The sequence below is a fragment of the Streptomyces sp. NPDC059832 genome (genome assembly GCF_042731715.1).
GTDB lineage: Bacteria > Actinomycetota > Actinomycetes > Streptomycetales > Streptomycetaceae > Streptomyces.
The window spans coordinates 1-115,343 of record NZ_JBHWIY010000025.1; the positions used below are offsets into that span (position 1 = coordinate 1).

Sequence of the window (115,343 nt, forward strand, 5' to 3'; positions counted from 1 at the left end):
AACAACTGACGAATCAACGTACCCAGATCATCACTCGACCCACGCGACTTCGACGACAGATTCGTCAGAACCTGCGCCCCCATGTCGAACTTCATCCAGTCCCCCTGCCGAGCTGAGCGAACAAATGTCTCACTATGCCTATCAACTCGCCGGGGCCGGAGGCAATTGGGGCCCATGGTGCTGTTGAGAGGCTGTGACAGAGTCACCGGTGGGTCCGGCGCGGGCAAGGAGAGCCGAAAACGGAGCACCTGACCCGGTCATGGTGGGCCGGGAACCGTTCCGGAGTGGCCGGGCTGCCGCAGATCTTCAGGCGATCCTGCACGGTGCGCGCACGATCACCGGCCGCGGCTGCCCGATCGCCGCAGGACGGATCTGGGGCCGCCGGGGCGCTGATTGCCCACGCTCTGAGACAGAATGCCGTTTGGCACAAGCCGTGTCGCCGCCGGCCACTATCCACATCCGCGCCTGCTGCACAGCTGTTTCACGTCCGCACCGTGTGTGCGGACCGCGCGACGACTCATGGAGTGCAGATTGACTACGACGTTCCGCTCTCGGATCACCGCCCGGATCGGGCGCAGCTACCTGTCCAGGATCCAGAAGTACGGGATCGGGTCCTCGACGGTCAGGCTGCTCCCCGACGACCTGCTGATGATGCTGCGCAGGGATGGCCTCGACCCGGTGGACAAACTGGCCAGGACCCGGGCGAAGCGGCCGGTGCACAAGGTCTCGCTGCCGTTCGGCATGGACGCCTGGGTGGTCAGCGGCTACGAGGAGTCGAAGGCCGTCCTCGGCTCGGCCGACGGATTCAGCACCGACTTCGCGCACCTCGCGACGAACGCCGGGGTGGCCGCCGAGCAGAGTCCCGGCGGACTCGGGTTCAACGATCCTCCCGTGCACACACGACTGCGCCGCATCCTGACCCCGGAGTTCACGATGCGCCGGCTGCGGCGTCTGACCCCCAGGATCGATGCCATCGTCGCGGAACGCCTCGACGCGATGGAAGCCGCCCGGGGCCCGGTCGACCTGGTGCAGGAGTTCGCGCTGCCGATCCCCTCCCTCACGATCTGTGAGCTGCTCGGCGTGCCGTACGAGGACCGCGACGACTTCCAGCAGCTCGCCATGGACCGCTTCGACCTCTTCGCCGGAACGACCGCGCCCTTCGGCGCGATGTCGGAGTCGCTGGAGTACTTCAGGGGCGTCGTCGAGGCGCAGCGCCGGAAGCCGGGCGACGGTCTGCTCGGCATGATCGTGCGCGAGCACGGTGACGACGTCGACGACGAGGAACTCGCGGGCCTCGCCGACGGGGTGCTCACCGGCGGCTTCGAGACGACCGCCAGCACGATCGCCCTCGGCTCCCTCGTGCTGCTCCAGAACGGGGACGTCCTGGAGCGAATACGTGCTGACGACACCATGACCGCCCCCTTCGTCGAGGAGGTGCTGCGCTACCTTTCCGCGGTGCAGATCGCCTTCCCCCGGTTCGCCCGCGAGGACATCGAGATCGGTGGCGTGGTCATTCCCCGGGGCGACATGGTGCTCTGCTCGCTGAGCGCCGCCAACCGCGATGCCGCGTACGTCACGGACGACGGGCGCTTCGACCCGCACCGCACTCCCTCGGCCGGCCATCTCGCCTTCGGCCACGGCATCCACCGCTGCATCGGCGCCGAACTGGCCCGGATGGAACTGCGCACGGCCTACCCGGCCCTGGCCCGGCGGTTCCCCGCGATGCGGCTCGCCGTCCCGCCCCAGGACCTGGCGTTCCGCAAGCTGTCCATCGTGTACGGCATCGAATCGCTGCCGGTACACCTGCGCTGAAGCGGGCTCCCCGCGCCGGAGCGGGCCCCGCCTGCCTCGTGACCGTTCCACAGCACATCCACCCCGCTTCTCAGGAAGGAACCGGCGTGACTTTCGGGGGACAGAACCCGTACGGCCCGACGTGGCCGCCGAACGGGGGTCAGTCACCGCCACCGGGCGTGCCGCCGCAGCCCGGCCCTCATCCGTACCCGGGGCCGCATCCGAATCCGTACCCGGGGCCCTACCCGGGGCCGGGATTTCCGCACCACCCCTCGTACCTGCCGCCCCGTTCGCTGTGGCAGCAGTTCCGCGAGGGCGACTGGCCCCCGCTGATGGAGCTGCTGCGACGGCTGCCCGTCCACGGCTGCGCGTGGGCCGCGATCCTGTTCTGCTTCTGGCCCCTGCTCCTGCCGGTCCTGGCCTATCCGCTGGCCCGGTCGGCCCGCAGGCAGGCGCACCTGAGATTCCCTCCGCACACCCACCGCCGCGTCCTGGACCCGCAGGTGATGCGCGTGCAGAAGGTCAGGGCCTGGGCCGCGCTGGTCACCTCCTGTCTGATCCTCGTCGTCTACGGCACCGCGTCGGACTTCGCGGAGATCCAGGAGCAGTACACGTTGCGGCTGGCCGTCACACCGTGGCTGCTGCTCCTCACCACGCCCCTGGTGGTCCTGGTCCTGTTCCGGATCGCGCCGCAGGCCGAGAGGCCGGGCATGCGGACCCGGCTGCGCCCCGCCGTGCGCTCGGCCCTGTGGTACTTCGCCGCGTTCACGGCGGTGCCCCTGCTCTTCGTGGGAGAGGTGTTCCTCGGCCAGAAGTTCGATCACTACCTGTTCGGGCCGCTCATCAGGCTCGCCCTGCTCGCTCCGGTGGTGTGGATGCTGTTCTTCGTCTGCTTCGCCTCCACGACGGTGGTCCGCACCGTGTTCGGCACCTCCGAGGTGCACGCCGCGCTTCCGGCCCTGCTGACCGGTGTGCTGGTGTGGGAGCTGGCGGCGATCAACCTGTCCATGGCCGGAATGCCGCCGGGCCCGCCGCTCGTCCGGGTCTGCGCCCTGATCGGCGGCCCGGCCTCGGTCTCGGCCGTGGCGTGGTGGGAGATCACCCGCCTGCGCACGAGGTACGGGGTGACGTTGCGGGGCCGGCCGGCGCCGTGACGGGCGGCACCCGTGGCACCCGGGGTCGGTGATCGCCGGTGAGTTCGCCGCTGAGGGCCCGGTGGATCCCGGCGCTCGGCTTGTTCAGGCCGACGATCTCGACGCTCTTGCCGGGAGGGCAAGAGCGGGCAACCTGGCGTGCGGGGGCGTTCGGTGAGGTGCGGGAGGCCGGGGCGGTCTCTCAGCACTCGATGATGTTCACCGCGAGCCCGCCCCGCGCGGTCTCCTTGCAGTTTGACGTATGCAGTCCGCTGGGCGAGTCATCGGCAGGTGCACTACCGATGTCCGATTCCACACCGGGATCGGACCCGGCGCTGCTCAGTCGCCCCCTCACCCCGTCGAGCAGCCGGGCCCGCTGCTCGGGATCGCGTGCAAGCTCCGCTCCGGCCAGCGCCATTGCCGCAGCCCCGGCGAGCACCGCCGAGTCGGCGGAGGGCGACGCTCCGTGCTCCGCGAACTCGGCCGTGTGGTGGGCGGCGTCGCCGACTTCGTAGCCGATGGTCGGGTGGATCGCCGGCAGCACTTGCGAAACGTTGCCCATGTCGGTCGACGCGATGTGCTCACCCGCGCGCGACACCGGGCTCCGCCCCAGGGCCCTGAGCGCCCGGACATAGGCGCCGGTCATGAACTCGTCCTGCCGCAGGTCGGCGAACTCCTCCCCGCACGGAGTGATTTCCAGCTCCGTCCCGGTGGCGAGCGCGCCGGCCTCGAGACAGGCCCGGACCCGGGCCTGCGCCCGGCGCAGCCGGGTCACCGAACCGGCCCGGATCTCCACCGCCGCTTGCGTGTGCGCGGGAATGACATTGGGCGCCTGCCCGCCCTCGGTGACGATGAAGGAGACGACCAGCCCCGGCTCGAGCTGCTGCCGCAACAGCCCGACTGCGTGGTAAGCCACCGAGATCGCGTCGAGTGCGTTCGCGCCCTCCCATGGCGCGGTCGCGGCGTGGGAGGGCCGGCCGGTGTAGTTCGCGGTCCACTGGGCCATCGCCAGTGAGGAACCGTCGACCTCGTCCTGCCCGCCGGCGTGGACCATCATCGCGGCGGCGACATCGTCGAAAACCCCGGCCCGCAGGAGAATCGCCTTGCCGCCTCCGGCTTCCTCCGCAGGCGTGCCGATGAGCTTGACGCGGATGCCCAGCTCGTCGGCGACTGCGGCCAGGGCCAGCGCGCCGCCGGTCGCGGCGGCGCCGTTGACGTTGTGCCCGCACGAGTGTCCGATCCCGGGCAGGGCGTCGTACTCGGCGCAGAAGCCGATCGTCAGCTCGCCGGTGCCGCGCGTGGCGGTGAACGCCGTGTCCAGACCGCCGACGCCCCGCTCGACGACGAATCCGGCGGCCGCGACGAGGTCGGCGATCTTGGCGCAGGACCGATGCTCCGCGAATGCCGGTTCCGGTTCCCGGTGCAGGCTGTGGCTGAGCTCTACGAGCCCGCCGGACCAGCGGTCGACCGCATGCGTGATCGCGGCCGCGATGTCGGCCGGCACGCCGGCGCGTTCGGCGCTCACCGGGACTCCTCCCGCTTGCGGTAGCACAGGCCCAGGCCCGCGCCGACGACCGCGACACCGGCGCATACGGACCACAGCCAGATGTACGTGTGCAGGGTCACGCCCGCCGAGGTCTGGTGGGCCGACATGATCGCGCCGACGACGGACGCGCCGATTGCCGCGCCGAACGACAGCGCGAGCTCGTTGATGCCCGCCGCCATGGCGGTCTCCTTCTCCGGGACGCACTCGACGCACAGCGCGCGGGTCGAGGCCTGGTAGCCGCCGAAGCCGAGGCCGAGCAGGGTGATCGCGGCGAGATACTGCGGCGCCGTCCGGTGCCACGCCAACAGGCTCAGGAACGACGCGGCGATGACGACGCCGGAGAGCGCGAGCGTATGGCGCTCGCCGAACCTGCGCAGCAGCGTCGCGGTGGAGAGGGAACTGCCGAGGGCGAAGACGTTGAGCGCGAGCGCGACCAGTGCAATCGCCTGCGGTCCGTAGGCCAGCCCGAACCCGGCCTGGTCGGGCGAGGAGCCCAGGAAGACGGCGTTCGCGCCGAAGAAACCGATGGTGGAGAACGCCAGGCAGAACGTGACCCCCGAGACGATGGCTACGGGTGGATCGACCAGCATCCGCAGGTTGACGAGCGGGGTCGCCGCTCGCGCCTCGACAGCGATCCAGGCGGCCAGGGCGAGCAGCCCCCCGGCCAGCGAGCCGACCGTGCGGGCCGAGGTCCAGCCCCAGCTGCCGCCGAGAGAGAGCGCGGCCACCACGCCGACGAGGCCGAGCGCCAGCAGCGCGAACGCCCGCAGCGACAGGCGCTCGCCGGTGGGCGGAGCCCCGTCCGGGAGCAGCAGGCCCGCGATGACGGCCAGGACCGCGAACGGCACCGCAACCCACAGACCCAGGGCCGCGGAGTGCTCGCTGAGCGTGCCCGAGATGACGCCGCCGACGCCCACCGAGGCGGTCAGCGCGCCGACGAGGAGGCCGACCCCGGAGCGGCGGTGCTCCGGTGCCCGGTGCCGCAGGATGCCGATGAGCAGGGGCATGAAGCCGACGACGGCGGCCTGGAGTACGACGCCGACGGAGATTGTGAGCTGGCTCGGCCAGGCCGCCATCAGCAGAGATCCGACGGTGACGAGCGCGATGGACACCCGAAGGAAGCGGCGGTGGCCGTATGTGTCGCCGAGCTTGGCGAGCAGTGGCGTCCACACGGCGAAGGCGAGCTGGGACAGCAGGTAGATCCGGGTCTGTCCCGCGTCGGTGATGCGCAGGGCGCCGCCGAGCGAGGGCAGGAGCGGCGTGAGGTAGCCCTGGGTCACGCCGCTCAGCAGCTCGACGAGGGCCATCGAGCCCAGGAGCACCTTGACGGGAGTGTGCCGCTGTGCGACCGCTTGCTCCCGCTGTGGTTGCTTTGTCCGCATCATTGACCTCGACTTCGATGGCGTTGGGAACCTGGGTACTTGGGCGGCCCGCTCCACACTGTGGGTGACGCGCATCACTCAATTCGTCAGATGGCCCATATTTGACACAACGGGGCGCCAGACTGCCCGATATGAACGCTCGCCCCGGGTCGGAACTCGACATCTCGCTCATCGATGCGCTCCAGCTGAACCCTCGCGCCGACTGGGCCGAGCTGGCCGGGGCGCTGTGCCACTCGCCGAAGACGTTGGCCAGAAAGTGGAGTGCGCTGTCCGAGCGCGGCCTGGCCTGGATTGCGATCGGTCCGGGCCCGGCGTTCGTCCGCTACGGGTGTGCGGCGTTCCTGGTTGTCAGTTGCCGGCCGCATGCCAAGCGCGATGTCGTCGCAGCGCTGATCGCCGAGCCCGCCGTGGTCTCGGTGTCCGCGACGTCGGGCGGGGCAGACTTCCTGGTCGACGCCTTCGCGCCGAGCCTCGACGACCTGGCCCGACTGCTGAGTGAACGGATCGAGACCATCGGAGGGATCGTCTCCGTGACAACACTTGTCGCGCTGGCGACCTACCGGGAGGGGTCGCGGTGGCGGGTGCAGGCGCTGGACCTGCAGCAGTCAGCCCTGCTGACACGGCCGCAGGCCGGGGCGTCTCGCAGGTCGGGTCCTTCGCTCGACGATCTCGACCGACTTCTGCTCGAGGCGCTGTCGCGCGACGGGCGGCTGCCCTGGACGGACCTCGCCGACCGGTGCGGAACGACCGGACCCACTGCCCGGCGCCGGGTAGGGAAGATGATCGATTCCGGCCGGATCGCCCTGCGCTGTGAAGGCGCGAACGCCCTGGTCGGGCCGATCGTCCCGACCACGTTCATGATCTCGGTGCCGCCGGACGAGGTGAACCGGGCCGGCGAGGTGCTCGGCAGAATTCCGAAGTGCCGGGTCCTGGAAGCGATCACCGGACCGTCGAACATGCTGCTGACGATGTGGTTCCGCAGTACCGCCGAGATCGCGCCCTTCGAGGCCGCGCTGGTCCGCGAGCTCCCGTCCATCGTCATCGCGGACCGATTCGTCAGCCTCCGGACGTACAAGCGGGGTGGCCACATCCTCGATGCGGAGGGGCGGAGCACCGCGTTGATCCCGCCGGCGTCGATCTTCGCCGGGCCGAATTGACCGGGCGGCGGGCGGCGTTGCTACGGGCATCCTGTAGCGGACGGCCTTGTCCGAGGCGGATGGCGAGGCCCGGATGGCGAGGCTGTCCGCCCCGGATCACGGGCGATCCGGCTCCTGGCCCTGACCGCGCACGGCGTCAGCGGCATCGCGGCGACCGGCGTCACCACGGAGGTGATCGACGCGCCGGTCCGTCCGGGTGGATGGGAATCGCCGGTATCGCGACTCCTGTGTCGGCGCCGTCGCATCGCCCTTGGAGGTGGCCACGTGACCGGCCGGGCCGACTCCGGTGAGCGCGGCCACGCCCCGGCCCGGTGGCTCGACCCCGTGTCCTTTGCCGATCACGTCGTTCCCCTCCCGCCGAAGGCGGCGACGCGTCGCCGGTTCATCGGCCACCTTCGTGTGCGCCGTGGAGAGCGCCCCGGAGCACCGGGGTCGGCCGCACCTTGCCGCCAAGGCCGTCGCTCGTCAACCACCCGTGCACCCGGTCCATTGTTTCGCGCGGCGGGACGGCGAGCTCGTTTCCCGCCGCGCGGTCGCCCGGCTTCGCCGTCGCGTCCATGCCGACCTTCGTCACGGTGCCGTCCTGCTGCATGGGCACGTTGCGGTCGCACGGGACGGCCGGGACCAGGACGAGGTCCCGCTCCCAGCGCATCCGGCTGGTGCGGGCCCACTGGACGTGTTCGGCGTCCCAGACATCGACGTCCGAGTCGACGACGGTGACCTGCTTGATCATGCTCACGGCGGCGAAGCAGCCGAGGATCGCGCGTTTGGCCTGCTTCCGCTGTTCCGGAGGGAGAGCGACGACGACGTCCACGCGCCCACCCCCGGAGAGAGTCACCGCGAGATCGGTGGCCCGGCAGCCGAATCCGCGCAGCGCATGCCGCAGGCCGGCGGCGATCGGCAGCGCACCGAGGAAGGAGTGTTCGGCGGCGAGGCCCGGGAGGATCACCTGGACCGAGGCGTCGGCCCGCCTGGTCACCGCGGTGACTTCGAGGGTGCACCCGTCGCCGTAGTCCTCGTACATGCCGTGGTATTCGCTCACCAGGCCCTCGTGGACCGGTTGGTCGACCCGCAGTACACCCTCGATGACCACCTCCGCGTCGGCGGGCACGAGCACGTCGCTCGTCGTGGCCCTGACGACCCGGACGGGCTCGCCCAGCAGGTGACCCGCGTGCTCCAATTCGTCGTCCCCGAGGCCGAGATAGAAGCACGCCGCCAGCTGGATGGCGGGATGGCTGCCCAGCGTGACCGCGACGGGCAGGCCGCGTCCCGCGGTCGCCGCCGAGCGCGCGAGGGCGCTGAGGTGGTGGTTGGGGGCGATCCCGACGAACCCTGTCGTCTGCTCCAGCGGCTTGATCCGGGCGTAGGAGGCGTTGCGGTGACCGGTGACCGGATCGTGGGCGACGATCATTCCCGCGGTGATGTACCCGCCGGAGTCCTTCTCGAAGAATGTGGGCGTGACGACCTCGCGCCAGACGTCCGCCGCGGGGAAGCGGAGTTCCTGGCACGGGGCGACCGTGACCTCCTCGGTCGGTTGCCGGGAAGCGATGGCCGCGGACAGTGCGTCCAGAATGCCGGACTTCGGCACCCCCAACGCTGCCGCGATTCGTTCGCGATCGGTCAGCACGTTGCCGACGACGGGTAGTGCCGAGCCCCTGACGTCGGTGAACCGCACTGCGGGGCCCCGATCCAACAACGCGAGCACGCCGCCGAGTTCGAACCGCGGGTCCACCGGCCGGTCGATGTCGACGAGCTCTCCGCGACACGCCAGGGCCTCGACGAAGCCGCGCATCGACTGATCGCCCCCACGGCCCGCGCCGGACCCGACCTCGACGTCCGGGCCCATCCAATCTTCTTCCATGTCTGCGTCCTTCGAAACTCGTCCACACCGTACGCAACCCGGTCGTTCCGACCCGACCGGTTGCCGATTGTCGGTCCCGACGACGGAGCGGTCCACATGATTCCCGATCTACGGGAATCATGTTCTCGCGCCGCCGGCAGGGTGCCACCTTTGCCTGCCATGGAAGCAACTCACGGCCAGCCGGACGCCGACCTCATCCTCACCGGAGTGGTGCCACTCGGAGAGGGCGCCTTCCAACGCGGGTGGGTCGCCGTCATCGACGGCGTGATCACCGGCGTCGGTCCCGGCCGACCGCCGGTCCCGGGCACGCGGCGGATCGATGCCGGCGACTCCTTCGTCCTGCCGGGCGCGGTGGACGCCCACGTGCATTCCTACTCGCACTCCGGGGAGGGGCTGCGGGCCTCCACGTCGGCGGCGGCCGCCGGCGGGGTGACCACGATCGTCGAGATGCCCTTCGACGCGACCGGCCCGATCCACACCACCGAGCGCCTCGACGCCAAGCTGGCGAAAGTCGCGGAGGAAGCGGTCGTCGACGTCGCGCTGCTCGGCACCCTCGCCCCAGGAGGGGGATGGCGCCGCGCCGAGGAACTGGTCGACGCGGGGGTGGTCGGATTCAAGGTGTCGCTGTTCGACACCGACCCGTTCCGGTTCCCGCGCATCTGCGACGCCGAGCTGCTGAGTGTGATGAAGGCGGTCGGCGAGGCCGACTCCGTGCTGTGCGTGCACGCCGAGAACAATGAGATCATCCAGGCGCTGCTGGCCGACGAACGCCACCGCAACGCGTCGGACCCCCGGGTGCACGGCAGGACCCGGCCGCCGGTGTCGGAGACGCTCGGCGTGCTCACCGCCATGGAGATCGCCGCGCACGAGGGCAACGCGCTGCACCTGTGTCATCTGTCGCTGGGCCGCTCGGCCGACCTGGTGCGCTGGTACCGGGAGCAGGAGGTCGACATCACCTTCGAAACCTGCCCGCACTACCTGGTCTTCACCGAGGACGACATGGTCGAGCAGCGTGGCCGGTTGAAGATCAACCCACCGCTTCGGGACGAGGCGAGCCGGGACGCGATGTGGCGGGCGGTCAGTACCGGTCTGGCCGCGGTCGTCTCCTCCGATCACGCTCCCTGGCCGCTGGAGTTCAAGGACCATCAGAGAATCCTGGACAACCATTCCGGAGCCCCCGGCACCGAGACACTGGTGGCCACCACACTCGGTGCGTGCCTGCGCCGCTACGGGGCCGGCCCGGAGTTCTCCCGGGTGGTGGCGGCGCTCACCAGCAACCCGGCCGAGCGATACGGCATCGGACATCGCAAGGGCCGGCTCGCGCCCGGATACGACGCCGATATTCTCGTTCTCACCCCGACCGAGGACTGGCGGATCGATGGCTCGGCCCAACACTCCAATGCTGGGTGGAGCCCCTACGACACATATGTCCCCGGCGCTCGGGTCGCACTGACGCTCAGCCGCGGCACGGTCGTCTGGGATGCCGACAAGGGACTCACCGGCTCCCCGGGCCGCGGGCTGCAGGTGCGTCGGAGGTGACCATGGCGATCGAGCGGCCGTCGGCCGGCGAGCTGTCGTCCCTGGCCCGCGGAATGCGGATTCTCGAGTTCATCCAGGACCGGGGGCAGGTGCAGGCGGCCGAGGTGGTCGAAGCACTCGCCATCCCGACGTCATCGGCGTATCGCTACATTCGGCTGCTGAAGAGCGCGGGGTTCCTCGCGGAGGTCAACGGCGCGCTGCTGCCGACGGATCGGCTCACGGACCGCTCGGTCGACCGGAGCGAGCACCTGGTGGACATCGCCCGTCCGGTGCTCACGCGGCTGCTCCGCCGCAGCGGGCTCGACGTCGCGCTCACCGTGCGCGTGCACACCGCGGCGTTGTGCCTCGACACCCGGCGCGGCGGATCCGGTGGCGTGGCGCTGCATCCCGGCGAGGTCCTCGCGCTGCACTCGGGGGCCAGCGCGACCCCGCTGCTGGCGACAGCCCCGGAGGCGGTGCGCCGGCAGGTCCTGCAAGGCAGGCTGCAGCGGTTCACCGCCGCCACCCCGGACGCCGCCGCCCTGCGGGAGGAGCTCGCCGGTATCCGCCGACGCGGTTACCACGTGACGCACGGCTGGCTGACCCCGGGGATGAGCGCGCTCGGGGTACCGGTGATCGTCGCCGGTTCGTGCCTGTGCACGGTGTCCCTGGTGGGCCGGCATGCCGAACTCACCGATGTGACCGGGCCGCTGGCGCTGCTGCGCACCGCAGTCGACGAGATCGGCACCGGCCTTCCGCACGCGGTGTCCCGCGCCTGGCTGTTGCCGGACGCAGAGGGCTCGCGCGGCGAAATCTGATTTTCCCTCAGGCCGGGGCAACCACAGGTGCCCCGGAACGCACGTCGATGGCAAATGGCAAGGAGACTCGATGCGTGAAAATACTGCCGTGGCCGCCCGCTGTGGTGCGCCCGGCGACGGCCGGAAGCAGGGCGCATGATCAGCGACCCGGAGCTCATCACACCGAACGTCGAGCGAATGTCCGAACGGTTCGCAGCCCTCGCCGAGTTCCACGACTCGACGGTGCCGGGGTGGAGCCGGGAGGTGTTCTCCGAGCCGTACCGCGCCTCCCGTGACTGGGTACGCCGGCAGATGGCCGACGCCGGGCTCGACCCGGTGACCGACGCGGCCGGGAACATCGTCGGCCGGCTGCCCGGACGCCGTGGCGGGGGCCCTGCCCTGGTCACCGGGTCGCATACCGACACGGTGAGTCAGGGCGGGCGCTTCGACGGGATCGTGGGCGTGCTTGCGGGGATCGAGGTCGCGCAACGGTTCCGGGAGACCGGCACCCGGCTGGAGCATGACCTGACGGTCGTGGACTTCCTGGGAGAGGAAGCCAATGACTTCGGTATCTCCTGCATCGGTTCCCGGGCTGTCACCGGGGTGCTGCGGGCCGAGCACTTCGACCGCGTCGATGGAGCCGGAACCCGGCTGGGAGACGCTGTCACCGGTTTCGGACTGGATCCACAGCGGATGCTGCGGCAGGCCTGGCGCCCGGCCGATGTGCACGCCTACGTCGAGTTGCACATCGAGCAGGGGCCGCTGCTGGAACGATCGGGCACGAGCGTCGGAGTGGTGACCGCGATCGCCGGGATCGACCGGCTGCTGCTGCGATTCGCCGGCCAGTCCGGGCATGCGGGCACCACCGCGATGGACGAACGGCACGATGCGCTGGTCTCCGCGGCTGCGGCCGTGCTCACCGTCGAGCGGGTCGGTTGCGGGGCGCCGGTGCACGGCGTGGCAACCCCGGGCTGCATCGAGTCGAGCCCCGGCTCGATGGGGGTGATCACCGATCAGGCCCGGCTGTGGGCGGAACTGCGCAGCGTGGACGGCTCCTGGCTCCGCGGTGCGCGCAAGCAGATCGTCGATGAGGTGGTGGCGGAGGCCCGGCGCCGCGGCGTGCAGGTGGATGTCGACCACCTCACCGATCAGGACCCGGTACCCACCGCGGAGCCGGTGCAGGACGTGATCGGCCGGTCCGCGGACGCACTTGGCCTCTCCTGGCGGGCGGTGCCCTCCGGCGCGGGGCACGATGCCGCGCACCTGGCCCGGCTGGCGCCGATGGGCATGATCTTCGTCCCCTCGGTGAACGGGCGCAGCCACTGCCCCGAGGAGTTCACTGCGATCACCGACATCGAGCAGGGGGTGCACGTACTCGCGAGCACCCTGATGTCGCTGGATCGCATGTCACTGGACCGGCACGCCGTCGTGCGCGGCGGGTAGGAGGCGGAACTGCAATGGCTGCAGCCACTGTCGCCCGGCGCTCGGTCGTCGCGGCGTCCCTCGGCAACGCGATGGAGTGGTACGACTTCACGGTCTACGCGTTCTTCGCCGGCTACATCGCCCGCAACTTCTTCACGAGCGACGATCCCAAGTCGGCACTGATCGGCGCCTTCGTCGTGTTCGGTACCGGATTCGTGGCGCGTCCGCTCGGCGCCGTGGTGATCGGCCTGTACGGCGACAGGAGAGGCCGCAAGGCCGCGCTGACGCTCTCCATCGGCACCATGGGTGCCGGAACGCTGGTGCTCGCGCTCACCCCGTCCGCCGTGCACATCGGGATCGCGGCACCGATCCTGCTCCTCGTCGCCCGTCTCCTGCAGGGTTTCTCCGCGGGCGGGGAGATCGGGGGCGCCGCGGCCTTCCTCGTCGAGCACGCCCCGCCGGACCGGCGGGGCCGGTACGCGGCGTGGCTGCAGGGGTCCATGGGGGTGTGCAACCTCGTCGCCGCAGTCGCGGGGGTCACCATCACCACCGTGCTCCCCGAGTCGGCGGTGAACGACTGGGCGTGGCGGCTCCCGTTCGTGCTCGGCCTGCTGATCATCCCGGTCGGCGTCTACATCCGCCGACGACTTCCCGAGACGGAGGCATTCGAGCAGAACAACGCCGATGCGAAGGAGCAGCGAAGTCCCGTCCTGCGGTTGGTCCGTGAGTACCGGGGACAGATCCTGACCGGCTTCTTGTTCTCCGTGCTGTGGACGATCTGTGTGTACGCATTCGTCATCTACGGGCCGACCTATTACGCGAGCACCCAGACCGGACTGGGATTCACCGCTCGACAGACGTTCCTGGCATCGCTGGTGGGCAATGTCGTCCTGATCGCGGGCTGCGTGGCCGCCGGCCGGGCAGCCGACCGGCTCGGCGCGAAGCGGGTGGTGGTGGCCGGTGCGCTCACCTTGCTCGTGCTACCGCTGCCCTGCCTCCTCTGGTTGCACGACCAGCCGACCGTCCCGGTGCTGCTGGTCGTGCACGGCCTGCTGTGCGCGGGCGTCTCCGCGTTCGCCGGGGTCGCGCCGTCCGTACTGCCCCGGGCCTTCCCGGTTGCCGTGCGTGCGACGGGGGTGGCGCTGAGCTACAACATCGCCGCAACTCTCTTCGCGGGATTCACGCCGGCGCTCATGGCTTGGGCCACCGCTTCCGTGACCCCCTATGCACCGGCGCTGTGGGTGGCGATTGCATCCGTGGCCTGTCTGATCGCGGTACCGGCACTGTTCCGTCAGATCGCGGGTGCGGAGGAACGGGAGCCGCACCCTCCCAGGATGCAGGGACCTGTGGTTGCGGCGACGGACCGGCTCGACGTCGGACGCTGACGGCCGGGTGAACCGTGGAGCTGGAGCTGGAGCCGGAGCCGGAGCCGGAGCTGAAGCCGGGCCGACCGGGGGAGCCTGACCGGCGGGCACTGTGCGGGATCCTGTTCGTGCTGCATACCGGGATCCAGCAGGTGTACCTCCCGTCTGCCGGAGGGACCTTTCGGCGACGATCCGCCGTACAGGGGGAAAGGCCGCGACAGAGCCGAAAGACGAGAAACACCTGATCAGGGGCGCTTTTCTCAGCACTCGATGATGTTCACCGCGAGCCCGCCGCGCGCGGTCTCCTTGTACTTCACGCTCATGTCCGCACCGGTCTCCTTCATGGTCTTGATGACCTTGTCGAGGGAGACCTTGTGGCTGCCGTCGCCGCGCAGCGCCATCTTCGCCGCCGTGACCGCCTTCACCGCGGCCATGCCGTTGCGCTCGATGCACGGGATCTGGACGAGACCGCCGACCGGGTCGCAGGTCAGGCCAAGGTTGTGCTCCATGCCGATCTCGGCGGCGTTCTCGACCTGTTCGGGAGTGCCGCCGAGGACCTCGGCAAGGGCGCCCGCGGCCATGGAGCAGGCGGAGCCGACCTCGCCCTGGCAGCCGACCTCGGCGCCGGAGATGGAGGCGTTCTCCTTGAAGAGCATGCCGATGGCCCCGGCGGCGAGGAGGAAGCGGACGACGCCGTCCTCCTTCTCCGCCTCGGTGGCGCCGCCGGCCGCGAAGTTCATGTAGTAGTGCAGCACCGCCGGGATGATGCCCGCGGCGCCGTTGGTGGGCGCGGTGACGACCCGGCCGCCCGCCGCGTTCTCCTCGTTGACCGCCATCGCGTAGAGGGTGATCCACTCCATCGCGTGGGCCTGCGGGTCGCCCTCGGCACGCAGCTGGCGGGCGGTGTTCGCGGCGCGGCGGCGGACCTTGAGACCACCGGGCAGGATGCCCTCGCGGGACATGCCGCGCGAGACACAGGCCTGCATGACCCGCCAGATGTCCAGCAGACCCGAGCGGATCTCGTCCTCGGTGCGCCAGGCCCGCTCGTTCTCCAGCATCAGCGAGGAGATCGACAGGCCGGTGTCCTTCGAGAGCCGCAGCAGTTCGTCGCCGGTACGGAAGGGGTGCTTCAGCACGGTGTCGTCGAGCACGATCCGGTCCTCGCCCACCGCGTCCTCGTCCACGACGAAGCCGCCGCCGACCGAGTAGTACGTCTTCTCCAGGAGAAGGGCGCCCTCGCGGTCGAAGGCGAAGATCGTCATGCCGTTGGCGTGGTACGGGAGGGCCTTGCGGCGGTGCAGGACCAGCTGCTCGTCGGCGTCGAAGTCGATCTCGTGCATGCCGAGGAGGTTGATCCGGCCCGTGGTACGGATCTGCTCCACCCGCTCGTCGGCGGACTCCACGTCGACGGTGCGGGGCGATTCGCCCTCCAGGCCGAGCAGGACGGCCTTGGGGGTGCCGTGGCCGTGACCGGTCGCACCGAGCGAGCCGTACAGCTCGGCGCGTATCGAGACGGTGTGGGCGATCAGGCCCTCGTTCTTCAGCCGGCGCGCGAACATGCGGGCGGCGCGCATCGGGCCGACCGTATGGGAGCTGGACGGGCCGATGCCGATCGAGAACAGGTCGAAGACCGAGATGGCCACGGGGGACTCCTCAAGGGTTGGTAGACGTCGTCGTCTGCCGGGTGGTGCGGGACGGACCGATGGGTACGAAGAGCGCGGGACAAGGGCGGGGGCACCGTGCTCACTCTTCAGTGTGCGCGGTGCCCCCACCCGGCATGCAAACTGCGGGTGACCTACTTGAGGCCGGGGTACAGCGGGAACTTGTCGGCCAGCGCGACGACGCGGGCCTTCAGCGCGTCCGCGTCGTAGGACGGCTTGAGCGCGGCGGCGATGATCTCCGCGACCTCGGTGAAGTCCTCGGTCTGGAAACCGCGGGTCGCCAGGGCCGGCGTACCGATCCGCAGACCCGAGGTGACCATCGGCGGCCGCGGGTCGTTCGGGATGGCGTTCCGGTTGACCGTGATGCCCAGCTCGTGCAGCCGGTCCTCGGCCTGCTGGCCGTCCAGCTCGGAGTTGCGCAGGTCGACGAGGACCAGGTGGACGTCCGTACCGCCGGACAGCACGGAGACACCGACCTCGGTGACGTCCGGCTGGACCAGGCGCTCGGCGAGGATGCGGGCGCCGTCCAGGGTGCGCTGCTGGCGCTCCTTGAACTCCTCGGTCGCCGCGACCTTGAACGAGACCGCCTTGGCCGCGATCACGTGCTCCAGCGGACCGCCCTGCTGGCCCGGGAAGACCGCCGAGTTGATCTTCTTGGCGAGCTCCTGCGTCGACAGGATGACGCCACCGCGCGGACCGCCGAGGGTCTTGTGCGTGGTGGTCGTGACGACGTGGGCGTGCGGCACCGGGTTGGGGTGCAGACCCGCGGCCACCAGACCGGCGAAGTGCGCCATGTCGACCATCAGGTACGCGCCGACCTCGTCCGCGATGCGGCGGAAGGCGGCGAAGTCCAGCTGACGCGGGTACGCGGACCAGCCGGCGACGATCAGCTTCGGCTTGGACTCCTTGGCCAGACGCTCGACCTCGGCCATGTCCACGACGCCGGTCTCGTCGACGTGGTACGGGATCACGTTGTAGAGCTTGCCGGAGAAGTTGATCTTCATGCCGTGGGTCAGGTGACCGCCGTGGGCGAGGCTCAGGCCCATGATCGTGTCGCCCGGCTTGAGCAGCGCGAACATCGCGGCGGCGTTGGCCTGCGCACCGGAGTGCGGCTGGACGTTCGCGGCCTCGGCGCCGAACAGCGCCTTGATGCGGTCGATGGCGATCTGCTCGACGACGTCGACGTGCTCGCAGCCGCCGTAGTAGCGGCGGCCGGGGTAGCCCTCGGCGTACTTGTTGGTGAGGACGGAGCCCTGGGCCTCCATGACCGCGACCGGAGCGAAGTTCTCCGAGGCGATCATTTCGAGGGTGGACTGCTGGCGGTGGAGCTCGGCGTCGACAGCGGCGGCGACGTCCGGGTCCAGCTCGTGGAGGGAGGAGTTGAGAAGCGACATCAGGTGGTCCCTTTGGGTCTTCAGTTGCCGGAGAACTCGGTGTACTCGTCGGCGGAGAGCAGGTCCTTCGGCTCCTCCGCCATACGTACCTTGAACAGCCAGCCGCCCTCGAAGGGAGCGGAGTTCACCAGCGACGGGTCGTCCACGACGTCCTGGTTCGCCGCGGTGACCTCGCCGGTCACCGGCGAGTACAGGTCGCTCACCGACTTGGTCGACTCCAGCTCGCCACAGGTCTCGCCCGCGGTCACCGTGTCACCGACCTCGGGGAGCTGGGCGTAGACGACGTCGCCGAGCGCGTTGGCCGCGTACTCGGTGATACCGATCGTGGCCACACCGTCCTCGACGGCCGACAGCCACTCGTGCTCCTTGCTGTAACGCAGCTGCTGGGGGTTGCTCATGACCTGAATTCTCCTGTACGCGGGGGAGTGCTGATGAACGGTGGTCTTACGGTGTGAGACGCGACTGCGTCACTTCTTCGGGAGCGCCGACGTCACTTCTGGCGCTTGTAGAACGGCAGCGCCACGACTTCGTACGGCTCGTGGGTGCCCCGGATGTCCACTCCGACGCCTGCCGTGCCGGGCGTGGCGTGCGCGGCGTCCACGTACGCCATGGCGATCGGCTTGCCCAGGGTGGGCGACGGGGCGCCCGAGGTGACCTCGCCGATGACCTCGGCGCCGGTCCCGCCCACGGCGACGACGGAGAAGCCGGCGCGCGGCACCCGGCGGCCCTCGGCGACCAGCCCGACCAGCTTGCGCGGCGGAGCGGTCTCGGCACGCTCGGCGGCGGCCTCAAGGGCCTTGCGGCCGACGAAGTCGCCCTCCTTCTCGAACTTCACGACCCGGCCGAGACCGGCGTCGAACGGGGTCAGTGCCGTGGTCAGCTCGTGTCCGTACAGCGGCATGCCCGCCTCCAGGCGCAGCGTGTCGCGGCAGGAGAGCCCGCACGGGATCAGGCCGCGGGAGGCGCCCGCCTCGGTCAGCGCCTTCCACAGCTGCTCGGCGTGGACGGGGGCGACGAACAGCTCGAAGCCGTCCTCGCCGGTGTAGCCGGTACGGGCGATCAGCGCGGGGACCCCGGCGACCGTGCCGGGCAGCCCGGCGTAGTACTTGAGGCCGTCCAGGTCGGCATCGGTGACGGCGGCGAGGATCGCGGGGGACTCGGGACCCTGGACGGCGAGCAGCGCGTACGCGTCGCGGTCGTCGCGGACCTCGGCGTCGAAGCCCTCGGCCCGCGCGGTCAGCGCGTCCAGCACGATCTGGGCGTTGCCCGCGTTGGCGACGACCATGTACTCCGTCTCGCCGAGCCGGTAGACGATCAGGTCGTCCAGGATGCCGCCGTCCTCGGCGCAGATCATCGTGTAGCGCGCGCGGCCCACGGAGACGGTGCCGATGTTGCCGACCAGCGCGAAGTTCAGAAGCGCCACGGCCCCGGGGCCGGTGACGGTGATCTCGCCCATGTGCGAGAGGTCGAAGAGGCCGGCCTTCGTGCGCACGGCGTTGTGCTCGTCGCGCTCACTGGCGTAGCGCAGCGGCATGTCCCAGCCCGCGAAGTCGGTCATCGTGGCGCCCAGCGAGCGATGCAGGGCATCGAGGGCGGTGAGACGGGGGGCGGTGCTCATGGATATGGCTCCCAGGGCATGACGACGAGGACGATCCCTCCCCATCTGTCATCGGAACCTGAGAGGTTCGCCGAGAGCCCCGGAAGGGTTCGGCTTGCACCTTGGGTGGAGCCGCGCAGCGGCCCGCTTTTCAGATCTGCCTCATCCGCGCGGTACGGGGCCTGAGAGATTCAAGGGAGGAACTTGCTCCTTCGGCGCCCGGCACATGCAGTGACCGGAACTCTCCCGCGCGGATTCGAACGGCCTTTATGCAGTTGGCCGGGTCATCATCGCACGCATCGCGCCGGAGTGGGGCCTCGGTCCCCCACCGGAAATCAGCGGCGTGGACGGTTGTGCCGCATTACCTTTTCTTTACACTTCAGGGGCATACGTGGGGTGAGCCGACAGGGGGAGGGCGATGACGTTGCAGCGGTACGCGACGACCGCGGGGGTCGCGCACGGCGCGATGCCCGCACAGCCGGGGGCCCCGGAGAGTGAGGCGTCGGGCGCGCACGCGCCCGTCGTACGGGATCTCCGGGAGCGGTCCGGGCACAGCCCGCGCGGCCTGCGCTTCGCGGCCGGTGACGTGGTGGTGGTCTCCGGGCTGCCCGGCAGCGGCAAGTCGACGCTCATCCGGCGGGCGGTGACGACGGCGCACGCCATCGACTCCCAGGACACCCGTGACCGCTGGGCGCGGGCCGTGCCCCGCTTAGTTCCCTACGCCCTCTACCGCCCGCTCGTCCGCGCCGCCCACTACTGGGGGCTGTGGCGGGTGCTGCGTTCCGGGGAGTCCGTCGTCGTCCACGACTGCGGAACACAGGCCTGGGTGCGCGGCTGGCTGGCCCGTGGCGCGCGGCGCCGGGGCCGGGTCCTGCACCTCGTCCTGCTCGACGTCACGCCGCAGACGGCCAGGGAGGGCCAGCGCGAGCGCGGACGCGGCGTATCGGGATACGCCTTCGCCCGGCACCGCAGGGCGGTGGGCAGGCTGCTGAGGGCGATTGAGACGGGCCTGCTGCCGCCCGGCTGCGCCTCGGCGGTGCTGCTGGACCGGGAGGCGGCGGGGAGGCTCGGCCGGATCACCTTCGCGGACGGGCGGCCCGGGGCCGGGTAGCCGGGGCCGGGGCAGCTGTCGGGGCGGGCGTTAATCTTCTGCCGGAAAGCTTGGGCGAGAAGGGGAAGCAGTGGACGTTCCGGCACAGGTCCAGTCCCATCCGCAGGGCGGATGGCCGGCCAATGAGCTCGAAGAAGTGCTGATGGCCTCGGTGGGCATCCCGGAGGCGGGCGGACGGCTCGTCGAGGTGCTCGGACGCAGCCATGTCTGGGTGCCCCTGCCCAATGGCGGCGGACCCGACTCGGCGGACCTGGACCTGCCGACGTTGGAGATCGAGGGCGCTCCGTACGTCCCCGTGTTCAGCTCCGAACAGCAGTTCCTCACCTGCGTCGGTACCCATATGTCCTTCACCGTCGCGCCCGCCCGCGACTTCGCCCGCGGGCTGCCGCCGCAGCTCGGCATGGCCGTGAACCCGGGCGGCGCGGTCGGGATGCCGCTGCCGCCCCCCGCCGTGGCCGAGCTCTGCCGGGCCGGACGCACCCCGCTGGACGGGCCGGCCAGCGGCGGCAGGGTCCGGCTGTACGAACCGGACTGGAGGGAGGAGCCCGTCGACTTCCTCGCCGCGGCGGCCGGTGAGTTCGAGGAGAGCGGTGTCGTGCTCTCCGCCCGCCGGGCGCTGGCCAGCATCGAGGGCGGCGACCCCGTCCTCTTCATCGGCGTCGAGTTCTCCACCTGGGAAGGCGCGGGGCGCAATGCCCCGATGGACGCCCTCGGCCGCGCTCTGGGCCGGGTCGAGGTGCCCTGGGTGGTCAATCTCGTCCTGCTCGATGTGGCACAGGACCCGGTCGGCGACTGGATACGGGAGAAGATCCAGCCGTTCTACCAGCGGGCGGGCCAGTAGCCCCCGGCGCGGCGCCCGCGGCGGGCACCGGCGTGGAGCACCGCTTCGACCCATGGCGTCAAGTCGGTGTCAGGACCGGCGCATAAGCTGGTTTCATGGCTGGTGCCTCGGCATCATGCCGCACCCGTGTGCCCGGGAGCGGCCGGCCGACACAGTGGATCGAAGAGGGGCGGGACCAGGTGAGTGCGTCAGGCACCGCGGCGGCCGGGCAGGTCGAGCACATGCTGCGCCAAGTGACGCCCGGACGCTACGACGCGTACGAGGCGCTGCTGCAGGCCCTCGTGAACGGCCGGATCTGGATGCTCCTCTGGCACGGCCAGGCGGGCTCGCCCGACGCCCAGTACGGGAACATGGAGGTCGACGGCCTCGGCTACGCCCCCTGTGTGACCTCAGCCCAGGAGCTCTCCGCCAGCGGCTGGAACCGCGCCCATGAGCTGGTCGGCGGCCTGGACATCGCCCGCGCCCTCTTCCCCGACCGCTGGGGCATCTGGCTCAACCCGCACGCCCCGGGCGGCGGCGTCGGCATCCCCTGGCTGGACCTGCGCCGGATCGCCACCGGTCTCGACCGGATGCCCGCGGGTCCGCTCCGGCTCACCGAGCCGGCCATCGAGATCCCGCAGTTCTACGCCCTGCTCACGCAGAACGCCCACCACACCCCGGCCATCCGCTCGCTGCGCCGCGCCTGGGTGCAGCCCGCGCTCGGGGTCCCGTACCTCACCATCGGTCTCGACCTCTACGACACCAGCCCGCCCTCGGTGGACGCGGCGCGCGCGATGATGCAGCAGTCGATCTCCGCCGTCCCGGACGGGCTGCCCGTCTCCACCGTCGCGATGTCCGACGAGTACGACCCGGTCGCGATGTGGCTGCGCGCCAACGCCCGCCCGTTCTACGACCGCGAGGCGCATGCCCCGGCGGCCCCCGTCGCGGGCTACGGCTACCCGCCGCAGGGCGCGTACTGACCCTTCCGGGGCTGTTCGCCCCCCGGAGTCCGGATTGCGGGTGTGCGTGCCGGAATTCCGTAACGCGGCCATAAGTCATCAACTCCCCCGATGTCGGCGCGTGTTCATCTGCCCCGTGCCGCAACCGGCCGCCGGTGTCCGAGATTTCCGGGCTGGGCATGTCTGGTGGTGAAAGCGTCGCGAATCTGCGCTCCCGCCCCCTTCCGCCTCAACTGACCTGTGTTCGGGGGGCGTTCACTTCCGTCCGGATAACGGAACACCCAGGCCCGCATCACGGTTAGGCATCCATTCGCCTGTCGGTATGGCTACCTGTAGTGACGGCAATGAAGACTCCCGCAGCAAGGGCGTCTTGCCGCCTCTGCGTACGACTGACTGATCGCGCCGCCACAGCGGCCAGTTCGGCCCGGCCACCGCCGGTTGAGAGGGGTCCTTGCCACGATGACGGCACCACTGCACGAGCCGACCACGGAAGCGGATCCGATCGCGGCCGGCGGTCCCGCAGTCGACTCCGGGGTGAAGAAGGTCGAGGGGCGCTCCCTCAAGCAGATCGCCTGGAACCGCCTCAAGCAGGACAAGGTCGCTCTGACGGGTGGCATCGTTGTCCTCGTCCTGGTCGTGGTGGCGGTCTTCGCGCCCCTCATCGTCGGCCTGCTGGGGCATCCGCCGAACGATTTCCACCAGGACAAGCTCGACCCGCTGACCAATCTCCCCACGGGCAGCCTCGGCGGAGTGAGCGGCGACTATCTCTTCGGCGTCGAGCCCAACAAGGGGCGCGACGTCTTCAGCCGGATCGTCTACGGCGCCCGGATCTCGCTGCTCGTGGCCTTCCTGGCGGCCCTGGTCGCCGTCGCCCTCGGCACCCTCTTCGGGATCATCGCCGGATACTTCGGCGGCTGGGTGGACGCGGTGATCAGCCGGGTCATGGACGTGCTGCTGTCCTTCCCGCAGCTCCTCTTCATCATCTCCCTGGTCTCGGTCCTGCCCGACGATCTGCTCGGCCTGACCGGCAGCGGCGTACGCATCGCCGTACTCGTCGCCGTCATCGGCTTCTTCGGCTGGCCGTACGTCGGACGCATCGTCCGGGGCCAGACGCTCTCGCTGCGCGAGCGCGAGTACGTGGAGGCGGCGCGCAGCCTCGGCGGCGGACGGACCCACATCCTCTTCCGCGAGCTGCTGCCCAACCTGGTCGCGCCGATCACCGTCTACGCGACCCTCATGATCCCCACCAACATCCTCACCGAAGCGGCCCTCAGCTTCCTCGGTGCAGGTGTCCGGCCGCCCACCGCCTCCTGGGGCGGGATGCTGCGGGACGCACTGGAAACGTATGAGCACGACCCGATGTTCATGGTCTTCCCCGGCGTGACGATCTTCATCACCGTGCTGGCCTTCAACCTCTTCGGGGACGGGCTGCGTGACGCCCTGGACCCCAAGGGGACCCGATAACCCACGACTTGCCCCTGCCGCATCGTCAGGTGGCTTTTCCCATGGTTCTCCGGCAAGCAACGGCCTGGGACCGCGATCTCGGAGGTTACGAGAAAATGTCCACAGTTACCTCGAAACGACGGCTCACCGCTGGTGCGGCCCTCGTGGTCGCGGCGCTGATGACCACCACGGCGTGCGGCGGCGGCGGCGACAGCGAAGGCGGCGGCAAGTCGAAGGGCGCCGGCTTCAACGCGGCGTTCAACAAGGTCGCCAACCCGTCCACCAAAAAGGGTGGAACGCTGAAGATGGTCGGCAAGCAGGACCTCGACTCCGCCGACCCCCAGCGTGCCTACTACGGCATGGCCTGGGACTTCATGCGCTTCTACACCCGCCAGCTGGTCACGTACGACGCCAAGCCGGGTGTGGCCTCCACCAAGCTGGTCGGTGACCTGGCCACCGGCCCCGGTGAGATCACGGACGGCGGCAAGACCTACACGTACAAGCTGCGTGATGGCCTGACCTGGGAGGACGGCTCCAAGCTGACCTCCAAGGACGTCAAGTACGGCATCGAGCGCATCTGGGCGACGGACACCATCACCGGTGGCCCGCAGTACCTGAAGCAGACGCTGGACCCCAAGGGTGAGTACAAGGGCCCCTACAAGGACAAGTCCGCGGACAAGCTCGGCCTCAAGTCGATCGAGACGCCCGACGACAACACCATCATCTTCAAGCTGCCCAAGCCCAACGGTGACTTCGAGCAGTTCCTCGCCATGCCGTCCGGCACGCCCGTGAAGGCGGAGAAGGACACCGGGGCGAAGTACACCCAGCGCCCGTTCTCCTCCGGCCCGTACAAGTTCGAGTCGTACAAGCCGGGCAAGAACATCGTGCTCGTCCGCAACGACAAGTGGCAAAAGGCCTCGGACCCGATCCGCGCCGCGCTCCCGGACAAGGTCACCGTGACGATCTCCGCCAACCTGGAGGAGAACGACAAGAAGCTGATGGAGGGCGACTACGACGTCGACCTCAACGGCACCGGCATGACCCAGTCCGGCCGCGTCACCGCCGTCCAGGACCACAAGGACAGCGTCGACAACATGCAGACGTCCTTCGTCCGCTACGTCGCGCTCGTCCACACGGCGAAGCCGCTGGACGACGTCCACTGCCGCAAGGCCGTCTTCTACGCCACCGACTTCGCGGGTCTCCAGCAGACCCGCGGTGGCGAGATCGCCGGTGGTGCGATCGCCAACAGCACTCTGCCGGTCTCCATCAAGGGTCACAGCGACTACGACCCGTACGGCGTCCTCGCCCGCAAGGGCAAGCCGGACGTCGCCAAGGCCAAGGACGAGCTGAAGCAGTGCGGTCACCCGACCGGCTTCTCCACCAAGCTCACCGCCCGTAACAACAACCCGGGCGAGGTCGACGCCGCCGAGGCGCTCCAGGAGCAGCTCGGCAAGGTCGGCATCAAGGTCGAGGTCGACCCGCTCGACGGCGCCGAGGCGTCCAGCATCACCGGCTCGCCGTCCGTCGTGAAGAAGCGCGGCTACGGCATGACGATGAGCGGCTGGGGCCCGGACTTCCCGTCCGGCCAGGGCTTCGGTCAGCCGCTGTGGGACAGCCGGTTCCTCTCGGACACCGGTAACTACAACGAGTCGCAGATCAAGGACCCGCAGGTCGACAAGCTCTTCGACAACGCGATCGCGGAGACCGACCCGGTCAAGGCCGGCGAGATCTACAAGGCGCTCGACAAGCGGATCCTCGACCAGGCCGACTGGATGCCCTTCATCTACGAGAAGAACATCACCTGGCGCGGCAGCCGTCTGACGAACGCCTACATGTCCGACGCCTACAACGGCCGTTACGACTACGTCTCGCTCGGCGTCGTCAAGTAGTCGCTGTAGTCAACAGCATTTGCAGTCAACCCGGTTGACTGCTCCTCCGCCGCCGAAACCCGCCAGTCCGAAGGGCAGGTGAGGGCCGGGGCGATGGCCGGGAGCCCCCACAAGGGGTTCCCGGCCACCGCCGGGCCGCACACAGTGCTTGCTTATCTCATCCGGCGCCTGTTCGCCGTAGTCATCATGGTGCTCGTCGTACTGCTCGCGACGTTCACCATCTTCTTCATGCTGCCCAAGTGGGCGGGTCAGGACGTCGCAGTCCTCTTCGCCGGCAAGGCCACGGGTGTCGAGCAGCTCCAGGGCATCCGGATAAAACTGGGTCTCGACGACCCCCTCCTCGTCCAGTTCTGGGACTTCGTCAAGGGCATCCCGATGGGGCGCGACTACGCGAACGGTGCGGACGTCACCCACTGCGCCGCGCCCTGCTTCGGCTACTCCTTCCGTACCGAAGTACCGGTCTGGACCACCCTCAAGGACGCGCTGCCGGTCACCGGCGCGCTCGCCGCGGGCGCCTGCGTGCTGTGGCTGCTCGGTGGTGTCGCCACCGGTGTGGTGTCCGCGCTCCGGCGCGGCAGCATCTGGGACCGCGCCGCGATGACCACGGCTCTCGCCGGCGTCTCGCTGCCGATCTTCTTCACCGGCATGGTCGCGATGGGCCTGTTCGTGCACAACTTCGGCTGGGTCCACATCGCCGACAACCTCTCCACGGACGACGGCATCGGCACCTGGTTCCAGACGCTGATCCTGCCGTGGATCGTGCTCGCCTTCCTGAACGCGGCGATGTACGCCCGGCTCACCAGGGCCACCATGCTCGAAGTGCTCGGCGAGGACTACATCCGTACCGCCCGCGCCAAGGGGCTCGGCGAGGGCACCGTCATCACCCGGCACGCGCTGCGTTCCGCGATGACGCCGATCCTCACCGTCTTCGGCCTCGACATCGGCGTGCTCCTCGGTGGCGCCGTCCTCACCGAGTCCACGTTCAACCTGCCCGGACTCGGGCTCGCCGCGGTCCAGGCCATCAGCAACAAGGACCTGCCGGTGATTCTCGGCGTCACCCTGTTCGCGGCTCTCGCCATCGCCGTCGCCAACCTCGTCGTCGACATCATGTACGCCGTCATCGACCCGCGAGTGAGGCTGGGATGACCGAACTGCACAAGAGCGGTGCCGCGCTGGGCGAACCGTCCCCGGCCGGCTCGCCCGCTCCCACCGCCTTCCTCGAAGTGCGCGACCTCAAGGTGCACTTCCCGACCGACGACGGCCTGGTCAAGTCCGTCGACGGGCTCAACTTCCAGCTGGAGAAGGGCAAGACCCTCGGCATCGTCGGCGAGTCCGGCTCCGGCAAGTCCGTCACCTCGCTGGGCATCATGGGCCTGCACACCACGGGCCAGTACGGCAAGCGCAAGGCGCAGGTCTCCGGCGAGATCTGGCTGGACGGCAAGGAGCTGCTGTCCGCCGACCCCGACGAGGTGCGCAAGCTGCGCGGCCGCGACATGGCCATGATCTTCCAGGACCCGCTGTCCGCGCTGCACCCGTACTACACGATCGGCAAGCAGATCGTGGAGGCGTACCGGGTCCATCACAGCGTCGACAAGAAGACCGCCCGCAAGCGGGCGGTCGAGATGCTCGACCGGGTCGGCATCCCGCAGCCCGACAAGCGCGTCGACAGCTACCCGCACGAGTTCTCCGGCGGCATGCGCCAGCGCGCGATGATCGCCATGTCGCTGGTCAACAACCCCGAACTGCTGATCGCCGACGAGCCGACGACCGCGCTGGACGTGACGGTCCAGGCGCAGATCCTCGACCTGATCCGGGACCTGCAGAAGGAGTTCGGCTCCGCGGTCATCATCATCACCCACGACCTGGGCGTCGTCGCCGAGCTCGCCGACGACATCCTGGTGATGTACGGCGGGCGCTGCGTCGAGCGCGGACCGGCCGAGAAGGTGTTCTACGAGCCGCGGCACCCCTACACCTGGGGTCTGCTGGGCTCGATGCCGCGCCTCGACCGCGACCAGACCGACCGGCTCATCCCGGTCAAGGGTTCCCCGCCGTCGCTCATCAACATCCCGTCGGGCTGCGCCTTCAACCCGCGCTGCCCGTACGCGGACGTGCCCAAGGACGACGTCACCCGCACCGTACGGCCCGAGCTGCAGGAGGTCGGCAGCCGGCACTGGGCGGCCTGCCACATGTCGCAGGAGCAGCGGGAGCGTATCTGGACCGAAGAGATTGCGCCCAAGCTGTGAGCGAGGACAAGGCCGTGACGAGCGAGGACAAGGGCGTGGACGTTCCCGCGCAGAGGTCTGCCGGGCACGGCGCGCCGGCCGGTGACACCGCCTCCCGCGAGGTGCTGCTCAAGGTGACCGGGCTGCAGAAGCACTTCCCCATCAAGAAGGGGCTGCTGCAGCGCAACGCCGGTGCCGTGAAGGCCGTCGACGGGATCGACTTCGAGGTGCACTCGGGCGAGACCCTGGGTGTGGTCGGCGAGTCCGGCTGCGGGAAGTCGACGATGGGCCGGCTGATCACCCGGCTGCTCGAACCCACCGCGGGGAAGATCGAGTTCGAGGGCAGGGACATCACGCACCTCGGCGTGGGCGGTATGCGCCCGATGCGCCGGGACATGCAGATGATCTTCCAGGACCCGTACTCCTCGCTGAACCCCCGGCACACGATCGGCACGATCGTGGGTGCCCCCTTCAAGCTCCAGGGCGTCACGCCCGACGGCGGCGTCAAGAAGGAGGTGCAGCGGCTGCTGGAGGTCGTGGGCCTGAACCCCGAGCACTACAACCGCTACCCGCACGAGTTCTCCGGCGGTCAGCGTCAGCGCATCGGGATCGCCCGCGCGCTGGCGCTCAACCCGAAGCTGGTCGTGGCGGACGAGCCCGTGTCGGCGCTGGACGTCTCGATCCAGGCGCAGGTGGTGAACCTGCTCGACGACCTCCAGAGCGAGCTCGGCCTGACGTACGTGATCATCGCCCACGACCTGTCGGTCGTCCGGCACGTCTCGGACCGGATCGCGGTGATGTACCTCGGCAAGATCGTGGAGCTGGCCGACCGCGAGTCGCTCTACAAGGCGCCGATGCACCCGTACACGAAGGCGCTGCTCTCGGCGGTTCCGATCCCGGACCCGAAGCGCCGTTCCGCAAAGAGCGAGCGGATCCTGCTCAAGGGCGACGTGCCCTCGCCGATCTCGCCGCCCAGCGGCTGCCGCTTCCACACCCGGTGCTGGAAGGCGACGGAGGTCTGCAAGACGCAGGAGCCGCCGCTGGTCGCGCTGAAGACCGGGCACCAGGTGGCCTGCCACCATCCGGAGAACGCACCCGACCAGGTGCCCGGCGAGACGGTGACGGCGGCGGCGCGCGAGGCGATCGAGATCGTGGAGGTGCGCAAGCCCGGGGCCGACGAATCCGCTGCGGACGAAGCAGCGGCCGACGGGACCGCGGCGGACGAAACCACGGCTGCCGGGACCGCGGCGGAAGGCGGCACCGCCTCGCCCGATACGCCGGAGGACAGCCCGAAGGAGTAGTACCGGCACAATTGCCCGGTGCTCAACGAACTGTTCACGCCCTCCGTCCAGCATGCGCTCGACATCGTCGGAATCTTCGTCTTCGCGATCTCCGGCGCTCTGCTCGCCGTACGCAAGAACTTCGATGTCTTCGGCATCGCGGTGCTCGCCGAGGTGACCGCGCTGGGCGGGGGGCTGTTCCGTGACATCGTCATCGGGGCGGTCCCGCCCGCGGCGTTCACGGATCTCGGCTATTTCACCACCCCGCTCCTCGCCGCCGTCCTGGTGTTCTTCATGCACCCGCACGTCGAGCGGATCCAGGTGGGCGTCAATGTCTTCGACGCGGCGGGCCTCGGGCTGTTCTGCGTCACGGGCACGGTGAAGGCGTACGACTACGGCCTGGGCCTCACCGCGTCGGCGGCCCTGGGGCTCGCCACCGCGGTCGGCGGCGGTGTGCTGCGTGACGTACTGGCCAACGAGGTGCCCTCGCTGCTGCGCTGGGACCGCGACCTGTACGCGGTGCCCGCCATCGTCGGCGCCACGATGACCGTCCTGTGCGTCCGCTTCGGGATGCTCAACGCGTTCACCAGCGGCACCGCCGTGATCGCGGCCTTCGTGCTGCGGCTGCTGTCCATGCGCTACCACTGGCGGGCCCCGCGCGCCTACAACCGGAAGTCCGCGACGGCCGAGGAGAGCTCCGCGACCACCTGAGCCGGCGCTGTGATTCCAGCTAAAAAGCTACCGCTCAGTAATACAATCGGTGTACGGTGCACCGCATGGCACAAGCAGCAGAGCAGGCGGCGCAGACCGGACCGGCGACCGTCGGGGACAGCGAGTTCGACCGCGACACCGCCGTCACCCTTCGAGAAGAGGGCGTCTACGACGCCGAACTCTCCGCCGGATGGACGATCATCCATGCCGTCAACGGCGGCTATCTGCTGGCCATGCTCGGCCGCGCGCTCGGCGAGGCCCTGCCGCACCCGGACCCCTTCTCCGTCTCCGCGCACTACCTCACCGCGTCCGTCCCCGGCCCCGCGGTCATCCGGACCCAGACCGTCCGTACCGGCCGCACGCTCTCCACCGGCCAGGCGTCCCTCTTCCAGTACGCGCAGGACGGCACCGAGGTCGAGCGCATCCGGGTCATCGCCACCTACGGCGACCTGGACGGCCTCTCCGACGAGGTCCGCACCTCGGCGAAGCCGCCGGCCATCCCGCCGCTGGAGCACTGCCTCGGCCCGAGCGACGGCCCGGCCCCGATTCCCGGCAGCTCCGCCATCACCGAACGGCTCGACATCAGGCTCGACCCGGCGACGATCGGCTGGGCCATCGGGCAGCCGTCCGGCAAGGGCGAGATGCGCGGCTGGTTCGGCCTCGCAGACGGCCGCGACGCCGACCCGCTCTCGCTGCTGCTCGCCGTCGACGCACTGCCGCCCACCTCGTTCGAGCTGGGCCTCAAGGGCTGGACGCCGACCATCGAGCTCACCACCCACATCCGCTGCCGCCCCGCCCCCGGCCCGCTGCGCGTCTCCATCACCACCCGCAACCTCGCGGGCGGCTTCCTGGAGGAGGACGCGGACGTCTGGGACAGCGCGGACCGGCTGGTGGCCCAGTCCCGCCAGTTGGCGCGCGCACCGCGCCCCTGACGGCCGGGACCGGGGCCGGGGCAGGGGCGGGGCCGGGGGAAGCTGGTCAGGTGAAATCCGACCGGCTGCTCTCCATCCTCCTGCTGCTCCAGACCCGCGGCCTGGTGCCCGCCACCGAGCTCGCCGAGCGCTTCGAAGTCTCCGTACGCACCATCTACCGGGACATCGAGGCGCTCTCCGCCTCCGGCGTCCCGGTCTACGCCGAGCGCGGGCGGCACGGCGGCATCGCGCTGCTGCCGGGATTCCGTACGGATGTCACCGGGCTCACCGCCGACGAGGCGCGCGCCCTCTTCGTCCTCGCCGCCGAGGGCGCCCATGCCGCGCTCGGCCTCGACGCGGCGCTCGGGTCCGCACTGCGCAAGGTGATGGCCGCCCTGCCCGAACCGCACCGGCCCGCCGCCGAACTGACCAGCAGGCGGATCCTGGTCGACCCGGTGCGCTGGATGAGCGGCCCGCAGCCGGCCGTCGACGTGGCCGAACTGCACGAGGCCGTCTTCGCCGACCGGCGCTTGCGGCTGAGCTACCGCCACAGCGGTACGAGTGACCCGCGCACCTACACCGTCGATCCGTACGGCCTCGTCGTGAAGGCGGGCGTCTGGTACCTGGTCGCGGACCGGGACGGGGTGCCCAGGCTCTTCAGGGCCGACCGGGTGCGGCGGGCCACGCTCAAGGACGATGCGGTCGTGCGCCGGCCCGGGGTGGAGCTGGCGGACTTGTGGGACGAGCTGCGCAGGCAGGTCGAGGAACGGCCGGGGCGGGTGCGGCTGCGGGTGCGCGTGCACCGCTCCCGGCTCGACCTGTTCGTACGCCTGCACGGCGGCGCGCTGACGGGGGAGCCGCGGCCCGAGGAGCTGCGGCCCGAGAAGGGCGGGGAGTGGCTGCGGGCCGAGCTGGCCGTCGACTCGGTCGAGTGGGCCCGTGCCCTGCTCTCCTTCGGCCCGAACGTCGAAGTGCTCTCGCCGCCCGAGGCGCGGGACGTCCTCCTCCGTCACGCGGCGGCGGTCGTGGAGCTGTACGGGGATGCGGGCACGCCCTAAGGGGCGTCGGTGTCGCTCGTGTCGTCCAGCCAGTGCAGCCTGCCGAGGGTGACCAGTCTCAGCCGGCGGCGGGCCACCCCGGCCACCTCCCGCTCGCCGTCCGGCCCCGCGTCCAGCAGCGCCGACGCGGTGATCACCATGTGGTCGACATAGAGGCCGCCGAGCATCAGCAGGTCCTCCTCGCTCCAGCCCCGGGACTCCGGCTCCTCGGCGAGCGCCGCCGCCACCTCCTCGGCGAACCGCCGCAGTTGGGCCGCTATGGCCTCGCGGACCGGGCCGACGCCGCCGTGCTGTTCACGGGCGATGAAGCGGAAGTGGGCGGGCTGTTCGCCGACATGGCGCAGGATCAGCTCGACGCTGCGCCCCAGGCGCTCCTCGCTGTCGCCGGTCTCGGCGAGGACCGCGCCGATCATTCCGTGCAGGCTGCCCAGCGCCTCCTCGACGAGCGCCACACCGAGTGCCGCGGTGTCCTCGAAGTGCCGGTAGAAGGCGGTGGGCGTGACGCCCGCGACCCGGGTCACCTCGCGCAGCCCGAGGCTGCTGAGGCTCTGGTGCTCCAGGAGTCCGAGTGCGGCATCCAGCAGTGCCTGACGGGTTCTCAGCTTCTGGGTCTGTCGGACGCCGACGGTGTGACTCATGCCATTCAGTAAACAACTGTTCTCCGGGGCGGGGAAGTGGCGACGGGTCTAGACTGACAAGTCAGTGAACAGTCGTACTCTCAAATGCTCCTGGAGAGCTCGCAGAAAGGCTGAACATGGTCGTCCTCGTCGCCGCCCTGCTCCTGCTCGGGGTCGTGCTCGGAGCGGTGGTCCAGATTCCGCTGCCGCTGACCTTCGCGCTCGCTGCCGTGATCGGCTGCTGGCTGCTGATCTTCGCCGTGCGGGAGTGGGCCTGCTCGCAGCGCCGTTCGCGCTGACCGCCGTCTTGATCACCGTCTCGACCGTCGTCGATCGCCGTCTCGACCGTCGTCCCGACCAGAGTTTCGAAGGAGCCCGCACCATGACGCTCACCGCATCGGTCCACCGCCGCAAAGCGGATGACAGGCCCGCCGCCGGGCCCGGCCTCTCGCACGTGGCCACCGCCGGGCCCCGGACCGACAGTCGCAGCGCCCGGACCCGGGACGCCGATGGACTGGCCGTGGCCTCGTTCGTGCTCGGGCTCGTCGGCCTGCTGGTGATGAACATCCTGCTCGGCCCGGCCGCCATCGTGATGGCGGTCCTCGCCCTCGTCCGGTCCACCTCCCGCCGCGGCCGCGCCCTGCTCGGGCTCGCGCTCGGCGCCGCCGACCTCGTGGTCCTCGCCTTCCTCGTCACCGGAAACGGCGTCGTCGCCTGGAACTTCGGCGGCTGAACCGGGCGGAGCGGACCCCGCCGCCGCGGTGCTCGGGTCCCGGGACACCATGTGCCCGCCGTACGCCCCGCCTCGGGCTCGCGGAATCTGTGGTGTCTTCTGATCGCTCGACAGGGCCGCCCGCATCCTGTTCGATCATGGATGGCACAGCGGGCGTCCGTCTGGGGTGGGCTGCGGCGAGGGAGAGGGTGCGTGCTGGAGATAGCGGGGATCGAGGCAGCGGAGGAGCGGGTCTACCGCCACCTGGTGGAGGTACGAGGTGCGGGCGTGGACGAGATCGTCCAGCGGCTCCACATCCGGGAACGCGAGGCGGCGTCGCTTCTGTCCTCCCTGCATGACAAAGGCCTGGTCGGGCGGCTGCCGGGCGACGGCGGCATGCGGTACGTACCCGTCCCGCCGGACGTGGCGCTGCAGCCTCTGCTGTCGCGCGGCCAAGAAGCGCTGGAGTGGGCGCGGCGTGGAGTGGAGCAGTTGGCCGAGGAGTACCGGGCGGGCGGCCGGCGCCATGACGCCGGGCAACTGGTCGAGGTGATCACTGGGGCCGGCGCCATCCGTCAGCAGCTGCGCCAACTCGCCTACGGGGCCCGCAGTGACCTGCGGTGGTTCTGCAAGGCCGATCCCGTGGCGCTGCGCGCCCAGGACAACGACGAGGAGTTCGAGCTGCTCGCCCAGGGCATCCGCTACGAGGCGATCTACGAACGGGACTGCCTGGAGCAGCCCGGCATGGTCGACAACGTCGCCCAGGGCATCCGCGCCGGTGAAGTGGCCCGTGCCACCAGCGCACTCCCCGTGCGCATGGTCATCGTCGACAGCTCTGTCGCCGTCTGCCCGCTGATGCCGGGCAGTACGACCGGCGCCCGCGGCGAGCCGACCGCCGCGATCATCCGCAGCAGCACTCTCCTGGACGCCCTCGTCGCCCTGTTCGACATCCAGTGGGCGGCGGGGACCCCACTGCACGTCACGGAGGCGGGCGAGCTGGCCGACTTCGCCGACGGCATGGGGCCGGGCGGCAGTCTCGCCGACGACGAGCGCTATCTGCTCTCCCTGGTCGTCGCGGGCGTGACGGACAAGGCGATCGCCACCCAGCTGCGTGTCAGCCACCGCACGGTGCAGCGCCGGATCACCGCGCTGATGCAGCGGGCGGGCGCGACGACGCGTACGCAGCTGGTGTGGCAGGCGGCGCGGCGCGACTGGCTGTCCTAGGACGCACGGAAGCCGCGACCGGGGCCGGTCGCGGCTTCCGGATCTCGCGTACTACCTCAGCGCGTACGCCCGCTCGATCTCCTGCGTCACCTCGTTGCCCGCGTCGTCCCAGGCGCGGACCCGCAGCGTGACGTACCCGCTGGTGCGGGCAGTCGAGGGGTGGGTGACCCGGACGCGGTAGGCGCCGTCGCCCCGGGCGGAAGCCCTCGCCGCCCGCCAGTGCCCGCCGTCGTCGTACGAGACGGACACCTCCATGCCCTTCACGGAACGGCCCGTCAGACCGTCCTGGTGACGGGCGCTCACTCCGAAGGCGAAGGACCCGGAGTCAGGGGCGGAGCCCTGGAGGTCGGTGGCCACGTCGTAGTCGAGCTGGAGGAGGGGAAGCAGGGACTCCTTGCCCTCGGCCGGGCGAGGGGCCGTGAACGACCAGCGGGTGCTGGTGGCCCGCGAGAGGGTGCCCTCGGGGCTGGTGCGCTTCACGTCCAGGTCCAACCGGTAGCGGCCGTCGTCCCCGCCTGCGGGGAAGACGCCCCACGCCCGGGAGCCTTCGGCGAGGATCTCGCCGTCGCGACGCAGTACGGCCCGGGTCTCGTCGGGGTAGGGGGTGTCGGCGTCCTTGCGGGGCAGAGCGTAGCCGTAGTGGCCGGAAGCGGTGTCGGCGAACTCGGGGATCCCTATGGTCAGCTGGTCGCCCTTGCGGTGGGCGAGCCCCTCGACACCTCGGGGGATCGCCGGGCGCACCACGGGGGCGTACCAGCTCTCCGTTGCGTGCTCACCGGGCCGGTAGGTGCGCAGGGGGCCGAACATGCCGGTCCCCACTGCCTGGATCGCCCAGGTGTTGCGGGGGTTGACCCAGTGCAGCCACCGGGTGTCGGCGGGACCGCTCAGGTACTCCGTCCGCGTCTGCCCGGTGCGCAGGTACCGGGACCGAATGGAGAGTTGCACTTCCTCACCCTCCCACGGACGCCAGGACGGCCGGTCCTCCGCGACGTAGCGCGCCCCGCCCGTGTCCGGGTAGCGCGAGACCACGGTGGCCGTGTTCTTCGGCCCGACCTTGTGGACCACGTGCTCGGGGACGCGCTGTTGGGCGACCTGCACGACGTCGTAGAGGTAGGGGCTTTCCGGGGTCCCCTTCAACTCCAGTACGGTGCCCGGCGCGCGCAGCCGCTGCGCGGTGGCGTGGGAGGCGTACAGCCCGATCGCGGGCAGCCGCTGGCTCACCGGCTGCCAGGTCGCGGCCGCGTACCTGTTGCCGCCGGCGGTGGTGACGGCGGCCGCGGCTCCGGCTCGGGCGGCCGAGGTCACCGCCTCGTCGTACTCCACCCCCTCCAGTTCCACGAGCACCGCCGTTCCGCGGACGTCCGTGCCCCGTGCGCGCAGCGCCGCGTAGTCCTCGGGGCGTCCGTGACCGGCGTCCACCACCCGCAGGCGCCGCACGCCTTCCACGGCGGGGGAGTTGTGGAGCAGACGGACGGGGACACCGGCCGCGGCGGTGGCGGAGACTGCGCGTGCGCGGAGCATCGGTGCGGTCAGCTGCCAGCGGGAGGTGAACTCGAAGGTTCCCTCGGTGAACTCCTCGGTGGGCGTGACGTAGAGGAGCTGTCCGCCGCTGTGTCCGCTGCCGAAGAAGCTGGCGAACTCCCGGTCGCCGGTCTTCCAGTGGGTGGAGAAGACCATCGGGCCCCGCTGCTCGGCCGGCTTGGGGGTCCGGATCTCCACGGGGACCGCCTTGCGTGCGTCGAGCACCAGGTCCGTGGCGCCGCTCACCCGCAGGTGGGGGTTGACCACCAGGCTGTTGGTGACGTTGTCCTCCGTCATCTGCGTGATGACGCCGTGCAGGTAGTACATGCCCTCGGGCACGTCCACCGTCAGGCTCTGCCCCGCCGGCACCTCCTGGACGACGTCGAAGCGGCCCGTGGGACCCAGCAGGATCAGCGGGAAGACGGTCGCCGGCTGCCCGGCGCGGTCGATGCCGCGCACGGTGACCTTGTGCGTGACCGGGTCCTTCGTCGCGGAGAGAACGGTGTGCGCGATGGCCTGCCCGTCGGCCGAGGTCGCGGTGAGGCGGCCGCTGTAGACGCCCTCCGGCAGCGCGGGCGCGTCGAGGGTCACGGTCACGTCGGTGGTGCCGTGGGCGTCCACGGTGACCTGCGCGGGGGCGCTTATGGCGCCTGCCGGGGCCGGGGAGCCGTAGAGCTTGTCGAAGGTGGTGTCCAGGGTGAGCGAGACGGGCGCGTCGCCGTCGTTGGTGTAGGTGACGCTCACCTGCCGCGGGCCCGCGTCCGGTGCCAGGGAGCCGAAGGTGGTGGTGCCGGTGGCGCGCACCTGCTGGCGCACCGAGCGGGCCACGTCCACCCGGCCGGTGCCCTGCTCGTAGGCCGTCTGGTCGGGGGCGGTACGCGTCGTGCTCATCAACGCGTCCTTGAGCTGCTGGGCGCTCCAGTCGGGGTGGCGCCCGGCCAGGATCGCCGCCGCGCCCGCCACGTGCGGGGTCGCCATGGAGGTACCCGACGCGGCGGTGTAGGCCGCGTCCACCGGGTGGCCCATGGACGTGCCGGCCGCGCGGGCGGCGACGATGTCGACGCCGGGAGCGGTGAGGTCGGGCTTCACGCCGTTGTCCCCGACGCGCGGGCCGCGGCTGGAGAAGGGGGCCAGCTTGTCGTCGCGGTCGACGGCACCCACGGTCAGCGCGCTCGCCGCGGCGCCCGGGGAGCCCACTGAGTAGTCGGAGCCCGTGTTGCCCGCCGCGACGACGAAGAGGGTGCCGGTCTCCTCGCTGAGGCCGTTGAGGACGAGGCTGAGTACGTCCGTGCCGTCGGTGGGCTGGCCGCCCAGGCTCATGCTGACGATGTCGGCGCCCGAGTGGGCGGCCCAGTCCATGCCGCCCAGGATGGCGGAGTACGGGCCGGAGCCGCTGTCGTCGAGCACCTTGCCGATCAGCAGCCGTGCCCCCGGTGCCACGCCCTTGCGCGAGCCGCCCGAGGCGGCGCCGCTGCCGGCGATGGTGGAGGCGACGTGGGTGCCGTGGCCGTGGCCGTCGTTCGCGGTGGACTCGTCGGTGAAGTTGCGTACTTCGCCGAGTTTCCCGGCCAGGTCGGGGTGGGTGGCGTCGACGCCGGTGTCCAGGACGGCGACGGTCGCGCCGTTTCCGTCGTAGCCGGCCTTCCACGCCTCGGGCGCACCGATCTGCGCGGTGCTGCGATCGAGGGAGGCGTGGACCTTCGCGTCCAGCCACAGTTTCTCGACGCCGCCCTCGAAGGCCGCGTTCTTGAAAGCAGAGTTCTTGGAAGAAGAGTTCTTGGCAGCGTTCTTCGCGCCGCCCTCGGCGCTGCTCTTGGCGAGCGCGTCGTCGTCGATGGCCTTCCAGAAGCGCCCGGCCTGCTTCTTGTCCGCCTTCAGTGCCGAGCCGCGCAGGCTCTTGATGACCAGGCCCTTGCGCGAACCGGTGGGCGCCCCTTTGGACGTGGGGTTCGTGCCGCCGGTGTAGCGGGCGATCAGCGGGATGGCGGAGGTGTGGGCGTCGTCGTACCCCTGCTTGACCAGGGAGGTGATGTTGAACAGCTGCCGGTCCAGTTTGCCGGAGGCGATGTACGGGAGCGCGGCGCGGGGCAGCACGTACAGCTGCTTGTCGATCTCCAGTTGGGTGAAGTCGGCCTGCGAGGCGCCCGAGGCCGGCTCGACGGAGACGTCCTTCCGGCCGCCGGGGAAGGTCTCCAGCCGCACCCGGTCACCGGTCACGAGCGTGACGGAGCTGACCTGGGGACGGCCGGCGGAGTTCGCGCCGACGGAGGCGGGCGCCGGGGCGGCGCTCGCGCCGGAGGAGGTGGGGGCCAAGGTGGTGATGAGGACTCCTGCCGCCAGTACGGCGGCAGAGCGATACCGTCTGTGCATCGGAACCTTTCCAGGAGGCAAGGAGATGGACACGCGGTGCGGCTCAAGACTGGGGCCCCACTGATCGGCCGCACCAGCCTTTTCCCTGCCGTGCTTGCGACATGTCGCCAAAACGACACGGCGCGTTCCACCGCGCGTACCGGCAGAGTCACCGGGGCCGAGCAGCCCCTCCTCGTCACCGGCAACGGCCTCGTCGCCCGGGACTTCGCCGGCTGAACCGGGCGCGGAGCCCGACGCCCTCCCCGCCCGGACGGCCCGGGAACGGGGCGAGGAAGACCGCACCGGGCCGTGCGCGGGTGCCGGGGCACCATGCGCCCGCCGTACGCCCCGCCCCGGGCTCGTAGAATCGAGCCCACCATGGCTTACCTCGACCACGCCGCGACCACGCCGATGCTTCCTGAAGCGATCGAGGCGATGACCGCCCAGCTCGCCGCCACCGGCAACGCGTCCTCACTGCACGCCGCCGGGCGCCGGGCCCGCCGTACCGTCGAGGAGTCGAGAGAGACCCTCGCCGATGCCCTCGGGGCACGCCCCAGCGAGGTGGTCTTCACCTCCGGCGGCACCGAGGCCGACAACCTCGCCGTGAAGGGCCTGTACTGGGCCCGCCGTGACGCCGACCCCCGCCGCACCCGGGTGCTGGCCAGCCCGGTCGAGCACCACGCGGTGCTGGACGCCGTCGACTGGCTCGCCGAGCACGAGGGCGCGACCGTCGAATACCTCCCCGTCGACGGATACGGCCGCGTCCACCCGGACGCCCTGCGTGAGGCGATCCTCCGCGACCCCGCCGATGTCGCGCTGGTCACCGTGATGTGGGCCAACAACGAGATCGGCACCATCATGCCGGTACGCGAACTGGCTTCGGTGGCCCGTGAGTTCGACGTACCGATGCATGCGGACGCGGTGCAGGCGTTCGGGCAGCTGGAGGTCGACTTCGCCCGGTCCGGGCTGGCCGCGATGACGGTCAGCGGGCACAAGATCGGCGGCCCGTTCGGTATCGGCGCGCTCCTGCTCGGCCGCGAATACACCCCCGTACCCGTGCTCCACGGCGGCGGCCAGGAGCGGCACGTCCGCTCGGGCACCCTCGATGTGCCCGCCATCGCCGCCTTCGCCCTGGCGGGGCGGCTGGCCGCCGACGGGCGCGAGGAGTTCGCCCGCGAGATCGGCGGGCTCCGCGACGAGCTGGTCGCGGCCGTGCTGGCGGCCGTGCCCGATGCCGTACTCGGCGGCGACCCGGCCCCCGGCGGCCGGCTTCCCGCCAACGCCCACTTCACCTTCCCCGGCTGCGAGGGCGATTCCCTGCTCCTGCTGCTGGACGCCCAGGGCATCGAATGCTCCACCGGCTCCGCCTGTACCGCCGGGATCGCCCAGCCGAGCCACGTACTGCTGGCCACCGGCACCGACCCGGACCTGGCCCGCGGCACCCTGCGCTTCTCGCTCGGCCACACGTCCACCAAGCAGGACATCGACGAGGTGGCCCGCGCGATCGGACCGGCGGTGGAGCGGGCGCGCACGGCGGGACTCAGCTGAAACCGGCGCAGCCGGGCCCGTCCGACGATCGGGCGGGCCCCGCGGTCACCGGGTGTCCGCCGCGCGGACCAGCTTCAGATACCGGTCCCAGTCCCAGTGCTTGCCCGGATCGGTGTGGTCCGTGCCCGGCACCTCCACATGTCCGATGATGTGCTCCCGGTCCACCGGCATCCCGTACCGCCCGCAGATCGCGGCCGTGAGCCGCGCAGAGGCCCCGTACATCGCCGCCGTGAAGTCCTGCGGCCGGTCCACGAAGCCCTCGTGCTCTATGCCGACGCTGCGCTCGTTGAATGACCTGTTCCCCGCGTGGAACGCCACATCCAGCTCACGGATCATCTGCGTCACATGGCCGTCCTTGCGCACCACGTAGTGCGCCGCCGCTCCGTGCCCCGGGTCCTGGAACACCTTCACCGCGCCCCGGTAGCTGCCCTGGGTGATATGGATGACGACCCGGTCGATGGTGTAGTCGTCGGGGCGGTCGGCCTTCCGCCAGTTCGCCGACGAGGCCGATATCCACTGGGCTCGCGCGTAATCCACCTCGCCGGGCGTGCGGGGTTTGTCCACCCCCGGCAGCCGCCACCAGGCATGCTCCAGCTCCTCCCGCGCCAGCGCGGCGGTGCCCACGGCCATGACCGCGGCACCGATCAGCAGCCCGCGCCGGCTGATGCCGTGCCCGGACTTCGCGCCCCCGGAGCTCTTGGCGCCCGATGTCCCCTTGGTCCCCATGTGAGCCACAACGCATATCCGAGAGCGTTCGGTTCCCGGCGCCCCGTACTCTGGTGGGGCTATGACTGAGACTTCCCAGCGCCCCCTCCGTGTGCTCGCCGCCATGTCGGGCGGTGTCGACTCCGCCGTCGCCGCGGCCCGCGCCGCCGAGGCGGGCCACGACGTGACCGGTGTGCACCTCGCCCTCTCCGCCAACCCGCAGTCCTTCCGTACCGGGGCGCGCGGCTGTTGCACGATCGAGGACTCCCGCGACGCCCGCCGCGCGGCGGACGTCATCGGCATCCCGTTCTACGTCTGGGACCTCGCGGAACGGTTCCGCGAGGACGTCGTGGACGACTTCATCGCCGAGTACGAGGCGGGCCGCACGCCCAACCCGTGCCTGCGCTGCAACGAGAAGATCAAGTTCGCCGCGCTCCTCGACAAGGCCCTCGCGCTCGGCTTCGACGCGGTCTGCACCGGCCACTACGCCACCGTCGTCCTCAACGAGGACGGCAGCCGCGAGCTGCACCGCGCTTCCGACATGGCCAAGGACCAGTCGTACGTCCTCGGCGTCCTGGACGAGAAGCAGCTCGCCCACGCCATGTTCCCGCTCGGCGACACCCTCACCACCAAGGACGAGATCCGCGCCGAGGCCGAGCGCCGGGGCCTCGCCGTCGCCAAGAAGCCCGACAGCCACGACATCTGCTTCATCGCCGACGGCGACACCCAGGGCTTCCTGGCGAGCCGCCTCGGCACCGCCGAGGGCGACATCGTCGACGAGTCGGGCACGAAGGTCGGCACCCACGAGGGCGCCTTCGGCTTCACCATCGGCCAGCGCAAGGGCCTGCGCATCGGCCACCCCGCCCCCGACGGCAAGCCGCGCTACGTCCTGGACATCTCCCCGGTCAACAACACGGTCACGGTCGGCCCGGCCGAGTCCCTGGACGTCACCGCCCTCACCGCCATCAAGCCCCGCTGGTGCGGCACGGCCCCGACCGCCCCCGGCACCTACACCGCCCAGCTCCGCGCCCACGGCGGCGAGACCGAGGTATCGGCCGAACTCGTCGACGGCACCCTGAACGTCACCTTCACCGAGCCGGTACGCGGCGTGGCCCCCGGCCAGGCGGTCGTCCTGTACGACGGCTCCCGCGTGGTCGGCTCGGCGACGATCGCCACGACGGTGCGGCGGGAGACGGCGGCGGCGTCCGGCTGACCGGTCCCGGCTGGTCGCCGGAGCCATGCCCACCGCTTCCCGACTGCCCACGCGGCACCGTCGGCCCCGGACCGCCGAACCTCGCGCCCCAGCACATGGAGTTCGCCCTTCTCGGGCCACACGCGGTCGAGCGCTGTCCGCGGAGACGTCGTCTTCCCAGTCCTGTTGGGCCCGAGCGGCGGCACCGCGGGAAACGGTCAGCCGGGCGGCAGGACCGTCTGGTTCGAGCTCGCGCCCGGCGCCTGAGCCCCGGGTACGGCGGCGCCCCGCGCGGTCGCGTCCGACCCCCGTACGGGCGGGACCGCGCGGGGCGGGTCGTGGGTCAGGAAGCCTGACGCAGGGGTACGGACCTGGCGAAGAACTCCGTGAGGACCGGGGCCACCGCCTGGGGTGCCAGTTCGCGGGTCTGGCCCGTCAGGGTGCGGTGGCGGGCGCGGGGGAGTGCGTCCGTCAGAGCGCGGGTCGACAGACGTGCGCCGGTGGGGCTGGAGCCGCCGCAGATCACCAGGGTGCGGGCCGTGACGGAGGCGAACCGGGCGGCCGGGATCGCGCCGTTGCCGAGCAGCGCGTCGTCGTACGCGAGGGTGTGGGCCATCGCCACCAGGTCGCTCCACTGCGGGGCGCGGCGCATCCGGGCGATCATGTCGGCCGGCACGCCCGTCACGGAGAGGAACAACTCGACGGCCCCCGCGCGGTCCCCGGTGGACAGCAGCCGGTGCAGGCGGGAGGTGCAGCACGCCTTGTACTGCAGGCCCGAGGCGCTCGGCGTGTAGGGCGGTTCGTACACCGCCAGCAGGTCCACGGGGAGCCCGGCGGCCTGCGCCTCCAGGGCGAGTGCCCCGCCGGCTCCCATGCCGAACACCGAGGCCCGGCCGCCCACCGCGGTGACGAGCGTGGCCAGGTCATCGATCTCGCGCTCCACCGCGTACGGGCCGCTGTCGCCGCTGGAGCCGCGTCCGCGCCTGTCGTACGTGACGACGTGGAAGTGCGGCGCGAGCAGGCGCGCCAGCGGCGCCTCGGTCGCCGCCGTGCCCAGCGAGCCGCCCACCAGGATCACCGGCGGCCCTTCACCCCGGTGCCGGTACGCGATCACGGTGCCGTCGCGGGAGAGAATCTTGTCCATGCGAGGGTGGACCGCCGGGCCCGCGAAAACTCATCGCTCCGGCCGAAGTTTTTTGAAGTTCTTCGAACTCCCAGGTCAGGGGCGCTCCTGACGATCAGTCGGTGACGGTCTCGGTGTCGTAGAAACAGAAGTGGTCCTTGATGGCGGCGACTTCGGGCTTCGGCTCCGGGTAGGCCCAGACGAGGTCCGCGGCGTCCGGCCGTGACCAGTAGGAGGCATCTCCCTTGAACGGGCAGTGAGTACGGGTGTCCGATGCCGTCAGGAGGTCCGTACGGACGTCCTCGGGCGGCAGGTAGTAGCGGACCGGACAGCCCGTCTCGCGCAGGACGAGCGGGCGCCGGCTCTCGGCGAGCACCTGTCCGTCGCGGATCACCCGTACGTGCTCGGTGCCGGGCTCGACCGTGATGAGGTGTCCTGGTGAGGAGGTCATGTCGGGTACAGCCGAATCGTGGGTCGGTTTCTTCCCGGTTCCTTCCCCCCGTTCCTCCGCGGTGGCCGGTCGTGTCGGTGGTGGCCTTTACGGTTGCTCCATGAAGATCTGTGTTTTTCTCTCCGCCGCCGACCTCGACGAGCGCTACACCCGGCCTGCCCGCGAATTCGCCGAGCTGCTCGGCAAGGGCGGCCACACCCTGGTCTGGGGAGGCTCGGAGAGCGGGCTGATGAAGGTCGTCGCCGACGGGGTCCAGGAGTCGGGCGGGCGGCTGGTGGGGGTGTCGGTCGACTTCCTGGCCGCGAAGGCGCGTACCAACGCGGACGAGATGGTGATCGCGCGCGATCTCGCCGAGCGCAAGGCGCTGCTCCTGGAGAAGGCCGACGCGGTCGTGATCATGGTGGGCGGGACCGGGACGCTCGACGAGGCGACCGAGATCCTGGAGCTGAAGAAGCACGGCAAGCACGACAAGCCGGTGGTCCTGCTCAACACGGCGGGCTTCTACGACGGGCTGCGCCAGCAGTTCCAGCGCATGGAGGACGAGGGCTTCCTGCCCGTCCCGCTGGCCGACCTGGTGTTCTTCGCCAAGGACGGCGTGGGCGCGCTGGCCTACCTTGAGGAGTGGTCCGGCCTGCGGTGACGGGGCGGCGGGGTGCGATCATGGGGCGCATGCCCACTCATGTCATCACCGGTGCCGGCTCCGGCATCGGAGCCGCTGTCACCCGCCGTCTGCTGGAGCGCGGTGACGAGACCGTGCTGTTCGCCCGCGACGCGGGCCGTGCCAAGGAGCTGGCCGAGCTCCACCCGGGCGCGCGCACGCTCGTCGGCGATCTCTCCAACCCGGACCGGCTCTCGTGGGCGCTCGCCCAGCAGGCGGTGCCGGAGCGGGTCGACTCGCTGCTGCACATCGCGGGCGTCGTCGAGCTCGGCAAGGTCGGTGACCTCACGCCCAAGGCCTGGCACTTCCAGCTCAACGCCAACCTGGTCGCGCCCGCCGAGCTGACCCGGCTCTTCCTGCCGCAGCTGCGCGTCGCCCAGGGCCATGTGCTCTTCGTGAACTCGGGCGCCGGCCTCGCGGCACACGCCGAGTGGGGCGCGTACGCCGCGAGCAAGCACGGCCTGAAGGCCCTCGCCGACTCGCTGCGTCACGAGGAGCACGCCAACGGCGTCCGGGTCACCTCCGTCTACCCGGGGCGCACCGCCAGCCCCATGCAGGCCAAGGTCCACCAGCAGGAGGGCAAGGAGTACGACCCCTCCCGCTGGATCGACCCGGAGTCGGTGGCCACCACGATCCTGATGGCCATCGACCTGCCGCGCGACGCCGAGGTCAACGACCTCACGGTGCGCCCCGGACGCTGACCCCCGCAGGCCGGGCGGCGCCGCTCCCGGAACGACGGCCTAGGCTTCCCGTGTGAGCGAGAAGAGCAAGTTCAGCGGTTGTCCGGCCACCGGAATCGGGTCCATGCCCGGGGGAGACGCACGGGAGGCGGCGAAGACCGTCACCGGCTCGTTCGGGGACGGCGAGGGCCTGCCGTATCTGGCGGAGCTGCCCGCCCGCGGGCCCGGTGCGGACATGATCGGGCGAACCATCGGGCTGCTCGTCGACCTGTACGGGCACGTCGAGCCCAGCGGCTGGCGGATCAGCGACCGGCCGGGACGCGACACCCGCCGGGCCAGGTCCTGGCTCGGCGAGGACCTCGACGCCCTGGAGGAGTTCACCCAGGGCTACGAGGGGCCGCTCAAGGTCCAGGCCGTCGGGCCGTGGACGCTGGCCGCCGCACTGGAACGCCGGGGCGGCGAGGCTGCGCTCGGCGACCCGGGGGCCTGCCGTGACCTGGCGGGCTCACTGGCGGAGGGGCTGCGCGCCCACCTCGCGGAGGTGCGCCGCAGGGTGCCCGGCGCCGACGTGATCCTCCAGCTCGACGAGCCGTCGCTGACCGGCGTACTGCGCGGGCGGATCAGGACGGCCAGCGGCTACCGCACCTACCGGGCCGTGGACCGCCAGGTCGTGGAGGGCACTCTGCGCGATGTCCTGGCGGCGGGCGGGGACGCGGCGACGGTCGTGCACACCTGCGCGCCCGAAGTGCCGTTCGCGCTGCTGCGCCGGGCCGGGGCCGGCGGTATCTCCTTCGATTTCTCGTTGCTCACCGAGCGTGAGGAGGAGGCGATCGGGGAGGCCGTCGAAGGCGGCACCCAGCTCTTCCTCGGGGTGGTGCCGGGCACCGACCCGGCCTCGGGCGGATTGTCGGACCCGGGCGGTAGCGTCATGGGTGTCAGGACGCTGTGGCGCAGGCTGGGGCTGAATCCGGGGACTCTTACGGAGTCCGTGGTGATCACCCCGTCGTGCGGGCTCGCGGGTGCCTCGCCCGCGTACGCGCGCGCCGCGCTCGCCCACTGCGCTCGGGCCGCGAGATCGCTCGCAGACAACCCTGAGTAACGGGGCAACGGGTAACGGGAGGACGAGACGATGGCCGGCGAACAGCAGACGGGCGTGCCCGCACAGGTCCGGGAGCAGCACGCGCTCCTGGCCGAGCAGGTCGAGGAGCACCGCTTCCGGTACTACGTGAACGACCAGCCGGTCGTCAGCGACGCCGAGTTCGACCGGCTGATGCGCGAGCTGGAGGCGCTGGAGGAGACGTACCCGCAGCTGCGTACGCCGGATTCGCCGACGCAGAAGGTCGCGGGCCCGTACCGGACGGAATTCACCTCCGTCGAGCACCGCGAGCGGATGCTCTCGCTGGACAACGCCTTCGACGACCTGGAGCTGGCCGCCTGGGGCGAGCGGATCGCCAAGGAGGTCGGCACCACCGACTACCACTTCCTGTGCGAGCCGAAGGTCGACGGTCTGGCGGTCAACCTCACCTATGAGCACGGGCGGCTGACCCGGGCCGCCACCCGCGGCGACGGCCGCACCGGCGAGGACATCACCCCCAATGTCCGTACGATCGCCGAGATCCCGCACCGGCTGAAGGGCGACCGGATTCCGGCGCTGGTCGAGATCCGCGGCGAGGTCTTCTTCCCGATGGAGGCCTTCGAGGAGCTCAACGCCCGGCTCGTCGAGGCCGACGACAAGCCGTTCGCCAATCCGCGCAACGCGGCGGCGGGTTCACTGCGCCAGAAGGACCCGAAGGTCACCCGCACCCGCCCGCTGCACATGGTGGTGCACGGCATCGGCGCCCGTGAGGGCTTCGACATCGACTGCCTCTCGCACGCCTACGAGCTGCTGCGCGAATGGGGTCTGCCCACCGCCAAGTACAACAAGGTGGTGGATTCCCTCGACGGGGTACGGGAGTTCATCAGGTACTTCGGCGAGAACCGGCACTCCGTGGAGCACGAGATCGACGGCGTGGTCGTCAAGCTCGACGAGATCCCGCTCCAGGGCCGGCTCGGCTCCACCTCGCGCGCGCCGCGCTGGGCCATCGCCTGGAAGTACGCCCCGGAGGAGGTCAACACCAAGCTGGTCAACATCCGGGTCGGCGTCGGCCGGACCGGCCGGGTCACGCCGTACGCCCAGGTCGAGCCGGTCGAAGTGGCGGGCTCCGAGGTGGAGTTCGCCACCCTGCACAACCAGAACGTGGTGAAGGCGAAGGGCGTCCTCATCGGGGACACGGTGGTGCTCCGCAAGGCGGGCGACGTGATCCCGGAGATCCTCGGCCCGGTCGTCGACCTCCGCGACGGCACCGAGCGGGCGTTCGTGATGCCGACGCACTGCCCGGAGTGCGGCACGGAACTGAAGCCCATGAAGGAGGCGGACGTCGATGTCCGCTGCCCCAACGCGCGCTCCTGCCCCGCCCAGCTGCGGGAGCGCATCGCCTATCTCGCGGGCCGCAAGTGCCTCGATATCGACCACTTCGGCTATGTCGCCGCCGCGGCCCTCACCAAGCCGCTGGAGCCCGCCGATCCGCCGCTGCGTGACGAGGGCGATCTGTTCGGGCTGACCGTCGAGGAACTGCTGCCGATCCGGGCCTATGTCCGGGACCAGGACAGCGGGCTGCCCAAGCGCGATCCGAAGACCGGCGAGGAGAAGACCGCCTGGGTCTTCGCCAACCAGCAGGGCGAGCCGAAGAAGAACGCCCTCGCCATGCTCGACGCCATCGCCGCGGCCAAGGAGGCGCCGCTCGCCCGGATCCTCACCGGGCTGTCCATCCGCCATGTGGGCCCGGTCGCCGCCGCGGAACTGGCCCGTCAGTTCCGCTCCATGGACCGGATCGACGAGGCGACGGAGCAGGAGCTGGTCGAGGCCGACGGGGTCGGGGACATCATCGCCGCATCGGTGAAGCAGTGGCTCGCCGAGGACTGGCACCGGGAGATCCTGCGCAAGTGGCGCGAGGCCGGGGTCCGGATGGAGGACGTGAGCACGGGCGAGGACGAGGGGCCGCGCCCGCTCGAAGGGCTGACCGTCGTCGTCACCGGCACGCTGACCGGCCACACCAGGGATGGCGCGAAAGAGGCGCTCCAGAGCCGCGGCGCGAAGGTGACAGGTTCCGTTTCGAAGAAGACCTCCTTCGTGGTCGTCGGTGACAACCCCGGTTCGAAGTACGAAAAGGCCATGCAGCTGAAGGTGCCGGTGCTGGACGAGGACGGCTTCGCCGTACTGCTCGATCAGGGTCCGGATGTGGCGCGCGAGGCGGCTGTGCCGATCGAAGAACCGACGGAATAGGACAGATCCCTGTCACGGACCGATGGATCGGGGCGGGGCGTCGACCGGGACGGGCCGGTGGGCGAGTGGCGAACAAGGAGGCGGATAGGGGGCGTAAGGGGGCAGACGGGGGCAAGGTTTTCGCCCTGCGGCCGGTTCACCCGATCGGCGCATAGCAGATGCTGACGGATGGTCGGTTCGCATTTGGGCAAGAGCGTCGGAGCGCTGCCCGTAGAAGCCTTCCGCGGCCTACTGTTGAGACGTGCACCTGCCGTGCCCGGCCGCGGGGTGGGAAACCGGGTCGTGGCGGCAGGGAACGGAACCATCAGGTGACATCGGCACCGCCGGCTGTGAGAGGGACGGAATGAAACCGACCGAGAGCGCCGCACCGGTGTCGCGGCTGCAAGGTTTCGTCGGCCTCACGCCAAAAGTGGGTGCCGTCGTCATCGTGATCGCCGTTGTTCAGATCGCGACCGGTTTCTACCGGACCGTGAGCGAAGGACACGCGCTCTTCCCCGACGGCAGAGCCGGCTGGTCCCTCGCCGTCCTCACCGGGATCATCGTCGGTCATCTCGTCGCGCTCGGACGCGACCGCTGGTGGGGAGGGACCGGTTCCGGGGCCTCTCTCACCCTGGCCGTGCTGATGCTCTACGGCTGGGTGCCCGCCGGACTGGTCAGCCTGGTCGTCGTGGTCCTCGTCGGCGTCGCCCGCAGACACCGCTGGTGGCAGGGGCTCCTGCACGGCGCGGTGGACATCCTGGGGATAGGCGCGGCGGCCCTGGTGCTCGCCGCGTTCGGCGAGGTGCAGACCGTCGAATCACCCTGGCAGCCACTCGACTGGGGCATCGCCGCCGTCCCGGAGGTCCTCCTGGCCGCCTCCACCTACCTCCTGGTCACCCGGGTCCTGCTGTGGTACGCACGGGCACCCCAGGGCGGCGGGCTGCCGACCATCGCCCGCACCGCGCTGCTGCGCCAGGGCCTCGTCGCGGTCGCCCTGCTCGCCATCGCACCGCTGATCTGCGTGGTCGCGATGGCCACCCCCCTGCTCCTGCCGCTCTTCGCGGTCCCGCTGATCGCCCTGGACTCCGCCCTCTGGATCGCACGGGCACGGGCCGAGGAGCAGCTGCGCGACCCGCTGACCGGACTGCCCAACCGGCAGTGGCTGCTGGAGCGCACCTGGACGGCTCTGGAGGACGCCGAATCCGTCGGTGCGAGATCCGCTCTGGTCCTGATCGACCTCGACCGGTTCCGCGCGGTCAACGACACCCTCGGCCATCTGGCGGGGGACCGGCTGCTGTTGCAGATAGCGGAACGTCTCAGACTCGCACTGCCCCGCGGGGCGGAGGCCGCGCGGCTCGGCGGCGACGAGTTCGCGGTGCTCCTGCCGACCGCCGACTCCACCACCAGTGCCCAGCGGGTCGCCCGCCACCTCGTCGCCGAGCTGTCCTCCCCGCTGGACCTCGACGGTCTGACCCTGGTGCTGGAGGCCAGCGCCGGAGTCGCCGTCTACCCCGACCACGCGCTGGACGCCGAAGGGCTGCTCAGGCGCGCGGACGTGGCGATGTACCAGGCCAAGCGCGACCGTACGGGCGTCGAGGTCTACGAGTCGAAGCGGGACAGCAACACTCCGGACCGGCTCGGGCTCCTGGGCGATCTGCGCCGCGCGCTGGACGCCGGCGAGGTCGAGCTCCACTACCAGCCGAAGGTCCGCTTCGACGGCCAGGTGGCCGGCCTCGAAGCCCTGGTGCGCTGGGTGCATCCGGAACGCGGCAGGGTCCCCCCGGACGAGTTCATCGCCATCGCCGAGTCGTCCGGCCTGATGCCGCACCTCACGGAGTACGTCCTGGAGACGGCGCTGGCCCAGGTCGCCCGGTGGCGGGCACAGGGCCTGTTCGTCCCGGTCGCGGTCAACGTCTCCCCGCGCGACGTCCACACCCCAGGGTTCGCGGGCGGTGTCGCGGCCCGCCTCGCCCGGCACGGCGTCCCGGCCGGGGCGCTGCAGCTGGAGATAACGGAACACGTGCTGCTGGAGGACCCGCAGCGCGCCGCCGACACGCTCGCCGGACTGACCGGGCACGGCGTGAAGATGTCCCTCGACGACTTCGGTACGGGGTACTCCTCGCTCGTCCATCTGCGGCGGCTGCCGGTCAGCGAGCTGAAGATCGACCGCTCGTTCGTGGCCCGGCTGGCCGTGGACAACGAGGACGCGGAGATCGTCCGCTGCACGATCGACCTGGCCCACTCGCTCGGCCTGCTGGTCGTCGCGGAAGGGGTCGAGGACGACGAGACCTGGGAGCGGCTGCGGGATCTGCGCTGCGACGCGGTGCAGGGGTGGCTGGTCGCCGCCGCGATGCCGCCGCAGGAGACCACGGCCTGGCTCCGGGCACGGGGCGAGCACGGCTGGCGGCGGCCGGCCGAGCTGGCGGCCGCGGCAGCCGCCGCCGCGGCAGCGGCCCGTACGTCACCGGAGCTGGAGCAGCGGCCGCCCGGCCGGGCGGCCAATTCGCGGCCCGCGACGACTTGAGCCGGAGGAGGCCACCGGCCCGGCGCCCGGTGGCCCCTCCGTCCTCGGACGCGAGGGACGACCCAGGGGCCGGGCCGGGCCGGGAACGGCCCGAGCAGCCGGAAATCCTCGTCCGACCAGGGCGTTCGCCCGGGTGGCGGGAGCGGTGGCGGGCGACACCATAGGATTGGGCCAAAACCACACACCAACCCCTGAGGATCGCTGCATGCCTGGCATCACGCGCGAGGAGGTCGCCCACCTCGCCCGGCTGGCGCGTCTGGAGCTGAAGGGCGAAGAGCTCGATCACTTCGCCGGTCAGCTCGACGACATCATCGGCGCGGTCGCCCGCGTCTCCGAGGTCGCCGACCAAGACGTACCGCCGACCTCCCACCCGCTGCCGCTGACCAACGTCATGCGCGCGGACGAGGTCCGTCCGTCGCTCACCCCCGAGCAGGCGCTCTCCGGCGCCCCGGCCCAGGAGCAGCAGCGTTTCAAGGTGCCGCAGATCCTGGGGGAGGACTAACAGCCATGACGGACCACAGCACCATCATCAAGCTCACCGCCGCCGAGATCGCCGCGAAGATCGCCTCCGGCGAACTCACGGCGGTCCAGGTCACCGAGGCCCACCTGGCCAGGATCGACGCGGTCGACGAGAAGGTCCACGCCTTCCTGCACGTCGACCGCGAGGGCGCGCTCGCGCAGGCCCGCGCCGTCGACGCGAAGAAGGCAGCCGGCGAGAAGCTCGGCCCGCTGGCCGGCGTGCCGCTCGCGCTCAAGGACATCTTCACCACCGAGGACATGCCGACCACCGTCGGTTCCAAGATCCTCGAAGGCTGGATCCCGCCGTACGACGCGACCCTCACCAAGCGGCTGAAGGCCGCCGACGTCGTCATTCTCGGCAAGACCAACATGGACGAGTTCGCCATGGGGTCCTCCACCGAGAACAGCGCCTACGGCCCGACCGGCAACCCGTGGGACCTCACCCGCATCCCGGGCGGCTCCGGCGGCGGCTCGTCCGCCGCGCTCGCGTCGTACGAGGCCCCGCTCGCCATCGGCACGGACACCGGCGGCTCCATCCGCCAGCCCGCCGCCGTCACCGGCACCGTCGGCGTCAAGCCCACCTACGGCGGAGTCTCCCGCTACGGCATGGTGGCCTTCTCCAGCTCCCTGGACCAGGGCGGGCCCTGCGCCCGTACCGTCCTGGACGCGGCCCTGCTGCACGAGGCGATCGCCGGGCACGACCCGATGGACTCGACGTCCATCGACGCCCCGGTCCCGCCGGTCGTCGAGGCCGCGCGCAACGGCAGCGTCGAGGGCATGCGAGTCGGTGTCGTCAAGCAGTTCTCCGGTGAGGGCTACCAGGCCGGAGTCGTCCAGCGCTTCAACGAGTCGGTCGAGCTGCTGAAGTCGCTCGGTGCCACGATCGTCGAGCTGGACTGCCCGTCCTTCGACCTGGCCCTGTCGGCGTACTACCTGATCGCGCCGTCCGAGTGCTCCTCCAACCTGGCCCGCTTCGACGCCATGCGTTACGGGCTGCGCGTCGGCGACGACGGCACGAGGTCCGCCGAGGACGTCACCGCGCTCACCCGCGAAGCCGGCTTCGGCGACGAGGTCAAGCGCCGCGTCATCCTCGGTACGTACGCACTCAGCTCCGGCTACTACGACGCGTACTACGGCTCGGCGCAGAAGGTCCGCACCCTGATCACGCAGGACTTCGAGAAGGCCTTCGAGCAGGTGGACGTCATCGTCTCCCCGACGACGCCCACCACCGCCTTCCCGATCGGCGAGCGCGCCGACGACCCGATGGCGATGTACCTCGCGGACCTGTGCACCATCCCGACCAACCTCGCGGGCAACTCCGCCATGTCGCTGCCCTGCGGCCTGGCACCCGAGGACGGCCTGCCGGTCGGGCTGCAGATCATCGCCCCCGCCATGAAGGACGACCGTCTCTACAAGGTCGGAGCCGCCGTCGAGGCCGCCTTCGTGGAAAAGTGGGGTCACCCGCTGCTGGAGGAGGCTCCGTCGTTGTGAGCGCACTGACCAAGGCCAAGGGCTTCAAGAAGTCCAAGACCGGTACGTACCTGTCCATCGGCACCACCGCCTTCGGGGCGGTCGGCGTGCTCAAGCAGGCCAAGAAGGCACGCTCTGAGCACGACACGCTCCGACTGATCGACGCCGTTGTCTCCGCCGCCGCCATCGCCACCGGTGTCGCCCTGCTGCTGCGCGAGCTCAAGCGCCTCGGCGATGACGACGTACTGCTGGGCTGAGAGGGAAGTTTCACCGTGACTGTCATCGACCTGGTGTCGTACGAGGACGCGCTCGCGTCCTACGACCCCGTCATGGGCCTGGAGGTCCATGTCGAGCTCGGCACCAAGACCAAGATGTTCTGCGGCTGCTCCACCGAGCTCAAGCAGGACGCCAACTCCCAGACCTGCCCGGTCTGTCTCGGCCTGCCCGGCGCCCTGCCGGTCGTCAACGAGATCGGCGTCGAGTCCGCCATCAAGATCGGCCTCGCGCTGAACTGCGAGATCGCCCAGTGGTGCCGCTTCGCCCGGAAGAACTACTTCTATCCGGACATGCCGAAGAACTTCCAGACCTCCCAGTACGACGAGCCGATCGCCTACAACGGCTACCTGGACGTCCAGCTGGAGGACGGGGAGATCTTCCGGGTGCAGATCGAGCGCGCCCACATGGAGGAGGACACCGGCAAGTCGACCCACGTCGGCGGTGCCACCGGCCGTATCCACGGCGCGTCCCACTCCCTGCTCGACTACAACCGCGCGGGCATCCCGCTCATCGAGATCGTCACCAAGCCGATCGAGGGCGCGGGCGCACGCGCCCCCGAGGTGGCCAAGGCGTACGTCGCCGAGCTCCGCGAGCTCATCAAGGCGCTCGGCGTCTCCGAGGCCCGCATGGAGATGGGCCAGATGCGCTGCGACGTCAACCTGTCGCTGCGCCCCAACGGGACCGAGACGTTCGGTACGCGCTCCGAGACGAAGAACGTGAACTCGCTGCGTTCCGTCGAGCGTGCCGCCCGCTTCGAGATCCAGCGGCACGCGGCCGTGCTGTCCTCCGGTGGCACGATCGTGCAGGAGACCCGGCACTTCCACGAGGAGGACGGCTCGACCACGGCCGGCCGCATCAAGGACAACGCCGAGGACTACCGCTACTTCCCCGAGCCCGACCTGGTACCGGTCGCCCCGGCCCGCGAGTGGGTCGAGGAACTGCGCAAGGGCCTCCCCGAGCTGCCGCGGCTGCGCCGGGCGCGGCTCAAGGAGGAGTGGGGTGTCTCCGAGCACGACATGCAGTCCATCCTCAACGCCGGCGCGGTCGACCTGATCGTCGCCACGACCGACGCGGGCGCCCCTTCGGACCAGGCCCGCAAGTGGTGGATGGGCGAGCTGGCCCGTAACGCCAACGAGACCGGCCGCGGCCTCGACGAGCTGCCGATCACCCCGGTGCAGGTCGCCAGGGTGGCCGAGCTCGTCACCTCGGGCGACCTCAACGACAAGCTGGCCCGCCAGGTCATCGAGGGCGTCCTCGCGGGCGAGGGCGACCCGGACACCGTCGTCGAGAAGCGCGGCCTGAAGGTCGTCTCCGACGAGGGCGCGCTGTCCACGGCCGTCGACGAGGCCATCGCGGCCAACGCGGCCATCGCGGACAAGATCCGCGGCGGCAAGGTCGCGGCGGCGGGCGCGCTCGTCGGCGCGGTCATGAAGGCCACCCGGGGCCAGGCGGACGCCGCCCGGGTGCGTGAGCTGATCCTGGAGAAGCTCGGCGTCGAGGGCTGATCCCGCAGGGCCCGTCCGTACGCGGGCGGCCGAGGCAGGTCCCTGAAGGGGCGGTGCACCCACGACCGTGGGTGCACCGCCCCGTCGCCACCCCGTCCGATGGAATTGAGCAGGCGGTATCCGTCCGGTACGCTGTCCGGCCCGATGTGGTGCGACGCACTGTTCAACTGGTTCCCCATTAAAGGGAATTGACGGTTCCCAAGGCTGCCGCGCCGGTGGTTGCGTGGTCAACGTCGGCCGGGCCCCCCTCCCGCCCCTCGCCGCCGCTGCCGAATTCCGCCGCCGGAACCGGGGCCGGGTACACGGTTGGACTTTCCCGCACGACCTGTTGGACGTTCACCGCGAAGCCGTACGAAATCCTTCCCCGCGCCACCCGGCTTCATTAGCTTCCCGGCTGTACGACAGGACTCGGGAGGCTCAACTTGACCACGGACATTTCACGGCGACGGCTCTTCGCGCTCGGCGGCGGTGCGCTCGGCGCCGCGGCAGCGGGGTCGCTGCTGCCGCCTTCGCTGCAGGCCGCGATAGCCGCGCAGCCGGCACACTCGGCGGGGTCCGGAGGCCGTGACGGGCTCGGAGCCATCAAGCACGTGGTGATCCTGATGCAGGAGAACCGTTCCTTCGACCACTACTTCGGGACGCTCCGGGGCGTACGCGGCTTCGGTGACCGCAACGCCGTCGAGCTGCCCTCGGGCAAGCCGGTCTTCGAGCAGCCCGCACCGCTGGGCACCTCCGTGCTGCCGTTCCCGGTGCGCGGCGCCGCCGAGACGCAGAAGAAGGACCTCCAGTACATCGGTGCGCTCGACCACTCCTGGAGCGGCGGCGGCAAGGCGTGGGCCGGCGGGTGGATGAACGGCTGGGTGACCGCGAAGACGGCGGCCACCATGGCGTACTACGACCGCCGTGACATCCCGCTGCACTACGAACTGGCCGACACCTTCACGGTCTGCGACGCCTACCACTCCTCCATCCACTCCTCGACCAGCCCCAACCGCAACCACCTGTGGAGCGGGAAGACGGGCAACGAGCCGAACGGCAAGCGGGCCGTCGGCAACGACGCGTACGACGAGGGCACCCACCCGGGCTACGACTGGGGCACCTACGCGGAGCGGCTGGAGAAGGCCGGACGCAGCTGGCGCACGTACACCGAGTGGGAGAACTTCACCGACAACCAGATCGAGTTCTTCGCCACCTTCAAGGCCGTCGCCCGCAAGGCGCTGGCGAAGACCGGCGGGCACACGTACATGGAGTCGTTCTACTCCGCCGTGCGGGATGCGGACGCAGCCGAGCGGGAGCGGCTGTTCGGCCTGCTGGAGGAGGGCGTCGCCACCCTGGACAAGGCCGAACGCAGCCTCTTCGAGCGGGCGTTGCGCCGGGTGGAGACCGGAACGCTGGCCGACGAGTTCGCCAAGGACGTGGCGGCGGGCACGCTGCCGGAGGTCTCCTACCTGGTGCCCTCCGCCGTCGACTCGGAGCACCCGAGCGTCTCCTCGCCGATCCACAGCGCGACGATCGTCTACAAGGTCCTGGACGCGCTGGGCAAGCACCCCGACGTGTGGCGGCACACCGCCGTCATCATCAACTACGACGAGAACGACGGCTTCTTCGACCACGTGCCGCCGCCGGTCGCCCCGCCCGAGGTGACCGAGGAGCAGTGGGAGGGCAAGCCCACCGGTCTCGGCATGCGGGTGCCGATGCTCGTCGTGTCGCCGTGGACCATCGGCGGCTACGTCTGCTCCGAGGTCTTCGACCACACCTCCGTGATCCGCTTCCTGGAGCGCTGGACCGGGGTGAAGGAACCGAACATCGGCGACTGGCGGCGCACCGTCACCGGCGACCTGACCTCCGCCTTCGACTTCTCGCGCGGGCGTCGCCGGCCCGAGGTGGAGCAGCCGGGCGCCATTCCGCCGTTCAGTGGCCGCTGGTCGCCGAGGCCGCCGCTCGTCCAGCACATGCCCGTGCAGGAGCCGGGCGCGCGCCCGGCCCGCGCGCTGCCGTACCAGCCGGACGCGCAGGCGAAGCTGGTGGACGGCGCGGTGCGGGTGGCCCTCAGCAACACGGGGCGCTCGTCGGCGCACTTCGCGCTGTATCCGTACGCGGGCGAGTTCCCCGCACCGCAGCACCGGGACGTGAAGGGCACGGCGCAGTGGACGGTGCCCGTCACCGGGGCGGCGTACCGGTTCACGGTGACGGGGCCGAACGGCTTCCGCCGCGAGTTCGCCGGGTCCGCGAAGGACGGTGCCGCGGCCGAGGTCGCGTCGCGGGTCGACGCCCATGAGCGCGATCTGCATCTCACGCTGCGCAACACGGGGCGGACGACGCTCACCTTCACCGTGCGGCCGCTGGGATACGTCGACGAGGCGGACCTGCGGGACTGGACCAGGACCGTCAAGGTCAAGCCGGGGCGCACCCGCACCGTGGTGCACTCGGCGGCCGACGCGCACGGCTGGTACGACCTGGACGTCACCGTCGACGGGGACGCCGCCTTCCGGCGCCGGCTGATGGGGCACATCGAGAACGGCCGGGCGAGCGTCTCGGGCTGACCCGGGTCCGGGCGGGTGGGGCGCCGTGGATCGTCGTACGGCGCGGCGCCCCGCGCAAGCCGCATTCCGGGGGTCACCTTCCGGAGACCGCTGTGAGTAAGGCCACGAAAGGGACAAAGGATCACGTTCGGCTGCCAGAGTGACGGTTCTCAGGTCATGCTTTCTTTGCGGGTAATTCATGTTTTGTACCGGCAAAGGACCACGAACCAGCAGGGAGCACGTCCGTTGGCTGCCATTGCCCGCTGGTGCATCAGGCACCGACTCATCGCCGTCCTCGTCTGGCTGTTCGCCCTCGGCGGCGCGGCCACCGCGGCGGGCTTCGCGGGTTCCGCGTACTCCAACGACTACGAGGTGCCCGGCACGGAGTCCGGCCGGGCCGCCGAGCTCCTCAGGAGCGGCTTCACGGATCTCGGCGGTGACACCGACACCATCGTCTGGCACACCTCCGACTCCACCGTGCGGGCCGCCGACGTCCGGCAGACGATGACCCGGACCCTGCACGCGGTGGAGGAACTGCCCGGGGTCGGCGCGGTCACCGGACCGTACGGGGCGTCCGGCACCGCACAGATCAGCGGCGACGGACACACCGCCTACGCCACGATCACCTTCGACCAGCAGGTCGACGACATCCCGGTGCAGCAGGCCAGGGCCGTCGTCGACACCGCCAAGGCGGCCGCCGGAGACCATCTCCAGGTGGAACTGGGCGGCCCCGCCGTCGCCCTCACCGAAGCGCCCTCCGCCCACCTCAGCGAGGCCGTCGGGGTCCTCGTCGCGGCGGTCGTCCTGTTCCTCGCCTTCGGCTCGCTCGCCGCCAGCATGCTGCCCATCGCCACCGCGCTCGTCTCCGTCGGCACCGCCTACGCGGGCACCGTGCTGCTCGGCCATGTGATGACCGTCGCCGACTTCGCACCCATGCTGGGCATGCTGATCGGGCTCGGCGTCGGCATCGACTACGCGCTGTTCATCGTCACCCGACATCGCAGCGGACTGCGCCGGGGCCTGTCGGTCACCGAGGCCGCGCAGAACGCCGTCGCGACGACCGGCCGCGCCGTCGTCTTCGCCGGGGCCACCGTCTGCATCGCGCTGCTCGGCATGCTGATCCTGCGGCTCGGCTTCCTCAACGGTGTGGCGATTGCCGCCTCGCTCACCGTCGTCCTGACCGTGGCCGCCTCCGTGACCCTGCTCCCCGCCCTGCTGTCCTTCATCGGCACACGGGCGCTGAGCCGGCGCGAGCGCAGACAGCTCGCCGAGCACGGCCCGCGGCCCGAATCGCCCACGGGCTTCGCCGCCCGCTGGTCCGCCTTCGTCGAACGCCACCCCAAGCTGCTCGGGGCGCTGGCCGCCGTGGTGATGCTGGTACTGGCGCTGCCCACCTTCTCCCTGCATCTGGGCAGCTCCGACCAGGGCAACAACCCCTCCTCGTCGACCACCCGGCAGGCGTACGACCTGCTGGCCGACGGATTCGGCCCCGGCGTCAACGGGCCGCTGACGATCGCCGCGCAGCTGGACGGCGCGGACGACCGGCTCGCGATGGACGGCCTGCCCGCCACGCTGCGGTCCACCGAGGGCGTGGCCTCGGTCGGCCCGGTCATGTACAACAGCGGCGGCGATACGGCCTTCGTCACCGTCGTACCGAAGTCGTCGCCGCAGTCCCAGGAGACCAGCGCGCTCGTCGACCGGCTGCGTACGGACGTCCTGCCGCGGGCCGAGCAGAACACCTCGCTCCGGGCCCATGTCGGGGGAATGACCGCCAGCTACGACGACTTCGCCCGGATCATCATCGGTAAACTCCCGCTCTTCGTCGGCGTGGTCATAGGGCTCGGCTGTCTGCTTCTGCTGCTGGCCTTCCGGTCGATCGGCATTCCGCTGAAGGCCGCGGTGATGAATGTGGCCGCCGTCGCCTCCTCGTTCGGGGTCGTCGTCGCGATCTTCCAGTGGGGGTGGGGGAGCGAACTGCTTGGCCTGGGCAGCTCGGGACCCATCGAACCGTTCCTGCCGGTGATCATGGTGTCCGTGCTCTTCGGGCTGTCCATGGACTACCAGGTGTTCCTGGTGGGGCGGATGTACGAGGAGTGGCTGGAGACGGGTGACAACCGGCGGGCCGTCCGGGTGGGCCTCGCCGAGACCGGCCGGGTGATCAACTCCGCGGCTGTGATCATGATCTCGGTCTTCCTCGCGTTCGTCCTCAGCGGGGACCGGGTCATCGCCATGTTCGGCATCGCGCTCGCCGCGGCCGTCATGCTGGACGCCTTCGTCCTCCGTACGCTGCTGGTCCCCGCGCTGATGCATCTGCTGGGCGGGGCGAACTGGTGGCTGCCGCGCCGGCTGGACCGGCTGCTGCCGCGGATCAGCATCGAGCCTCCCGAATCCGGATCCGGCCTGTCGCATGCGAAGATCCCGCAGACAGCGCAACCCGCGGAGGTGGCGCAGACCGCGCAAGCGGTGGAAGCGGTTCGAGAAGGAGCATGATGTTCGCGGTATCCCTGGGTGACGACGGAGCGGAACTGCGTCCGCTGGAGATCTGGCAGGCGCAGGAGTTCCTCGACCACATGGACCGGGCCCGGGAGCTCATCGACCCGTGGATCCCCTTCGCCTCCTTTGCCACCGACCTGGACTCGGCGCGTGCGCTGCTGCGGCGGTACGCGGACAAGCAGGCGGCGGACGAGGGGCGGATCTACGGGATCTGGCTGGAGGGCACGCTCGTCGGCGGTGTCCTGTTCCGGATCTTCGACGCGGAGTCGGGCAACTGCGAGCTCGGCTGCTGGCTGGAGCCGGCGGGGGAGGGGCGCGGCCTGATCACCAGGGCGGCCCGGAAGCTGATCGACTGGGCGGTGTACGAACGCGGCATGCACCGCGTGGAGTGGGACGCGTCCGCCGCGAACACCGCCAGCATCGCCGTGGCCGAGCGGCTCGGCATGACGCGCGACGGGGTGCTGCGCGAGAACTACCTGTACCGCGGTGAGCGGCACGACTCGGAGATCTGGTCGGTGCTGGCCCCGGAGTGGCGGGCGCGGAAGGACTGAGACCGGACGGCGTCGCGTACGGCCGTTAAGGGGGTTCTCATCCGGGCCGCCTAGCGTGCGGAACATGAACCCCACGACTCCCGCGAACCCCACCGACCCCACTGCCCCCACGGCATCCGATGCCGAGGAGACCGCGACCGAGGACGCCGTGACCAAGCTCGCCGCGACCGAGGACGCCGGGCGCGACACGGACAAGGCCGCCGACGAAGCCGGGGAAGCACTCGCGGAGGCCGAAGACCTGGAGCCGGACGACTTCGACGACGCCGCCAAGGAGCCCTCCGGCCTCGGCGCGGCTGCCGCCGCGGTGGCCGCGGCCGGTCTCGGCGTCGTCGCGCTCACCGGGTCCTGGACCGGCAAGGTCGCTGCCGAGCGCGAGACCCTGATCGGCCAGATCAAGACCTCGGGCGGTGGCACCGCCGCGCAGCAGATCTCCGAGATCTACGGCGACGCCTGGCACTCCACCGCCCTGGTCAACGGACTGTTCGCGCTGCTCGCGCTGCTGGCCGGGATCTTCGCCCTGGTCCGCCCGGCCTTCGGCGCACCCTCCGCGCACCCGCAGCCCGGCTGGGTGCGCGCCGTGGCGACCGCCGGCATCGCGCTCGGCGTCCTCGGCCTGGTGCTCTCCATCGGCATGTACTTCGACCTCATCGTGCCGCTGCCGACCACGGGCGTCGCCAAGTGAGCACGACGGCCGGCGGACACGGGCGGCTACGGAACAGGCGGGACCTCACGAAGACGTCCTAAGGCATCCGCCCGAGCGACCCCGTCCCGTATGCGGCGCTGTCCGCGACGTCCTAAGGCCCTCCGCCCCGCGAAGATGCGGATCCTGCCCGATGTGGCGACACCTCCTGGGAGACGACAGTGGGGGCACGGCAGAAGCACTGCCGCCCCCATCAGGCACCGACGGGCCGTCCAGGCCCCGACGGGCCGTCGTCCTCCGGGAGAAGCACATGTACGCGTTCGAACTCAACAAACTGCACGTGGCCGAACTGCACCGCCGGGCCGAGCAGGAGCGGCTCGTCCGGGTGGCCGCCCGTGTCCGCCGGGATGCCCGCAGGGCAGCCCGGCACTCCGGGCCCAAGGAGGCCGAGGGGCCGGTGAGTACGGACCGGAAGCGATTCGTCCACGCCGCGTGAAGGACGGGTTACGGCGCCCGATGTCCGATCGTACGAGGTCCGGTCGTTCGATGTCCGGCAGTCCGATGTCCGGTGGACCGATGGCTGCTGAACCGACGCCCGACGCCCCTGGCCCGGGGCCGGGCGGTTCTGGCCCGGGGCCCGGCGGTTCTGGTCCGGGGCCCGGGTGGCCGGACCCGTATGCGATGCTCGGCGACGTGGAGACCAGGTCCGTCAGTCCCGTGTTCGTCGGCCGCGAGGGCGAGTTCGCCTCGCTCGTCGATGCGCTCGCCCGCGCCTGCGCGGAGGGCGCCGACGGCTCGGGCGGGGCCGGCGCTCCGGGCGAGCCGCAGGCGCTGCTCATCGGCGGTGAGGCGGGGGTCGGCAAGACCCGGCTGGTCGAGGAATTCCTCGCGGCGGCGGTGCGCCGGGACGCGGTCGTCGCCGTCGGGGGCTGTGTCGAGGTCGGCGCCGACGGCCTGCCCTACGCCCCGTTCTCCACCGCGCTGCGGGCCCTGCGCCGCACCCTGCCCGAGGAGGTCGCCGCGGCCTGCGCCGGGCAGGAGGGCGAGCTGGCCCGGCTGCTTCCCGAACTCGGCGAGGCCGACCGGGACGCGACCGACGAGCACAGCACCGCCCGCCTCTTCGAGCTCACCGCCCGACTCCTGGAACGCATCTCGGCCGGGCACGCCGTCGTCCTCGTCCTCGAAGACCTGCACTGGGCCGACGCCTCCACCCGCCACCTCCTCGCCTATCTCTTCCGTACCGTGCGCAACGGCCGCCTCGTGGTGATCGGCACCTACCGCTCCGACGACATCCACCGCCGCCACCCGCTGCGCCCCCTCCTCGCCGAACTGGACCGGCTGCGCACCGTCCGCCGGATCGAACTCGCCCGCTTCAACCGCGCCGAGGTCCGCCGCCAGCTCACCGGAATCCTTGCCGCCACCCCCGAGGCCGCCCTGGTGGACGAGATCTTCGAACGCTCCGACGGCAACGCCTTCTTCGTCGAGGAACTCGCCTGCAGCCTGGAGAGCGGTGACCACTCCCGGCTCTCCGACTCGCTGCGCGACCTCCTGCTCGTACGCGTCGAAGCGCTGCCCGACAACGCCCAGCGGATCGCCCGGATCGTCGCCGAGGGCGGCTCCACCGTCGAGTACGAACTGCTGGCCGCGGTCGCCCGGCTGACCGAGGACGAACTCATCGAGGCGCTGCGGGCAGCCGTCGGCGCCAACCTGCTGCTCACCACCCCGGAGGGCAACGGCTATCGCTTCCGGCACTCCCTGGTCCGCGAGGCCGTCAGCGACGACCTGCTGCCCGGCGAGCGCTCCCGGCTCAACCGGCGCTACGCACAGGCCCTGGAGACCGACCCCACCCTCGTCCGCGCCGGAGAGCGCGCCACTCGCCTCGCCAGCTACTGGTACGGCGCGCACGATGCCGCCAAGGCCCTGCCCGCGGTGCTGAAGGCCTCCGTCGAGGCCCGCCGCCGCTACGCCTTCTCCGAACAACTCCGCCTGCTGGAACGGGCGATGGAACTGTGGGACGACGCCCCCGACGACGTGCGCCGCACCCTGCGCCCCATCGACTACGCCGAGAGCTACCCGGGCTGCGGCTGCGACCCCGACACCACCCCGCTGCGCTATCTCGACCTGATGGCCGAGGCCACCGTCGCCGCCTGGTTCGGCGGGGAGCGCGAACGCGCCCTGGCCATTGCCAAGAAGGCCATGCGGGTCCTGGAGGGCGAGGACGACCCGTTGCGCGCCGCCTGGTTCTGGGTGCAGCGCTCCCGGCTGGTGCAGGACCTCACCCGCGGCGACGGCCGTGAGGAACTGGCCACCGCCCAGGAGCTCGTCCGGGGCCTGCCCCCGTCCGCCGTGCACGCCGACGTCCTGATGAGCGTGGCGGGATGGGGCGCCCTGCACCGCCCCGGCGCCGAGACACTGCTCGCCGCCGACCGGGCGGTGGAGTACGCCAGGCTCGTCGGCGACGAGTACATCGAGCTGCACGCCCGGCTCACCCGCGGCTGGCTCACCGCCGAGGCGGGCGGCGTCGACGAGGGCATCGCCGAGATGTACGCCGTCCGCGACCGCGCCGACGAACTGCACCTGGTCGGCATCATGAGCCGGGCCGGCATCAACCTCCCCTCCACCCTCGAATCCATGGGCCGCTCCCTGGAGGCCGTGGCCGCCGCGGACCACGGCATCGAGATCAGCCGCAGCCACGGCATCGCCGACATGGAGGCCTGGGTCAGCTGCAACCGGGCGACCTCGCTGTTCTCCCTGGGGCACTGGGACGAGAGCCGGGCCACCACCGACGCGGCGGCCCGCGCCGCCCGATCCGTCAAGGCGCAGGGGATCGTGGCCTCGCGCCGTACCGAACTGGCCCTGGCCCGGGGCGACCTGGCCGAGGCCGAGATGCAACTCGCCCTGACCCGGCGCAGTTTCGGATCCTGTGACCCGCAGCCCCAGCATGTGATCGCCCCCGCACGCCATGCCATGGCCCTCGCCGCGCAGCAGGGCCGGCTCGCCGAGGCACGGGCCGAGTTCGAGGCCCGGTCGGAGCAGGGCTTCCCGCCCGGCACCCAGCGGTACGCCCTGCCGCTGCTGCATGTCGCGGCCGCCGCCGAGGCCGATGCCAGGGGCCTGCCCGCCGCCGACCCCGGCCGACCGGCGATTCTCGCCGCCATCCGCAGCCACCTGAAGCGGTTGCCGATGCTCGTCCCCGTCTGGGCCGCCCACGGTCTCCTGATCGATGCCGAGCTGGCCAGGGCCGAGGGCCTCGACACCCCCGGCGACTGGTCCCGCGCGGCTGCCGCCTTCGCGCCGCTGCACCGCCCGTACGAGCTGGCCCAGATCCAGCACCGCTGGGCCGAGGCCCTCCTCGTCGCCGCGGGCGACCGGTCCACGGTCACCGCCCTGCTGCGCGAGGCCCACGGCACCACCGTGCGGCTCGGCGCGCGCCCGCTGACCGAGTCCATCGAGCTGCTGGCCGGCCGCGCCCGCATCGCCCTCACCGCGCCGGACCGCGGCGCCGCACACGAGATCCCGGCCGCCGTCACCGTCCCCGCCGAGGACGGTGCCGGCGACGAGGCCACGGACCGGGAGAGCACCGAGGACCGTCTGCGCGAGGCGGCCGCGGCCGCGGTGGAGTCCTTCGGGTTGACACGGCGCGAACAGGATGTGCACCGGCTGGTCGCCGCCGGCCACACCAACCGCAGGATCGCCGAGGAGCTCTACATATCGCCCAAGACCGCGAGCGTGCACGTCTCCAGCATTCTCGCCAAGCTCGGCGTCTCCAGCCGCGGCGAGGCGGCAGCCCTCGCCCACCGGCTCCGCCTGTACCCCGCCGGGAACACCACCTGACCGGGACCGGCCGGATCCGGCCCGTCCCGCTCGCTCACGGCTGAGCGTCCGGGGCGTCCGCTTCCGGGGCCGTTTCCTGGTCGGGCCCCCGGTCGGTGCCCGCGTCCGTGTCCGCGTCGGTGCCCGCGCCGAAGGCCCTGACGACCACCTTCCCGGAGGCCAGGTCTATCGGCCCGCGCCCCGGGTCGCCGACGCCGAGATCCACCCGGGTCAGCTCCAGCCGTTTCTGTTCCTCGGCGGCATGCTTGCGGCCCGGTGCGAAGAGTTCCTCGAAGAAGTTGAACACCGGCCGCACGCCCCTTCACCTGCTGTAGCCGCTACCGCACCGCCAGCACCAGGATCCTGTCGTCTCCCGGCTTCGGGGTGCCACGGGTGTCCGTATTGCTCGTGACGAGCCAGAGCTTGTCGCCGCCCGCGGCGAGCACGGTGCGCAGACGGCCGTACTTTCCTTCCAGGAACGACTGCGGGGCCGCGAGAGGTTCCTTGCCGGCCTCGCCGGACAGCGGAATCCGCCAGAGCCGCTTGCCGCGCAGGCCCGCCATCCAGATCGAACCCTTGACGAAGGCGATCCCGCTCGGGGACGCCTCGGACGTCTTCCACTGTGCCACGGGATCGATGAAGCCCTTCTTCCCCGCCTTGCCCTCGGCCTCCGGCCAGCCGTAGTTCCCGCCCGGCACGATCCGGTTCAGCTCGTCCCAGGTGTCCTGCCCGAACTCGGAGGCCCACAGCTGCTGCTGCCCGTCCCAGGCCAGCCCCTGCACATTGCGGTGGCCGTACGAATACACCACGGAGTCGGCCGCCGGATTGCCGTGCAGCGGCTGCCCGTCCGGGGTCATCCGCAGGATCTTTCCGGCCGGCGACTTCTTGTCCTGGGCGAGGCCGTCGTCGCCCGTATCGCCGGTGCCCGCGTACAGCATGTGGTCCGGGCCGAAGGCGATCCGCCCGCCGTTGTGGATCGACCCCTTGGGGATGCCGCGCAGGATCGTGTCCGGCGCGCCCAGCAGCCGGCCGGGCACCGTGCCGTTCTCGTCGTACTGCATCCGGGCGATGCGGTTGTCGGACTCGGTCGTGAAGTACGCGTACACCAGATGGTCCGTGCCGTACGTGGGGGAGACCGCGATCCCCAGCAGTCCGCCCTCACCGGCGGGCGACACCCCGGGCACCGCGCCCAGCAGGGTCTTCCTGCCGGTCTTTCCGTCGATCCGGGTGATCGTGCCCTTGTCGCGGGAGGAGACCAGCAGATCGCCGCCGGGCAGCGCCGCCAGCCCCCAGGGCGAGTCCAGCCCCTCGGTGAGCGTCGACACCACCCTCACCGAGCCCTTCGCGGGCGGCAGGGACGGCGAGGCGGACGGGGCCGGGGCGGCGGGGGAGGAGCGGGAGACCCGCGGCGTGCTCCCGACGCCCGCCGTGCTGCCGGAGCCGCCGTCCGAGGAACACCCCGCGGTCAGCGCCAACGAGCCGGCGGCCAGCGCTGCCACCGTCCCGCGGCGCAGGGCCCGACGCGGGCCCCGGGGCCCGGCGGGGCCCCGTACAGATCCGAACAGAACTCCGCGCACAGCACCGATCCCTTCGACGGCCACCTGACTACTGTTCTTACACCGCGGCCCGCCCCGGGGTTCCCGATACCCGCCGATTCCGCCGACCGGTGTCCACCGGCGGGGCGGATCTCAGTCCCAGGACCCCCGCGCCCGGGGCAGTCCGGCGATCTCCGCCAGATCCCGCGGGGTCAGGGCCAGCCCGGCCGCCCCCGCGTTCTCCACCGCCCACCGCTCCCGCTTGGTCCCCGGCACCGGCACCACATGCGGCCCCTGCCGCAGCACCCAGGCCAGCGCCACCTGCGCGGCGGTCGCCCCGTGCCGTTCGGCGATCCGCCGCAGCCCCACGACCACCGGCTGGTTCGCCGCCATCATCTCCGCCGTGAACCGGGGATGCCGGGCGCGCAGATCCTCCGGCTCGAAGCCCTGTCCCGGCGTCAGCGTGCCCGTCAGATAGCCGTTCCCGAGCGGCATCGCCGCGAGCAGCCCCACACCCCGCGCCGAGCACCACGGAAGCAACGACTCCAGCGCCTCCGGCGACCAGACCGAGAGCTCCGCCTGCACCGCGCTCACCGGGAAGACCTGCTGCACCCGCTCCAGCTGACGGATCGTTTCGTCGTACATCCGGGAACCCGATCGGCGCGAAGCCCGCGCCCCGACCGCGCAGAGCCCGAGCGCCCGCACCTTTCCGGCGGTCACCAGCTCCGCCAGCGCGCCCCAGGTCTCCTCGATCGGCACCTCGGGGTCGGCCCGGTGCAGCTGGTACAGATCGATCACATCGGTCTGCAGCCGGCGCAGCGAGGCGTCGCAGGCCCGCCGCACATAGCCGGGGCGGCCATTGGCCACGATGTGCTGATCACCCACCAGCAGTCCGCACTTGGTGGAGACGAACGCGTCCGACCTGCGGCCCTTCAGCGCCCGCCCCACCAGCAGCTCATTGGTGAACGGGCCGTACATATCGGCCGTGTCGAGCAGTTGGACGCCCGCGTCGAGCGCGGCGTGCACCGTGCGCAACGCACGGTCACCGCGCTGCTGCGACGCGCTGTACGCCCAGCTCATCGGCATGCAGCCGAGACCGACCGCCCCCACGGCGAGCGCCGCCGCACCGAGACTTCTGCGCTCCAACTCCCCGACCCTCCCCAGGCCCCGCCGTCGAACCGGGCCCATGCCCCGCCGTCACGGGACCGCACCGCACCCCAAAGTAACCTCTGCCGCCCGCCCGGCCTCGCACGGCCTCCGCCGATTAGCCTCCTGACCATGACTTCGACCAGCACTCCCGACGTGACGAAGACGCCCGACGTATGGCTGCCGTTCCCGGCCGACGAGATCGAAGGGCTCCCCGAGGGGCTCAACTACCGGCTCTGGGACGGCGAACCGGACTACCCCGCCGACCCCGCCGACTGCGCCTTCTACGTCGTGCCGTACATGAAGGGCGCCGAGGTCGCGGTACGTCCGCTCGGCGGCATGGGGGCCGTCCAGGTCGTGCAGACACTCTCCGCGGGCATCGACCACGTCGAGCCCGGACTCGGTCTGCTGCCGGACGGGGCGCTGGTCTGCAATGCCAAGGGGGTCCACGAGGCATCCACCGCGGAGCTCGCCCTCACCCTGATCCTCTCCTCCCTGCGCGGCGTTCCCGGGTTCGTCCACGGCCAGGACAAGGAGGAGTGGCGGTCCGGCTTCTACCCCGCGCTCGCCGACAAGTCCGTGCTGATCGTGGGGTACGGGTCGATCGGCGCCGCCATCGAGGACCGGCTCGCACCCTTCGAGTGCGCGCGGGTGGCGCGCGTCGCGCGTTCCGCGCGGAGCACCGCACGCGGCCCCGTACACACGCTCGACGACCTGCCGGCGCTCCTGCCCGAGGCCGATGTCGTCGTGCTGTCCACCCCGCTGAATCCGTCCACACAGGGGCTGGTCGGCGCGGAGTTCCTCGCCGCGATGCCGGACGGGTCGCTGCTCGTGAACGTGGCGCGGGGCGGCGTCGTCGACACCGGCGCGCTGCTGCGCGAACTCGAGTCCGGCCGGCTGCGGGCCGCCCTCGACGTCACCGACCCGGAGCCGCTGCCCGCCGGCCACCCGCTCTGGCATGTTCCGAACGTCCTGATCACTCCTCACGTGGGCGGCAGCACGTCGGCCTTCCTGCCGCGCGCCAAGCGTCTGCTGGCCGGACAGCTGAGCCGGTTCGCCGCGGGAGAGCCGGTGCGGAACGTGGTACGCACCATCGGCTGACCACGCTGCGGAGGCCCTCGGTCGCACACCGTTCCGGACAACCCCCAGGTCGTCACGGAGAGTAGAGGAACTATGTCCCTGCGTGACGAGTCTGGTGTATCGTCCCGAAAGGGGCGCTGCGCCGTGGAAGGGAAGGCGCCGGGGAGGACGCGACACGCGAGGGGGCGACGGGCGATGTACGGCCGATGGGCGCATGATCCGACACCACCGGACAGCCGACGGGGACCGGCGGGACGCCGGGTGCGAGCGCACCCGACGACACCGGGGGCGCCCCGGTGAGCGCGCCGGCCGACGCGCTCGGGGCGCTCCTCTCCCGGAGGACGGCCGTGGGCGGCACGTCCGCGCTGGTCTGGCAGATCCTTCTCGGCATCGTCTGGGCCGGTTATGCCGCAGGGGCGGCCTTCGGCTGGGGTTCGCCGCAACTGGCCCTTGTCATGGGGGATTTCGGTCTCAGTGCGGCGGCGCTGATCGCCGCCGTCTCCTGCTACCGCTACGCGCGGGCCGGCAGCAGCCGGTTCCGGCCCGCCTGGCTGCTGTTCTCGCTCTCCTCGTTCATGGCCTCCGCGGGCAACGGGGTCTGGGGCTGGTACGAGGTCGTGCTCGGGCTCCCGGTGCCCACCCCCTCCCTGGCCGATGTCTTCTTCCTCTGCTTCGCACCGCCCGCCATCGTCGGGCTGCTGGTCCTCGCCAAGCGCCCCGTCACCAGGGCCGGCTGGCTCTGCCTCGCGCTGGACTCCTGGCTGATCGGCGGATCGCTCCTCACGCTCTCCTGGAGCCTCGCCCTCGCCCACACCGCGCATCTGGTGGACGCCGAGGGCGTGAGCGTGGCCCGCGCGGCGCTCGCGCTGGCCTATCCGCTGCTCGACATCGTGCTGGTCTCCATGGTGCTGGCCCTGCACTTCCGGCGGTCCAACGTCAACCGCTCCGCGGTGAACACCGCCGTCGCCGCGCTCGCCCTGACGGTCCTGTCCGACGCCCTGTTCACCTCACCGCTGCTGCGCCAGACCTACCACTCCGGTCAGATGCTGGACGCGGGCTGGTTCGCCGGCTCGCTGCTCCTCGCCTACGCCCCCTGGGGCGCGAACAGGGCCGCGGACAACGCTTTCCCGCCGTGCGGCGCGCCTCCCACCAGCCGCCCCATCGCGGGATCGCTGGCCGCGCTGACGCCCTATCTCGCCGCCGCCGTCTGCACCCTCGGCATTCTCTACAACGCCATCGAGGGCCGCCGGGTGGACCGCGTCGTGATCTTCACCGGCTGCACGGTGGTGCTCGCCCTGGTCGTCCGGCAGGGCATCATGCTCGTCGACAACATCGCCCTCACCCAGGAGCTGGCGCAGAAGGAGAACCACTTCCGCTCCCTGGTGCAGGGCTCCAGCGACGTGATCATGATCGCCGCCCCCACCGGTGTGCTGCGCTACGTCAGCCCCGCCGCGGCCGGGGTCTACGGGCGCGAGGCCGACGACCTGGTAGGCGCCGAGCTCGCCTCGATCATCCATCCCGAGGACCTGGGGCGGGTGGTCCACGAGGTGCGCCGGTTTCTCGCCGCCCCACCGAGCGAGGAGCCCACCACCCGGATCGAGTGCCGCTTCAGATCCGGTACGGGGGACTGGCTCAATGTCGAATCCACGGTCAACCGTCATCAGGGCGGGCTGATCCTCAACAGCCGCGATGTGACCGAACGGGTCCGGCTGCAGGCCCAGTTGCAGCACAACGCCGAGCACGACCCGCTCACCGACCTGCCCAACCGGGCCCTGTTCACCAAACGGGTCCGCCAGGCCCTCGGTGGCCGCCGCTCCGGTGACTCCGGCACCGCCGTGCTCTTCATCGACCTCGACGGCTTCAAGGCGGTCAACGACCGCCTCGGCCATCAGGCGGGCGACGAGCTCCTTGTCCAGGCCGCCCGCCGCCTCCACGAATCCGTCCGGGCGGGTGACACCGCGGCCCGCCTCGGCGGCGACGAATTCGCGACGATCATCCTCGGCGACGGCACCCGCGACCAGCCCGCCCGGGAGTGCCAGGTCCACGAGATCGCCGACCGGCTGCGCCTCACCCTCTCCCAGCCGTACCGGATCGGCGGCGGCGATGTCCGGGTCGCCGCGTCCATCGGGGTCGCCTTCGCCGAGCCCGGCATCACCCCCAGCGACCTCATGCGCAACGCAGACCTCGCCATGTATCGCGCCAAGGCGGGCGGCAAGGACCGCGTCGAGCTGTACGCCCCGCAGATGCAGGCCGATGTGGTGCGCCGCTCCGAGCTGGCGACCCGGCTGCGCACCGCCCTGCGCGACGGCGAGTTCGCCCTGCTCCACCAGCCCGTCGTACATCTCGCCAGCGGCACGGTCGCCGCCGTCGCCGCCCAGGCCCGCTGGCGCTCCGCCCAGGGCATCCTGTTCACCCCGGCCGAGTTCCTCCGCGTCGCCGAGGACAGCGACCGCACCGCCGAGCTGGGCCGCTGGCTCCTCGAAGAGGCCGTCGAGCAGGCCGCCGACCGGGCCAGGGCCGGACACCCGGTCTCCGTCGCCGTGCGCCTCTCCGCCCGCCGGCTCCTCGACAAGGGGATGCCGTTCGGCTCCGTCGAGGCGCTGCTGACCCGGCACAGCCTGCCCTCCGGGGCGCTGATGATCGAGGTCTCCGACAGCGACCCCCGGATCTCCTTCGACGAACTGGAGCAGCGTCTCGTGGCCCTGCGCCGCATCGGTGTCCGCATCGCGCTCGACGGCTTCGGCAGCGGCTACGCCGCGATCAACGCCCTGCGCCGGCTCCCCATCGACGTACTCAAGCTGGACCGCGGTCTGGTCGAGGGTGTGGTGGAGTCCGCCCGGCTGCACAAGATCACCAGCGGCCTCCTGCGGATCGCCTGCGACCTCGGCATGCAGTCCGTGGCCGACGGCGTCGACGTACCGGAGCAGGTCCTCGCACTGCGCGCCATGGGCTGTACGCACGGCCAGGGAATGGCCTTCTCCGGGCCGCTCGACGAGTACCGGCTGCGCCGCGCCCTGGACCGCGGCGAGTTCCCGGTGCCCGGCAGCGCCATGGCTCAGCCGGTCCTGACCGGTGGCTCGATCCCCCTCCTCAGCGGCTCACATGTTGAGACGCCCATCCCACCCACTTGACACGTCGAGTGCGTCGGAGAGAGGGTCATTGCCATGCGCACCCGAATTCTCGTACTTGGAAAGCGCGTCGGCTGAAGCGGAGTCCTCCCAGGCACTCTGCAGACCACACCGACGCGCTCCCCTCGCTTGCCTCGCGGCACGAGGGGTTTTTTGTTGCACCGGCACCACGCAAAATGTTGCAAAACACCCGCAGAAACCCTCAGCTTCGAGAAGAGAATGCCGATGACCGAGCAGGCCACCGGGGCCCACCATCCCCAGCCGCGGGCCCGTAACGGCGGATCGAACGCCGCCACCGTTGAGCACGTCACGGGTGCGCAGTCCCTCATCCGCTCCCTTGAGGAGGTGGGGGCCGACACGGTATTCGGCATTCCCGGCGGCGCCATCCTTCCGGCGTACGACCCGATGATGGACTCCACCCGGGTCCGCCACGTGCTGGTCCGCCACGAGCAGGGCGCCGGGCACGCGGCCACCGGCTACGCGCAGGCCACCGGCAAGGTCGGCGTGTGCATGGCAACTTCGGGCCCCGGCGCCACCAACCTGGTCACCCCGATCGCCGACGCCCACATGGACTCCGTCCCGCTGGTCGCGATCACCGGCCAGGTCGCCTCCAAGGCGATCGGTACGGACGCCTTCCAGGAAGCCGACATCTGCGGCATCACCATGCCGGTCACCAAGCACAACTTCCTGGTCACCAAGGCCGAGGACATCCCGCACACGATCGCCGAGGCCTTCCACATCGCCTCCACCGGCCGTCCGGGACCGGTCCTCGTCGACATCGCCAAGGACGCCCTCCAGGCGCAGACCACGTTCAGCTGGCCGCCGACCCTGGACCTGCCCGGCTACCGCCCGGTCACCAAGCCGCACGCCAAGCAGATCCGCGAAGCCGCCAGGCTGATCACCCAGGCCAAGCGGCCGGTGCTGTACGTCGGCGGCGGTGTCATCAAGGCGGGGGCCACCGCCGAGCTGAAGGTCCTCGCAGAGCTCACCGGAGCGCCCGTCACCACCACACTGATGGCGCTCGGCGCATTCCCCGACAGCCACCCGCTGCACGTCGGAATGCCGGGCATGCACGGTGCGGTCACCGCCGTCACCGCGCTGCAGAAGGCCGACCTGATCGTCGCCCTCGGAGCCCGCTTCGACGACCGCGTCACCGGCAAGCTGGACAGCTTCGCCCCGTACGCCAAGATCGTGCACGCCGACATCGACCCCGCCGAGATCGGCAAGAACCGCGCCGCCGACGTCCCGATCGTCGGGGACGCCCGCGAGGTCCTGGCCGACCTGGTCCAGGCCGTCCAGGCCGAGCACACCGAGGGCCACGTCGGCGACTACGCCGCCTGGTGGAAGGACCTCAACCGCTGGCGCGACACCTACCCGCTCGGCTACGACCTGCCCGAGGACGGCAGCCTCTCGCCGCAGCAGGTCATCCAGCGCATCGGACAGCTCGCCCCCGAGGGCACGATCTTCGCGGCGGGCGTCGGCCAGCACCAGATGTGGGCCTCGCACTTCATCCAGTACGAGCAGCCCGCCACCTGGCTGAACTCCGGCGGTGCCGGAACGATGGGGTACGCGGTCCCGGCCGCGATGGGCGCCAAGGCCGGCATGCCGGACCGTACCGTCTGGGCGGTCGACGGCGACGGCTGCTTCCAGATGACCAACCAGGAACTCACCACCTGCGCGCTCAACAACATCCCGATCAAGGTCGCGATCATCAACAACGGCGCGCTCGGGATGGTCCGCCAGTGGCAGACCCTGTTCTACAACCAGCGGTACTCCAACACCGTGCTGCACTCCGGCGCGGACACCGAGGGAGTCCCGGCGAAGGGCACCCGCGTCCCGGACTTCGTCAAGCTGTCCGAGGCCATGGGCTGCTACGCGATCCGCTGCGAGGACCCGGCCGACCTGGACAAGGTCATCGAAGAGGCCAACTCCATCAACGACCGGCCCGTCGTGGTGGACTTCATCGTCCACGAGGACGCCATGGTGTGGCCGATGGTCGCCGCAGGCACCTCCAACGACGAGGTCATGGCCGCCCGCGGGGTCCGTCCCGACTTCGGCGACAACGAAGACGACTGAGAGACAGAGAGAGACCGACTCATGTCCACCAAGCACACGCTCTCCGTCCTGGTCGAGAACAAGCCCGGTGTCCTCGCCCGGATCACCGCCCTGTTCTCCCGCCGCGGCTTCAACATCGACTCGCTCGCGGTCGGTACCACCGAACACCCCGACATCTCCCGCATCACCATCGTGGTGAGTGTCGAGGACCTGCCCCTGGAGCAGGTGACCAAGCAGCTCAACAAGCTGGTCAACGTCCTGAAGATCGTCGAACTCGAGCACTCCGCTGCGATCCAGCGCGAACTCGTCCTGGTGAAGGTCCGCGCCGACAACGAGACCCGCTCCCAGATCGTCGAGATCGTCAAGCTGTTCCGCGCCAAGACCGTGGACGTCTCCCCGGAGGCCGTCACGATCGAGGCGACCGGCGGCGCCGACAAGCTGGAGGCCATGCTCAAGATGCTGGAGCAGTACGGCATCAAGGAGCTCGTCCAGTCCGGCACCATCGCCATAGGGCGCGGCGCGCGCTCGATCACCGACCGGTCGTTGCGCGCCCTCGACCGTACGGCGTAGTAACCGCCGCCTCGCCGCTCGTATGGCGAGACCCGAAAACGTAATTGACGCACCCCGCCGTACGGTGGGACGCAACACCTGCACACCAAGGAGAGACCCAGTGGCCGAGCTGTTCTACGACGACGATGCCGACCTGTCCATCATCCAGGGCCGCAAGGTCGCGGTCATCGGTTACGGCAGCCAGGGCCACGCCCACGCGCTGTCGCTGCGTGACTCGGGTGTCGACGTCCGGGTCGGTCTGCACGAGGGCTCGAAGTCCAGGGCGAAGGCCGAGGAGCAGGGCCTGCGCGTGGTGACCCCGGCCGAGGCGGCCGCCGAGGCCGACGTCATCATGATCCTGGTCCCGGACCCGATCCAGGCCCAGGTCTACGAGGAGTCCATCAAGGACAACCTCAAGGCCGGCGACGCGCTGTTCTTCGGCCACGGCCTGAACATCCGCTTCGACTTCATCAAGCCGCCGGCCGATGTGGATGTCTGTATGGTCGCGCCGAAGGGCCCGGGTCACCTGGTCCGTCGTCAGTACGAGGAGGGCCGTGGTGTTCCGTGCATCGTGGCCGTCGAGCAGGACCCCTCGGGCAACGGCCTGGCGCTGGCCCTGTCGTACGCGAAGGCGATCGGCGGCACGCGCGCCGGCGTCATCAGGACGACGTTCACCGAGGAGACCGAGACCGACCTGTTCGGTGAGCAGGCCGTGCTGTGCGGTGGCACCGCGGCTCTGGTCAAGGCCGGTTTCGAGACGCTGACCGAGGCGGGTTACCAGCCGGAGATCGCGTACTTCGAGTGCCTGCACGAGCTGAAGCTCATCGTGGACCTGATGTACGAGGGCGGTCTGGAGAAGATGCGCTGGTCCATCTCGGAGACCGCCGAGTGGGGCGACTACGTCACCGGCCCGCGGATCATCACCGACGCCACCAAGGCCGAGATGAAGAAGGTCCTCGCGGAGATCCAGGACGGCACCTTCGCCAAGAACTGGATGGCCGAGTACCACAACGGTCTGCCCAAGTACAACGAGTACAAGAAGGCCGACAGCGACCACCTCCTGGAGACCACCGGCCGCGAGCTGCGCAAGCTCATGAGCTGGGTCAACGACGAGGACGCGTAACACCGACGCCCCGGGGGCGGGTCCACGGATCCGTCCCCGGGGCGTTTCCCCGCTTCACCGCTGGAAGAGGCGGCGTCGTACGTGTGTACAAGTCGTCCACCCCCGTGTGGGTGATCCTTCCAACGGGGCGCAGTATGCGTCCTGGCGCATGACTACACTTCTCCACACATACACGCGTCAGGCCCACAGTGTCGTGCGTCTTCCACGCGGCAAGCCCCTCCACCGCCTGCGGCCGTCGGGACGGCCGTCCGCACTGGACCTGTGAGGACTCACGTGAGCTCGAAACCTGTCGTACTCATCGCTGAAGAGCTGTCGCCCGCCACGGTGGACGCGCTGGGCCCGGATTTCGACATCCGGCACTGCAACGGCGCGGACCGCGCCGAGCTCCTCCCCGCGATCACCGAGGTCGACGCCATCCTGGTGCGCTCCGCCACCAAGGTCGACGCCGAGGCCATCGCCGCCGCGAAGAAGCTGAAGGTCGTCGCCCGCGCGGGCGTCGGTCTGGACAATGTCGACGTCTCCGCCGCCACCAAGGCCGGCGTGATGGTGGTCAACGCGCCGACCTCCAACATCGTCACCGCCGCCGAGCTGGCCTGCGGTCTGCTGGTCGCCACCGCGCGCAACATCCCGCAGGCCAACACCGCCCTCAAGAACGGCGAGTGGAAGCGCTCCAAGTACACCGGCGTCGAGCTCAGCGAGAAGACCCTCGGTGTCGTCGGCCTCGGCCGCATCGGCGTCCTGGTCGCGCAGCGCATGTCCGCCTTCGGCATGAAGATCGTCGCGTACGACCCCTACGTGCAGCCCGCGCGTGCCGCGCAGATGGGCGTCAAGCTCCTCACGCTGGACGAGCTGCTGGAGGTCGCCGACTTCATCACCGTGCACCTGCCCAAGACCCCCGAGACGCTCGGCCTGATCGGCGACGAGGCGCTGCACAAGGTGAAGCCCTCGGTCCGCATCGTCAACGCCGCGCGCGGCGGCATCGTCGACGAGGCGGCGCTCGCCTCCGCCCTCAAGGAGGGCCGCGTCGCCGGCGCCGGCCTCGACGTGTACGCGAAGGAGCCCTGCACGGACTCCCCGCTCTTCGAGTTCGACCAGGTCGTCTGCACCCCGCATCTCGGCGCCTCCACCGACGAGGCCCAGGAGAAGGCGGGCATCGCGGTCGCCAAGTCCGTGCGTCTGGCCCTCGCCGGTGAGCTCGTGCCGGACGCGGTGAACGTCCAGGGCGGCGTGATCGCCGAGGACGTGCGCCCCGGGCTGCCGCTCGCCGAGAAGCTCGGCCGGATCTTCACCGCGCTCGCGGGCGAGGTCGCGGTCCGCCTGGATGTCGAGGTGTACGGCGAGATCACCCAGCACGACGTCAAGGTGCTCGAACTCTCCGCGCTCAAGGGCGTCTTCGAGGATGTCGTCGACGAGACGGTGTCCTACGTCAACGCCCCGCTCTTCGCGCAGGAGCGCGGTGTCGAGGTCCGCCTCACCACCAGCTCCGAGTCGCCGGACCACCGCAATGTGGTCACCGTCCGCGGCACGCTCTCGGGCGGTGAGGAGGTCTCGGTCTCCGGCACGCTGGCCGGGCCCAAGCACCTCCAGAAGATCGTCGCCGTCGGCGAGTACGACGTGGACCTGGCGCTGGCCGACCACATGGTGGTGCTGCGTTACGACGACCGTCCCGGTGTCGTCGGCACGGTCGGCCGGATCCTCGGTGAGGCCGGTCTGAACATCGCGGGCATGCAGGTCTCGCGGACGGGCGCGGGCGGCGAGGCGCTGGTCGTGCTCACCGTCGACGACGACGTCCCGGCCTCGGTGCTCGCCGATATCTCCTCGGAGATCGGTGCCGCCTCGGCCCGCACGGTGAACCTGACCGACTGACGGTCGCGGCGTTTCCACGTACCCGGCATCTAGACGCGCGTCTTACACGGGCGTCTGCATGCCGGGTACGCTGCTGTCATGGGACACCGTGAGGATCTGCTCGAAGGCGCCAAGCGCTGCCTGCTGGAGAAGGGGTACGCCCGGACGACGGCACGCGACATCGTGGCCGCCTCCGGTACGAACCTCGCCTCCATCGGCTACCACTACGGCTCCAAGGAGGCCCTGCTCAACCTCGCCTTCCTCAAGGTGACGGAGGAGTGGGGCGACGTGCTCACCGAGAAGCCGGACGAGGGCGCGGACGCCGGCGAAGAGTCCCGGTCGCCGCTCGACCAGTTCCGTGACACCTGGCAGCGGGTGATCGACAGTTACCCGGAGACCCGGTCCGTCTGGCAGCTCCAGATGGAGGTCGTCTCCCGGATCGACAAGGACCCGGAGCTGCGGAAGGCCCTGATGGGCCCGCAGCGCGAAGGGCGCGACGGGCTCGCCGAGAACATGCTCGGCATCGACCCGGAGAAGGACCCGGAGAAGGCGCGGGTGGCCGGGCTGTTCTGTCAGGCGCTGCTCGCGGGCGTGATGGTCCAGTGGATGATGGACAGTGAATCCGCCCCGTCCGCACAGGATTTGACGGACGGTCTGAAAGTGATGCTGGAGGGCCGGGCGGACAGGCCCCAGGGCCTTCCGTTCGGATCAGGCCGGACCCCGCGAGCCCGGCATGATCCAAACACGCCCTAGCCCCCGAGCCGCGCGCCTTTGAGTGCCATGTGCAGCAGCAGCCGGTCCTCGCCGTCACTCAGATCGAGGCCGGTGAGCTGCTGGATCCGGGAGAGCCGGTAGTAGAGCGTCTGGCGGTGGACGCCGAGTGCGGCGGCCGTCCGGGACGCCTGGCCCGCGCAGTCGAGGAACACCTCGGCGGTGCGGGCCAGATCCTTGTGCGGCGGGGTGAGCAGGGTACGGACCGCAGGGTCGGCGGAGGCCTCCGCGGGGAGCGCGGTCAGCAGCCGGTACGGCCCGATCGCCGACCACTCCACGACCGGGCCGAACCGTGACTCGGCCGTCGCCGCGCGGGCGGCGGCCACCGCCTCGCGCCAGGCCGCGGCCAGGTCCGCCAGTCCCCGGCGGGGCACCGCGACCCCGGCGGTGGTGCCCCGGCCCGCGGCGGCACGCAGCCGGTCCGCGGCCAGGAGCGCCGGGTCGAGCACATCGGCGGAGCGCAGCCGGACCAGCGCGGCCAGGGAGGGAAGCCCCCCGGTCACGGGGACCGGGGCGAGCGCCGCCGTCGACGGCACCGTACGGACCGACGGCGGATCGTCCGGCCACGGGGTCACGCAGACCAGCGTGTGCAGCCCCTTCGCGTCCGGCCCCAGCGCCTCGTCCAGCGCGGCCACCGCCATGTCGTGCTGCCAGCCCCGCCCGGCGGTCAGGACCGCGCCGAACTCCCGGGACAGGTCGGTGCCCGCCCGCGCCTCCTCGGAGAGCAGCGCCCCGATCCGGGCCGCCACCTCCATCGCCGCCTTCAGCTGTTCGCCGGTCGGCCCGGGGTCCGCGTCGAGCAGCCAGACGTAACCCAGCACGGCCCCCCGATGGCGTACCGGCAGACAGATCCGGCCCCGGAAGACGCCGGCCTCCGGGGCCGCCGGGATGCGGACCGGGCCGGTGGCGCGGGTGATGCCGAAGCCCTCGAACCAGGCACGGACGGCGGGTGTGGAGCGGCGGGTCAGGATCGAGCGGGTGCGGACCGGGTCCATCGTGGTGTCGTCGTCGCTGTCATGGGCGCCGAAGGCGACCAGGCCGAAGTCCCGGTTCTCCAGCGTCGCGGGGGCGCCGAGCAGCCCGGAGATCTCGTCGACCAGCTCCTGGTAATCGCCCTTCACCCGGCCATTCTCGCACCCCTTCAGACATATGTCTGAGAACCGGGGAACGGATGCGTGACAGCTGTCGATGGCACAGGATCGGAGAGATCCTTAGATTTCACGGTGGTTCTCCGTGCTGTACCGGTCTGTTCCCCGATTTCCGGTATGGCCTTCGTTCGTACTTTCCGTGGAGGTGCCCCGTGCTGGGTCCCGTGATTCTCGCCGCGTCCCGCAGCGACAAGATGCGCCGTTTCATCTCGGCCGCACCTGGCACCAAGCAGGTCGTCGACCGGTTCATCGCCGGTGAGACCGTCGACCAGGTCGTCCCGATCATCGAGGACGCCGCCGACAAGGGCCTCGAAGTCACCCTCGACGTGGTGGGCGAGGACATCACCACCCCCGAGCAGGCCTCCGACGCCCGCGACGCCTACCTCGAACTGATCGGCCGCCTCAAGGACCTGGGCCTGGGCACCAAGGCCGAGATGTCCGTCAAGCTCTCCATGTTCGGCCAAGCGCTGGACGGCGGCCACGAGCTGGCGCTCGCCAATGTCCGTCCGGTCGTCGAGGCCGCCGCCGAGATCGGCACCACGGTCACGCTGGACGCCGAGGACCACACCACCCTCGACTCGATGTTCGCCATCCACGAGGAGCTGCGGAAGGACTACCCGCAGACCGGCTGTGTGATCCAGGCCTACCTGTTCCGCACCGAGGACGACGCCCGCCGCCTGGCCGCCGCCGGCAGCCGCGTCCGCATCGTGAAGGGCGCCTACAAGGAGCCCGCCTCCGTCGCGTACCAGGACAAGGCCGAGATCGACAAGGCGTACGTCCGCATCCTGCGGATCCTCATGGAGGGCGCGGGCTACCCGATGATCGGGTCCCACGACCCCCGCCTGATCGCCATCGCCCAGGAGCTGGGCCGCAAGGCCGGGCGCAAGCTGGACGAGTACGAGTTCCAGATGCTCTACGGCATCCGCAGCGACGAGCACCTCCGGCTCGCGGCCGAGGGCCACCGGATGCGCGTCTACACGGCGTACGGAACCGACTGGTACGGCTACTTCATGCGCCGCCTCGCGGAGAAGCCGGCGAACCTGCTGTTCTTCGGCCGCTCCATCCTCACCAAGGGCTGAGCCCCCCTCCACCTCTCTACCCAAGGAGCAACGGAACCCATGGACGCTGTGACCCAGGTCCCCGCGCCGGTCAACGAGCCGGTCCACTCCTACGCCCCGGGCTCCCCGGAGCGTGCCCGCCTGGAGGTGAAGCTCAAGGAGCTCGCCGAGAACCCGATCGACCTTCCGATGACCATCGGTGGCGAGAAGCGGATGGGCGGCGGCGAGCGCTTCGACGTCGTGCAGCCGCACAACCACAAGGCCGTCATCGGTACGTTCGCGGGCGCCACGCAGAAGGACGCGCAGGACGCGATCGACGCCGCGCTCGCCGCCGCCCCGGCCTGGCGCGCGATGGCCTTCGACGACCGCGCCGCGATCATCCTGCGCGCCGCCGAGCTGCTGTCCGGCCCGTGGCGCGAGACGCTGGCCGCGTCCACGATGCTCGGCCAGTCCAAGACCGCGCAGCAGGCCGAGATCGACACCCCCTGCGAGCTCGTCGACTTCTGGCGCTTCAACGTGCACTACGCGCGCCAGATCCTCGCCGAGCAGCCCCCGGCCAACTCGCCGGGCGTGTGGAACCGCATGGACCACCGCCCGCTGGAGGGCTTCGTCTACGCGATCACGCCGTTCAACTTCACGGCCATCGCGGGCAACCTGCCCACCGCCCCCGCCCTCATGGGCAACGTCGTGGTGTGGAAGCCGTCCCCGACGCAGACCCACGCCGCCGTGCTGCTGATGCAGCTCCTGGAAGAGGCCGGTCTGCCCAAGGGCGTCATCAACCTGGTGACCGGTGACGGCATCGCCGTCTCCGAGGTGGCCCTGAACCACCGCGACCTGGCCGGCATCCACTTCACCGGCTCGACCCCCACCTTCCAGCACCTGTGGAAGACGGTCGGCAACAACATCGCCAACTACCGCACCTACCCGCGGCTCGTCGGCGAGACCGGTGGCAAGGACTTCGTCGTCGCCCACCCGTCGGCCGACCACGCCGTCCTGAAGACCGCGCTGACCCGTGGCTCCTTCGAGTTCCAGGGCCAGAAGTGCTCGGCCTCCTCCCGTGCCTACGTCCCGGCCTCCATCTGGAACTCCGGTTTCAAGGAGAAGTTCGCCGCCGAGGTCGACGCCATCAGCATGGGTGACGTCACCGACCTGTCGAACTTCATCGGCGCCGTCATCGACGACCGCTCGTTCGCCAAGAACAAGGCCGCGATCGACCGTGCCGCGTCCGACCCGAGCTGCACGATCGTCGCGGGCGGCACGTACGACGACTCGGTGGGCTACTTCGTCCGCCCGACCGTCATCGAGTGCAGCGACCCGGCCAACGAGGTCTTCACGACCGAGTACTTCGGCCCGATCCTCGCCGTGCACGTCTACGAGGACGACAAGTACGACGAGATGCTGGAGCAGATGGAGTCGGTCTCCGACTACGCGCTGACCGGCTCCGTCATCGCGAACGACCGCGCCGCGGCCGCGTACACGATGGAGAAGCTGCGGTACGCCGCGGGCAACTTCTACATCAACGACAAGTCGACCGGTGCCGTCGTCGGCCAGCAGCCCTTCGGTGGCGGCCGTGCCTCGGGTACGAACGACAAGGCGGGCGCCCCGCAGAACCTGCAGCGCTGGACCCTGACCCGGGCCATCAAGGAGACGCTGGTTCCGCCGACCGACTACACCTACCCCCACCAGGGCTGACACCCCTCGGGGCGCCCCACCCCGGCGCCCCGCCACGAATTCCGCCTCCCGCCCGGTTCCCCTGCCGGCCGGGAGGCGGTTTCCATTCCGGGGCCGGTCCCGCGCCGTCCCGCCGAGGGCGTCAGATCTCCTTGAGCACCTGGTCCAGCGACTTCCGCACCAGGCCGGGCACCTGGCAGTCGTCGGCCGGATACCCGACCGGAATCACCGCGAACGCCTTCTCGTTCGCCGGGCGGTCCAGCACCTCGCGCAGGAACCGCATCGGGCTCGGCGTGTGGATCAGCGCCGCCAGGCCCGAGAGGTGCAGGGCCGAGAGCAGCATGCCGACGGCGATCCCGACCGACTCGTCGACGTAGTAGTGCTTGTGCCTGGTGCCGTCCTCGCCCACCCAGTACCGCTGCTGGAAGACCACGACCAGGGCCGGGGCGTCCGTCATATGGGCCTTGACCGCATCCGTGCCCAGCGGTCGCAGCGCCGCCAGCCACTCCTCGCCGAGCCTGCCGTCGTAACTGATCCGCTCCTCGCGCTCGGCCGCCTCGCGGATGCGCCGGCGCACTTCCGGGTCCTTGACCAGGACGAAGGTCCACGGCTGCTGATGCGCGCCGGACGGGGCGGTCGCGGCACAGGCGACGGCGTCCTTCACGACCTGCTCGGGAACGGGATCGGACGAGAACCGGCGTACGGTTCTGCGTCCGGCCATCAGCTGTCGCAGGCGAGCGGCACGTGCGAGCGACTCGTCGGCCGCGATCCGTTCGGGACGGTAGGGGACCGGCTGGTAGGGCGCGCCATGGATGGGCGTCCACTGCGGGGGTACGGCTGTGGTGTCGGACATGTCGGCAGTGTGGCGGGCGAGGACTGGTCCGGACCAGGGTGCCGTCGGACAGAACCGGTACGTCCGTCGGTCAGTGTCCGGTCAGCTCCAGCCCGCGACGATCAGCGAGAGCCCCGCCGTGAACCCGCCGCCCAGCAGGACCAGACAGCGGCCGTACTGGCGGCGGTGGCGGCGCATCAGCAGCCCGAAGGCGGCGAAGCCGAGCCCCACGGTGAGCGTCCGGGAACCCCGTGCCGTCGCCGACGCGGCGAGCCAGTCGAGCGCGGGGACACCCGCGCGGCCCGCCTCGGCCCCGTACACCTTGAACGGAATGCCGTTCCACGGCTGGTGCCGCACCGCGGACGCGCCCTCCACGGCGAGCTCGGCCCGGACCTCGGCCCGCATCCGGTCGGTGGTCAGCGGAGCGGGCAGGTGCACGCCCGCGGCGGCCAGCTGAAGGGCGAGCAGGCCACCGGCCAGGCTGCCGGCGAGCGCGCCCAGCGACATCCTCGGCGCCGCCCGCGGCACCGCCACACACACCGCGGCCAGCAGCAGCTCGGGCATCAGCGGCCAGCTCAGCGCCTCCGCCAGCGCCCAGCAGAAGGCCAGTGCGACGCCCCGGCGCGAGGTCACGACCGCGGCCACCCGGCGTCGCGTCGCGGAGTCCTTCAGCGGCTCGGCGACCGTGCGCGCGTGCAGGGCGACCACCGCGTCGCGGGCCTCCCGGGGACCGGTCGTCGACGGCAGCGGGTCACCGATCGACACGCGCACCAGCGCCGAGCGCAGTCGGCCGTGCTTGGGCAGCAGCCGGTCCGTGCCCGCGATCCCGACCGGCACGACCGGGACCCCGGCCCGCTCGGCCAGGACCAGTGCGCCGCGGTGGAAGGAGCCCAGCTCGCCGTCCTTGCCCCGGGTCCCCTCCGGGAACAGGACGACCGCCCGGCCGGAGCGCAGCTCGTCCGCCATGGACAGCAGGTCGTCCAGGCCGCCGCCACTGCGCCGCACCGGGAATCCGGCCGCGAGCCTGCGGCAGATCCGGCGCCGCCACGGCGAGGCGAACCAGTAGTCGGCCGCCGCGCCGATCGCCGGGGTGTGCCGGGCGTCGAGCGCGGCGAGGAGCGCCGCCGTGTCCGCGTGCGAGGAGTGGTTGGCGACGACGACACAGCCGCCGCGCGGCAGCCGGCCACGCCGTTCCACCCCGCCGGTGAGGCTGAGGACGCCCCACCACAGACCGCGCCGGAGCGCGGCGGTGAACCGGGAGCGTACGGGCAGCGCGACCCGCTCGCGGACGCGCGCAGAGGTGGGGGTCATGTCATCACCATCGCCAGGAGGAGGGCCACCAGCAGGGAGTCGATCCGGTCGAGGAGGCCGCCGAAGCCGGGCAGCCAGCTGCCCGCGTCCTTCACCCCCGACTCGCGCTTGACCATCGATTCGATCAGGTCGCCCAGGACACAGCCGCCGAGCACCGCGGCCCACAGCGGGAACGCGAACTCGCCGAGCACGAGCAGCCCCGCGGCCGTCGCCACCGCCGCACCGAGCACCCCCGCCCAGGTCTTGTTGGGGGAGAGCGGCGACAGCGGCCGGGCGAGCGGGCCCCGGCGGCCCAGGGCCGTACCGCCGCACCAGGCGCCGACATCGCCGAGCGCCACCGCGAGCCCCACCGCGACACCCGTGTCCCCGAGCGTCACCAGACCGGTCAGGGCGACCGGGATCCACAGCAGCCCGAAGGCGGTACGCGCGGTGCGGGTGAAGCCGGCCCGGTCGTCCCCGCCCAGCACCGGCACGAGCGCGGCCACGACCGGCAGCAGCGCCGCCGCCCGGACGTCGAGGAGCCGCGGCGCCGACCACGCCAGCGCGGGGAGCGCCACCGAGGCCGCCACGAGCACCGCGAGGTCGCCCCGGCGCAGCCCCGCCATCCGCGCGAACTCGCCCGCCGCGACCACCCCGAGCCCCGCGGCCAGCGCGAACGTCCCGCCGCCGCCCAGGAAGTACGCCCCCAGGAAGACCGGCGCCACCAGCGCCCAGGTACGCCACCGCTTGCGCAGTTCGGCCCGCATCCGGACCTTCGACGGCAGCACGGCGACGGCGACACCGCCCGCCCCCAGCACCCCCGCGACCAGCGGCACGGCCCGCGCCGCGGCCTCCTCCGCGATCAGTACGGCGCTCATGCCAGCTCCCGCAACAGGCCCGCCAGCCGGAGCGCCGCGGTGAGCAGCGAACCGGCCGCGATCACGATCAGGACGGGCACGGCCCAGCCGCTCGCCGCCGCGACCACGACCAGCAGGCAGCGCTCGGTCTTGCCGACCGGGCCGCCGTTGCGCCGGGGCGCGCCCGCCGCCGCCCCGGCCAGTGACACCCAGGACGGCAGCGTCGCCGCGAGCCCGGCCGCCGCCACCAGCCAAAGCGGGGCGAGCGCCAGGAAACCGGCCAGCACGACCAGATCCGCCACCCGGTCGCCGAGTTCGTTGAGCACCGCGCCGCGCCTGGTCGTCCGGCCCGTGTCGCGGGCCAGCGCGCCGTCCAGGTTGGCGAAGGCGAGCCGGGCGGCGAGCAGCAGGGCGACCGGCAGGGCGGCGAGGCCGGTGGGCAGCCAGGCCAGCGCGGCGGCGGCACCGGCCGCCGAGACCACACCGGCCGAGGTGAGGGTGTCGGGCGACACCTCACGGCGGACCAGCGAGGCACGGACACCGGAGAGCCGGTCCGCGTACCAGGGCTTGAGAGCGTAGAGGCCGTTCATGGGCCCAACTCTCTTGCGACGCACAGTCTTTCGACACGTGGCAGGTACTTATATCCCGGCTGAGTACCTGGTGGCCGTGGTGCCTGAGAGGCTGGGACGTATGACCGAGGCGACCTTGCGTACCGCACACACCAGCCGGCTGGCCCCGGCCGCACTCGACGAGATCCGCGCGCTGCTGGACACCGCCTTCGAGGGCGACTTCAGCGACGACGACTGGGACCACGGTCTCGGCGGCATCCACGCGTGCGTGCGCGACAGCAGCGGGCTGCTGCTGGCGCACGGCAGCGTGATCCAGCGCCGGGTCGTCCACCTGGGCCGCTCGTACCGGATCGGCTACGTGGAGGCCGTGGCGGTCCGCGCGGACCGGCGCCGGGAAGGGCTCGGCGGGCGGATCATGGCCGCGCTGGAGGAGGTCGTCGACGGGGCGTACGCGTTCGGCGCCCTGTCCGCGTCGGCCGCCGGGGCGGCGCTGTACGCCGGGCGCGGCTGGCGGGTGTGGCCGGGGCGGATCGCCGTACAGGCGCGGTACGGGGTGGAGCGGCTGCCGGACGAGGAGGGCAGCACCTACGTCCGTGGCGCGGCCGGCCGGGTGCTGCCCGTCGGCTCCGGGACGCTGGTCTTCGACTGGCGGGACGGGGACGTGATGTGAGCGACATCTGCGCGAAGAGAGCGCCGGACGCGGTCCGTCGGCCGTTTCACCGCCCCTGAGCAGGCACGATTGCCGGAAATCCGGGTCCTCGTCCGGGTGGCGCGGGCGGCCGGGCTCAAACCTCCGTCTCAGATAGTAGGAAGTCCGAGTAATTGTGGAGACAGACCGGCCGAGCTGCCCTAGCTTTGTAGAAGCCGAACGTCACGCTAGATCCAGCGAATGGCGGTCGTGAGTGCGCGCCCTTGTGCAGGTAACCCCTGCGGTGCCCGCTCCCCGCCCCTCCGGCGCCTCGAAATCCCGATCTCGAAATCATCTTCACGATGTTCGATCTCGAAATCCTCGCGATCTCAAGGAGTCGATCCATCATGGTCCAGACGACTGTCCGCCGTGTCCGTCACACCCCCCGCCCGACCGAGTCGGAGCGCCGGAATGCCGCCGCCGCCCTGCAGCGCGCCCTCGACCGCAGGGACAACGGCGGTTCCACCGGTCACTGAGACCGGTTCGCCTCAGCCCCGCCTGATCTCGAAGTGGTCGATGCGCTCGCCCGACTCGGCGAGCGCGGTGACCTTCATCCGGGCGTGCCGGCCGGGCTCCACCTCCACCGCCAGGAACGAGAAGCCGGTGTAGCGCACCCGGGACCACTCCACGGTCTCGGTCGCCTTTCCGCCGCCCTTGACCACGTGGTACGTGTCCACGCTGTCCAGATCCTGGACGTGCCCCTCGTAGGTGTCCGGCGCCGGGAAGTCGTACAGCGCCTTGCCCGCGCCGCCCGCCGTGACGTACACGATGCCGTCCCGCGTCGGGTCGGTCCGCTCGCCGATCGGCACCTTGCGCCGGACGGCGTTCCTCAGGATCGCGTCGGTGCGTTCGTAGACGTGGTTGTGGCCGTTGATGACCAGGTCCACCTGGTGCTTCTCGAAGAGCGGGACCCATGCCTCGCGCACCCCGCCGTCGGAGGCGTGCGCGTTGGTCGTCGAGAAGGCGCAGTGGTGGAAGAAGACCACGACGAAGTCGATGTCGCGGCGGGCCCGCAGCTCGCCGAGGCGCCGGTCCAGCCAGCGGGTCTGGCGGCCGTCGCTGATCCCGAAGTTGGCCGGGATCTCGTACGAGACGTCATTGGCGTCGAGGGCGACGACGCCCACGTTGCCGTGCACGAACGAGTAGGCGCCGGGCTGGTTCACCGGGTCCGGGCCGTTGTCGGGCAGCGTCCAGCGGGCGTTCTGGCCGCCGTAGCCGTCCGGGGAGTACCAGGCCTCCATGTCGTGGTTTCCGGTGGTCACCATCCACGGCACGGTCTTCGACACGGTCTCCGTCTGCGCCAGGAACTGGTCCCAGGTGCGGGCGTCGTAGGTGTCGGTGCTCTGCCCGGAGCCGGACGGGTCGGCGTAGCAGATGTCGCCCGCGTGCAGGTGGAACGCCGGGTTCTGGCCCAGGATCAGCTGGTCGTTGCCGAGCGCGTGGTAGCTGACGCCCTGGTCGCCGAAGGCGGTGAAGGTGAAGGCCTCGGCGCGCGAGGGCGCGGTGGTGAAGGTGCCGAGCGTGCCCAGGTTGCGGGTGTCGGCGGGGTCGAAGCCGTCGTGGCCGACGCCGTAGTAGTACGTCGTGCCGGGCTGCAGCCGCTCCAGGCTCGCGTGCAGGTAGAACTGCTCGGCGGCCGCGATCTTGCCGCCGTTCAGCTCGGGGGTGGTCAGATGGCGCACCTCGGCGTCGATCCGGCGGCTCAGCGCCCACGGCTTGTGGCCGATCCGGATGTACGGCCGCTTCACGGCGAACGGGACCTGCCAGGAGACCGCCATCTGCGTCCTCGGGTCGGCGCCGTAGGACAGGTGCCGGCCGAACGGAGCCACCAGCGAACCGTCCACCTGGGTGGAGGTGCGGCGCGAGGTGAGCACGGTGGGGGCGGCGTAGGCGGGCGAGGCGGCGAGCCCGGTGCCGAGACCGACGCCGGCGACGGCCGCGGTCGCCACGCTCGTACGCAGCACGCCACGCCGGGTCAGCCGGGCGCGCAGGTAGTCGTGCTGCTCTGCCATGCTCATGCGGTCGGCGAGCTTCTCGGGGATTCCGAAACGGGGGATGTCCATGGACCAGAACATCCACCCGCCGCCTGACCCCGCACCGTCGAGTAGGTGAACGGTACACGTACAGCTCCCCATGTGTCCGTATGGTGGACGTTACGTGTCATGGGGTGGGACGCGCAGTAAGGTGCGGGCATGTCTCGCAGCCTCAATCTCGCAGTGATCCCCGGTGACGGTATCGGCCAGGAGGTCGTGGCCCAGGGCCTCAAGGTCCTCAACGCTGTTCTCCCGCAGGACGTGAAGCTGGAGACCAAGGAGTACGACCTTGGTGCCCGGCGCTGGCACCGCACCGGTGAAACCCTCCCGGACGCGGAGCTCGAAGCCCTCAAGGGCCACGATGCCATCCTGCTCGGCGCGATCGGCGACCCCTCCGTGCCGTCGGGCGTCCTGGAGCGCGGGCTCCTGCTGAAGCTGCGGTTCGCCTTCGACCACTTCATCAACCTGCGGCCGTCCAAGCTGTTCCCGAACACCGCGACCCCGCTGGCCGGCCGCCCGGACATCGACTTCGTCGTCGTCCGGGAGGGCACCGAGGGCCCGTACACGGGCAACGGCGGCTCGCTGCGCACCGGTACGCCGGCCGAGGTCGCCACCGAGGTCAGCGTGAACACCGCGTACGGCGTCGAGCGCGTCGTCCGTGACGCGTTCGAGCGGGCGAACGCCCGCCCGCGCAAGAAGCTGACGCTGGTGCACAAGAACAACGTCCTCGTGTACGCCGGCCACATGTGGAAGAACATCTTCGACGAGGTCGCGACCGAGTACCCCGAGGTCACCACCGACTATCTGCACGTCGATGCCGCGACGATCTTCTTCGTCACCCAGCCGGAGCGCTTCGACGTCATCGTCACCGACAACCTCTTCGGTGACATCCTCACCGACCTCGCCGCTGCCGTGACCGGCGGCATCGGCCTGGCCGCGTCCGGCAACATCAACCCGACGGGCACCTTCCCGTCGATGTTCGAGCCGGTCCACGGCTCCGCCCCCGACATCGCGGGCCAGGGCAAGGCCGACCCGACGGCCACGATCCTCTCCGTCGCCCTCCTGCTGCGCCACCTCGGCTACGAGGCCGAGGCCGTGCGCATCGAGGACGCCGTCTCCGCCGACCTCGCGGAGCGAGGGGGGCACCTCCCAGGCCTTTCGGGCTCTGGGGGAGGGGCGACGAACCGTACGACCGATCAGATCGGCGACGCGCTCGCGGTACGCGTAGCGAACTGACCCGACGACTCCGTTTCGAAGCCGCCGGGTAGCAGCCGCACCCGGCGGCTTCACGTGTGCGGCCCCGGGTGCCACCATCGACCACTGGACCGCAAACACGCCGTTTCGTGCACGGCCACCCGGGAGCGATAATCGAACGGGGCCGTGGCTTGCGATAAAGCTCGGACGTCCTAGCACTTGTCTGGGAGCGGCGTGAGCGCGGTCCAACACACACAACGGTGAAGGACACGCACTCATGACGACGCCCACGATCGAGCTCAAGCCCTCCTCGAACCCGCTGTCCGACGCGGAGCGCGAGGCGAGCATGGTCAACCCCGGATTCGGCCGCCGCTTCACCGATCACATGGTGACGATCAGATGGACCGAGGGCCTCGGCTGGCACGACGCCCAGCTCGTGCCGTACGCACCGCTCTCGATCGATCCCGCCAACATGACCCTGCACTACGGGCAGGAGATCTTCGAGGGCCTCAAGGCGTACCGCCAGCCCGACGGTTCGGTCGCCACCTTCCGCCCCGAGGCCAACGCCAAGCGCTTCCAGGCCTCCGCCCGCCGACTGGCCATGCCCGAGCTGCCCGTCGAGACGTTCATCGCGGCCTGCGACGCGCTCGTCAAGCAGGACGAGGCCTGGGTTCCGGCGCACGGCGGCGAGGAGTCCCTCTATCTGCGCCCGTTCATGATCGCGACCGAGGTCGGTCTCGGTGTGCGGCCCGCCAACGAGTACCTGTTCCTGGTGATCGCCTCGCCGGCCGGTGCGTACTTCCCCGGCGGTGTGAAGCCGGTCTCGATCTGGCTCTCCGAGAACCGGGTGCGCGCCGTCCCCGGCGGCATGGGCGACGCCAAGACCGGCGGCAACTACGCCGCGTCCCTCCTCGCCCAGGCCGAGGCCGCCGAGAAGGGCTGCGACCAGGTCGCCTACCTCGACGCGGTCGAGCACAAGTGGGTGGAGGAGCTCGGCGGCATGAACCTGTACTTCGTGTACGGGAACAAGATCGTCACCCCGGCCCTGACCGGCTCCCTGCTCGCCGGTGTCACCCGTGACTCGCTGCTCAAGGTCGCCCGTGACCTCGGCTTCGAGTCGGAGGAGGGCCGCGTCTCCATCGACCAGTGGCGCGAGGACACCGCGAACGGCACCCTCACCGAGGTCTTCGCCTGCGGCACCGCCGCCGTCATCACCCCGGTCGGCACCGTCAAGTCCGAGGGCGGCGAGTGGATCCAGGGCGACGGCACGCCCGGCGAGGTCACGATGAAGCTGCGCGAGCGCCTGCTGGACATCCAGCGCGGCGTCGCCGAGGACACCCACGGCTGGATGCACCCCCTCGGCTGAGGCCCCTGGCCCTCCCGGCGGACCCCGTACGACGAAAAGCCGCGCCCAGCTCCCCGCCGGGCGCGGCTTTCGTATGGGCCGGGACCTGTTCTCCCGCTTCACGGAGTGCGCCGTCCCACATCCTTGGAGTGCCGCTCTAACCATGAGTTAGAGTGCTGCTCTAACCGAGAGGTGTGGAGACGTGCGACTGACTCCGACGGAACGTGACCGGCTGCTGCTCTTCGGCGCCGCCGAACTGGCCCGCGCCCGCCGCGCCCGGGGGCTCAAGCTCAATGTCCCCGAGGCGACCGCGCTGATCGCGGACACGGTCTGCGAGGCCGCCCGGGACGGGCGCCGGCTGGCCGAGGCCATCGAGGCCGCCCGGTCGGTGCTCGGCCCCGACGACGTGCTGCCGGGCGTCGCCGATGTCGTCACCGAGGTCCATGTGGAGGCCGTCTTCGACGACGGCTCGCGGCTCGCCGTGGTCTCCCGGCCGCTGGGCGACGGGCTGGGCGACGAGGCGCCCGGGGCCGTCGTCCCCGGGCCCGCCACGCCCGAGCCGGAGCCCGCGGTGCGGCTGACCGTCCACAACACCGCGACCGTGCCGGTCTCCGTGACCTCGCACTTCCACTTCTTCGAGGCCAACCCCCGGCTCGACTTCGCCCGCGCGGCCGCCTACGGGATGCGGCTCTGCGTCCCCGCCGGGTCCTCCGTCCGCTTCGGCCCCGGCGAAACCGTCGAGGTGGGTCTGGTGCCCATCGGCGGCGACCGGATCGCGATCGGCTTCGCGGGCCTGGTCGACGGCCCGCTGGACGCCCCCGGCGCACGCGAAGAGGCCCTGCGTCGCGCCGCGGCCTGTGGATACCTGGGAGCTGAACGATGAGCATCGATCCGTACGAGTACGCCTCCGTGCACGGCCCGCGTGCCGGGGACCGGGTCCGGCTCGGTGACTCCGGGCTGACCGTCCGCGTCGAGTCCGACGCCCAGGAGTACGGCGAGGAGTTCCTCGCCGGCTTCGGCAAGACCGCCCGCGACGGGCTGCACCTCAAGGCCGCCGCGGTCCGCGACACCTGCGACGTCGTCATCAGCAATGTGCTGGTCATCGACGCCGTGCAGGGCATCCGCAAGGTGTCGATCGGCATCCGCGAGGGCCGGATCTCCGCGATCGGCCGGGCCGGCAACCCGGACACCCTCGACGGTGTGGACGTCGTCGTCGGCACGGGCACCACCATCGTCTCCGGCGAGGGGATGATCGCGACGGCGGGCGCCGTCGACACCCATGTCCATCTGCTCTCGCCGCGGATCATGGAGGCCTCGCTCGCCTCCGGCGTCACCACGATCATCGGTCAGGAGTTCGGCCCGGTCTGGGGCGTCGGCGTCAACTCGCCCTGGGCGCTGCGCCACGCCTTCAACGCGTTCGACGCCTGGCCGGTCAACATCGGCTTCCTGGGCCGCGGTTCGTCCTCCCACCAGGCTCCGCTGGTCGAGGCGCTCGCGGAGGGCGGGGCCTGCGGCTTCAAGGTGCACGAGGACATGGGCGCCCACACCCGCGCCCTGGACACCGCGCTGCGGGTCGCCGAGGAGCACGACGTACAGGTCGCCCTGCACAGCGACGGGCTGAACGAGTGCCTGTCGGTCGAGGACACCCTGCGCGTCCTGGAGGGCCGCACGATCCACGCCTTCCACATCGAGGGCTGCGGCGGCGGGCACGTCCCCAACGTCCTCAAGATGGCGGGCGTCGAGAACGTCATCGGCTCGTCCACCAACCCGACGCTGCCCTTCGGCCGGGACGCCGTCGCCGAGCACTACGGGATGATCGTCTCCGTACACGACCTCAAGACCGACCTGCCGGGCGACGCCGCCATGGCCCGCGACCGCATCCGCGCCGGGACGATGGGCGCCGAGGACGTGCTGCACGACCTGGGAGCCATCGGCATCACCTCGTCCGACGCGCAGGGCATGGGGCGGGCCGGCGAGACGGTGCGCCGCACCTTCGCGATGGCCGGGAAGATGAAGGCCGAGCTCGGCCCGATGGACGGCGACGGTCCCGCGGACGACAACGCCCGGGTGCTGCGCTACATCGCCAAGCTCACCATCAACCCCGCCATCGCCCACGGTCTCGCGCACGAGATCGGCTCCATCGAGACCGGCAAGCTCGCCGACATCGTGCTGTGGCGGCCCGAGTTCTTCGGCGCCAAGCCGCAGCTCGTACTGAAGTCCGGCTTCCCCGCGTACGGGGTCACGGGCGACCCGAACGCCGCCACCGACACCTGCGAACCCCTGGTCCTCGGACCGCAGTTCGGGGCGTACGGAGCCACCGCCGCCGATCTCTCCGTGGCCTTCGTCTCCCAGGCGGCGACCCAGCTCGGCGCGGACTCGATGCCCACCCGCCGCCGCCGCGTCGGCGTGCGCGGCACCCGGGGCATCGGCCCCGGCGACCTGATCCACAACTCCCGCACCGGAGAGGTCGCCGTGGACGCCCGCAGCGGGCTGGTCACCCTGGACGGCGACCCGCTGCGCTCCGAGCCCGCAGACTCCGTCTCCCTCAACCGCCTCTACTTCCTCTAAGGACCCCCGTGACCTTCCGCATGCCGCCCGAGTGGGCCCCGCACGAACGCACCTGGATGGCCTGGCCCGGCCCCAACCCCACCTTCGACACCGACGCCGAACTGGACGAGGCCCGCGCCGCCTGGGCCACTGTCGCCCGCGCCGTGCGCCGCTTCGAACCCGTCACGATGGTGGTGGGACCCGGCCAGGAGGACGGCGCCCGCGCACTCCTGGGCCCGGACATCGAGCTCGCCGTCCGCCCTCTCGACGACGCCTGGATGCGGGACATCGGCCCCACCTTCGTCACCGACGGACAGCAACTGGCCGCTGTCGACTGGACGTTCAACGGCTGGGGTGCCCAGGACTGGGCCCGCTGGGAGCACGACCAGCACATCGCCCGCTCCGTCGCCGAACTCGCCGACGTACCCGTGCGCAGCTCCCGGCTGGTCAACGAGGGCGGCGCCATCCATGTGGACGGCGAGGGCACCGTACTGCTCACCGAGACCGTCCAGCTCGGCAAGGAGCGCAACCCCGACTGGACCCGCGAGCAGGTCGAGTCCGAGATCCACGCCCGGCTCGGCACCGAGAAGGCCATCTGGCTGCCGCGCGGACTGGCCGGTGACTACGGCACGTACGGCACCCTCGGCCATGTCGACATCGTCGCCGCCTTCGCCCGCCCCGGCACCGTCGTCGCCCATGTCCAGCCGGACCCGGCCCACCCCGACCACGAGATCACCCGCGAGACCGTACGCATCCTGCGCGCCGCCACCGACGCCAGGGGCCGTTCCCTGAACGTGGTGGAGGTCCCGGCGCCCACCGTGCTGCGGGCGGACGGGGAGTGGGTCGACTACTCCTACATCAACCACTACCTCTGCAACGGCGGTGTGGTCCTCTGCGCCTTCGACGACCCGCGCGACAAGGAAGCGGCGGCCATCTTCGGCGAGCTGTTCCCCGACCGTACGGTGACCCTCGTCGATGCCCGTACGATCTTTGCCGGCGGTGGAGGCATCCACTGCATCACGCAACAGCAGCCGAAGGTCTGAACCGTGCCCCCCGCGCCACGCCGTCGCAACACCGCCCCGCCCCGCGAGGAACTGCTGGCCGCCGCCATGGCCACCATCGCCGAACGGGGGCTCGACGGCCTCACCATGGCCGGACTCGGCCGTGAGGTCCAGATGAGCAGCGGACACCTCCTCTACTACTTCCGTACCAAGGACGAGCTGCTGCTCCAGACCCTGGAGTGGAGCGAGGGACGGCTCGGCGCGGAGCGTCGCGCCCTGCTGTCGGGGCCGGGGACGGCCCGCGAACGGCTCGACGGGTACATCGACCTGTACCTCCCCGACGGCCACCGCGATCCGCACTGGACGCTCTGGCTGGAGGTGTGGAACCGCTCGCAGAACGCGGACGACGACGCGCGCGCCCGGCAGGCCGCCATCGAGGACGCCTGGCACCGCGACCTGGTGGCCCTGCTGGACGGGGGTGCGGCGGCGGGGGAGTTCCACGCCGTCGACGCCGAACGGTTCGCGACCCGGCTGCGTGCCCTGCTCGACGGCTTCAGCGTCCATGTCGCGGTCGGCCTCCCCGGCACCGGCCGTTCCCAAGTCCTCGCGCAGGTCGGGGAGTTCATCGAGGAATCGCTCGCCGTCCGGTAGCGGCCGCCGGGCCGTGAACGAAACGCACGTAAGTACGCGCGATCGTTGCGCATTGCGCCCTTGTTCCGGTCCCCGCTGTTCGGGCACGGTGACGGACCATGGGACGAGAGCAGTGGAAGAAAATCTGGGTCGGTTCGGCCGGCAACATGGTCGAGTGGTTCGACTGGTTCGTGTACGCGACCTTCGCGGTCTACTTCGCGGATTCGTTCTTCCCCGAAGGCAATGAGACCGCCAATCTCATGAACACCATGGGCATCTTCGCCGTCGGCTTCTTCATGCGGCCGGTCGGCGGCTGGCTGCTCGGCCGGATCGGCGACCGCAGGGGCCGCAAGGCCGCGCTCACCCTCACCGTCACGCTGATGTCGGCCTCCGCGATCCTCATCGCCATCGCGCCGACGTACGACGTCGCGGGGTACGGCGGTGTCGCCGTCCTGCTGGTGGCCCGGCTGCTCCAGGGCCTGTCCGTCGGCGGCGAGTACGCCGCCAGCGCCACGTACCTCACCGAGGCGTCCGCACCCGATCGGCGCGGCTTCGCCTCCAGCTTCCAGTACGTGTCCATGACCGCGGGACAGCTGGTCGGTCTCGGCCTCCAGATCGTGCTGCAGCGCAACATGTCCGAGGCGGCCCTGCACAGCTGGGGCTGGCGCATCCCGTTCATCGTCGGTGCGCTCGGTGCCGCGATCGTCTTCTATCTGCGCCGCTCGATGCTGGAGACCGAGGTGTACGCGGAGTCCGGCGCGGCCGAGCAGGACGACCGCGGCACGCTGAAGGCGCTGTGGCGGCACAAGCGCGAGGCGTTCCTGGTGATGGCGCTGACCATGGGCGGGACCGTCGCGTACTACACGTACACGACCTACCTCTCCAAGTTCCTGTCCAAGAGCGCCGGCATGGACAAGCCCACCGCCTCGCTCGTGAGCTTCTGCGCCCTGTTCGTCTTCATGTGCATCCAGCCGCTGGCCGGCATGCTCTCGGACCGGATCGGCCGCCGCCCGCTGCTGATCACCTTCGCCGTCGGCTCCACCTTCCTGACCGTGCCGATCATGACGATGCTCAAGCACGCGGGCACGTTCTGGCCCGCCTTCGGCCTGGCGCTGCTCGCCCTGGTCGTCGTCACCGGGTACACCTCGATCAACGCCTGCGTGAAGGCGGAGCTCTTCCCGACCGGCATCCGCGCCCTGGGCGTCGCCCTCCCGTACGCCATCGCCAACGCGCTCTTCGGCGGCACCGCCGAATACGTGGCGCTCTGGTTCAAGAAGGCGGGCGTCGAGTCCGGCTTCTACTGGTACGTGGCGGGCTGCGCGGCGGTCTCCCTGGTCGTCTACCTGACCATGCGCGAGACCCGCGACATCGACCTGGGCCGGGTCGGCGCCAAGGACGCGGACCGGGCGAGCACGGAGCCGTCCGGAGCCACCAGCGTCACGCCCGCATCCTGAGACGGGGCGGGGCACGGAGGCGGCCCTGTGCAAGACTGCTTCCGTGTCCTCGTCCGTCATGATTATTGGCAGCAGGCGCGCCGGTCCGCAGTGACCGTTCCGCACCACCACGTGCGGCACGGCCACCGTGCCCCAGACCCGCGCGCAGACCTCTCGCACCCGCGAGGGGTTTTTTCGTTTTCCGGCCCTCACCTCGGCCGGGGCGAGACGCGCGCGGGATGATGGGGGCAAGTGGAGCCAGATCGTCCGGATCCGCTCATCCGACAGGAGTCAGACCAGCATGACCACCAAGGCCAAGGCCACCGACGACGGTTTCCATGTCTTCGACACCACACTGCGCGACGGGGCCCAGCGTGAAGGCATCAACCTGACGGTTGCGGACAAGCTGACCATCGCCCGGCACCTGGACAACTTCGGCGTGGGCTTCATCGAGGGCGGCTGGCCCGGCGCCAACCCCCGCGACACCGAGTTCTTCGCCCGCGCGCAGCAGGAGATCGAGTTCAAGAACGCCGAGCTGGTCGCCTTCGGCGCGACCCGCAGGGCCGGTGGCAAGGCCGCCGAGGACCCCCAGGTCAAGGCGTTGCTGGCGTCCGGCGCCCCGGTGATCACGCTGGTTGCCAAATCCCACGACCGCCATGTGGAACTCGCGCTGCGCACCACCCTCGAAGAGAACCTGGAGATGGTCGTCGACACCGTCTCCTACCTCCGTGAGCAGGGCCGCCGGGTCTTCGTGGACTGCGAGCACTTCTTCGACGGCTACCGCGCCAACCCCGAGTACGCCAAGGCCGTCGTGCGCGCCGCCTCCGAGGCCGGCGCCGATGTCGTCATCCTCTGCGACACCAACGGCGGCATGCTTCCCGCCCAGGTCCAGGCCGTCGTCTCCACGGTGCTCGCCGACACCGGCGCCCGGCTCGGCATCCACGCCCAGGACGACACCGGCTGCGCGGTCGCCAACACCCTCGCCGCCGTCGACGCGGGCGCCACCCACGTCCAGTGCACCGCCAACGGTTACGGCGAGCGGGTCGGCAACGCCAACCTCTTCCCGGTCGTCGCCGCCCTGGAGCTCAAGTACGGCAAGACCGTCCTGCCCGAGGGCGCGCTCGCCGACATGACCCGTGTCTCGCACGCCATCGCCGAGGTCGTCAACCTGACTCCCTCCACCCACCAGCCCTATGTGGGTGTTTCCGCCTTCGCCCACAAGGCCGGACTGCACGCCTCCGCGATCAAGGTCGACCCCGACCTCTACCAGCACATCGACCCCGCCCTGGTCGGCAACACCATGCGGATGCTCGTCTCCGACATGGCGGGCCGCGCCTCCATCGAGCTCAAGGGCAAGGAGCTCGGCATCGACCTCGGAGGCGACCGCGAGCTCGTCGGCCGCGTCGTCGAGCGGGTCAAGGAGCGCGAGCTCAGGGGCTACACGTACGAGGCCGCGGACGCCTCCTTCGAGCTGCTGCTGCGCGCCGAGGCCGAGGGCCGGGTACGCCGCTACTTCCGCACCGAGTCCTGGCGCGCCATCGTCGAGGACCGCCCCGACGGCACGCACGCCAACGAGGCGACCGTGAAGCTCTGGGCCAAGGGCGAGCGCATCGTCGCCACCGCCGAGGGCAACGGCCCCGTCAACGCCCTCGACCGGGCGCTGCGGGTCGCCCTGGAACGGATCTACCCCCAGCTCGCCAAGCTGGAGCTGATCGACTACAAGGTCCGCATCCTCGAAGGCCGCACCGGCACCGAGTCCACCACCCGCGTCCTCATCACCACCGGCGACGGCGCCGGCGACTGGGCGACGGTCGGCGTCGCGGAGAACGTCATCGCCGCGTCCTGGCAGGCGCTGGAGGACGCGTACACCTACGGTCTGCTGCGGGCGGGTATCGAGCCCACGGAGTAGTGCGGGCGGGGGCGGGCCCACTGCACGTTCGCCGTGGGCCCGCCGGACCGGTCGTGCCGCTCAGGCGGCGGAGCGCGGAAGGGTGAGGGAGCGCATTTCCTCCACGACCCGGTAACCGGCGCTCGGGTACAGGTTCATGGCCACCTCGTTGCCGCCCCACACGGTGAACATCAGCGTCGAGTCGCCGGCCGCGAGCGTCGCCCCTTCGCCGGCCGGCATCGCCGCCCGGCCGTACCCCTTGCCGCGGTGCCGCTCCTGGACGTGCAGCGAGTAGCCGTACGTGACCCCCGGAAGGTGCCCGTGCCTCAACCAGCCGGTGCCGATGGGCTCGCCCGCCGCCGCCGGCACCAGGAACGTGTTGTCGGGTGTGGCCAGGCCCTCGGGGAGCAGCTGCGCGATGTCGCGGTCGGACTTGAGCACGGTTTCCTCGTGGTCCAGGGCTCCGGCCCGGATGATGTCGCCGGCGTAGGAGGCCTTCTCGGAGGCGAGCCACTCGGGATACTCGGCCTGCGTCATCGGCCGGGCGGTGACGTCGTCGACGGGTTCCGGCGGGGAACTCACGCGCCGCGCCCTGAGCTGCCCGCGGACGCCGTAATCGTCGAACGGCTCACCGGCGGGCTCGGTGAGCCGTATGTCGATCCGGCCCGCGCCGCGCTCCGCGCACCATCCCTCGGCCCAGTCCCGGGCGGCAGTTGTCGATCGGGCCGAGAGTGAATCGCTTCCGAGCCGGTCGCGTCAAGAGAGTGCGACGCGTTCAGGAAGTGAACGAACAACATGCCCTGCCCGCAAGGGAGATGAGGTCCCGGATGGGTACGGACCAATGTCGGTGTGAAGTATTGACGGCACTGTTCCGGCGGGGTTAACTCACGCCGCAACGCCGGTACCGGTTCCGGAACCGGTTGCGGTACCGGTTCCAGTTGTCCCTCATGCCTTGCCCCGGAGGCCCCCGATGCGTGTCACCATGGCCGATGTCGCCCGTGCGGCCGGCGTCAGCAAGACGACCGTGTCGCGGGTCATCAACACCAAGGGCGAAGTGGACGGTTCCACGGCCGCCCGCGTTCGTGAAGTGATCGCACAGCTCGGCTACGTGCCCAGCTCGGGCGCCGTCGGACTGGCCCGCGGCAGCAGTCGTACGGTCGGCATGCTGGTGCCCTCGCTCACCTGGCCGTGGATGGGCGAAGTGCTCCAGGGCGTCGTGGACACCGTCGAGGCCGCCGACTACGGGCTGCTGCTCTTCACCTGCAACCGCGGCGCCGAGTCCGTACAGCGCTTCACCGGCCAGGTGTCGGCGCGCGCCTTCGACGGACTCCTGGTCGTCGAACCCGAGAACACCCTCGACCACCTCACCGCGCTGCACCGCGGCGGTCTGCCGATCGTGCTGATCGACGACCGCGGCCACCACCCCGAGTTCCCCTCCGTCGTGACCACCAATCGCGAAGGGGGCGCGAGCGCCGCCCGTCATCTGCTCGCCACCGGACGCGCCAGGCCCCTGGTCATCACGGGTCCCCAGCACTTCGGCTGCGTACGTGACCGGCTGGACGGATTCCGTACGGTCCTGCCCACCGATCTCGTCGTCCACGGCGACTTCACCGAACGCAGCGGCCGGCTGGCCGTGGAGCGACTCCTCGCCTCCGGCGCGGAGTTCGACTCGGTCTTCGCGCACAACGACATCAGCGCGGCGGGCGTGCTGCGGGCGCTGCGCGCCGCCGGGCGGTCGGTGCCGGACGACATCGCCGTGGTCGGCTTCGACGACATCCCGATGGCCGAACACACCGAACCGCCCCTGACCACCGTGCGCCAGCCCACCCGGCGGATGGGTGAGACGGCCGCACGGATGCTGCTCGCCCACCTCGGCGGCACGCCGGTGCCCGACGCACCGGTCGTGCTGCCCACCGAACTGGTCGTGCGCCGCTCGGCGCCGTAGCGGTCCGGCCGGAGCCTCCGGCCGCCCGCTCCTTCGTACCCTCCGGATCTCCCCGACCGCAGTACCTCCTGGAGTCGCCATGTCCGCACGACGTCACGCCATCCTGAGAGCGCTCTCGATCACCACCGCCGTGGTCGCGCTCGCCGCCGGTTGCTCGTCCGCCAACTCGGGTGCCAACAAAGGGGGCGGCGCCTCCGGCGTGCTGACCCTGGGCAAGCCGGACGGGCCGCAGACCGACAACAGCAACCCGTTCCTGAACACCTCGGCGGGCGCCACGCTCGGCTACCGCTACATGATCTACGAGCCCCTCGCCATGACGAACCAGATCCGGCCCGCGGACAAGGCCGCTCCGTGGCTGGCGACCGACTGGAAGTGGGAGTCCAACTTCACCAAGGTCACCTTCACCCTCGACCCCAAGGCCAAGTGGGCCGACGGCAAGCCGCTGACCGCCGACGACGTCGCGTACACCTTCGACCTGCTCAAGAAGCACACGGCGCTCAACTGGAACGGCATCCCCTTCGACGGGATCGCAGTGCGGGGCAAGCAGGTCGTGCTGACCTTCAAGGAGTCCCAGTACGTCAACCAGAACAAGATCATCCAGCAGTTCGTCGTGCCCAAGCACATCTGGGAAGGCGTCAAGAACCCCGAGACCTGGCCCAACCGCACGCCCGTCGGCTCGGGCCCGTACAAGCTCAAGACGTTCACCCCGCAGACCACCACGCTGACCGCCACGCCCACGTACTGGAAGGGCGCGACCAAGGTCAAGGAGCTGCGCTACACCGCGTACAACGACAACAGTGCGGCGACCACGGCGCTGGCGAACGGCAAGGTCGAGTGGTCGTTCGTCTTCATGCCCAACTACAAGCAGCTGTTCATCAGCAAGGACCCCAGGAACCACAAGCTGTGGTTCCCCTCCGGGCTCGGCATCCACGGACTGTGGTTCAACACCGCCCGCAAGCCCTTCGACAACCCGGCGCTGCGCAAGGCCATGGCGATGGCCGTCGACCGCAAGGCGATCCACATCCAGGCCGAGGCCACGCTCTACCCGGAGATCACCAACCCGACCGGCATCCCGCTGCCCGCCGGTGAGTCCTTCCTCGCGCCCGAGTACAAGAGCGCCACCACCGCACCGGACGTGGCGGGCGCCAAGAAGATCCTCGCCGACGCCGGGTTCGAGCTCAGCGGCGGCGTACTGAAGGATCCGGACGGCAAGCCGGTGAAGCTCACCTTCACCGACCCGGCCGGCTGGAACGACTACATCACCGGTCTCGCGATCATCAAGGACAACATCAAGCAGCTCGGCATCGAGGCCAAGGTCAGGACGCAGACCGCCGAGGCCTGGGGCGCGGACGTCGCCAACGGCAACTTCGACGCCACCCTGCACTGGACCAACAGCGGCGCCACCCCGTACGACATGTACCAGAACATCATGGACGGCGCGCTGCTCCAGCCCGTCGGCAAGGCCTCCCAGCAGGGCAACTTCGGCCGCTTCAAGAACGACGAGGCCACCAAGGCGCTCAAGGACTTCGCCGGCGCCACCGAGGACTCCGCCCGCACCGAGGCCATGAACACCCTCCAGAAGATCACGGTCGAGCAGGCGCCGCTGATCCCGACGGCCGCCGCCCCCATCGGGGCCGAGTACTCCACGAAGAACTGGGTGGGCTGGCCCACCGAGGCCGACCCGTACGCCCCGCCGCAGCACACCCAGCCGTCCGCGCTGCAGATCGTGCTGAAGCTCCAGCCCGCCAAGTAGAGCCAGGGATACGGGACACAGGGACCGGCCATGTCGAAACAGCCCGCACAGAACCATGTCGTGCTCGAAGCACGCTCCGTCACCAAGCACTTCCCCGTACGCCGCACCGGACGCGACCTCCTCGCGGGCCGACGCCGCACCGTCCACGCCGTCGACGACGTCTCGCTGGAACTGCGGCGCGGCACGGTCACCGCGCTGGTGGGGGAGTCGGGCTCCGGGAAGTCCACCGTGGCCAGGCTGCTCGCCCGGCTCCATCCGCTCACCGAGGGCGAGATCCTGCTGGACGGCACAGCCGTGAAGGCCGGACGGGGCCGCTCCTTCCGCGGCTACGTACGCCGGGTCCAGCTCATCTTCCAGGACCCGTTCGCCTCACTGAACCCGGTGCACACCGTGCGCTACCACCTCACCCGGGCACTGCGGATCCACGGCCGGGCGGGCAGCGGCGAGGCGGAACTGGAGGAGAACCTGACCGCCCTGCTGAACCGTGTCCAGCTGACTCCTCCGCACCAGTACCTGGACAAGTTCCCGCACGAGCTGTCGGGGGGACAGCGCCAGCGCGTGGCCATCGCCCGCGCACTCGGCGCCGATCCCCAGGTCCTGCTCGCCGACGAACCCGTCTCGATGCTGGACGTCTCGATCCGGCTCGGCGTGCTCAACCTGCTGAAGGACCTCAAGGACCGGCTGCGCCTCGCGATCCTCTACATCACCCATGACATCGCGTCGGCCCGCTACTTCGCGGACACGACGCTGGTGATGTACGCGGGCCGGATCGTCGAGGGCGGGGACAGCGAGACAGTCACCCAGCGCCCCGCCCACCCCTACACCCAGCTCCTCATCGCCTCGGCGCCCGACCCGGACCGGGTGGTCGCCGAGGCGGAACAGGAGGAGACCGGCAGCGGCGAACCGCCCTCGCTCATCGCCCCGCCCGCGGGCTGCCGCTTCCACCCCCGCTGCCCGAAGGCCATGGAGCGCTGCCGCACCGAACCACCGCCCCGCTTCGACCTCGAAGACGGCCAGTGGGCGGCCTGCTGGCTGTACGCGGACGGTGCGGAGACGGCCGACGAGCACCGGAAGGAGAGCGCGAAGTGAAATATCTGCTCCAACGGCTCGCCTTCTACCTGGTCACCGCCTGGGCCGCGATCACCATCAACTTCCTGATCCCGCGCATGATGCCGGGCGACCCGGTCCAGGCGCTGCTCTCCCGGTTCCAGGGCCAGCTCGACACCGACGCCGTCAACTCGCTCAAGGCGCTCTTCGGCCTCGACAAGCACCAGTCGCTCTGGCAGCAGTACACCGACTACTGGTCGCATCTGCTCGACGGCGACCTCGGTCTCTCCTTCACCTTCTTCCCGACACCGGTCAGCGAGGTGATCGCCCAGTCGCTGCCGTGGACGCTCGCGCTCGTCGGCATCACCACGCTGATCAGCTTCCTGCTCGGCACCGGCATCGGCGTCTTCACCGGCTGGCGGCGCGGCTCCTGGATGGACGGCCTGCTGCCCGTCACCACCTTCATCTCGGCCATCCCGTACTTCTGGCTGGGGCTCATCGCCATCGCCCTGTTCGCCGTGAAGTGGCCGCTCTTCCCGGCCGCCGGGGGCTACGACAGCTCGCTCGTGCCCGCCTTCGACTGGCCGTTCATCTCCAGCGCGCTCTACCACGGGGCGCTGCCCGGCCTCACCATCGTGCTCAGCGCCGTGGCCGGCTGGATCCTCGGCATGCGGAACATGATGGTGACGGTGTCCTCGGAGGACTACGTCATGGTCGCCCAGGCCAAGGGGCTCTCCGAGCGCCGGGTGATGTTCGGGTACGCCGCACGCAACGCGATCCTCCCCAACATCTCCGGCTTCGCCCTGTCGCTGGGCTTCATCGTCGGCGGCACCCTGCTGGTGGAGATGGTCTTCTCCTACCCCGGCATCGGCTACCAGCTCTTCCAGGGCGTGGGTGCCAAGGACTACCCCCTGATGCAGGGCGTCTTCCTGATCATCACGCTCTCCGTCCTCGCGGCGAACCTCCTCGCCGATGTCATCTACATGGTCCTCGACCCCCGTACCCGAAGGGAGGCCTAGGACATGGCCGTCGCCACCGCCGAGGTCGCCGCGACCGACCCGGCCGGGACCGACCCGAACGGGAGCCCGGCGCCCAGCAGGCGCAGGCTGCGCTTTCTGCGCGGCCGCAAGACCGTCGTCGGTCTCGGGATCCTCGCCTTCTTCGTCGTGATCGCGGTCCTCGGACCGTGGATCGCCCCGTACGACCCCGACACGATGAGCGACCAGCTGCTCCAACCACCCTCCGGAGCCCACTGGTTCGGCACCACGCAGACCGGTCAGGACGTGCTCTCGCAGATCCTCGTCGGCACCCGGGGAGTCCTGGTCGTCGGCTTCGTCGCCGGGACACTCGCGACGATCCTCTCCGTACTGATCGGGGTCAGCGCCGGCTTCCTCGGCGGCACGGCCGACGAGCTGCTCTCGCTGCTCTCCAACGTCTTCCTGGTCATCCCGGGACTGCCGCTGATCATCATCATCGCCAGCTTCGTCTCCGACGCGGGCGATCTGCTCATCGCCGCCGTCATCGCCCTCACCTCCTGGGCCTGGGGAGCCCGGGTGCTGCGCGCCCAGACGCTGTCGCTGCGCCGCCGGGACTACGTCGAGGCGGCCCGCGCCACCGGTGAGTCGACCTGGCGGATCATCTTCTTCGAGGTCCTGCCGAACCTGACGGCCGTCATCGCCTCCGGCTTCGTCGGCACCGTGATCTTCGCGATCCTCTCCGAGATCACCCTCGCCTTCATCGGCGTCGCCGACATCTCCGACTGGAACTGGGGGACCGTCCTGTTCTGGGCGCAGTCCAACCAGGCCCTGGCCCAGGGCGCGTGGTGGTGGTTCGTCCCCGCCGGGCTCTGCATCGCCCTGCTCGGCATGTCGCTCGCCCTGATCAACTTCGGCATCGACGAGTTCGTCAACCCGCGCCTGCGTACGGAGTCCGGCGCGTCCGGGAAGGTCCGGATGCGGGTCGGCTTCACCCCCGTGGCGCGCGCATCCGTGTCACACACGTCCCCGGCACGCGGTACGCACGACAAGGAGACCCGCTCATGAGCGGCAGCGAGCCCGTCCTCACCGTCCGCGGACTGAACGTGGACTACGGGACCGGGGACGGCGCCGTGCACGCGCTGCGCGACATCGACCTCACCCTGCACCGGGGCGAAGTCCTGGGCCTGGCAGGCGAGTCGGGCTCCGGCAAGTCGACGCTGGCGTACGCCGTGACCCGGCTGCTGTCGCCGCCCGGGGTGATCACCGGCGGCGAGGTCCACTACCACCGGCGGGACGGCCAGGCGCTCGATCTGCTGGCCCTGTCGGCCGCCGAGCTGCGGGCCTTCCGCTGGCAGGAGCTGTCGATCGTGTTCCAGGGCGCGATGAACTCGCTCAATCCGGTGCACACCGTCCACAGCCAGCTCACCGACGTGCTCCGGGCCCACCGCCCGGACCTGAGACGGCCCCAGCGGACAGCCCGTGCCAAGGAGTTGCTGGAGCTCGTCGGCATCTCCGCGGACCGGCTCGCCGCCTACCCGCACCAGCTCTCCGGCGGGATGCGCCAGCGCGTGATGATCGCGATGGCGCTCGCGCTGGAGCCCGAGATCGTCATCATGGACGAGCCGACGACGGCCCTGGACGTCGTCATGCAACGCCAGATCCTTCGCCAACTGGTCAGACTCCGCGAGGAATTGGGCTTTTCGGTCGTCTTCATCACCCATGACATCTCGCTGCTGATCGAATTCTCGGACCGGATCGCGATCATGTACGGCGGCCGGATCGTCGAGGAGGCCGGTGCCTCCGCGATCTACCAGGAGCCCCGCCACCCCTACAGCGACGGGCTGCTGCACTCCTTCCCGGCGCTGCACGGCGCCCGCCGCGAACTCACCGGCATCCCCGGCTCGCCCCCGCACCTGTCCGCGATGCCGGCCGGCTGCGCCTTCCACCCCCGCTGCGGCAAGGCGCTCGACGCCTGCGCCGCCCATGTCCCGGTGCTCGCCGCGCCGGGCGCGGACGGCTCCCGCACGGTGGCCTGCTGGCTCCACCGGCCGGTACCGGCGACGGCGGCGACCGCGACCCCCCGCTCGTAGCGACCTCACGCACACCGCTCGTAGCGGCCGACGCAATCCGCTCGTAGCGACCGACGCACACCACAGGAGACCCATGAACATCGTCACCCCCGTCACCACCCCCGAGGAATACGCGCGCGAGATCGCCGCCGCGGCCGTCCCCGGCCTGCCCGCCGACTTCCGCTGGGGCGTCGCCACCGCCGCCTACCAGATCGAGGGCGCCGCCGCCGAGGACGGCCGGACCCCGTCCATCTGGGACACGTACTGCAGGGTGCCCGGCATGGTCGTCCGCGGCGAGAACGGCGACGTGGCCTGCGACCACTACCACCGGATGCCCGAGGACGTGCGGCTCATCGCGGACCTGGGCGTCGACACGTACCGGTTCTCGCTGTCCTGGCCGCGCATCCAGCCGGGCGGGCGCGGACCGGCCAACGCGAAGGGGCTGGACTTCTACAAGCGCCTGGTCGACGAGCTGGAGGCCAGGGACATCACCCCCTGGATCACCCTCTACCACTGGGACCTCCCGCAGGAGCTGGAGACCGGCGACATCAGCGGTTCCATCGCGGGGGGCGGCTGGCCGGCCCGCGACACCGCCCACCGCTTCGCCGAGTACGCCGCGCTCGCCTACGACGCGCTCGGTGACCGGGTGAAGCACTGGACGACGCTGAACGAGCCGTGGTGCTCGGCCATGCTCGGCTACGCGTACGGCAACCAGGCGCCCGGCCGGCAGGACTTCGGCGACGCGATCAGGGCCGTGCACCATCTGCTCCTCGGCCACGGCCTCGCCGCGCGGTACATCCGTGAGACGGCCGCCGCCCGCGGCAACGAACTCGAACTCGGCATCACGCTCAACCTCGGCACCGCCACCCCCGAGACCGACAGCCCCGAGGACGCCGAGGCCTGCCGCCGCGCCGACGGGACGGGCCGCCGCCTCTACCTGGACCCGCTGGTCAAGGGCGCCTACCCCGAGGACGTCGTCGCCGACCTCGCCCTGCGGAACGCCGAGCTCCCGGTCCGGGACGGCGACCTGGACATCATCTCCACCCCGATCGACATCCTCGGCGTCAACTTCTACCGCGGCACCCTCTTCTCCGGCGTCACGGAGGAGGGCTCCCCGGTGGACGCCGAGGGACTGCCGGTCACCCGCGGCGTGGAGCGCGACCTGCCGCGTACCGCGATGGACTGGGAGATCACCCCCACCGCCCTCACCGACCTGCTGGTGGGCCTGGAGAAGGAGTACGGCGTCCCGACGGTCATCACCGAGAACGGCGCCGCGTTCGACGACACCGTCTCCGAGGACGGGCAGATCCACGACGCCGACCGCACCACCTATCTCGCCGACCACATCGCCGCCGTCGCCGCGGCCCGCGCCGCGGGGGCCGACGTCCGGGGTTACTTCGCCTGGTCGCTGATGGACAACTTCGAGTGGTCCTACGGCTACGACAAGCGGTTCGGCATCGTCCGCGTCGACTACGACACACAGGAGCGGACGCTCAAGGACAGCGCCAAGTGGTACCGCGACACCATCCGGCTCACCCGGAGCCGGTGAGCACCGCGCGCGACGGCTGTCGCACGCCTCACCCGTCCGGGTTAGCTTCGAAGTATGCGGAACAGGTTGTTCCCGACCCTGCTGGCCGGCCTGCTGCTGATCCTGGCGGCGGCCGTCCTCGGCATGGCACCCGGCGCGCCGGCGCCGGCGGGAGCAGCCACCGTCGCCGCGTCCACCGTCGACGACGTCGCGCAGGCGCTGCGCAAGGGCCCGGTGTACGTGGACCCGGCGGCGTCCGACCAGCTCTCACCGGGCCAGGCCGCCGCCCTGACGAGGAAGATCAAGGACGCCGACAAGCCGGTGTTCGTGGCGGTGCTGCCGCCGACCTCCGCGTTCCCCGCGAAGACCCTGCTGACCACCCTGCGCACCGACACCGGCATCACCGGTGTCTACGCGGTCCGCCTCGGCAACGGGTTCGACGCGGGCGCCGACCCCCAGGTGATGTCCACCCGGGCGGTCCACAACCTCACCGCCGCGGTGAAGACGCCCGGCGCGGACACCGACGCCGCGACGCAACTGAACGCCTTCGTCGACCGGGCCGTGGAGCAGGCCCGCGGCAGCGCCCCCGCCTCCTGGGGCGGCTCGTCCGGGGGCGGCGGGCCCTCGTCCGCCGTCGGGCTGATCACGGCCGGCGCGATCCTGGTGCTGGGCGGCGGCACGGCCTACGCGCTCGTCCGCCGCAACCGGAGGCGCAAGGAGACCGAGGAGCGGGCCGCCCTCGACAAGCTCCGGATCGTCGTGGACGAGGACATCACCGCGTACGGCGAAACCCTGGACCGGCTCGACTTCCACCCGGCCGAACGGGGCGCCGACGACACCATGCGCGCCGACTACGAGCGGGCCCTCGACTCGTACGAGACCGCGAAGACCCGGATGGACAGGGCCCGGCATCCGTCCGACGTGCGCGGGGTCACCCGGGCCCTGGAGGACGGCCGCTTCTCCCTCGCCGTACTGGAGGCCCGCCGCACCGGCGGCGAACTGCCGGCCCGCCGCCCGCCGTGCTTCTTCGACCCGCGCCACGGCCCCTCGGTCGCCGACGTCCGGTGGTCCCCCTCCGGCGGCGCGGCGCGCGAGGTCCCGGTCTGCGCGGCGGACGAGCTCCGGCTGCGCGAGGGCGAGGAGCCGCTGAGCCGCACCGTCGACACCGGCGAGGGCCGCCGTCCGTACTGGGAGGCGGGTCCGGCGTACGGTCCCTGGGCGGGCGGCTACTTCGGCGGCGGCCTGCTCCCCGGCCTGCTCGTCGGCACGGTGCTCGGCTCCATGCTGTCGAGTCCCGCGTACGCGGTGGAGTACGGCGGCGGCGACTTCGGCTCCGGCGGGGACTGGAGCGGCGGCGACTTCTCCGGGTCCGACTTCGACCCGTCGGGCTTCGACGGCGGAGGCTTCGACGGCGGGGGCGGCGGCGACTTCGGGGGCGGCGGTGGATTCGACGGGGGCGGGTTCTGAGCCGCTGACCAGCGACCTCTCGGGCAGGTGCGATTCATGCTAGACCTGAAGTTATGTCTGGTATCGGCCGATTCCGGGCGCGGCTGCGTCGCTCCGTCCGGCGATCACGTCGGCACGATGGAGGACGCTCGGGCCAGGCGGCCCCGGCGCCCTCCGGCCGGGGCCTGGCCGATCGGTCCCCGAGCCGCGGACTGCGCTCCCTGCTCAGCGTGCACACCGTGGCCGGCCAGGTCTTCTGCTTCGTCCTCGGTCTCGTACTGCTGCTCGTCACGGCAGGGGCGGTCGCGCTGGTCGTGCAGGGCCGCCGCGACAGCATGGCCGAGGCCCGCGCCCACACCCTGAGCGTCGCCGAGACCTTCGCCCACTCGCCCGGGATCGTAGTGGCGCTGGACAGCAAGAACCCCACCGCGCTGTTGCAGCAGAGCGCCGAGGAGGTCCGCAGACTCACCGATGTCGAGTACGTCGTCGTGGCAGGCCCCCAGGGCACCCGCTACACCCACCCCGATCCCGCACTGATCGGCAAGCACCTCGTCGGCCCCTACAAGGAGGCGCTGGCCGGGCACGGGTTCACCCGGACCTTCAGCGGAACCCGTGGGCCCTCGGTCAACTCGGTCGTGCCCGTGACCCGGTCCGACGGCTCGGTCGCCGGCCTGGTCTCGGTGGGGGTCACCGTCGAGTCGGTGAACAGCGTGGCCGACCGCTCCATCCCGTTCAGCGCGGGCGCCGCGGTGGCCGCCCTCGCGCTCACCACGGGCGGCGCGGCGCTGCTGAGCAGACGGCTGCGCCGTCAGACCCATGGGCTCGGACCCGCCGAGATGACCCGGATGTACGAGCACCACGACGCGGTGCTGCACGCGGTCCGCGAGGGCGTCCTCATCGTCGAGGGCGACCGGCTGACCCTGGCCAACGACGAGGCCCGCAGACTCCTCGACCTGCCCCCGGACGCCGAGGGCCGCGCGGTCGCGGAGCTCGGGCTGGACCCCGGCACCACCGCACTGTTCGTCTCCGGCCGCACCGTCACGGACGAGGTGCTGCGGGCCGGCAACCGGCTGCTGGCCGTCAGTCTCCGTCCGACCGACACGCACGGCGGCCCGCCCGGCGCCGTGGTGAGCCTGCGGGACACCACCGAGCTCCGCGCGGTCACGGGACAGGCGGAATTCGCGACCGAACGACTGCTGCTCCTGTACGAGGCCGGTGCCCGGATCGGCACCACGCTCGATGTCACCCGGACGGCGCAGGAACTGGTGGACGTGGCGATCCCCGGATTCTCCGACGCCGCGACGGTCGACCTCGCCGACCCCGTACTGCGCGGGGACGAACCGGTCACACCGGACGGCGGCACGCTGGAGATGCGCCGCACCGCCGTCGCGGCGGTCCGCGCGGACCATCCGCTGTATCCGGTCGGCCATGTGGTGGGTTTCGTCCCCGGCCGGACCCGGGCCATGCGGGTGCACAGCGACGATGCCGATCTGCAGAGCGATTTCATGAAGCTGGGCTGGAGGAACTGGGACCGCGACGTGGCCGAGCGGATCAGGGAGCAGGGATTCCACTCGCTCATGTCGGTGCCGCTGCACGCGCGCGGCGTCATCCTGGGCATGGCCAACTTCTGGCGCTCGGGCGATTCGGAACCGTTCGACGACGACGACCTGTCCTTCGCGGAGGAGCTGGTGGCACGGGCCGCGGTGGGGGTGGACAACGCCCGCCGCTACTCGCGGGAGCACGCAATGGCCGTGACGCTGCAGCGCAGCCTGCTGCCCCGTGTCCTGCCCGAGCAGAACGCCCTCGATGTCGCCCACCGCTACCTGCCGGCGCACGAGGGGGTCGGAGGCGACTGGTTCGATGTGATCCCGCTGTCCGGCGCCAGGGTGGCGCTGGTCGTCGGCGACGTGGTCGGGCACGGGCTGCACGCCGCGGCCACCATGGGGCGGCTGCGCACCAGCGTCCACAACTTCTCCTCGCTGGATCCCATGCCCGACGAACTCCTCGGGCATCTCGACGAGCTGGTGGCCCGGATCGACCGGGACGAAGCCGAAGAGGGCGATGTCGAGATCGCCGGAGCCACCTGCCTGTACGCGATCTACGACGCGGTCTCCGGCAACTGCACGGTGGCGCGGGCCGGCCACCCCGGGCCCGTGCTGGTGCTGCCGGACGGCACCGTCGAGTGTCCCGAGGTCCCGATCGGACTTCCCCTCGGCATCGGCGGCATGCCCTTCGAGGCGGCCGAGTTCCACGTACCCGAGGGGAGCCGTCTGGTCCTGTACACGGACGGTCTCGTCGAGCGGCGGGGCCGGGACATCGACGCCGGCCTCGACCTGCTGCGCGAGGCGCTCGCCGGCCGCGAGCGGACACCGGAGGAGACCTGCGACGACGTGCTCGACGCGCTGCTGAACGATCAGCCGGACGACGACGTCGCCCTGCTCGTGGCCCGCACCCGCAGGCTCGATCCGGACCAGGTCGCGCAATGGGCGGTGGCCACCGATCCGGCGGCCGTCGCCGGAGTGCGCAAGAACGTCGCCGAGTGGCTCACCGACCGGGGCCTGGAGGAGGAGGCGTTCGCCACCGAGCTGATCCTGAGCGAACTGGTCACCAACGCGGTGCGCTACGGCACGGCGCCCATCGGGGTCCGCCTGCTGTACGACCGCAACCTCATCTGCGAGGTGTCCGACAGCAGCAGCACCTCACCGCACCTGCGCTACGCGGCGGCGACGGACGAGGGCGGCCGGGGCCTGTTCCTCGTCGCCCAGTTCGCCGAACGCTGGGGCACCCGCTACACCGAGACGGGCAAGGTCATCTGGTCGGAGCAGACGGTCGGCGAACCGGAGGAGAACAATCTCCAGGACCTTTGAGGGCAGTCCGGTGCCAGGGCTCCCGGGCGGAGCCGGTATCTCCGCCATTTGCCGATACGGCAATGGAGCTTGCCGAAATGGCGCTGCTTCGCGGACGCTTCCAGCGAAAGGGAGGTGCTTCTCATGAGCGACATGACCGGAGGTGGCAGCGTGAACGGCGGCAACGAGGTGACCGGTGGCGACGGCGCGGACCGGCGCCACGACGTGGTGGTGATCGGCGGTGGGGCCGCCGGGCTGAGCGGGGCCGTGACCCTCGCCAGGGCGCGTCGTTCGGTCCTGGTGATCGACGCGGGACACCCGCGCAACGCCCCGGCCTCGCACATGCACGGTTACCTGGGACACGACGGCGTCCGGCCCTCGGAGCTGCTGGCCACCGGCCGGGACGAGGTGACCCGTTACGGGGGCGAGGTCGTCCAGGGCGCCGTGGTGGCCGCCGAGCGGCTGCCCGACGGCGAGGGATTCCGCGTCGTACGGAAGGACGGGACCGCGGTCGTGGCGCGCCGGCTCCTGGTGACCACCGGCCTCGTCGACGAACTGCCCGAGGTGCCGGGCGTGGCCGAACGGTGGGGGCGCGAGGTCCTGCACTGCCCGTACTGCCACGGCTGGGAGGTCGCCTCCCGCCCGATCGGCGTCCTGTCCACCGGGCCGCTGGCCGTGGACCAGGCGCTGATGTGGCGCCAGTGGAGCGAGGACGTCACCCTCTTCCGCCACACCGGGCCCGAGCCCACCGACGAGGAGTACGAGCAGCTGGCCGCCCGCGGCATCGCCGTGGTCGACGGCGAGGTGGTCGCCCTCGACGTGACGGACGGCCGGCTCACCGGGGTACGGCTGGCGGGCGGCCGGGTGGTCCCGGGCGAGGCCGTCGTGGTGCAGCCCCGCTTCACCGCCCGCGCGGACTTCCTCGCGGATCTGGGCCTGGTGGCAGCCGAGATGAAGGCGGTGGATCAGGTGATCGGGACGTACGTCGCCGCCGACCCGGTCGGGGCGACCGAGGTGCCCGGCGTCTGGGTGGCCGGCAATGTCGCCGACCCGAAGGGGAAGGTCATCGCTGCCGCTGCCGCCGGGGTGCAGGCCGCCGCGGCGATCAACGCGGACCTGATCGCCGAAGACGTGAGCCGCGCGGTCGCCGCCCGCCGGGCCTGACCGGGGCGCGCCGAGCGCCCGCCTCCCTCCCCGGCGGGGGAGGGGAGGACGGGCGCGCTCGGGTTCGGCCGTGAGGTGCCGGGCGACGGGGTGCCGGGGGTGTCAGGCCTGCGTCGCGGCGGACTTGATCGCGGAGATGTCGAAGTTGAGCTTGACCTTGTCGCTGACCATCACGCCACCGGTCTCCAGCGCCGCGTTCCAGGTCAGGCCCCAGTCGGAGCGCAGGATGTCCGCGCTGCCCTCGAAGCCGACCCGCTCGTTGCCGTAGACGTCGGTGGCGGAGCCGTTGAACTCCAGGTCGATGGCGAGCGGACGTGTGACGTCCTTGATGGTCAGGTCACCGGTGACGCGGTACTTGTCCCCGCCGAGCTGCTCGGCCTGCGTGGAGCGGAACGTCATGAGCGGGAACGTCTCGGCGTCGAAGAAGTCGCCGCTGACCAGGTGGCCGTCGCGGTCGGAGATGCCGGTGTCGACACTGGCGATCTTGACGTCGATCGACGCGGTGGAGTTCGCCGGGTCGGAGCCGTCCAGCTTCAGGCTGCCCTCGTGCTCGCCGAAGGTGCCGCGCACATTGGTGACCATGGCGTGGCGCACGGTGAAGCCGATGCTGCTGTGGGCCGGGTCGATCGCGTAGTCACCGGTGAGGGCGGCGAGGGCCGGGTCCACGGCGGGGGCGATGGTGGCGGTGGCGGACGGGGCGTTGTTGTTCTTGCGGTTGAACAGAGCCATGGCTCCTCCTCGGGGGACGTGATCGAGCGCGGGGTCGAGCGGTGGTCGAAGCTTTTGTTTAACCTTCAACGAGATTGACTGTAGCGCGATCTAGTTCAATGTTCAACATCAAGGTCATGCGTGTTGCGAACGGGGCTGCGGGGTGTCGCGAACGGGCTGCGGGTGCTGTGCGAGGTTGCGGGATGCCGCGAACGACACCGGGGGATGTCGCGAACGACGCCACGGGATGTCGCGAACGAAACTGCGGGATGTGGCGAACGGCGGCCGAACGGCAGCCCAATTGCCGCCTGTCATTGCCGCCACCCTCTGGCGGACGCGCGTAGAACTCGGGCAGTATCTCCCTGCCCTTACTTGTCATGAGCAGGAGGAGTCCCCCCATGCTGTCCCATATGAGACTGCGCCCCGTCCTCACCGCATTCGCCCTTGTCCTGGGCGTTCTCTTCGCCCCGGGCGTCGGTGTCCTCGGCGGTGGTGCCACCCAGGCCCACGCCGACGCCAAGCTCACCCACGCCGACGCCGCCGCCCGGTTCAACTCCTCCGGGGTCACCTGGTCGTCCTCCGGCGGCTGCTCCAACCGCAACGTCGCCACCTGCACCTCGTTCGACCAGCTCAACCTGGCCACCGCCCAGGGCGCCCAGACCCTCAAGAGCGCCACGGGCTGCGCGCTGAACATCACCGGCGGCACCGAGACCGGGCACGCCAGTGGCACGTACTCGCACTGGAACGGCTACAAGCTCGACTTCGCGAAGTCGACCTGCCTCACCAACTACATCCACAACGTCTTCACCTACATCGGCCTGCGTGGTGACGGCGCCCCCCAGTACAAGGCGGGTTCCGGCAACATCTACGCCGACGAGGGCAACCACTGGGACGTGACGTACTACAACTGCGGCGGCTGCTGACTTCCGCGCCGCGAGCGTCAGTTCGTGCGGGTGCCCCCTTCGCCGGACGGGGCACCCGCACGGGTGCGTGATCACGTCCGCAACGAGCCGGCGGCGAACACTGCTCGGTCCAGGAAATGAGCCGGATGCCGCTCCTTGGGGAGATGCCCCGCCGCCGGAGCGCGCGGCTGCCGGTGCAGGCGTACCGGCCATTCCTCCACCCGGGGCAGATACCCACATGAGACTCACCCGTGCGGCGCCGGCCGTGGCCGCAGGCGCCCTGGCCCCGGCCCTGCCGGCTGCGGAACTCAGGGCCCGCACCGGCGGGCCTCGGTGCGGGCCGAAGTCGCCGGGTCAGGCCCCCACGGTCACCGTGAAGCGGCGCGGGTTGCCGTCGTTGGCGGCGCCCGAGACGTCGGGTTCGCCGTCGGGGCGGACGTCGTCGTAGGGGAAGGCGTAGCCGATCGGGGTGTTGGCGTGGACGACCCGGGACCAGTGGTTGGTGGCCGGGTCCCGGTAGTAGTCGGCGGTCGAGGTGCCGTTCGGCTGGTCGGGGTGGGTGAGCATCAGGGAGCGGTTGAAACCGGAGGCCAGGCGGGCCAGGAGGGCCTTCTTGTCGTCCGGGTCGCCCGGGTTGTTGGCGAACGGGCCGTGGTTGCAGGTGAAGACGTCCTTGGAGACGGGCTTGGTGAAGGTGTGGCCGCCCTCGAAGGTCAGGAGGTCGCCGTTCACCCGGCCGGTGCGTACTCCCCGGCCGCCCTGGAGGTCGATGCGCAGGTCGGTGGAGCGGTACTTCTCCCAGACCCGGTCGATGTAGGAAGTGAACACGTCCCGGAACGGCATCTCGTCCGGGCGGTCGAAGAACGGCGCCATCAGGTTCTGCGGCGAGATCACCCGCAGTACGTTGCCGTCCGCGCCGCGGATCACCAGCTTGTCCCACGGCTGGCCGTCGGTGGCTGCCTGGGCGACGAGGCCGTCCGCGATGCGTTGCACCGCGCCGTCCGGGAGCGGTGCAACGGTGTGCGTCGCGTCGCCGGTCAGGGTCAGGCCGATCGGCAGTGCGGTGACCAGGTCCACGTAGCTGATGTTCGCGTACAGCTGTTGCGGGTTGAAGGTGAACTCGCAGAAGGACCAGGTGCGGCCGTAGTTGGCGTCGGTGGACGTCGCGAACGCCGGCTCGACCAGGGCGGGGCCGGGGTTGAGATAGAACGTGAGGGTGTCGTCGCGTACGAAGTAGACACGGGCGCCGTACATCTGGGGGAGCGTGAGAACCACCGGCGCACCGCCTGCCGGGTTCAGCGGGATGGCGCAGTCGACCGGGAGTGGGGTCTGCGGCGCGGCGGGGGAGTCGGGGTGGTAGACGCTGCCGTCGGCCCGCAGCAGGACCCAGCGGTCGGTTCCCTGTTCGTGGCCGGTGACATAGGCGTTGACCCTGCCCGGCAACGAGCGGTTCTCCAGGGCGAGTTCACAGGTCGCGGGGGCGGCGGAGGCGCTCGGGCTGAGGGCGCTGCCCCAGACCGGGTAGGTGAGGGCGGTCGCGGTGGCGGCGGCGCCGCCCGTCAGGAACAGTCTGCGCGAAATCACGAGAGGACTCCCGGTGTGTGGGGGGTCACGGACGGGGTGATCGTGCGGGGGGTGAAGTTCGACGGGGCGTCCGTGGTGCGAACCACTCTCGTGACGGTCGCAGGGGGGAGTCAAGACTTGTGGCTGAGAGCGCTCTCAAAAATGGGAAGTCTTCACAACTCGATACATTGAAAGGGGGGTTGCGGCCCGGCGCGCCAGGCCGCAGTCCCGTCAGACCGTGGCGTCCAGGAACGCGGTCCAGGCGGCGGGGGGAACGGTGAGGACGGGGCCTTCGGTGACCTTGGAGTCACGGATGTGTACGGCGGCGGGGTGGGCGGCCACCTCTACGCAGTCACCGCCTTGGTCGCTGCTGTAGCTCGACTTGCGCCAGTCGTAGGCGACTTCGACGCAGTCGCCGCCCTGGCCGCTGCTGTAGCTGGACTTGAACCAGGCGAGGGCGGCGGTACGACGGGCCGGGTGTGCTGCGCGGGTCATTTCACTCCAAGCAGTTCGTCCAGTAGGCGTGCGCTCTCCTCGACGGAATGCGCCTGCGAACGC

94 protein-coding genes, 1 pseudogene and 1 riboswitch (1 of these 96 running past the window's edge) are annotated in these 115,343 nt (G+C 70.9%); of the genes and pseudogenes, 69 read left to right on the forward strand and 26 right to left on the reverse strand.

Annotation, left to right across the window (positions count from 1 at the left end):
* The first annotated feature begins 519 nt into the window (after positions 1-519).
* Together ACFV8T_RS32420 and ACFV8T_RS32425 are read left to right on the forward strand one after the other, a co-directional pair.
* Positions 520-1,812 carry a cytochrome P450 gene (locus ACFV8T_RS32420; protein WP_385334569.1) on the forward strand — a complete coding sequence of 431 codons (1,293 nt, stop codon included), beginning with the start codon at positions 520-522 and terminating at the stop codon, positions 1,810-1,812.
* Between the two features lie 86 nt (positions 1,813-1,898).
* Positions 1,899-2,945: a hypothetical protein gene (locus tag ACFV8T_RS32425; protein WP_385334571.1), complete on the forward strand. Its 1,047-nt coding sequence runs from the start codon at positions 1,899-1,901 to the stop codon at positions 2,943-2,945.
* A gap of 181 nt (positions 2,946-3,126) precedes the next feature.
* Here ACFV8T_RS32425 and ACFV8T_RS32430 read toward each other — a convergent pair whose 3' ends face one another.
* Both ACFV8T_RS32430 and ACFV8T_RS32435 read right to left on the reverse strand, forming a co-directional pair.
* Positions 3,127-4,449 (reverse strand): amidohydrolase, encoded by a 1,323-nt coding sequence (locus ACFV8T_RS32430; protein ID WP_385334573.1) that lies wholly within the window; start codon positions 4,447-4,449, stop codon positions 3,127-3,129.
* Positions 4,446-5,777, reverse strand: coding sequence for an MFS transporter (locus ACFV8T_RS32435; protein WP_385334575.1), 1,332 nt, complete (start codon positions 5,775-5,777; stop codon positions 4,446-4,448). Before ACFV8T_RS32435 ends, ACFV8T_RS32430 begins: the two co-directional genes overlap by 4 nt.
* A 206-nt stretch (positions 5,778-5,983) precedes the next feature.
* Here ACFV8T_RS32435 and ACFV8T_RS32440 point away from each other — a divergent pair, with 206 nt between their 5' ends.
* Positions 5,984-7,009, forward strand: a complete 1,026-nt coding sequence (locus ACFV8T_RS32440; protein ID WP_385334577.1) for an Lrp/AsnC family transcriptional regulator — start codon at positions 5,984-5,986, stop codon at positions 7,007-7,009.
* A 382-nt stretch (positions 7,010-7,391) separates the two neighbouring features.
* Here ACFV8T_RS32440 and ACFV8T_RS32445 read toward each other — a convergent pair whose 3' ends face one another.
* Positions 7,392-8,870 (reverse strand): UbiD family decarboxylase domain-containing protein, encoded by a 1,479-nt coding sequence (locus ACFV8T_RS32445; protein WP_385334579.1) that lies wholly within the window; start codon positions 8,868-8,870, stop codon positions 7,392-7,394.
* Between the two features lie 159 nt (positions 8,871-9,029).
* Here ACFV8T_RS32445 and ACFV8T_RS32450 point away from each other — a divergent pair, with 159 nt between their 5' ends.
* From ACFV8T_RS32450 to ACFV8T_RS32465, 4 genes are all read left to right on the forward strand, one after another.
* Positions 9,030-10,409, forward strand: coding sequence for a dihydroorotase family protein (locus ACFV8T_RS32450; protein WP_385334581.1), 1,380 nt, complete (start codon positions 9,030-9,032; stop codon positions 10,407-10,409).
* Between the two features lie 2 nt (positions 10,410-10,411).
* Positions 10,412-11,206 carry an IclR family transcriptional regulator gene (locus tag ACFV8T_RS32455; protein ID WP_385334583.1) on the forward strand — a complete coding sequence of 265 codons (795 nt, stop codon included), beginning with the start codon at positions 10,412-10,414 and terminating at the stop codon, positions 11,204-11,206.
* Positions 11,207-11,341: 135 nt separating this feature from the next.
* Positions 11,342-12,628, forward strand: coding sequence for a M20 family metallo-hydrolase (locus ACFV8T_RS32460; protein ID WP_385334585.1), 1,287 nt, complete (start codon positions 11,342-11,344; stop codon positions 12,626-12,628).
* Between the two features lie 14 nt (positions 12,629-12,642).
* Positions 12,643-13,992, forward strand: a complete 1,350-nt coding sequence (locus ACFV8T_RS32465; RefSeq protein WP_385334587.1) for an MFS transporter — start codon at positions 12,643-12,645, stop codon at positions 13,990-13,992.
* A 239-nt stretch (positions 13,993-14,231) separates the two neighbouring features.
* On the opposite strand, the gene ACFV8T_RS32470 is transcribed toward ACFV8T_RS32465, so the two are convergent.
* The 4 genes from ACFV8T_RS32470 to gcvT all read right to left on the reverse strand — a co-directional run bounded on the left by ACFV8T_RS32470 (position 14,232) and on the right by gcvT (position 18,644).
* Positions 14,232-15,614, reverse strand: a complete 1,383-nt coding sequence (locus ACFV8T_RS32470; RefSeq protein ID WP_385334589.1) for an L-serine ammonia-lyase — start codon at positions 15,612-15,614, stop codon at positions 14,232-14,234.
* 152 nt (positions 15,615-15,766) lie between these two features.
* On the reverse strand, positions 15,767-17,026 hold the full coding sequence (glyA, locus tag ACFV8T_RS32475; RefSeq protein WP_385334591.1) for a serine hydroxymethyltransferase: 1,260 nt from the start codon (positions 17,024-17,026) through the stop codon (positions 15,767-15,769).
* A gap of 20 nt (positions 17,027-17,046) precedes the next feature.
* The gene (gene gcvH / locus ACFV8T_RS32480; RefSeq protein ID WP_266357740.1) at positions 17,047-17,424 is read right to left on the reverse strand and encodes a glycine cleavage system protein GcvH; all 378 of its coding nucleotides are present in this window, start codon (positions 17,422-17,424) and stop codon (positions 17,047-17,049) included.
* Between the two features lie 92 nt (positions 17,425-17,516).
* Entirely contained in the window at positions 17,517-18,644 is a 1,128-nt protein-coding gene (gene gcvT, locus ACFV8T_RS32485) for a glycine cleavage system aminomethyltransferase GcvT (RefSeq protein WP_385334593.1), read from the reverse strand.
* Positions 18,645-18,784: 140 nt separating this feature from the next.
* Positions 18,785-18,882: riboswitch (glycine riboswitch) on the reverse strand.
* A 159-nt stretch (positions 18,883-19,041) separates the two neighbouring features.
* Between gcvT and ACFV8T_RS32490 the strand changes: the two genes are divergently transcribed.
* From ACFV8T_RS32490 to ACFV8T_RS32540, 11 genes are all read left to right on the forward strand, one after another.
* Positions 19,042-19,734 carry an AAA family ATPase gene (locus tag ACFV8T_RS32490; protein WP_385334595.1) on the forward strand — a complete coding sequence of 231 codons (693 nt, stop codon included), beginning with the start codon at positions 19,042-19,044 and terminating at the stop codon, positions 19,732-19,734.
* Positions 19,735-19,804: 70 nt separating this feature from the next.
* Entirely contained in the window at positions 19,805-20,575 is a 771-nt protein-coding gene (locus ACFV8T_RS32495) for an enhanced serine sensitivity protein SseB (RefSeq protein ID WP_385334597.1), read from the forward strand.
* Positions 20,576-20,754: 179 nt separating this feature from the next.
* Positions 20,755-21,534: an enhanced serine sensitivity protein SseB C-terminal domain-containing protein gene (locus ACFV8T_RS32500; protein ID WP_266426816.1), complete on the forward strand. Its 780-nt coding sequence runs from the start codon at positions 20,755-20,757 to the stop codon at positions 21,532-21,534.
* Between the two features lie 438 nt (positions 21,535-21,972).
* A complete protein-coding gene (locus ACFV8T_RS32505) occupies positions 21,973-22,977 on the forward strand; it encodes an ABC transporter permease (RefSeq protein ID WP_266426817.1) in 1,005 nt (334 codons plus the stop codon).
* Positions 22,978-23,072: 95 nt separating this feature from the next.
* On the forward strand, positions 23,073-24,845 hold the full coding sequence (locus tag ACFV8T_RS32510) for an ABC transporter substrate-binding protein (RefSeq protein WP_385334600.1): 1,773 nt from the start codon (positions 23,073-23,075) through the stop codon (positions 24,843-24,845).
* Between the two features lie 144 nt (positions 24,846-24,989).
* On the forward strand, positions 24,990-25,991 hold the full coding sequence (locus tag ACFV8T_RS32515) for an ABC transporter permease (protein WP_266431288.1): 1,002 nt from the start codon (positions 24,990-24,992) through the stop codon (positions 25,989-25,991).
* Positions 25,988-27,088, forward strand: coding sequence for an ABC transporter ATP-binding protein (locus tag ACFV8T_RS32520; RefSeq protein WP_385334602.1), 1,101 nt, complete (start codon positions 25,988-25,990; stop codon positions 27,086-27,088). Before ACFV8T_RS32515 ends, ACFV8T_RS32520 begins: the two co-directional genes overlap by 4 nt.
* The gene (locus ACFV8T_RS32525) at positions 27,085-28,368 is read left to right on the forward strand and encodes an ABC transporter ATP-binding protein (protein ID WP_385334604.1); all 1,284 of its coding nucleotides are present in this window, start codon (positions 27,085-27,087) and stop codon (positions 28,366-28,368) included. Before ACFV8T_RS32520 ends, ACFV8T_RS32525 begins: the two co-directional genes overlap by 4 nt.
* Before the next feature lie 18 nt (positions 28,369-28,386).
* A complete protein-coding gene (locus tag ACFV8T_RS32530; protein WP_385334606.1) occupies positions 28,387-29,058 on the forward strand; it encodes a trimeric intracellular cation channel family protein in 672 nt (223 codons plus the stop codon).
* Between the two features lie 65 nt (positions 29,059-29,123).
* Positions 29,124-29,990: a thioesterase family protein gene (locus tag ACFV8T_RS32535; RefSeq protein WP_385334608.1), complete on the forward strand. Its 867-nt coding sequence runs from the start codon at positions 29,124-29,126 to the stop codon at positions 29,988-29,990.
* A gap of 50 nt (positions 29,991-30,040) precedes the next feature.
* Entirely contained in the window at positions 30,041-31,027 is a 987-nt protein-coding gene (locus ACFV8T_RS32540; RefSeq protein ID WP_385334610.1) for a helix-turn-helix transcriptional regulator, read from the forward strand.
* Here ACFV8T_RS32540 and ACFV8T_RS32545 read toward each other — a convergent pair.
* Positions 31,024-31,665, reverse strand: a complete 642-nt coding sequence (locus ACFV8T_RS32545; RefSeq protein ID WP_385334612.1) for a TetR family transcriptional regulator — start codon at positions 31,663-31,665, stop codon at positions 31,024-31,026. The two genes, ACFV8T_RS32540 and ACFV8T_RS32545, sit on opposite strands and share 4 nt — an antisense overlap.
* A 116-nt stretch (positions 31,666-31,781) precedes the next feature.
* Here ACFV8T_RS32545 and ACFV8T_RS32550 point away from each other — a divergent pair, with 116 nt between their 5' ends.
* From ACFV8T_RS32550 to ACFV8T_RS32560, 3 genes are all read left to right on the forward strand, one after another.
* Positions 31,782-31,943, forward strand: a complete 162-nt coding sequence (locus ACFV8T_RS32550) for a hypothetical protein (RefSeq protein ID WP_385334614.1) — start codon at positions 31,782-31,784, stop codon at positions 31,941-31,943.
* A gap of 83 nt (positions 31,944-32,026) precedes the next feature.
* The gene (locus ACFV8T_RS32555; protein WP_385334616.1) at positions 32,027-32,377 is read left to right on the forward strand and encodes a DUF4190 domain-containing protein; all 351 of its coding nucleotides are present in this window, start codon (positions 32,027-32,029) and stop codon (positions 32,375-32,377) included.
* A gap of 192 nt (positions 32,378-32,569) precedes the next feature.
* A complete protein-coding gene (locus ACFV8T_RS32560) occupies positions 32,570-33,580 on the forward strand; it encodes a helix-turn-helix domain-containing protein (RefSeq protein WP_385334618.1) in 1,011 nt (336 codons plus the stop codon).
* Positions 33,581-33,631: 51 nt separating this feature from the next.
* On the opposite strand, the gene ACFV8T_RS32565 is transcribed toward ACFV8T_RS32560, so the two are convergent.
* Positions 33,632-37,471 carry a S8 family serine peptidase gene (locus ACFV8T_RS32565; RefSeq protein ID WP_385334620.1) on the reverse strand — a complete coding sequence of 1,280 codons (3,840 nt, stop codon included), beginning with the start codon at positions 37,469-37,471 and terminating at the stop codon, positions 33,632-33,634.
* Positions 37,472-37,507: 36 nt separating this feature from the next.
* On the opposite strand from ACFV8T_RS32565, the gene ACFV8T_RS32570 reads away from it, so the two are divergent.
* A complete protein-coding gene (locus tag ACFV8T_RS32570) occupies positions 37,508-37,687 on the forward strand; it encodes a hypothetical protein (protein ID WP_385334622.1) in 180 nt (59 codons plus the stop codon).
* Between the two features lie 141 nt (positions 37,688-37,828).
* Positions 37,829-38,998, forward strand: a complete 1,170-nt coding sequence (locus ACFV8T_RS32575) for a cysteine desulfurase family protein (protein ID WP_385334624.1) — start codon at positions 37,829-37,831, stop codon at positions 38,996-38,998.
* 45 nt (positions 38,999-39,043) lie between these two features.
* Here ACFV8T_RS32575 and ACFV8T_RS32580 read toward each other — a convergent pair whose 3' ends face one another.
* A complete protein-coding gene (locus tag ACFV8T_RS32580) occupies positions 39,044-39,724 on the reverse strand; it encodes an N-acetylmuramoyl-L-alanine amidase (protein WP_385334751.1) in 681 nt (226 codons plus the stop codon).
* Positions 39,725-39,785: 61 nt separating this feature from the next.
* Here ACFV8T_RS32580 and mnmA point away from each other — a divergent pair, with 61 nt between their 5' ends.
* Positions 39,786-40,916, forward strand: coding sequence for a tRNA 2-thiouridine(34) synthase MnmA (gene mnmA / locus ACFV8T_RS32585; RefSeq protein WP_385334626.1), 1,131 nt, complete (start codon positions 39,786-39,788; stop codon positions 40,914-40,916).
* Positions 40,917-41,238: 322 nt separating this feature from the next.
* Here the strand turns inward: mnmA and ACFV8T_RS32590 are convergent, their stop codons facing one another.
* Positions 41,239-42,039: an alpha/beta fold hydrolase gene (locus ACFV8T_RS32590; RefSeq protein ID WP_385334628.1), complete on the reverse strand. Its 801-nt coding sequence runs from the start codon at positions 42,037-42,039 to the stop codon at positions 41,239-41,241.
* 94 nt (positions 42,040-42,133) lie between these two features.
* The gene (locus ACFV8T_RS32595; RefSeq protein WP_385334630.1) at positions 42,134-42,469 is read right to left on the reverse strand and encodes a DUF427 domain-containing protein; all 336 of its coding nucleotides are present in this window, start codon (positions 42,467-42,469) and stop codon (positions 42,134-42,136) included.
* A 100-nt stretch (positions 42,470-42,569) separates the two neighbouring features.
* Here ACFV8T_RS32595 and ACFV8T_RS32600 point away from each other — a divergent pair, with 100 nt between their 5' ends.
* The 15 genes from ACFV8T_RS32600 to ACFV8T_RS32670 all read left to right on the forward strand — a co-directional run bounded on the left by ACFV8T_RS32600 (position 42,570) and on the right by ACFV8T_RS32670 (position 63,442).
* Positions 42,570-43,109 (forward strand): TIGR00730 family Rossman fold protein, encoded by a 540-nt coding sequence (locus ACFV8T_RS32600; RefSeq protein WP_385334632.1) that lies wholly within the window; start codon positions 42,570-42,572, stop codon positions 43,107-43,109.
* A 29-nt stretch (positions 43,110-43,138) separates the two neighbouring features.
* On the forward strand, positions 43,139-43,828 hold the full coding sequence (locus ACFV8T_RS32605; protein ID WP_266426860.1) for an SDR family oxidoreductase: 690 nt from the start codon (positions 43,139-43,141) through the stop codon (positions 43,826-43,828).
* A gap of 52 nt (positions 43,829-43,880) precedes the next feature.
* Entirely contained in the window at positions 43,881-44,906 is a 1,026-nt protein-coding gene (locus ACFV8T_RS32610; RefSeq protein ID WP_385334634.1) for a methionine synthase, read from the forward strand.
* Positions 44,907-44,936: 30 nt separating this feature from the next.
* Complete coding sequence (ligA, locus tag ACFV8T_RS32615) at positions 44,937-47,129, forward strand: NAD-dependent DNA ligase LigA (protein ID WP_385334636.1); 2,193 nt, start codon at positions 44,937-44,939, stop codon at positions 47,127-47,129.
* A 343-nt stretch (positions 47,130-47,472) separates the two neighbouring features.
* A complete protein-coding gene (locus ACFV8T_RS32620; protein WP_385334638.1) occupies positions 47,473-49,632 on the forward strand; it encodes a putative bifunctional diguanylate cyclase/phosphodiesterase in 2,160 nt (719 codons plus the stop codon).
* Between the two features lie 205 nt (positions 49,633-49,837).
* Entirely contained in the window at positions 49,838-50,134 is a 297-nt protein-coding gene (gene gatC, locus ACFV8T_RS32625; RefSeq protein ID WP_015036350.1) for an Asp-tRNA(Asn)/Glu-tRNA(Gln) amidotransferase subunit GatC, read from the forward strand.
* Between the two features lie 5 nt (positions 50,135-50,139).
* Positions 50,140-51,642 (forward strand): Asp-tRNA(Asn)/Glu-tRNA(Gln) amidotransferase subunit GatA, encoded by a 1,503-nt coding sequence (gene gatA / locus ACFV8T_RS32630; protein ID WP_385334640.1) that lies wholly within the window; start codon positions 50,140-50,142, stop codon positions 51,640-51,642.
* A complete protein-coding gene (locus ACFV8T_RS32635) occupies positions 51,639-51,878 on the forward strand; it encodes a hypothetical protein (protein ID WP_385334642.1) in 240 nt (79 codons plus the stop codon). Before gatA ends, ACFV8T_RS32635 begins: the two co-directional genes overlap by 4 nt.
* A gap of 15 nt (positions 51,879-51,893) precedes the next feature.
* Positions 51,894-53,402, forward strand: coding sequence for an Asp-tRNA(Asn)/Glu-tRNA(Gln) amidotransferase subunit GatB (gene gatB, locus ACFV8T_RS32640; RefSeq protein ID WP_385334644.1), 1,509 nt, complete (start codon positions 51,894-51,896; stop codon positions 53,400-53,402).
* 422 nt (positions 53,403-53,824) lie between these two features.
* Entirely contained in the window at positions 53,825-55,945 is a 2,121-nt protein-coding gene (locus ACFV8T_RS32645; RefSeq protein ID WP_385334646.1) for a phosphocholine-specific phospholipase C, read from the forward strand.
* Positions 55,946-56,170: 225 nt separating this feature from the next.
* Positions 56,171-58,414, forward strand: coding sequence for an MMPL family transporter (locus ACFV8T_RS32650; RefSeq protein WP_385334648.1), 2,244 nt, complete (start codon positions 56,171-56,173; stop codon positions 58,412-58,414).
* Positions 58,414-58,968, forward strand: a complete 555-nt coding sequence (locus ACFV8T_RS32655; RefSeq protein ID WP_385334650.1) for a GNAT family N-acetyltransferase — start codon at positions 58,414-58,416, stop codon at positions 58,966-58,968. Before ACFV8T_RS32650 ends, ACFV8T_RS32655 begins: the two co-directional genes overlap by 1 nt.
* Before the next feature lie 64 nt (positions 58,969-59,032).
* On the forward strand, positions 59,033-59,650 hold the full coding sequence (locus ACFV8T_RS32660) for a hypothetical protein (RefSeq protein ID WP_385334652.1): 618 nt from the start codon (positions 59,033-59,035) through the stop codon (positions 59,648-59,650).
* 268 nt (positions 59,651-59,918) lie between these two features.
* Positions 59,919-60,104, forward strand: coding sequence for a hypothetical protein (locus tag ACFV8T_RS32665; RefSeq protein WP_385334654.1), 186 nt, complete (start codon positions 59,919-59,921; stop codon positions 60,102-60,104).
* A 185-nt stretch (positions 60,105-60,289) separates the two neighbouring features.
* On the forward strand, positions 60,290-63,442 hold the full coding sequence (locus ACFV8T_RS32670) for an AAA family ATPase (protein WP_385334656.1): 3,153 nt from the start codon (positions 60,290-60,292) through the stop codon (positions 63,440-63,442).
* A 34-nt stretch (positions 63,443-63,476) separates the two neighbouring features.
* Here ACFV8T_RS32670 and ACFV8T_RS32675 read toward each other — a convergent pair whose 3' ends face one another.
* From ACFV8T_RS32675 to ACFV8T_RS32685, 3 genes are all read right to left on the reverse strand, one after another.
* Positions 63,477-63,737 (reverse strand): DUF6191 domain-containing protein, encoded by a 261-nt coding sequence (locus ACFV8T_RS32675; protein ID WP_385334658.1) that lies wholly within the window; start codon positions 63,735-63,737, stop codon positions 63,477-63,479.
* Between the two features lie 22 nt (positions 63,738-63,759).
* Entirely contained in the window at positions 63,760-64,920 is a 1,161-nt protein-coding gene (locus tag ACFV8T_RS32680; RefSeq protein WP_385334753.1) for a PQQ-dependent sugar dehydrogenase, read from the reverse strand.
* A 189-nt stretch (positions 64,921-65,109) separates the two neighbouring features.
* Positions 65,110-66,066 (reverse strand): aldo/keto reductase, encoded by a 957-nt coding sequence (locus ACFV8T_RS32685; protein ID WP_385334755.1) that lies wholly within the window; start codon positions 66,064-66,066, stop codon positions 65,110-65,112.
* A 168-nt stretch (positions 66,067-66,234) separates the two neighbouring features.
* Between ACFV8T_RS32685 and ACFV8T_RS32690 the strand changes: the two genes are divergently transcribed.
* The 7 genes from ACFV8T_RS32690 to ACFV8T_RS32720 all read left to right on the forward strand — a co-directional run bounded on the left by ACFV8T_RS32690 (position 66,235) and on the right by ACFV8T_RS32720 (position 76,635).
* Complete coding sequence (locus ACFV8T_RS32690; protein ID WP_385334660.1) at positions 66,235-67,203, forward strand: 2-hydroxyacid dehydrogenase; 969 nt, start codon at positions 66,235-66,237, stop codon at positions 67,201-67,203.
* A 275-nt stretch (positions 67,204-67,478) separates the two neighbouring features.
* Positions 67,479-70,313 (forward strand): putative bifunctional diguanylate cyclase/phosphodiesterase, encoded by a 2,835-nt coding sequence (locus ACFV8T_RS32695; RefSeq protein ID WP_385334662.1) that lies wholly within the window; start codon positions 67,479-67,481, stop codon positions 70,311-70,313.
* A 216-nt stretch (positions 70,314-70,529) separates the two neighbouring features.
* Positions 70,530-72,386, forward strand: a complete 1,857-nt coding sequence (locus tag ACFV8T_RS32700) for an acetolactate synthase large subunit (protein WP_385334664.1) — start codon at positions 70,530-70,532, stop codon at positions 72,384-72,386.
* Positions 72,387-72,407: 21 nt separating this feature from the next.
* Entirely contained in the window at positions 72,408-72,935 is a 528-nt protein-coding gene (gene ilvN, locus ACFV8T_RS32705; protein WP_361494352.1) for an acetolactate synthase small subunit, read from the forward strand.
* 100 nt (positions 72,936-73,035) lie between these two features.
* Positions 73,036-74,037, forward strand: a complete 1,002-nt coding sequence (ilvC, locus tag ACFV8T_RS32710) for a ketol-acid reductoisomerase (protein WP_385334667.1) — start codon at positions 73,036-73,038, stop codon at positions 74,035-74,037.
* 273 nt (positions 74,038-74,310) lie between these two features.
* On the forward strand, positions 74,311-75,903 hold the full coding sequence (gene serA / locus ACFV8T_RS32715; protein ID WP_385334669.1) for a phosphoglycerate dehydrogenase: 1,593 nt from the start codon (positions 74,311-74,313) through the stop codon (positions 75,901-75,903).
* A 78-nt stretch (positions 75,904-75,981) separates the two neighbouring features.
* Positions 75,982-76,635 carry a TetR/AcrR family transcriptional regulator gene (locus ACFV8T_RS32720; RefSeq protein ID WP_385334670.1) on the forward strand — a complete coding sequence of 218 codons (654 nt, stop codon included), beginning with the start codon at positions 75,982-75,984 and terminating at the stop codon, positions 76,633-76,635.
* Here ACFV8T_RS32720 and ACFV8T_RS32725 read toward each other — a convergent pair.
* Complete coding sequence (locus tag ACFV8T_RS32725) at positions 76,632-77,774, reverse strand: PucR family transcriptional regulator (protein WP_385334672.1); 1,143 nt, start codon at positions 77,772-77,774, stop codon at positions 76,632-76,634. The two genes, ACFV8T_RS32720 and ACFV8T_RS32725, sit on opposite strands and share 4 nt — an antisense overlap.
* 179 nt (positions 77,775-77,953) lie before the next feature.
* Here ACFV8T_RS32725 and ACFV8T_RS32730 point away from each other — a divergent pair, with 179 nt between their 5' ends.
* Both ACFV8T_RS32730 and pruA read left to right on the forward strand, forming a co-directional pair.
* Entirely contained in the window at positions 77,954-78,880 is a 927-nt protein-coding gene (locus ACFV8T_RS32730) for a proline dehydrogenase family protein (protein ID WP_385334673.1), read from the forward strand.
* A 39-nt stretch (positions 78,881-78,919) separates the two neighbouring features.
* Positions 78,920-80,551 carry an L-glutamate gamma-semialdehyde dehydrogenase gene (pruA, locus tag ACFV8T_RS32735; protein ID WP_385334675.1) on the forward strand — a complete coding sequence of 544 codons (1,632 nt, stop codon included), beginning with the start codon at positions 78,920-78,922 and terminating at the stop codon, positions 80,549-80,551.
* A gap of 121 nt (positions 80,552-80,672) precedes the next feature.
* Here the strand turns inward: pruA and ACFV8T_RS32740 are convergent, their stop codons facing one another.
* The 4 genes from ACFV8T_RS32740 to ACFV8T_RS32755 all read right to left on the reverse strand — a co-directional run bounded on the left by ACFV8T_RS32740 (position 80,673) and on the right by ACFV8T_RS32755 (position 84,099).
* Positions 80,673-81,383 (reverse strand): nitroreductase family protein, encoded by a 711-nt coding sequence (locus ACFV8T_RS32740; protein WP_385334677.1) that lies wholly within the window; start codon positions 81,381-81,383, stop codon positions 80,673-80,675.
* 81 nt (positions 81,384-81,464) lie between these two features.
* Entirely contained in the window at positions 81,465-82,673 is a 1,209-nt protein-coding gene (locus ACFV8T_RS32745) for a lysophospholipid acyltransferase family protein (protein ID WP_385334679.1), read from the reverse strand.
* Positions 82,670-83,530: a phosphatidate cytidylyltransferase gene (locus ACFV8T_RS32750; protein WP_385334681.1), complete on the reverse strand. Its 861-nt coding sequence runs from the start codon at positions 83,528-83,530 to the stop codon at positions 82,670-82,672. The genes ACFV8T_RS32745 and ACFV8T_RS32750 overlap by 4 nt, the downstream gene beginning before the upstream one ends.
* Positions 83,527-84,099 (reverse strand): CDP-alcohol phosphatidyltransferase family protein, encoded by a 573-nt coding sequence (locus ACFV8T_RS32755; protein WP_385334683.1) that lies wholly within the window; start codon positions 84,097-84,099, stop codon positions 83,527-83,529. Before ACFV8T_RS32755 ends, ACFV8T_RS32750 begins: the two co-directional genes overlap by 4 nt.
* Before the next feature lie 100 nt (positions 84,100-84,199).
* Here ACFV8T_RS32755 and ACFV8T_RS32760 point away from each other — a divergent pair, with 100 nt between their 5' ends.
* Positions 84,200-84,748 (forward strand): GNAT family N-acetyltransferase, encoded by a 549-nt coding sequence (locus tag ACFV8T_RS32760; protein WP_385334684.1) that lies wholly within the window; start codon positions 84,200-84,202, stop codon positions 84,746-84,748.
* Between the two features lie 365 nt (positions 84,749-85,113).
* Complete coding sequence (locus ACFV8T_RS32765) at positions 85,114-85,242, forward strand: hypothetical protein (protein WP_266426945.1); 129 nt, start codon at positions 85,114-85,116, stop codon at positions 85,240-85,242.
* Positions 85,243-85,254: 12 nt separating this feature from the next.
* On the opposite strand, the gene ACFV8T_RS32770 is transcribed toward ACFV8T_RS32765, so the two are convergent.
* Complete coding sequence (locus ACFV8T_RS32770; RefSeq protein ID WP_385334686.1) at positions 85,255-86,829, reverse strand: purple acid phosphatase family protein; 1,575 nt, start codon at positions 86,827-86,829, stop codon at positions 85,255-85,257.
* Positions 86,830-86,958: 129 nt separating this feature from the next.
* On the opposite strand from ACFV8T_RS32770, the gene ACFV8T_RS32775 reads away from it, so the two are divergent.
* The 8 genes from ACFV8T_RS32775 to cimA all read left to right on the forward strand — a co-directional run bounded on the left by ACFV8T_RS32775 (position 86,959) and on the right by cimA (position 96,858).
* Positions 86,959-88,035 (forward strand): 3-isopropylmalate dehydrogenase, encoded by a 1,077-nt coding sequence (locus ACFV8T_RS32775; RefSeq protein ID WP_385334688.1) that lies wholly within the window; start codon positions 86,959-86,961, stop codon positions 88,033-88,035.
* Positions 88,036-88,270: 235 nt separating this feature from the next.
* The gene (locus ACFV8T_RS32780) at positions 88,271-89,359 is read left to right on the forward strand and encodes a branched-chain amino acid aminotransferase (RefSeq protein ID WP_385334690.1); all 1,089 of its coding nucleotides are present in this window, start codon (positions 88,271-88,273) and stop codon (positions 89,357-89,359) included.
* A 181-nt stretch (positions 89,360-89,540) separates the two neighbouring features.
* Positions 89,541-90,221, forward strand: a complete 681-nt coding sequence (ureA, locus tag ACFV8T_RS32785; RefSeq protein ID WP_385334692.1) for an urease subunit gamma — start codon at positions 89,541-89,543, stop codon at positions 90,219-90,221.
* Positions 90,218-91,906 (forward strand): urease subunit alpha, encoded by a 1,689-nt coding sequence (locus ACFV8T_RS32790; protein WP_385334694.1) that lies wholly within the window; start codon positions 90,218-90,220, stop codon positions 91,904-91,906. The genes ureA and ACFV8T_RS32790 overlap by 4 nt, the downstream gene beginning before the upstream one ends.
* A 20-nt stretch (positions 91,907-91,926) precedes the next feature.
* Positions 91,927-92,928: an agmatine/peptidylarginine deiminase gene (locus ACFV8T_RS32795; protein WP_385334757.1), complete on the forward strand. Its 1,002-nt coding sequence runs from the start codon at positions 91,927-91,929 to the stop codon at positions 92,926-92,928.
* A 3-nt stretch (positions 92,929-92,931) separates the two neighbouring features.
* Positions 92,932-93,537, forward strand: a complete 606-nt coding sequence (locus ACFV8T_RS32800; RefSeq protein WP_385334696.1) for a TetR/AcrR family transcriptional regulator — start codon at positions 92,932-92,934, stop codon at positions 93,535-93,537.
* 98 nt (positions 93,538-93,635) lie between these two features.
* Positions 93,636-94,970 carry an MFS transporter gene (locus ACFV8T_RS32805; RefSeq protein WP_385334698.1) on the forward strand — a complete coding sequence of 445 codons (1,335 nt, stop codon included), beginning with the start codon at positions 93,636-93,638 and terminating at the stop codon, positions 94,968-94,970.
* 280 nt (positions 94,971-95,250) lie between these two features.
* Entirely contained in the window at positions 95,251-96,858 is a 1,608-nt protein-coding gene (cimA, locus tag ACFV8T_RS32810) for a citramalate synthase (RefSeq protein ID WP_385334700.1), read from the forward strand.
* Between the two features lie 60 nt (positions 96,859-96,918).
* Here the strand turns inward: cimA and ACFV8T_RS32815 are convergent, their stop codons facing one another.
* Entirely contained in the window at positions 96,919-97,419 is a 501-nt protein-coding gene (locus tag ACFV8T_RS32815; protein ID WP_385334702.1) for a GNAT family N-acetyltransferase, read from the reverse strand.
* Positions 97,420-97,807: 388 nt separating this feature from the next.
* On the opposite strand from ACFV8T_RS32815, the gene ACFV8T_RS32820 reads away from it, so the two are divergent.
* The 10 genes and pseudogenes from ACFV8T_RS32820 to ACFV8T_RS32865 all read left to right on the forward strand — a co-directional run bounded on the left by ACFV8T_RS32820 (position 97,808) and on the right by ACFV8T_RS32865 (position 111,612).
* Positions 97,808-98,782, forward strand: a complete 975-nt coding sequence (locus ACFV8T_RS32820) for a LacI family DNA-binding transcriptional regulator (protein WP_385334704.1) — start codon at positions 97,808-97,810, stop codon at positions 98,780-98,782.
* A gap of 79 nt (positions 98,783-98,861) precedes the next feature.
* Complete coding sequence (locus ACFV8T_RS32825) at positions 98,862-100,535, forward strand: ABC transporter substrate-binding protein (RefSeq protein ID WP_385334706.1); 1,674 nt, start codon at positions 98,862-98,864, stop codon at positions 100,533-100,535.
* A gap of 30 nt (positions 100,536-100,565) precedes the next feature.
* Positions 100,566-101,624, forward strand: a complete 1,059-nt coding sequence (locus ACFV8T_RS32830; RefSeq protein WP_385334708.1) for an ABC transporter ATP-binding protein — start codon at positions 100,566-100,568, stop codon at positions 101,622-101,624.
* Positions 101,621-102,601 carry an ABC transporter permease gene (locus ACFV8T_RS32835; protein ID WP_266427010.1) on the forward strand — a complete coding sequence of 327 codons (981 nt, stop codon included), beginning with the start codon at positions 101,621-101,623 and terminating at the stop codon, positions 102,599-102,601. The genes ACFV8T_RS32830 and ACFV8T_RS32835 overlap by 4 nt, the downstream gene beginning before the upstream one ends.
* Before the next feature lie 3 nt (positions 102,602-102,604).
* Positions 102,605-103,444 (forward strand): annotated as a pseudogene (locus tag ACFV8T_RS32840) (ABC transporter permease); the annotation flags it as partial.
* A complete protein-coding gene (locus ACFV8T_RS32845; protein ID WP_385334710.1) occupies positions 103,405-104,649 on the forward strand; it encodes an ABC transporter ATP-binding protein in 1,245 nt (414 codons plus the stop codon). The pseudogene ACFV8T_RS32840 and the gene ACFV8T_RS32845, both read left to right, overlap by 40 nt.
* A 73-nt stretch (positions 104,650-104,722) precedes the next feature.
* Entirely contained in the window at positions 104,723-106,177 is a 1,455-nt protein-coding gene (locus tag ACFV8T_RS32850) for a GH1 family beta-glucosidase (protein ID WP_385334712.1), read from the forward strand.
* A 54-nt stretch (positions 106,178-106,231) separates the two neighbouring features.
* Positions 106,232-107,623, forward strand: coding sequence for a hypothetical protein (locus ACFV8T_RS32855; protein ID WP_385334714.1), 1,392 nt, complete (start codon positions 106,232-106,234; stop codon positions 107,621-107,623).
* A 53-nt stretch (positions 107,624-107,676) separates the two neighbouring features.
* Positions 107,677-110,469: a SpoIIE family protein phosphatase gene (locus tag ACFV8T_RS32860; RefSeq protein WP_385334716.1), complete on the forward strand. Its 2,793-nt coding sequence runs from the start codon at positions 107,677-107,679 to the stop codon at positions 110,467-110,469.
* 132 nt (positions 110,470-110,601) lie between these two features.
* Entirely contained in the window at positions 110,602-111,612 is a 1,011-nt protein-coding gene (locus ACFV8T_RS32865; protein ID WP_385334759.1) for an NAD(P)/FAD-dependent oxidoreductase, read from the forward strand.
* Positions 111,613-111,714: 102 nt separating this feature from the next.
* Here ACFV8T_RS32865 and ACFV8T_RS32870 read toward each other — a convergent pair whose 3' ends face one another.
* Positions 111,715-112,341 (reverse strand): YceI family protein, encoded by a 627-nt coding sequence (locus ACFV8T_RS32870; protein ID WP_385334718.1) that lies wholly within the window; start codon positions 112,339-112,341, stop codon positions 111,715-111,717.
* Positions 112,342-112,718: 377 nt separating this feature from the next.
* Between ACFV8T_RS32870 and ACFV8T_RS32875 the strand changes: the two genes are divergently transcribed.
* Positions 112,719-113,243, forward strand: a complete 525-nt coding sequence (locus ACFV8T_RS32875; protein ID WP_385334720.1) for a hypothetical protein — start codon at positions 112,719-112,721, stop codon at positions 113,241-113,243.
* Positions 113,244-113,576: 333 nt separating this feature from the next.
* On the opposite strand, the gene ACFV8T_RS32880 is transcribed toward ACFV8T_RS32875, so the two are convergent.
* The 3 genes from ACFV8T_RS32880 to ACFV8T_RS32890 form a co-directional block, all read right to left on the reverse strand.
* Positions 113,577-114,806 (reverse strand): glycoside hydrolase family 64 protein, encoded by a 1,230-nt coding sequence (locus ACFV8T_RS32880; RefSeq protein ID WP_385334721.1) that lies wholly within the window; start codon positions 114,804-114,806, stop codon positions 113,577-113,579.
* 210 nt (positions 114,807-115,016) lie between these two features.
* Positions 115,017-115,280 carry a DUF397 domain-containing protein gene (locus tag ACFV8T_RS32885; protein WP_385334723.1) on the reverse strand — a complete coding sequence of 88 codons (264 nt, stop codon included), beginning with the start codon at positions 115,278-115,280 and terminating at the stop codon, positions 115,017-115,019.
* Positions 115,277-115,343, reverse strand: the 3' end of a protein-coding gene (locus ACFV8T_RS32890) for a helix-turn-helix domain-containing protein (protein WP_385334725.1). Its footprint extends 758 nt past the window's final position; the window shows 67 of its 825 coding nt (coding positions 759-825); its start codon lies off the right edge, out of view; the stop codon is at positions 115,277-115,279. Before ACFV8T_RS32890 ends, ACFV8T_RS32885 begins: the two co-directional genes overlap by 4 nt.

What these genes read in the sequence shown, in the direction of transcription:
- ACFV8T_RS32575 (WP_385334624.1), top strand. Translation starts at nt 37,829, where the DNA reads ATGGCTTACCTCGACCACGCCGCGACCACGCCGATGCTTCCTGAAGCG.
- ACFV8T_RS32505 (WP_266426817.1), top strand. Translation starts at nt 21,973, where the DNA reads ATGACGGCACCACTGCACGAGCCGACCACGGAAGCGGATCCGATCGCG.
- ACFV8T_RS32830 (WP_385334708.1), top strand. Translation starts at nt 100,566, where the DNA reads ATGTCGAAACAGCCCGCACAGAACCATGTCGTGCTCGAAGCACGCTCC.
- ACFV8T_RS32590 (WP_385334628.1), bottom strand. Translation starts at nt 42,039, where the DNA reads ATGGACAAGATTCTCTCCCGCGACGGCACCGTGATCGCGTACCGGCAC.
- ACFV8T_RS32465 (WP_385334587.1), top strand. Translation starts at nt 12,643, where the DNA reads ATGGCTGCAGCCACTGTCGCCCGGCGCTCGGTCGTCGCGGCGTCCCTC.
- ACFV8T_RS32690 (WP_385334660.1), top strand. Translation starts at nt 66,235, where the DNA reads ATGACTTCGACCAGCACTCCCGACGTGACGAAGACGCCCGACGTATGG.
- ACFV8T_RS32595 (WP_385334630.1), bottom strand. Translation starts at nt 42,469, where the DNA reads ATGACCTCCTCACCAGGACACCTCATCACGGTCGAGCCCGGCACCGAG.
- ACFV8T_RS32555 (WP_385334616.1), top strand. Translation starts at nt 32,027, where the DNA reads ATGACGCTCACCGCATCGGTCCACCGCCGCAAAGCGGATGACAGGCCC.
- ACFV8T_RS32780 (WP_385334690.1), top strand. Translation starts at nt 88,271, where the DNA reads ATGACGACGCCCACGATCGAGCTCAAGCCCTCCTCGAACCCGCTGTCC.
- ACFV8T_RS32860 (WP_385334716.1), top strand. Translation starts at nt 107,677, where the DNA reads ATGTCTGGTATCGGCCGATTCCGGGCGCGGCTGCGTCGCTCCGTCCGG.
- ACFV8T_RS32820 (WP_385334704.1), top strand. Translation starts at nt 97,808, where the DNA reads ATGCGTGTCACCATGGCCGATGTCGCCCGTGCGGCCGGCGTCAGCAAG.
- ligA (WP_385334636.1), top strand. Translation starts at nt 44,937, where the DNA reads ATGGCCGGCGAACAGCAGACGGGCGTGCCCGCACAGGTCCGGGAGCAG.
- ACFV8T_RS32850 (WP_385334712.1), top strand. Translation starts at nt 104,723, where the DNA reads ATGAACATCGTCACCCCCGTCACCACCCCCGAGGAATACGCGCGCGAG.
- ACFV8T_RS32600 (WP_385334632.1), top strand. Translation starts at nt 42,570, where the DNA reads ATGAAGATCTGTGTTTTTCTCTCCGCCGCCGACCTCGACGAGCGCTAC.
- glyA (WP_385334591.1), bottom strand. Translation starts at nt 17,026, where the DNA reads ATGTCGCTTCTCAACTCCTCCCTCCACGAGCTGGACCCGGACGTCGCC.
- ACFV8T_RS32775 (WP_385334688.1), top strand. Translation starts at nt 86,959, where the DNA reads ATGTCTCGCAGCCTCAATCTCGCAGTGATCCCCGGTGACGGTATCGGC.
- ACFV8T_RS32605 (WP_266426860.1), top strand. Translation starts at nt 43,139, where the DNA reads ATGCCCACTCATGTCATCACCGGTGCCGGCTCCGGCATCGGAGCCGCT.
- ACFV8T_RS32580 (WP_385334751.1), bottom strand. Translation starts at nt 39,724, where the DNA reads ATGGGGACCAAGGGGACATCGGGCGCCAAGAGCTCCGGGGGCGCGAAG.
- ACFV8T_RS32665 (WP_385334654.1), top strand. Translation starts at nt 59,919, where the DNA reads ATGTACGCGTTCGAACTCAACAAACTGCACGTGGCCGAACTGCACCGC.
- ilvN (WP_361494352.1), top strand. Translation starts at nt 72,408, where the DNA reads ATGTCCACCAAGCACACGCTCTCCGTCCTGGTCGAGAACAAGCCCGGT.
- ACFV8T_RS32450 (WP_385334581.1), top strand. Translation starts at nt 9,030, where the DNA reads ATGGAAGCAACTCACGGCCAGCCGGACGCCGACCTCATCCTCACCGGA.
- ACFV8T_RS32545 (WP_385334612.1), bottom strand. Translation starts at nt 31,665, where the DNA reads ATGAGTCACACCGTCGGCGTCCGACAGACCCAGAAGCTGAGAACCCGT.
- ACFV8T_RS32760 (WP_385334684.1), top strand. Translation starts at nt 84,200, where the DNA reads ATGACCGAGGCGACCTTGCGTACCGCACACACCAGCCGGCTGGCCCCG.
- ACFV8T_RS32870 (WP_385334718.1), bottom strand. Translation starts at nt 112,341, where the DNA reads ATGGCTCTGTTCAACCGCAAGAACAACAACGCCCCGTCCGCCACCGCC.
- ACFV8T_RS32790 (WP_385334694.1), top strand. Translation starts at nt 90,218, where the DNA reads ATGAGCATCGATCCGTACGAGTACGCCTCCGTGCACGGCCCGCGTGCC.
- gcvT (WP_385334593.1), bottom strand. Translation starts at nt 18,644, where the DNA reads ATGAGCACCGCCCCCCGTCTCACCGCCCTCGATGCCCTGCATCGCTCG.
- ACFV8T_RS32885 (WP_385334723.1), bottom strand. Translation starts at nt 115,280, where the DNA reads ATGACCCGCGCAGCACACCCGGCCCGTCGTACCGCCGCCCTCGCCTGG.
- ACFV8T_RS32745 (WP_385334679.1), bottom strand. Translation starts at nt 82,673, where the DNA reads ATGACCCCCACCTCTGCGCGCGTCCGCGAGCGGGTCGCGCTGCCCGTA.
- ACFV8T_RS32770 (WP_385334686.1), bottom strand. Translation starts at nt 86,829, where the DNA reads ATGGACATCCCCCGTTTCGGAATCCCCGAGAAGCTCGCCGACCGCATG.
- ACFV8T_RS32670 (WP_385334656.1), top strand. Translation starts at nt 60,290, where the DNA reads ATGCTCGGCGACGTGGAGACCAGGTCCGTCAGTCCCGTGTTCGTCGGC.
- gcvH (WP_266357740.1), bottom strand. Translation starts at nt 17,424, where the DNA reads ATGAGCAACCCCCAGCAGCTGCGTTACAGCAAGGAGCACGAGTGGCTG.
- ACFV8T_RS32655 (WP_385334650.1), top strand. Translation starts at nt 58,414, where the DNA reads ATGTTCGCGGTATCCCTGGGTGACGACGGAGCGGAACTGCGTCCGCTG.
- pruA (WP_385334675.1), top strand. Translation starts at nt 78,920, where the DNA reads ATGGACGCTGTGACCCAGGTCCCCGCGCCGGTCAACGAGCCGGTCCAC.
- ACFV8T_RS32700 (WP_385334664.1), top strand. Translation starts at nt 70,530, where the DNA reads ATGCCGATGACCGAGCAGGCCACCGGGGCCCACCATCCCCAGCCGCGG.
- ACFV8T_RS32825 (WP_385334706.1), top strand. Translation starts at nt 98,862, where the DNA reads ATGTCCGCACGACGTCACGCCATCCTGAGAGCGCTCTCGATCACCACC.
- ACFV8T_RS32455 (WP_385334583.1), top strand. Translation starts at nt 10,412, where the DNA reads ATGGCGATCGAGCGGCCGTCGGCCGGCGAGCTGTCGTCCCTGGCCCGC.
- ACFV8T_RS32765 (WP_266426945.1), top strand. Translation starts at nt 85,114, where the DNA reads ATGGTCCAGACGACTGTCCGCCGTGTCCGTCACACCCCCCGCCCGACC.
- ACFV8T_RS32620 (WP_385334638.1), top strand. Translation starts at nt 47,473, where the DNA reads ATGAAACCGACCGAGAGCGCCGCACCGGTGTCGCGGCTGCAAGGTTTC.
- ACFV8T_RS32660 (WP_385334652.1), top strand. Translation starts at nt 59,033, where the DNA reads ATGAACCCCACGACTCCCGCGAACCCCACCGACCCCACTGCCCCCACG.
- ACFV8T_RS32510 (WP_385334600.1), top strand. Translation starts at nt 23,073, where the DNA reads ATGTCCACAGTTACCTCGAAACGACGGCTCACCGCTGGTGCGGCCCTC.
- ACFV8T_RS32460 (WP_385334585.1), top strand. Translation starts at nt 11,342, where the DNA reads ATGATCAGCGACCCGGAGCTCATCACACCGAACGTCGAGCGAATGTCC.
- ACFV8T_RS32490 (WP_385334595.1), top strand. Translation starts at nt 19,042, where the DNA reads ATGACGTTGCAGCGGTACGCGACGACCGCGGGGGTCGCGCACGGCGCG.
- ACFV8T_RS32855 (WP_385334714.1), top strand. Translation starts at nt 106,232, where the DNA reads ATGCGGAACAGGTTGTTCCCGACCCTGCTGGCCGGCCTGCTGCTGATC.
- ACFV8T_RS32755 (WP_385334683.1), bottom strand. Translation starts at nt 84,099, where the DNA reads ATGAACGGCCTCTACGCTCTCAAGCCCTGGTACGCGGACCGGCTCTCC.
- ACFV8T_RS32435 (WP_385334575.1), bottom strand. Translation starts at nt 5,777, where the DNA reads ATGGCCCTCGTCGAGCTGCTGAGCGGCGTGACCCAGGGCTACCTCACG.
- ACFV8T_RS32865 (WP_385334759.1), top strand. Translation starts at nt 110,602, where the DNA reads ATGACCGGAGGTGGCAGCGTGAACGGCGGCAACGAGGTGACCGGTGGC.
- ACFV8T_RS32565 (WP_385334620.1), bottom strand. Translation starts at nt 37,471, where the DNA reads ATGCACAGACGGTATCGCTCTGCCGCCGTACTGGCGGCAGGAGTCCTC.
- gatA (WP_385334640.1), top strand. Translation starts at nt 50,140, where the DNA reads ATGACGGACCACAGCACCATCATCAAGCTCACCGCCGCCGAGATCGCC.
- ACFV8T_RS32875 (WP_385334720.1), top strand. Translation starts at nt 112,719, where the DNA reads ATGCTGTCCCATATGAGACTGCGCCCCGTCCTCACCGCATTCGCCCTT.
- ACFV8T_RS32550 (WP_385334614.1), top strand. Translation starts at nt 31,782, where the DNA reads ATGGTCGTCCTCGTCGCCGCCCTGCTCCTGCTCGGGGTCGTGCTCGGA.
- cimA (WP_385334700.1), top strand. Translation starts at nt 95,251, where the DNA reads ATGACCACCAAGGCCAAGGCCACCGACGACGGTTTCCATGTCTTCGAC.
- ACFV8T_RS32535 (WP_385334608.1), top strand. Translation starts at nt 29,124, where the DNA reads ATGGCACAAGCAGCAGAGCAGGCGGCGCAGACCGGACCGGCGACCGTC.
- mnmA (WP_385334626.1), top strand. Translation starts at nt 39,786, where the DNA reads ATGACTGAGACTTCCCAGCGCCCCCTCCGTGTGCTCGCCGCCATGTCG.
- ACFV8T_RS32750 (WP_385334681.1), bottom strand. Translation starts at nt 83,530, where the DNA reads ATGAGCGCCGTACTGATCGCGGAGGAGGCCGCGGCGCGGGCCGTGCCG.
- ACFV8T_RS32440 (WP_385334577.1), top strand. Translation starts at nt 5,984, where the DNA reads ATGAACGCTCGCCCCGGGTCGGAACTCGACATCTCGCTCATCGATGCG.
- ACFV8T_RS32720 (WP_385334670.1), top strand. Translation starts at nt 75,982, where the DNA reads ATGGGACACCGTGAGGATCTGCTCGAAGGCGCCAAGCGCTGCCTGCTG.
- ACFV8T_RS32520 (WP_385334602.1), top strand. Translation starts at nt 25,988, where the DNA reads ATGACCGAACTGCACAAGAGCGGTGCCGCGCTGGGCGAACCGTCCCCG.
- ACFV8T_RS32805 (WP_385334698.1), top strand. Translation starts at nt 93,636, where the DNA reads ATGGGACGAGAGCAGTGGAAGAAAATCTGGGTCGGTTCGGCCGGCAAC.
- ACFV8T_RS32445 (WP_385334579.1), bottom strand. Translation starts at nt 8,870, where the DNA reads ATGGAAGAAGATTGGATGGGCCCGGACGTCGAGGTCGGGTCCGGCGCG.
- ACFV8T_RS32420 (WP_385334569.1), top strand. Translation starts at nt 520, where the DNA reads ATGGAGTGCAGATTGACTACGACGTTCCGCTCTCGGATCACCGCCCGG.
- gatC (WP_015036350.1), top strand. Translation starts at nt 49,838, where the DNA reads ATGCCTGGCATCACGCGCGAGGAGGTCGCCCACCTCGCCCGGCTGGCG.
- ACFV8T_RS32795 (WP_385334757.1), top strand. Translation starts at nt 91,927, where the DNA reads ATGCCGCCCGAGTGGGCCCCGCACGAACGCACCTGGATGGCCTGGCCC.
- ACFV8T_RS32740 (WP_385334677.1), bottom strand. Translation starts at nt 81,383, where the DNA reads ATGTCCGACACCACAGCCGTACCCCCGCAGTGGACGCCCATCCATGGC.